We start from the raw sequence: 108,536 nt of genomic DNA, 5'->3' as shown, positions 1-108,536 counted from the left end.
CGCGCCCCTGCCCGCAGCGGCCGCGAGAAGAAATCGTTGAAGCTCGCATAGCCGGCCACGTCCGGATCGTGGGCCTCGCTCATGTCGACGCCGTACTTGCCCACGAACCAGCGGATCAGCCGCGTCGTCATCGCCCCGCCGCGGGCGCGGGCGACGCGCCCGGCGAGGCCGGTCAGGCTCCGCTTCGGCAGCAGGTGCTGGACGAGGACTTTCAAGCCGTCGGACATCAAGCCTCCCGCTCGGTCATGCCATTGCAATTGTCGATGAACCGTGCGGCGCAGCGGGCGTTCCCGCAGCGGCGCGACCGGCGGCGGTTCCCGGCGCCTAAGCCCCCGGATTCCCCAGCGCGATCTTCAGGACGGCGAAGGCAGCCAAGGCGCCGGCGCCGACGGCGAAGAAATTGAGGAGGAGGAGGGTGAAGAACTTGTTGCCCTCCTCGTGGACATAATCCTCGATCACCACCTGGAGGCCGTCGCGCAGGTGGCGGAAGGTCACCCAGACGAGGAGCAGCATCGGGACGGCGGCCGCGGGGTCGCGCAGCCACTCGACCATCGTGCGCTGGTCGAGCGGGGCGAGGCGGACGAGGCTGACGATCAGCCAGAGGTACAAGAGGAAGGCGGCGACGGCGCTCTGCCGCTCCTGCCACCAATGGGCGCCGCCCTCGCGGGCCGAGCCCAGGCCGCGGACGCGGGCGATCGGGGTTTCCATCTCGGTCATTTCACCATCCACCACAGCAAAGCCCAGAACAGGATCGTCAGCACCACCGCGCCGGCAAGCACCGCGTTCGACCACATCTTGTTGGCGCGAAGCTCGAAGCCGGCGCCCATGTCGAGGACGAGGTGGCGAAGGCCCGAGAGCGTGTGCTGGAAGAAGGCCCAGCTGAGGCCGACGCCAATGACGATGCCGAGCCAGCTCGTCGCCCACTTGGTGAAGCTCGCATAGGCTTCGGCCGAGCCGGAAGCGGCGAGCAACCACCAGACCAGCGCAATGGCGCCAACGGTGGCGAGGCCGCCGCCGGTGACGCGGTGCAGGATCGACACGGCCATATGCGGCCCCCATTTCCAGATGGTGAGATGCGGCGAGAGCGGGCGCTCGGGGTTGCGGGACATGGTGCGGCTTTTAGGCGGAACGCGGGGCGTTGCAAGCCTCGGCCTTTCTTGCCCCCCATCGCCGGATGGGGAGGGGGACCACCCGTAGGGTGGTGGAGGGGTACCGCCCAAACGAGCGGGGTTTTTCGTCCTAAGCTCCCTCGACGGATTACCCCTCCACCACCTTCGCTGGTCCCCCTCCCCATGCGCTTTGTGCATGGGGAGGCAAAGGGTTCTGCTGCACCGCAACATTTTTCCTTGAAACGGCGCGCGCACTTGCTTATGTTGCACTGCAGCACAAGGAATGAGGAACATCATGGCCGACCAGAACCACCAGACCGAAGCCGCCAAGGCCGACGCCCCGAAGGCTGACTCCGCGAAGGCTGGCCAGGCTCACGCCGCGCCGAAGGCTGCCGAGGCTGCTCCGGCCGCCGCGAGGACGGAAGCCGCCGCCGCCAAGGTCGAGACCGCCAAGGCTGCTCCCGCTCCCAAGGCGCGCCGCACCACCAAGGCTGCCAAGGCCCCTCGCGCTGCCAAGGCCCCCCGCGCTGCCAAGGCCGCCAAGCCCGCGCGCCGCGCCGCCGCCAAGGCCGCTCCGGCCGCGGTCAAGACCGCCAAGCCGGCGCGCAAGGCCGCCCGTACCGCGGCTCGCACCATCAACACCACCACCACGCATCAGATCAAGGGAACCCAGACCATGAAGAATGAAGCCAACAAGATCGCCGACCGCGTCCAGGCCGTATTCGGCGACGCCAACGACCGCGCCAAGACCGCCTTCGAGCGCAACGCCCGCTTCGCCGAGGAGCTGACCGAGCTGCAGAAGGGCAATGTCGAGGCGTTCGTCGCTTCCACCAAGGTCGCCGCCCGCGGCGTCGAGTCGATCGGCCAGGAAGTCGCCGAGCTCTCCCGCAAGAGCTTCGAGGACGCCTCCGCGGCGCTGCGCAGCTTCGTCGAGGTGAAGTCGCCGACCGACCTGTTCCGCCTCCAGGGCGAGTTCGTCCGCGGCCAGTTCGACAGCTTCGTCGCCGAGAGCGCGAAGATGTCGGAAGCGATGATCAAGCTGGCCGGCGACGTCGCCCAGCCGCTGACCAGCCGCTACACGGTCGCCGCCGAGAAGGTGAAGACCGCCGTCGCGATCTAAGCGACCCGGTTTGAAGACCAAGGAAGGGCGGCTCTCCCCAGGGAGGGCCGCCCTTTTCTTTGGCGTGCTACGAAACCGCGCGGCGATGGCGGGGAAGCTCGATGTCCCAGGCAGTCTTCGCCACCTGGCGTGACCCATTTGGGCTGGCCCTCGCGCTTCCGGCGAGGATCGCCGCCTCAGTTCGAAGAGCGGGCGCGCTGTTGCAGCCTCTCCCGCACCGAGACGGCGATCACCGCCCCGCCCACCGCCAGCGCGATGCCGAATAACCACAGCATTCCACGACTGGCGCTGTTCCACTCGCGGATTAAAGTCGCCAGGACAACTGTGAAACTCAGAATGGGCGCTATGATCTTCAGTTTCATAACGGCATCTCCAGCTGGAGGGGTAAAGGTCGTTTGCGCACTCGGGCGATGCGCGCTAGGTTAGCTTTGCGCGTGAGTTCGGTCCGGGCGATGGTTGCCGGCGCAGATCGTCCAAGACGGAACGCCCTATTGCCGCGGCAACCAAGGCGAGCGCGATGCCGAAGAACCACGACATTCCAGTACTGCCGCTGTTCCGCTCACCAATTAGGATGGTCAAGAGCACTGTCAGAGCCGAAACGCCTGCCATGATCTTCATTTGCAGCCCAATGCTATTTTCGTGAGGACGCCGACGCCCCCCACTATACCAGTGCCCGCTACAATCGCAATCCCCGCAGGCCCGAGGACACCTTCGCCGGGGCCAGTAAACAAGCCCCCGAGGATCATTCCGCCGCCGATGACCGCTCCGCCAGCGCCAATCGCTTCAGCTACGGTAGCTGCTGTGCACCATTCCGAGTCCTTGGTGTCCGAAGGTGGAGCCGGGGCCGGGGCCGGAGCCGGAGCTCCGACCCTCGGCCCCGCCGGCCCGCCATTGACGCCGCCGAAGGAGCGCTGGAAACTCCATTCGTTGAGGAAGTCAGACGCCGTGTTAGGGGCCCACTGCGGCCTCACCCAGACTTGCTGGAAATAGGCGCCTCCGTGTGCGGCGACCGACTCGGCAAATCGCGGATCATCCATAGACTTGAGGCAATCATCGCATTCCGTCTGGCCATCGAGAGGCCCGCCTCCCCTAAATTTGCCGCCTCCCGCGCCGCCTGTGGCGGCCGGTGCCCCACCCGAGCCACCACCGCCGCCATCAGAGTCGGCGTTCATCACGCACCCGCCCAGCCGACTCCCCGGATCGTTTTCCCAATGCGATCCGCTGGGACATCCTTGGAGACCCAGCGGGTCGGTTCGATTGCCCGGATCCGCCGTAACGTAAGCGTAGAGGTTCATCCCGGCTCCGTACCTCATCGGGTCGGTCTGCATGAATCTTCCTAGCGTAGGCGAGTATATACGCGCCTTGTAATAGTACATGCCGAGCTCCGGCAGCAACGTCTGACCCGTATATTGGAACCGTCCGCTATTGCTCGAGCGCGGAATGCCGTACTCATCGTAGGTGTTCACAGTGAGTACCGAGCCAGAGCTGTTCGTCACGGCGACCACGCTCCCACGCTCGTCCTGGTGCAGGAACCGGCGGTCTGTAGTGCCCGAGCCTTCGTACCAGACGATCGGCTCGTCTGTCCCAGGGCCGTGCACGAACCGGCGTTGAAGGCTGTTGGAGCTGTTATACTCCGCAATCAAGGCCGTGCCGTCATACTGGAATCGCGTCGTCCCGGGCGTGCCGCCCGCGGTCTGGTACAGCCGCATTGCCGGGTCGTAGGCGAGCGTGATGCCCCCGGTCGCCGACGTCAGGAGGTTCTCGGAGCTGTAGCCGTAGGTCGTGCTCCCCGCCGACGTGAGGTTGCCCTTTGTATCGTAGGTCGGTGTCACCGATCCTGAGGCGGTGTACTGGTTCAGCCCATTGGCGGTGTAGCCACGGTTGACGTTGTAATGGCCGGTCCACGCATAATTGTCGTTCGAACGGGTATTACTCGTGATCTGGCTCGCCGGATTGTAGCTGAACCCGAGCGTCTGGTCGTAGCTGGTGCCCGCCACGTCCTCGACGAGCTGGGTGAGCCGCGAGGCGTTGTCGTAGGTGTAGCCGGTGGTGCTGGCGTCGCCACGGGTGATCGAGCTACGTCGCCCGAGGTCGTCATAGGCGTATGTGGCGAGCACGCCGACGCCCGAAGCGGCTCCGTTTTCGCGGATATGCGCTAACTCTCCCGTGACCAGGTAATCCTGGTCGACGTAAAACCCGTCGGGATGGGTGATGCGGGTGCGGCGGCCTGCCAAGTCCCAAGCCGAACTGGCCGTTCCCTGCGGTCCCACCTGCGTCAAGTTCCTGCTGAGCGCGTCGTAGGTGAACGACAGGGTCTGCGAAGAGGTCGCGGCCGAGGTCATCCTGCTGAGCCCGTCATAGGTATAGGTGACGTCGGGCTCTGTGCCAGGCAGATCCTTGTAGGTCATCCGGCCGAGAGCGTCGAACGTGAACGCGATGCTGTTGCCGTCGCGCAGCCGCCGCGACGTGATGTTGCCGCCGGCGTCGTAGCCGAGTTGCTCGTAGTCGGAGCTGTTGCTGGTGCCCGCGCCCTTGGTGCCGCTTGGATATTGCGTCTGGTAGAGCTGATCGAGGCCGTCATAGACGTAGCTCGTCTTGTTGCCCTCAGCGTCGGTCACCGAGGCGGTTTTGCCGTTGTTCGTGTAGGTCGTCGTCACCTCGTCCGCTTGGGTGCCGGTGACGCCGTAGGCGGTCTGGACCAGAGTTACCTGCCCGGCATTGTCGTAGGTCGTCTTCACGATCCGGTCATTGCCGTAGCTCGTCGAGGCGGTGCCGAGCGTGCAGGCGTCCGATGGTAGCGATCCGAAATAGGTGGGGTTCATCCGCTGCGCCACGCACTGGACGCGCCCGACCCCGTCGTAGCTGGTCTGGGTGAGCGCGTAGGTAGTGCTTCCTGAGGCCCGACTCTGCGTGATCGGGCGGTGGTAGGAATCGTAGCCGGTGTCAGTCTCCTGTAGGCTGGCGAACGCCGCCCAGTCGCTGTCGGACTGGCTGTTGACCGTGCCCCGCTCCACCTTGGTAACGCGGCCGGCGCTGTCGTAGGTGGTGCGCACGGCTCGGTTCTTCAGCGCGCCGCTGCCGTCCGGGTCGGGACCGATCACGCCCACGGCCTGCCGCGCTGCGTTGTAGCGATAGCGTACTGTATCGGCGCTGCCGGAGAGGGGGCCGTCCACGGTCAGCAGATTGCCGTAACCGTCGTACGTCATGGCCGTTGTCGCCGCGAGCGTGCCGGTTCCGTCGCCGCTCGTCGTCGAGGTCACGTTGCCGTTGCTGTCGTAGGCGGCTGTGGTCTTCGCCTCGTCGGAGCCGCCGGCACAGGAACTGGTCGTCTGGCAGGCGGAGACGGCGGTCACGTGATAAGCACCGCCGGTCAGCGTGTAGGAATAGCGCGTCTGCGGGCGCACCGCTCCGCTGGTCGGCGCCGGCGCGGTGACGCCGAGCACCCCGCCGTGGGTGCTGTCGTAGGTGAAGTCGGTGGTGTTGCCGCGCGCGTCGGTGACGCTGTTGGGGCTGTTGCACTTGACGACGTTTGTGCAGCTTGAATCGTAGCTCGCCGTCGCAACGACGTCGGAGAGGCCGGAGCCGGACTTGGCGACGCCGCGGGTCTCCGTAACGTTGCCGCGCGCGTCGTAGGTGAGGTTGATGTAATTGCCCTCGGGGTAGGTGGTGCGGGTGAGGCGCGCGCTGCTGTCGTAGGTGAAGCTGGTCGTGCGGCTCAGCGAATCGGTGACCGAGGTGATGGCGGCGATGCCGGTGTTCGCGACCACCGTCGTCGTGTGGCTCAAGGCGTCGGTCACAATCGTCGTCGCCGTGCTTCCTGACACGCTGCGCGAATAAGTGGTGGCTACCCCCGATTTGGTCACCGATGTGACGCTGCCGCCGGTGCCGTAAACCACCGAAACGTCGTCTGAGCTTGAGCCCGGCGCGCGCACGCCGGTAATGCGGTTTGCGCTGTCGTTAGTCAGCCGCCAGGTGCGGCCGCCGGCATCGGTGACGTCGGTGACCGTAGAGGAGACGTAGCTATAGGCGATCGAGCTCGACGCGCCGCTCACGTTGGCATTGGTCAGCGTGACGCCGCTGCGCTTGAACCAGTTGCCGGACGGCAGCTGGTGGAACGCGACCGTGTTCGAGACGAAGGTGAAGGCGGCGGCATAACCGGCGCTGTTGCTGACGCCGGACAGGCGCCAGGCGTAGGTACAGTCGAGGCTGCCGTCCGGATTGAACGTGGTCGAGCAGAGCGAGGGGACGTCCCAGGTGAAGCCGATAGTGGCGGCGTTCGGCTTGGTGATCGATGCCGCGAGGGCGGTGCAGCCGTTCTGGTTGGCGCCGACGTGGCTGCACAGGTTCGAGGCGCCGTCCTGATCGTCAGCGGGGGCGCCGAAGGTTACCACCGTGCCGTCGCGGCCGGTGTAGGTGAAGTCGCTGTGGTTGCCGCCGGTCAGCTTGGCGCCGTCGCCGCGAGCGGAGACGAAGGCGCCGCCGCTGGTGCTGGTGAAGGTCTCGCTGGCCGCCCCGAGCGTGACCGCGACCGTGGTCACCGACCCGGAGATGGTCTGGTACGCGTAAATGTTCTGCCAGTTGCTGGCATTATAGGCACCCGAGCCGTGCCGCTCGATCGACAATGCGCCTGCGCCGGAGCCGATCGTGCCCTCGTTGAAAACCAGCGGGAAGGAGCCGTCGACGAGGTTGACGCCGTTGGCGTCGATGGCGCGGTGGGCGGGCTCGGCGCTCTGGCCGCTCTGCGCAAAAGCAGGGGTGCAAAGGGCGGTGCCGGCGAGAAGGGCGCAGGCGAACACGCCTGCGCGAAACCTGGTTCTGGTCATCCACGGTGCTCCGAAACGGAGGATCCCGCGGCCCAGCGGGCTCAGTGTCGCGTCGCCGTCCGGAGCCGAAGCGCGGACGGCTCAGGGTTACGGCGGCGGCGAATTGTTGGGAGAGCCGGTAACCGTCACGTTCGAGCGGTTGTCGGCATGATCGTGGGTATATTGGGTGGTGACGCCGTTGTTGACCGTGCCGGTCCGCTCGACCTTCACCAATCGTCCCTTGGCGTCATAGGTGTAGGTGATCGTTTCGGTCGCCGATACGGCGGATGCTGTCAGGAATAGAGCAGCGCAGATGAGGCTGCTCACCGCAACCGTTCTGATCATTTGCCCTCGCTCCTCTTTAGCTCAACTTGCAGGCTGCGCCCTTTGTCTGGCATGGTCAATGGCATTACAAAATGTTAATATGCTGAGTGTTGGAGTAGAAAAATAACATAGCTTTCAAGATCTTGCCGTGTTCGCCCGGCGTCGAATTGCCCCCGCGCCTCGCGCCCGGCTGCAGCCACGCCGAATTCACCCAGATTTGAGGGAAAGCGCCTGCTTCCCCTTGCCCGAAAACGGCGGCTTGCCATATTGTGCGCACACCTATGGGACGGGACGAATTTTTGATCTTTGCCGCCGGCGACCGGCGCGGGGACGACGAGGGCACTGGCCTCGGCGTCGCCACCCGCACGCGCACCCGCACCAAGACCCCGTCCCCCTACAAGGTCCTGATGCTGAACGACGATTACACGCCGATGGAATTCGTCGTCGAAGTCCTGCAGCGCTTCTTCAAGATGAGCATCGAGGACGCGACCCGGGTGATGCTCGCCGTCCACCAGCGCGGCGTCGGGGTGTGCGGCGTGTTCACCTACGAGGTGGCGGAAACCAAGGTGTCGCAGGTCATCGACTATGCGCGGGAAAACCAGCACCCGCTGCAGTGCACGCTGGAGAAGGCGTAAGGCGGGAGCGGCCATAACGGCAGCCGCTCCGAGCAATCTTCCTAACCTTGATCAGCAACGGCGCCGGAGACCGGAACGGGGGCGAGACAATGCGGTTTCCCTCGCCGTGAAAGGCGCGTGAAAGGCGGGTGCCCGTAATTGACCGCAGCGGAAAGCACCTATGCGTTCGAGCCGCATGAGCGGCCGCTCATGCCCGGTTCCCCGGCGACGCCGCAGCACCCGATGCCGCGGCGCGTCGGCTATTTCGCCATCGGCGTCCTCATCTCGCTGAGCAGCGGGTTTGCCAACGCCGCTCTGGCCGGGAACCTGCCCCAGATCCAGGGCGCGCTGGGGCTCACCAGCCCGGAGGCCGCCTGGCTGTCGGCGGCCTATTCGATCGGCAACGTCTGCACGAGCTTCATACTCGTGAAATTCCGGCAGCAATTCGGCTTGCAGCGCCTGACCCGGATCTTCCTGCCGGGCTTCGTCGCCTTGTGCGGGGCGCAGCTCTTCGTCCACACCTACGGGCTGGAGCTGGCGCTGCGGACGGCGGCGGGAGCGGTGGCGAGCGGGTTCACGCCGCTCGGCTTCTTCTACATCATGCAGGCGATGCCGGCGAAGGCGCGGTTGGCGGGGATGATCATGGGCGTCGGCCTGGGCCAGGTCGCGCTGCCGCTGACGCGGGTGATCTCGCCCTCCCTCCTCACCGGGGGGGAGATCCAGACCCTGTTCGAGCTGGAATTCGGGCTCGCCCTCCTCTGCCTCGGCGCGGTGGCGCTGCTGCGGCTGCCGCCGAGCGAGCGGGCCGAGGTGCTGGAGCCGCTGGACTTCCTGACCTTCGCGCTGTTCGCGCCCGGCGTCGCGCTGGTCTGCGCAGTGTTCGCCGAGGCGCGCATCGTCTGGTGGACAACCGCGTGGCTCGGCTACGCGCTCGCCGGCGGCCTGCTCCTCATCGGCATCGCGATGGTGGTCGAGCACAATCGCGCCAACCCGCTCCTCAACACGCGCTGGCTGGCCAGCCGCGACATGCTCCGCTTCGCGATCATCGCCGCGACGATGCGCGTGCTCCTCTCCGAGCAGACGTTCGGCTCCGTCGGCCTCCTCACCCTGCTCGGCATGGGGCAGGACCAGCTCGTCACGCTCTACGCCATCGTCACCGTGGCGACCGTCGCCGGCCTCGCCGCCAGCCTCCTGACGCTCGATCCCAAGGACCTCATCCGCCCGCTCCTCATCTCGCTCGCGCTCATCGTGCTGGGCGCGCTGATGGACGCGCGCGCGACCAACCTGACGCGGCCCGCCACCGTCTATGCCAGCCAGGCGATCATCGCCTTTGCCGCCATCTTCTTCATCGGCCCCACGATGATGACCGGCATGCTGCGCGCCTTGTCGAAGGGTCCGAGCCACATCGTCAGCTATTCGATGGTCTTCTCGATGTCGCAGACGGTGGGCGGGCTCGCCGGAGCGTCGCTACTCGGCACCCTCCAGGTGGTGCGGGAGCGCCTTCACTCGAACGTGCTGGCCTCTTCGATCAGCCTCGCCGACCCGCAGGTCGCGGCGCGCGTCCAGCAGCTCGGCGGCGCCTATGCCCGCGTGCTCGGCGATCCGATGCTCCGCCAGGCCCAAGGCGCCGCGCTGCTCGCCCAGCAAGTGTCCCGCGAGGCGAACATCCTCGCTTACAACGACGTGTTCATCGTCATCGCCGCCCTCGCCGCCGCGGCGTTCGTCTGGATGGGCGCGCGCTGGCTTGTCTTCCGCATCCGCGGCGAGGCGCCGCTGGCGGCCGAGCTTGCGGCACTCCAGGCGCTGCTGTCGCGGAGGACCGGCTGATGGACAGCGCCGCCCCGCCGCCGCCCGCCCCCGAGCGGCGGCTCGAGGATCCGGTCGAGGCGCTGCCCGCCGCGGAAGCGCGGCCGCCGCGCGGCTGGGCGCCGCCGCGCAGCGGTCTCGCCTGGTCGCTGGTCTTCGTCGGCTTCCTCGTCGCCGGCGCCCTGTTCATCCTCTACGCCTGGGGCCTGCCGCCGTTCGGGACCGCGGTGCAGTCGACCGACAATGCCTATGTCCGCGGCAGGACCACCGTGATCAGCCCGCAGGTCAGCGGCTATGTCACCGAAGTGCTCGTCCAGGATTTCGAGGACGTGAAGCCCGGCCAGCCGCTGCTCCGGATCGACGACCGCATCTATCGGCAGCGGGTCGAGCAGGCCCGTGCCAATGTCGCGGCGCAGCTCGCCGCCCTTGCCAATTCGCAGCAGAGCCAGCGCTCCAGCGAGGCCTCGGCGGCGGGGCAGGCCGCGGCGGTGGCCAATGCGCGGGCGCAGCTCGCCCGCGCCCAGGCCGACATGCGGCGCGTCAACGAGCTGGTCGGCCAGGGCTCTGTGTCGCTGCGCGAGCGCGACCAGACGCTGGCGGCTTTGCGGCAGGCGCAGGCGGGGGTCGCGCAGGCGCAGGCGCAGCGCACGGTGGCGGGCGAGCAGGTGCGCACCGTCGTGGTCGGGCGCGGGGGCCTCGAGGCGGCGGTCGAGAACGCCCGCGCGGCGCTGCGGCTCGCCGAAATCGACCTTGCCAACACGATCATCCGCGCGCCCACCGACGGCCAGGTGAGCGAGGTCTCCGGACGGGTCGGGCAATATGTGACGGCCGGGACCCAGCTCCTCTTCCTCGTCCCCCGCCAGGTCTGGGTCGTCGCCAATTTCAAGGAGGCGCAGACGGCGCATGTCGTGCCCGGCGCGGCAGCGAGCATCCGCGTCGACGCGCTCGGCGGCGCCCGCCTCACCGGCCGGGTGGAGCGGCTCGCGCCTGCGGCCGGCAGCGAATTCTCCGTCATCCGGCCCGACAATGCGACGGGCAATTTCGTCAAGGTGCCGCAGCGCATCGCGGTGCGCATCGGCCTCGATCCCGGGCAGAAGCTGGTCGCCCGCCTTCGCCCAGGCATGTCGGTCGAGGCCCAGGTCGAGGGGATGCAATGAGGCGGACCGCCGCCGCGTCCGCTTTGGCGGCCCTGCTCGCCGGCTGCGCCGGGCATGTGCCGCCGGTGCCGCCGGAGGCGAGCGTCACTCCGCCGGCCGGCTGGCGGACCGCGACCGGACCTACTGCGCCGATCGACGCGGCCTGGTGGGAGCGGTTCGGCGATCCCATGCTCACCGCTCTCGTCCGCCGTGCGCTGGCGAACCACACCGACATCGCCATCGCCGCGGCCCGCGTCCGCGAGGCGCGTGCGCAGGAGCAACTCGCCCGCGCCGCGCTCTTCCCCACCCTCGACCTCGGCGCCGGCGCGACCTTCGGGCGCAGCGTCAGCGCGCTGGGCACCCCGGTGACGACGCTCGGCGTGCAGCCGCTCTTCCAGACCTCCTACGAATTGGACCTGTTCGGCCGGACGAGCGCCCAGATTTCCGCCGCGCGCTCCGCCTTCCTCGCCAGCGCGGCGGCGCGCGACGCGGCCGCGCTCAGCGTCGCGGCGGCGACCGCGACCGGCTATCTGACCCTGCGCGGGCTCGACGCGCGGCTCGACATCCTGCGCGCGACGCTCGCCGCCCGCGCCGAGGCGCTGCGCATCGCCCGCTCGCGCGCGGCGGTCGGCTATACGTCCGAGCTCGAGCTTCGCCAGGCCGAGGCGGAATATCAGTCCACCGCGCAATCCATTCCCGCCGCCGAACTGGCCGTCGCCCGCCAGGAGAACGCGCTGAGCCTGCTGCTGGGCGAATCGCCGCGGGCGATCGCGCGTGGGCTCCCGCTGGGCAGGATTGTCCAGCCGCCGGTTCCGGCAGGGTTGCCCTCCGATCTCCTCCGCCGCCGGCCGGACATCGCCCAGGCGGAGTTCACCGTCGCCGCCTCGGACGCGACCCTCGCCGTCGCCCGCGCCCAGTTCCTGCCGCGGATCAACCTCACCGGATCGGCGGGGGCGGTGCTCTCGACCGCGCTCGGCAATCCGATCAGCATCTGGTCGGTCGGCGCCTCGGTGCTCGCGCCGATCTTCGAGGGCGGGCGGCTGCAGGCCGGGGTCAACACCGCCGCGGCGCGGCGCGACCAGGCGGCCTTCGGCTACCGGCGGACCGTCCTCACCGCCTTCCGCGAGGTCGAGGACAGCCTGGTCGCGGTCGACCGGCTGCGGGCGCAGCGGGCGGCGCTCGAGGCGCAGCGGACGGCGACGGCGGCGGCGCTGCGCCACGCCGCCAACCGCTATCAGGCGGGCTATACCTCCTATCTCGAGCAGCTGGACGCCCAGCGCGCGCTCCTCGCCGCCGAATTGAGCCTCGTCCAGGCCGAGACCGACCAGCTGACGGCATCGGTGGCGCTCTATCAGGCGATGGGGGGCGGCTGGACCGGAGTGGCCGCGACGCCGCGCTAAACAGGTTTACATAGGCCGGTTCATGTTCCACTTCTGTTCACGCGCGACTCGGCGCGGAGCAGGAGCCATGGCGACCTATTGCGAGCTTCAGGTGACGACCCATTTCAGCTTCCTGCGCGGTGCGTCGGGGGCCGACGAGCTGTTTGCGGCGGCGGCTCTCCTGAAACTGCCGGCGCTGGGGGTGACGGACCGCAATTCGGTGGCGGGGATCGTGCGGGCGTGGGAGGCGGCGAAGACCACCGGCGTCCGGATGGTGGCGGGGTGCCGGCTGGACCTTGCCGACGGGACGGCGCTCCTCGTCTACCCGACCGACCGGCCCGCCTGGTCGCGGCTGACGCGGCTGCTGTCGATCGGCAAGGCGCGGGCCGGCAAGGGGGCGTGCGAATTGCACTGGGCGGACGTCGAGGCCCATGCCGAGGGGCTGATCGCCATCCACCTTCCCGAGGCGGCGGACGCGGCCAATGCCGCTTTGCTCGGCCGGGTCGCGGCGCTGTTCGGCGACCGGGCCTACCAGGCGCTGACCTTGCGCCGCCGGCCGGGCGACGCGCTGCGCATCCACCAGCTCGACGCACAGGGCAGCGCGGCGGGCGTGAAGAGCGTCGCTTGCGGGGACGTGCTCTACCACAGCCCGGAGCGGCGGATGCTGCAGGACGTGATGACCGCGATCCGCGAGAAATGCACGATCGACGCCTTGGGCTTCCGGCGCGAGCGCAACGCCGACCGGCATCTGAAGGGTGCCGACGAGATGGCGCGGCGCTTCGCTGTCTATCCGGACGCGGTCGCCGCCAGCGGCGAGATCGCCCGACGCTGCACGTTCGACCTCTCCGAGCTGCGCTACCAATATCCCGAGGAGGCGGTGCTGCCGGGCATGACGCCCCAGCAGGCGCTCGAGACGTTGAGTTGGGAGGCGGCGCACGCAAGATATCCGGACGGCGTCCCGGAGCGCACCGCCGCCCAGCTGACCCACGAGCTGACGATGATCGGCCAGCTCAATTACGCGCCCTATTTCCTCACCGTCCATTCGATCGTCAAACACGCCCGCTCGATCGGCATCCTGTGCCAGGGCCGCGGATCGGCGGCGAACAGCTGCGTCTGCTATCTGCTCGGCATCACCTCGATCGATCCCATCGCCCACGAATTGCTGTTCGAGCGTTTCGTCTCGCCCGAGCGGCCCGAGCCGCCCGACATCGACGTCGATTTCGAGCATGAGCGCAGGGAGGAGGTGATCCAGTGGATCTACGAAACCTACGGCCACCACCGCGCCGCGCTCACCGCCGTCGTGTCGCGCTACCGGGCGCGCGGCGCGGTGCGGGAGGTGGGGAAAGCGCTGGGGCTGCCGGAGGATTTGACCGCGGCGCTGGCCGGGCAGGTGTGGGGCTGGTCGAACGAGGGGGTTGAGGACCGGCATGTCGAGGAATTGAGCCTCGACCGCAGCGACCCCCGGCTCGCCCTCACCCTCGACCTCTCGCGCCAGCTGATCGGCACGCCGCGGCACCTTTCCCAACATCCGGGCGGCTTCGTGCTGACCCAGGAACGATTGGACGATCTCGTGCCGATCGAGCCGGCGGCGATGGAGAATCGCCGCGTCATCGAGTGGGACAAAGACGATATCGACGCGCTTGGCTTCATGAAGGTCGACGTGCTCGGCCTCGGCATGCTCGGCTGCATGCGCCGCGCGTTCGACCTGCTGCGGGACCATCGCGGCATCGCCATGGAGATGGCCGACCTGCAGGAGGACGACGCTGAGACGTTCGCGATGATCCGCAAGGCGGACACTTTGGGCGTCTTCCAGATCGAGAGCCGGGCGCAGATGGCGATGCTGCCCAGGATGAAGCCGACGCGCTTCTACGACCTCGTCATCGAGGTGGCGATCGTGCGGCCGGGGCCGATCCAGGGCGACATGGTCCATCCCTATCTGAGGCGGCGGGAGGGCAAGGAGAAGCCCGAATATCCGCGCCCTGAGTTGCGCGCCGTGCTCGAGAAGACGCTGGGCGTGCCGCTCTTCCAGGAGCAGGCGATGAAGGTCGCCATCGTCGGCGCCGGCTTCACGCCGGCCGAGGCCGACCAGCTGCGCCGCTCGATGGCGACGTTCAAGTTCACGGGCGGCGTCAGCCACTTTCGCGACAAGATGATCGGCGGGATGGTGGCGCGCGGCTACACCCACGATTTCGCCGAGCGGACCTTCAAGCAGATCGAGGGCTTCGGCAGCTACGGCTTTCCCGAGAGCCACGCGGCGAGCTTCGCCAAGATCGCCTACGCGTCGAGCTGGATGAAGTGCCACCACCCGGACATCTTCTGCGCGGCCCTACTCAACGCCCAGCCGATGGGCTTCTACGCCCCGGCACAGATCGTCCGCGACGCGCGCGACCATGGCGTCGAGGTGCGGCCGGTCTGCGTGAACCACAGCAGGTGGGATTGTACGCTGGAGGGGAATTCCTCCCCCAGCTTGCTGGGGGAGGGGGACCACCCGAAGGGTGGTGGAGGGGCTCTTTTGCGCGATGCCCCTCCACCAGGCTCCGCCTGGTCCCCCTCCCCGAGCAAGCTCGGGGAGGATCTAATCCCCCTCCGCCTCGGCATGCGGATGGTGAAGGGGCTGGCCAACGTCCACGCGGCGCAGATCGTCGCGGCGCGCGGCGAGCGGCCGTTCGCGTCGATCGAGGACATGTGGCGGCGCTCCGGGGTGCCGCTGGCGGCGCTGGAGAAACTGGCCGACGCCGATGCCTTTGCGGGCTTCGGGCTCGACCGGCGGCAGGCGATCTGGCGGGTGCGGGGGCTGGGCGAGGCGCCGCTCCCCTTGTTCGCCGCCGCCGACGCGCGCGAGCGCGAGCCCGAAGTCGTGCTGCGGCCGATGACCGAGGGGCGCGAGGTGGTCGAGGATTACCGCTCCGTGCAGCTGTCGCTGAAGGCGCACCCGGTGGCGTTCCTCAGGCCCGAACTCGACCGGCGCGGGGTGACGCGGTGCGGCGATCTTCGCCATGTGAAGGACGGCCGCAACGTCGAGGTGGCGGGCGTGGTGCTGATCCGCCAGCGGCCGGGCTCGGCCAAGGGCGTATTGTTCCTCACCATCGAGGACGAAACCGGCGTGGCGAACGCGATCCTGTGGCCCGACCGCTTCGAGGCGCAGCGGCGGATCGTGATGTCCTCGGCGATGATCGGCATCAAGGGCGTGGTCCAGAAGGAGGGCGAGGTGATCCACGTCGTCACCGCGCGGATGGAGGACATGACCCCCCTCCTCCACTCGGTCGGCGCGATGGATTTTCCCCACCGCACGTCCGCCGGCGATGGGGCGAAAAATGCCGGGCCGGACCCACGCGACGGCCTGGGCCGCAAGGCGCGCAACCTGTTCGAGCCGGTCTTCGAGGTGGGGCGCGGCGACGAAGCCAGGATCCCGCTCAAGAGCCGCAATTTCCACTAGCTTCCTCCCCATCGGAGATGGGGAGGGGGACCAGCGAAGCTGGTGGAGGGGTATTCACACGCACAAGAGGATCGATCACCAATCCGCCCGTGCTCTTCGCAATACCCCTCCACCACCCTTCGGGTGGTCCCCCTCCCCAAGCGTTCCGCTTGGGGAGGCAAAGGAAAAGGGCGCCGCCTTTCGGCAGCGCCCTCTTCACCCTCGGTAGAGCCCAATCAGAACTTCTGCTGGCGCTCGTACAGAGACTTGTAATGCTGGATCCGCGTCACGCGCAGGCCGGCCATGCCCGAGCGGTCGACGGCGCGTTGCCAGCCGGCGAACTCCTCGATGGTGAGGCCGTAGCGGTCGCACGCTTCGTCGACCGAGAGGAGGCCGCCGTTGACGGCCGCCACTACCTCCGCCTTGCGGCGCACCACCCAGCGCGACGTCGAGGGCGGCGGCAGCGAATCGAGCGTGAGCGGTTCGCCCAACGGCCCGATCACCTGCACCGGACGCGCCCGGGTGTCGTTCGATACAGCTTCGAGGGTCATGCTCATCTTTGTCTTGTCTCCCCGCCCAGCCTGTACGCCCGCCCATTGAAGGAAGACTGAAACCGGACGGTAAATTTCCTTTTCATGTCAGTTTACGACCCGTTGCCGAGCGACTGCAGACGGTCGGCTCGCAATCGCAGGGCAGAAGGCGCCGCGCTGGGCGAGGCGTGCCTCGCGCCACAGCGGGCCGTGCAAGATCAGCTCGACGAGAGGATCGGCGACGGTCGGGATCACCGGCCTCGCGACAAGCGCCTGCACCGCCGCGCTCGCCGCCTGCTGGGCGGCAAGGGCGGCGCGGAGCATGCCGAAATCCGGATGCGCAGCCGCGCGGCTCGCAAACCGCGCCTCGGCGCGCTGGAGAAATCCCAAGTCCATCCGCCCTCTCTAGGGGCGAGGCCTGAAAAGCCGGTTAAGGCGGCGTTGAGCCTATCTTAGGGGAGGTTAAGCCGCCGGATCAGCGGGGCGGCACGGCGCCGGCGGCCGGCCAGCCGGTGTCGCCGACGCGCTTCAGGTTCATCTCGAACACCTGCACCGGCTCCCCTGCCCCGGCGACGCGGTAGCCGACCTCGCGCCAGGCGCCGCCGCCGATCGTCGCGCGATAGCGGATCACCGTGCCGGGGCCGGCCGGCACTTCCCAGGAATAGCCGTCCGCTTCCGCCTTCAGGCCGAAGTCGCCGGCATAGCCCAAAGCGTAGGAGTGGAGCGTGTAGGCCTGGGCCTGCGGGTTCCAGGAGACGATGCCGAAGGCGTTGAAGCCGGTGGTGCCGTCGGCATTGTAGGAATGGCCCTCAATCACCTTGATCGTGCCGCCGAGCATCGGCCCCACCCGCTCGGTATGGGTGACGTCGTGGCGGCCGCCTGGCGTGATCGTCCAGGCGCTGCCCCGCCACACGCCGTCCATCATCGCGAACTTGGCCAGCGCCGCCTGCTCGGAGGCGATCAGCGCCGCCGGATCGGGTGGACGCTGGGCAGTGGCGGGCTCGGCGGCGGCAAGCAACAGGGCTGCGGCGGCGAACTTGTACATGATGCGATTTCCCCCTCTGCACTGCAGAGTGCGCGGAGACGCAGAGGAAGTCAACCGGCCTGGTCCTCCCCTGCATTTGCAGGGGAGGGGGACCACCCGAAGGGTGGTGGAGGGGCCTCTTGCGGCGAAGGGCCCCTCCACCATGCTCCGCATGGCCCCCTTCCCCCGGAAATCCGGGGGAGGATTAGGTTGTCAATATCCCCTCGATCGCCGCCTTCACGTCCTCGATCGGGGCCATGCCGTCGACGCGGCGGACGAGGCCCTTGGCTTCGTAGAAGGGGAGGATCGGCGCGGTCTTGGCGCGGTATTCGGCCATGCGGGTGCGGACCGTCTCGGCATTGTCGTCGGGGCGGCGCTTGAACTCGGTCGACCCGCAGACGTCGCAGACGCCCTCCGCCTTCGGGAGCTTGTAGCGGTCGTGATAGCCGGCGCCGCACTTCGCGCAGGAGAAGCGGCCCGAGATGCGGTCGACCAGCGCGTCCTCGTCGACCGCGAGGACGATGACGTAATCGAGGTGCATGCCCTTCTCGGCGAGCAGGGCGTCCAATGCCTCCGCCTGCGCCGGGGTACGCGGGTAGCCGTCGAGGATGAAGCCGCGCCGCACGTCGTCCGCGTCGAGCCGCTCGGACAGGATGCCGTTGACGATGTCGTCCGAGACGAGGGCGCCGGACGCCATGACGGCCTTGGCCTGGAGGCCGATCGGCGTGCCTGCGGCAACGGCGGCGCGGAGCATGTCGCCGGTCGAGAGCTGGACCATGCCGCGCTCCTCGACCAGCATCTGCGCCTGCGTGCCTTTGCCGGCACCCGGCGGCCCGAGCAGGATGATGTTCATAAGCGAGCTTTCCCTGCGCGCCCGAGGCGCTTTACCGCCGCCCCGCGCCCTTCAATTTGGCCTTCTTGATGAGGTCGCCGTACTGATGGGCGATGAGGTGGCTCTGGATCTGGGTCACCGTGTCCATCGTCACGTTGACGACGATGAGCAGGCTGGTGCCGCCGAGCCGGAACGACAGGCCCATCTGGGCGATCGCATATTCCGGCACCAGGCAGATGATGGTGAGGTAGGCGGCGCCGATCACGGTGACGCGGGTCAGCACGTAATCGAGATATTCCTCGGTCCTTTTGCCCGGGCGGATGCCGGGGATGAAGCCGCCGTAGCGCTTCAGATTCTCGGCCGTCTCCTCAGGGTTGAACACCACCGCCGTGTAGAAGAAGCAGAAGAAGATGATCCCCGCCGCATAGAGGAACATGTAGAGCGGCGAGCCGTGCTGGAGCGCCGTCGTCACCGTGATGATGAAGTCGCCCCACTTGCTCTCGCCCGGGATGCGGTTGCCGGCGAACTGCGCGATCGTCAGCGGCATCAGCAGCAGCGACGAGGCGAAGATCGGCGGGATGACGCCGGCGGTGTTGACCTTCAGCGGCAGGTGCGAGCGCTCCGCCTGCATCTGCCCGCGCGCGGTTTGTCGCTTGGGATATTGGATCAGCACCCGTCGCTGGGCGAGCTCCATGAAGCAGATGCCGAGGATCAGGCCGCCACAGGCGACGATCACGCCGATGATGATCAGCGGCGACAGCGAGCCGGTGCGGCCGCCTTCGAACATCTGCGCCAGCGTCGCCGGCAGCTGCGCGACGATGCCGGCCATGATGATCAGCGAGACGCCGTTGCCGATGCCGCGGGTGGTGATCTGCTCGCCCAGCCACATCAGGAACATGGTGCCGCCGACGAGGGTGACGACGGTGGTGATGCGGAACATCAGGCCCGGATCGATGACCGGCGAGGCGTTCTTGCCCGGATGCTCGAGCCCCATCGCCATCATATAGCCCTGGATCGCGCAGAGCAGCACGGTGCCGTAGCGGGTATACTGGTTGATCTTCTTGCGGCCGGTCTCCCCCTCCTTCTTCAGGGCGGCGAGGCTCGGCGACATCGAGGTGGCAAGCTGCACGACGATCGAGGCGGTGATGTAGGGCATGACGCCGAGCGCGATGATCGACATGCGCTGCAGGCTGCCGCCCGAGAAGGTGTTGAAGAAATCGAGGACGCCGCCCTTGGTCGTGTCCATCAGCGAGGCGAGCGTGCGCGGGTCGATGCCCGGCAGCGGCACGAAGGACAGCAGCCGGAACACGATCAGCGCGCCGAGGGTGAACCACAGCCTTTTCTTGAGGTCCGTCGCCTTGGCGAAATTCGCCAGGGAGAGGTTGGAAGCCATCTGTTCGGCTGCGGATGCCATATCGTGTCGATCCTGCGAAAGGCGTGAGGCGGCGGAAGTGAATACCCCCGCCGCCTCATATAGTGACCGCTTCGGGCTTGTCAGCCTCGAAGGGCGAAACGCGTGCGGGTCAGGCCTTGCGCTTCTTGACGCTGTTCTTCTTCGCGGCGGCCTTTTCGGCCGCGGAAACGACCTCGATCACCTCGAGCGAGCCGCCCGCGGCCTCGACCGCCTGACGGGCGCCGGCCGACGCGCCGGCGACGCGCAGGGAGAGCTTGGCGGTGAGGCTGCCCTTGCCGAGCAGGCGGACGCCGTGCTTGCCGCCGCGCGCCAGGCCCGCGGCCTTCAGCGCGTCGTGGTCGAGTGTGCCCTTGGCATCGAGCGTGCCGGCATCGACCAGCTTCTGGATCGCGCCCACGTTCACCTCGGCATAATCCTTGGCGAACGGGTTGTTGAAGCCGCGCTTCGGCAGCCGCATGTGGAGCGGCATCTGGCCACCCTCGAAGCCGGCGATCGAGACGCCCGAGCGCGACTTGGCGCCCTTCTGGCCGCGCCCGGCGGTCTTGCCAAGGCCCGAGCCGATGCCGCGGCCGACGCGCACCCGGCTCTTCCGGGCGCCCTTATTGTCACGAAGATCGTTGAGTTTCATCTGTCTGCACTCGCTTTCGCTTTTGTCGCGCTGTGTAAAAAGCCCCTCCCCTTCAAGGGAGGGGTTGGGGGTGGGGGAGTCGAGGGCGGCAAACCGCAGCCTCTTCTTCCACACTGCCCCACCCCAACCCCTCCCCTGAAGGGGAGGGGCTAGAGGGGGCTTACTCCGCCACCTGCACCATATGCTGCACCTTGCGGAGCATGCCGCGGACCTCGGGGGTGTCCGTCAGCTCGACCGTCTTATGCATCTTGTTGAGCCCCAAGCCGATCAGCGTCTTGCGCTGGTCGGGCGTGCGGCGGATCGGCGAACCGGTCTGGGTGATCTTGATCGTCGCCATGTCTGTTACTCCACGACCGCCGCGGCATCCGCCTCGGCAGCCTGCGAGCCGCCGCGGCCGAGCAGGTCGGCGATCTTCTTGCCGCGCCGCTGGGCGACCGACTTCGGCGAAGTCTGGTCGGTCAGCGCCTCGAAGGTCGCGCGGATCATGTTGTAGGGGTTGGACGTGCCGACCGACTTGGTCACCACGTCGGCGACACCCAGGCTCTCGAACACGGCGCGCATCGGGCCGCCGGCGATGATGCCGGTGCCCTGCGGAGCCGAGCGGAGGGTGACCCGGCCAGCGCCGAAATGGCCGTTGCCGTCATGATGCAGCGTGCGGCCTTCCTTCAAGGGCACGCGGACCATGGCCTTCTTGGCCGCCGCGGTCGCCTTGGAGATCGCCTCGGGACCCTCGCGGGCCTTGCCGTGGCCGAAGCCCGCACGGCCCTTGCCGTCGCCGACCACGACCAGAGCCGCAAAGCCGAAGCGCTTGCCGCCCTTCACGGTCTTGGAGACGCGGTTGATGTGGACGAGCTTCTCGATGAGCTCCTCGCCGCCGTCGTCGTCGCCGCCACGGCCACGGCCGCGTTCATCGCGCCGACCGCCGCCACGACCGCCCTGGCCGCCACCACGACCGCCCTGGCCGCCACCGCCGCCGCCACGTCCGCCACGACCACCGCGGGGGCCGCGGCCCTCGCGCGCCGGAGGGCCGGTGTCGGCCTGCGCCGGAGCGTCCGGAGCCGGAACCGCAGCCACTTCGGCCTGAACCTCGGTGCCTTCGATGTTGTTCTCGTCAGCCATTTAAAACTCCAATCCGCCTTCGCGCGCGGCGTCGGCGAGCGCCTTCACGCGGCCGTGGAACAGGAAACCGCCACGGTCGAATACCACCTGGGTGACGCCGGCCGCCTTGGCGCGCTCGGCGAGCTGCCGGCCCACCTCCTGCGCGCCCGTGACGGTGGCGCCGGTCTTGCCCTTCAGTTCCTTGTCGAGCGTCGAGGCGGCGGCGACGGTGCGCCCCGCCTTGTCGTCGATGACCTGGGCGTAGATGTGCCGGCCCGAGCGGTGGATCGACAGCCGCGGACGGGTGCCGCCGCGCTTGCGGAGCGAGGTGCGGACGCGCTGGCGGCGCCGCTCGAAGAGGGTGAGCTTGGCCATGTTACTTCTTCTTCCCTTCCTTGCGGAAGATGAACTCGCCGCGATACTTGATGCCCTTGCCCTTATAGGGCTCCGGCTTGCGCCACTGGCGGACCTCGGCGGCAAGCTGGCCGACGCGCTGGCGGTCGTTGCCCGAGATCACGACCGTGGTCTGATCGGGGGTGGCGACGGTCAGATCGTCCGGCACCGCGATGTTCACATCGTGGCTGTAGCCGAGCTGCAGGCGCAAATTCTTGCCCTGGGCCGCGGCGCGGTAGCCGACGCCGGTGATCTCCAGCGTCTTGGTGAAGCCGTCGGTGACGCCGGTGACGAGGTTCTGCACCAGGGTGCGGTGCATGCCCCAGAAGGAGCGCGCCCGCTTGGTGCCGTTCGCCGGCTCGACGACGATGCGGCCGTCTTCGATGCCGTAGCTGATGTCGTCCATCATCGGCATGGTGAGGGTGCCTTTGGGGCCCTTCACGGACAGGATCTGGCCTTCCGTCGTGGCGGTGACGCCGGACGGCAGAGCGACCGGCACTTTTCCAATGCGGCTCATCTTAAAATACCTCCGCCAGCACCTCGCCGCCGACATTCTGCTCGCGCGCTTCCGCGTCGGACAGAACGCCACGAGGCGTCGAGACGATGGTAATGCCGAGGCCGTTGCGCACCCGCGGCAGGTCCTGCGACCCCGAATAGACCCGGCGGCCGGGCTTCGAGACGCGCGAGACGTGCTGGATGGCCGGACGGCCCTCGAAATATTTGAGTTCGATGCGCAGGCCCTTTGCCGGCCCGAGCGCCTCTTCCACGTAGCCGCGGATATAGCCCTCGCGCTGGAGAACGTCGAGCACGCGCGCGCGCAGCTTCGACGCCGGGCTCATCACGGAGTCCTTGCGCGCCTGCTGGCCGTTGCGGATGCGGGTGAGCATATCACCCAGGGGATCGGTCAATGGCATAGTCTATACCTTACCAGCTGGACTTCGTGAGACCGGGGATGAGGCCCTTGTTGCCCAATTCCCGGATCATGATGCGCGACAGCCCGAATTTGCGATAGTTTGCGCGGGCGCGGCCGGTCATGCCGCAGCGGTTGCGAACCCGGGTCGGGTTCCCATTGCGCGGAATCTCCGCCAGCTTCAGCCGCGCGATCAGACGCTCGGTGTCGTCGCGCGACTCGTCGTCCGCGATCGCCTTCAGCCGGGCATATTTGCCGGCATATTTCTTGACGAGCTTCTTGCGACGCTCGTTCTTGTTGATCGAACTCAGTTTCGCCATGGGACTTAAGCTCTCTTCTTCTTAGCCCCTCTCCGTTCAGGGAGAGGGCCGGGGAGAGGGGGTGTGTTCGTTCAGCCCTCTCGGTTTCGTTCAAAGGAAAGGGTCTTCCCCTCTCCCAATTCGGTTACGCGGCCTCTTTGGCCTGCTCCTCCTGCGGGAACGGGAAGTTGAAGAGGCGCAGCAGCTCGCGCGCCTCGTCGTCCGTTCTGGCACTGGTGGTGATGATGACGTCCATGCCGCGCACCTTGTCGATGCGGTCATAGTTGATCTCCGGGAACACGATCTGCTCCTTGAGACCCATCGCGAAATTGCCGCGGCCGTCGAACGATTTGGGGTTCAGGCCCCGGAAATCCCGGACGCGCGGCAGCGCGATCGTGATCAGCCGGTCCAGGAACTCGTACATCCGCTCGCGGCGCAGGGTGACCTTGACGCCGATCGGCATGCCCTCGCGCAGCTTGAACTGCGCGATCGACGTCTTCGCCTTGGTGATCACCGGCTTCTGGCCTGCGATCAGCTCCATTTCCTGGGCGGCCGTCTCGACTTTCTTCTTGTCCTGGGTCGCCTCGCCGACGCCCATGTTGATGACGATCTTTTCAAGCTTGGGAACCTCGAGACGGTTCTTGTAGCCGAACTTCTCGGTCATCGCCTGGACGATGCGCTCGTCATAGTCGCGCCTGAGGCGCGGCGTGTATTTGGTGTCAGCCATTGATCAATTCCCCGGAGCGGGCCGCGACCCGAACCTTCTTGCCGTCGCGGGTTTCGAAGCGGACCCGCGTGGGCTTGCCCGTCTTCGGATCCTCGATGGCGACCTTCGAGACGTGAAGCGGCGCCTCCGAGCGCTCCAGCCCGCCCTGCGGGTTGGTCTGGCTCGGCTTGCGGTGCCGCGTGTGGATGTTGACGCCCGACACCACGACCTTGCCGTCCTTCGGCATGGCCTTGGTCACTTCGCCGTGCTTGCCCTTGTCCTTGCCGGACAGGATCACGACGCGGTCGCCCTTCTTAATCTTGGAAGCGGACATGGCTTACAGCACCTCCGGCGCGAGGCTGATGATCTTCATATGCTTCTTCGCGCGCAGCTCGCGCACGACCGGCCCGAAGATACGGGTGCCGATCGGCTCGGCATTGTTGTTGACGAGCACCGCCGCGTTGGAATCGAACCGGATGGTCGAGCCGTCGGCGCGGTGGATGTCCTTAGCGGTGCGGACGATAACGGCCTTGTGGACGTCGCCCTTCTTGACGCGCCCGCGGGGGGCGGCTTCCTTCACCGAGACGACGATGATGTCGCCGACGCCGGCGAAACGGCGCTTCGACCCGCCCAGCACCTTGATGCACTGGACGCGCTTCGCGCCGCTATTGTCGGCGACCTCGAGGTTGGACTGCATCTGGATCATCGATCCAATTCCTTCTTCACTTCAACCGGGACGTGCGCCCGGCGATCAGCTTCAAAAACCCTTTAACCGTCACCCCGGACTTGATCCGGGGTCCACCTTCTTCTCCCGGGTCGAAGAGAAGGTGGATGCCGGATCTGGGACCCCATCAAAGTAGTACTTTGATGGGCACCCTGCCCGGCATGACGAAAACCGTTACGCGACGTCGGCCTTTTCGGGCGTCGCGTGGGTGTCCACGCGATCGATCACCTTCCAGGTCTTCAGCTTCGAGATCGGCCGCGTCTCTTCGATGCGGACGGTCTCGCCGGTCTTGAACTCGTTCGCCTCGTCATGGGCGTGGTACTTCTTCGACCGCTTGATGATCTTGCCGTAGAGCGGGTGCTTCACCCGCCGCTCGACGCTGACCACCACGGTCTTGTCCGTCTTGTCCGACACGATACGGCCGGTGAGAACGCGCTTCGGCATCTCGTCTTGCTCCTATGCCTTAGCCGGAGCGGAACGGGTCCGCTCGGACTGCAGCGTCTTGATCTGGGCGATGGTCCGGCGGACCTCGCGAACGCGGGACGGCTTCTCCAGCTGGTTCGTCGCCGCCTGGAAACGCAGGTTGAACTGCTCGCGCTTCAGCTGCTGGAGCTGATCGGCGAGCTGGTCGTCCGTGTTCTTCGAAATATCGTCGTACTTGGCCATGGCTTAGGCTTCCTCGAGCAGGCTCTCACCCAGGCGGGCGATAACCTTGGTCTTGATCGGCAGCTTCTCGGCGGCGCGCTCGAAAGCGACCTTGGCGATGTGGCCGGGGACGCCGTCCAGCTCGAACAGGACGCGGCCGGGCTTGACCCGGGCGACCCAGAATTCGGGCGAGCCCTTGCCCTTGCCCATGCGGACTTCGGCGGGCTTGGACGAGACCGGCACATCCGGGAAGATGCGGATCCACAAGCGCCCCTGGCGCTTGATGTGGCGGGTGATCGCGCGGCGGGCCGCTTCGATCTGGCGGGCGGTGATCCGCTCCGGCTCCAGGGCCTTCAGGCCATAGGCGCCGAAGTTCAGCGCGGTCCCGCCCTTGGCGTCGCCGTGGATGCGGCCCTTGAAGGCCTTGCGGAACTTGGTGCGCTTGGGTTGCAGCATCTCTTATGTCCTTAGCGGCGGTCGTCGCGCGCGGGGCGCACGCCGGAAGTCTGCGCTTCCATCATCAGGCGATCCTGCGACATCGGATCGTGGCCGAGAATCTCGCCCTTGAAGATCCACACCTTGACGCCGCAGACCCCGTAGGAGGTGTGCGCGGTCGCTTCGGCATAATCGAGGTGGGCGCGCAGCGTGTGCAGCGGCACCCGGCCCTCGCGATAGCCTTCGGTCCGGGCGATCTCGGCGCCGCCGAGACGGCCGCCGCAGACGACGCGGATGCCCTCGGCGCCGAGGCGCATCGAGGATTGCACGGCGCGCTTCATGGCGCGGCGGAAGGCGATGCGGCGCTCGAGCTGGTCGGCGATGCCCTGGGCGACGAGGCGGGCGTCGATCTCGGGCTTCCTGATCTCGACGATGTTCAGCGACACGTCGCTGGAGGTCATCGCGCCGATCTGCTTCCGCAGCTTCTCGATGTCGGCGCCCTTCTTGCCGATGATCACGCCCGGGCGCGCGGCATAGATGGAGACGCGGCAAAGCTTGGCCGGACGCTCGATCACCACCTTGGAGATCGCCGCCTGGGGCAGCGCCTTCATGATGAAGTTGCGGATCTTGAGATCCTCGAGCAGCAGGCGCGCGTAATCGGCGCCCTCAGCGTACCAGCGGCTGTCCCAGGTGCGGTTGATCTGCAGGCGCAGACCGATCGGATTGGATTTCTGACCCATGTGCTAGGCTTCCTGGCTCGCTTCGCGGACGACGATGCGCACGCGGCTGAAAGGCTTCAAGATACGGCTGGAACGGCCGCGGGCGCGCGGGGTGAACCGCTTCATCGTGATCGACTTGCCGACCGAAGCCTCGGCGACGACGAGCGCGTCGACGTCGAGATTATGGTTGTTCTCGGCGTTGGCGATCGCACTGGCGAGGACCTTGCGGACCTCGACGGCCATCGCCTTGGGCGAGAATTGGAGGATGTTCAGCGCGTCCTCGGCCTTCTTGCCCCGGATGAGCTGCGCGACGAGGTTCAGCTTCTGGGCCGAGCCGCGGATCTGCGTGCCGACCGCGAGCGCCTCGTTGTCCGCCACGCGGCGGGGTGATGCCAGCTTGCCCATGGCTTACCTCTTGCCCTTCTTGTCGGCGGCGTGGCCGGGAAAGTAGCGCGTGGGCGCGAACTCGCCGAGCTTCATCCCGACCATCTCTTCGTTGACCGAGACGGGGATGAATTTCTTGCCGTTATAGACGTTGAACGTGAGGCCCACGAACTGCGGCAGGATCGTCGAACGGCGCGACCAGGTCTTGATCGGCGAGCGGGTGTTCGCATCCTGCGCCGCTTCCGCTTTCTTCAGAAGCGAAAGCTCGACGAACGGACCTTTCCAGACGGAGCGGGCCATGTTTACCTCTTCTTCTTCGCGTGACGCGAACGGATGATCATCTTGTCCGTCGCCTTGTTGTTGCGGGTGCGGGCACCCTTGGTCGGCTTGCCCCACGGAGTGACCGGGTGACGGCCGCCCGAGGTACGGCCTTCGCCGCCGCCGTGCGGGTGGTCGACCGGGTTCTTGGCGACGCCGCGAGTCAGCGGACGCTTGCCCATCCAGCGGCTGCGGCCGGCCTTGGCGAAATTCTGGTTCTGATTGTCGGGGTTTGAGACCGCGCCGATCGTCGCCATGCAGTTCGCGTGGATATAACGCTGCTCGCCTGAATTGAGCCTGACGATGACCATGCCGCGGTCACGACCGACGACCTGCACGTAGGTGCCGGCCGAGCGGGCGATCTGGGCGCCTTTGCCCGGCTTCATCTCCACGTTGTGGACGATCGTGCCGACCGGGATCGAGCCCAGCTCCATGGCATTGCCCGGCTTCACGTCGGTGCGCTTGCCGGCGACGAGCACGTCGCCCGGGCCGACGCGCTGCGGCGCGATGATATAGGCCTGCTCGCCATCCTCGTAGCGGACCAGCGCGATGAATGCCGTCCGGTTGGGATCGTATTCGAGCCGCTCGATGGTGGCCGGCACGTCCCACTTGCGACGCTTGAAGTCGATATAGCGGTAACGCTGCTTGTGGCCGCCGGCGATGCCGCGCGAGGTCACATGGCCTTTGTTGTTGCGGCCGCCGGTCTTGCGCTTGCCTTCGGTCAGCGCCTTGACGGGCTTCCCTTTCCACAGCGCCGACTTGTCGACGAGGATCAGGCCGCGTTGCGACGAGGTCGTCGGGTTATAGGTCTTGAGTGCCATCTTTCCCTAGCCTCAGATGCCGGTGGTGACGTCGATGGACTGGCCTTCGGCCAGCGTCACGATCGCCTTCTTCATGTCCGAACGCTGGTAGGGCGTGCCCTTCCACCGCTTGGTCTTGCCCTTCTGGACGATCGTGTTGACGCCGGTGACGCTGACCCCGAACAGGGCCTCCACCGCCGCCTTGATCTGCGGCTTGGTGGCGTCCTTGGCGACCTTGAACACGACGGCGTTCTGCTCGGAGACGAGCGTCGCCTTTTCGGTGATGTGCGGGGCGAGCACGACGTCGTAATGACCGAGCTCGACCTGCGGCACCTGCTTCTTCGCTGCCTTAGCCATTGAAACGCGACTCCAGCTTCTCGACCGCGGCGCGGGTCAGGACCAGCGTCTCGTGGTTGAGGATGTCGTAGACATTGGCGCCGACCGCCGGGAGGAGGTCGATCTGCCCGAGATTGGACGAGGCGCGGGCGAAGCCGACGCTCAGGGCGTCGCCGTCGATGACCAGCGCGTTCTTGCCGAGGTTGAGGCCGGCGAGCTGCGTGCGCACCGCCTTGGTCTTGGCCTCGCCCTCGAGGTCGAGGTTCTCGACCACGATGAGCTGGCCGTCGCGCGCCTTGGACGACAGCGCCATCCTGAGGCCGAGCGCGCGGACCTTCTTGTTCAGCGACGGATCGAAATCGCGGACGCGCGGGCCGTGGGCCTTGCCGCCACCGATGAAGATCGGGGCGCGGCGGTCGCCGTGACGGGCGGTGCCGCCGCCCTTCTGCTTGCCGAACTTCTTGCCGGTGCGGGCGACGTCGGACCGCTCGCGGGCGGCGCGGGCGGTGCCGCGGCGCTTCTCGAGCTGCCAGGTGACGACGCGGTGGAGGATGTCGGCGCGCGGCTCGACGCCGAACACCGCATCGTTCAATTCGATCTCTCCGGCCTTGCCGGCGTCGAGCGTGGTGACTTGAACCTTCATGGCTTAGGCTTCCTCGCCCGTGGCTTCCGGAGCCGCAGCCGTATCGGCGGGCGTCTCGGCGGGAGCGTCATTGTTGTTCTGGGCCTGGCGGAGGCCGGCCGGGTAGGGCGCCGTGTCGGGACGGGCGACCTTCACCGCGTCCTTGACGAGCAGCCAGCCGCCCTTGTGGCCGGGCACCGAGCCCTTGACGAAGATGAGGCCGCGCTCGACGTCGGTGCGGACCACTTCGAGGTTCTGCTGGGTGCGGTTGCGCGCACCCATATGGCCGGCCATCTTCTTGTTCTTGAAGACGCGGCCCGGATCCTGGCGGTTGCCGGTCGAGCCGTGCGAACGGTGCGAGACCGAGACGCCGTGGGTGGCGCGAAGACCGCCGAAGCCCCAGCGCTTCATGGCGCCGGCGAAGCCCTTGCCCTGGGTCACGCCCTGGATGTCGACCAGCTGGCCGATGGCGAAATGGTCGGCCGTCAGCTCGGCGCCGACCTCGAGGATGGCGTCCTCGGCGACACGGAACTCGGCGACGCGGGCCTTGAGCTCCACCTCCGCCTTGGCGAAGTGGCCGCGCTCGGGCTTGGTCACGTTCTTGGCCTTGCGGGTGCCGGCGCCGAGCTGGACCGCGACGTAGCCGTCGCTCTCCACATCCTTGCGCGCGATAACCTGCAGGTTGTCCAGCGCCAGGACGGTGACGGGCACGTGGCGGCCGTCGTCCTGGAACAGGCGGGTCATCCCCATTTTCTTCGCGATCACGCCGGTGCGCACGATCGTAACTCCATTCATGACAGAGGCCCCCGCGACCCAAATGCCGGGGGGCATGTTCAAGCCCTATAAGTCTATGCGTGCCCCGCCTGGGCTCGTGCTCCACCCGAAGGCGGAACGGCGGGGACGCAGTCCGGGAGCAGGCTCCCGCGGTATCACCCTATGTCCGAAGCAGTGGCCTGAGCCTCCGCTCCATCGTCATGCCGGACTTGATCCGGCATCCACCTTCTTTTCTGCCGCAGCAGGAGGAAGGCAGGCCCCGGATCAAGTCCGGGGTGACGGCTCGCTGTGCCCCTTAGGCCAGCTTGATCTCCACGTCCACACCCGCGGCGAGATCGAGCTTCATCAAAGCGTCGACCGTCTGCGGGGTGGGCTGCACGATGTCGAGCAGCCTTTTGTAGGTGCGCACCTCGAACTGCTCGCGCGACTTCTTGTCGACGTGCGGCGAGCGGTTGACGGTGAACTTCTCGATGCGCGTGGGCAAAGGAATGGGACCGCGGATGAGAGCACCCGTCCGCCGCGCGGTGTCGGCGATGTCGCCCGTGGCCTGGTCCAGGACACGATGGTCGAACGCCTTCAGGCGAATGCGGATATTCTGCGTTTCCATAACCTGCTTACCGATTGCAAAGAGCCAAACACGGTGGCGAACCCAAGACCGTCACCCCGGACTTGATCCGGGGTCTATGAACACGGAGCGACTCGATTTCTCGACCGCAGAGTTCATGGATGCGGGATCAAGTCCGGCATGACGGTGGTTTGGAACCACCCTTACTCACAAAAAACGAGGCCGCGCGAATCTCGGGAGAGCCGCGCGGCCTGCGCCCTATATTACTTCGTGATCTCGGCGACAACCCCTGCGCCCACGGTCCGGCCGCCTTCGCGAATGGCGAAGCGCAGGCCCTGGTCCATGGCGATCGGGGCGATGAGCTTGACGCCGAGCTGCACGTTGTCGCCCGGCATCACCATCTCGGTGCCCTCGGGGAGAACCACCTCGCCGGTCACGTCCGTGGTGCGGAAGTAGAACTGCGGACGGTAGTTGGCGAAGAACGGCGTGTGACGGCCGCCTTCGTCCTTCGAGAGGACATAGACCTCGGCCTGGAAGTCGGTGTGCGGCTTGATCGAGCCCGGCTTGCAGAGAACCTGCCCGCGCTCGACTTCCTCACGGCCGACGCCGCGGATCAGCGCGCCGATGTTGTCGCCGGCCTGGCCCTGGTCGAGCAGCTTGCGGAACATCTCGACGCCGGTGACGACGGTCTTGCGGGTGTCCTTGATGCCGACGATCTCGACTTCCTCGCCGACCTTGACGATGCCGGTCTCGACGCGGCCGGTGACGACCGTGCCGCGGCCCGAGATCGAGAACACGTCCTCGATCGGCATCAGGAAGGCCTTGTCGAGCGGACGCTCGGGCTGCGGAATGTAGCTGTCGACAGCCTTCATCAGCTCGAGGATCGAATCGTGGCCGATCTTGCGGTCGCTGTCTTCCAGAGCGGCAAGGGCCGAGCCCTTGATGATCGGAATGTCATCGCCCGGAAAATCGTACGACGAGAGCAGCTCGCGGATTTCGAGCTCGACGAGCTCGATGAGCTCCTCGTCGTCGACCTGGTCGACCTTGTTCATGTAGACGACGAGCGCCGGCACGCCGACCTGGCGGGCCAGCAGGATGTGCTCGCGGGTCTGCGGCATCGGGCCGTCGGCGGCCGACACCACGAGGATGCCGCCGTCCATCTGCGCGGCGCCGGTGATCATGTTCTTCACATAATCGGCGTGGCCCGGGCAATCGACGTGGGCGTAGTGGCGGGCTTCGGTCTCATACTCGACGTGGGCGGTCGAGATGGTGATGCCGCGCTCGCGCTCTTCCGGCGCCTTGTCGATGTTGGCGTAGCTCGTGTAGGTCGCGCCGCCGGTCTCGGCGAGCACCTTGGTGATCGCCGCCGTCAGCGACGTCTTGCCATGGTCGACGTGACCGATGGTGCCGATGTTGCAGTGCGGCTTGGTCCGCTCGAATTTAGCTTTCGCCATTATCTTCCTACCTTCTGCTCAAACTGAAAACCCGGGAGCCCCGCCGGATGTGCGGAGGCGCCCATAACCACAAATTCGCGCTTACGCCAGCTTCGCCTTGACCTCTTCGGCCACGTTCGCCGGCACCTCGTCGTAATGCGAGAACTGCATCGTGTACTGCGCGCGGCCCTGGGTGAAGGACCGGAGCTCGTTCACGTAGCCGAACATGTTCGCCAGCGGCACCTGCGCCTCGACGACCTGGGCGTTGCCCCGGCTGTCGGTGCCCTGGATCTGGCCGCGGCGGCTGTTGATATCGCCGATGACGTCGCCGAGATAATCCTCGGGGGTCACGACTTCCACCTTCATGATCGGCTCGAGCAGGGTGATGCCGGCCTTCTGGGCGCCCTCGCGCATCGCGCCGCGGGCGCAGATCTCGAACGCCAGCGCCGACGAGTCGACGTCGTGATACTTGCCGTCGATCAGCTCGACCGAGAAATCGATGATCGGGAAGCCGATCAGCGAACCGGTTTCCGCCGTCTCGCGCATGCCCTTCTCGACCGACGGGATATATTCCCTCGGGACGTTGCCGCCCTTGATCGAATCGACGAAGATGAAGCCGGTGCCGCGCTCGCCCGGAGTCAGCTTCACCTTCACCTCGGCGAACTGGCCCGAACCGCCCGACTGCTTCTTGTGCGTGTAGGTCAGCTCGACCGGCCGCTTCAGATATTCGCGATAGGCGACCTGCGGCGCGCCGACATTGGCCTCGACCTTGAACTCGCGCTTCATGCGGTCGACCAGGATCTCGAGGTGGAGCTCGCCCATTCCCTTGATGATGGTCTGGCCGCTCTCATTGTCGGACGAGACGCGGAAGGACGGGTCCTCGCGGGCGAGGCGATTGAGCGCGACGCCCATCTTCTCCTGGTCCGCCTTGGTCTTCGGCTCGACGGCGACCTCGATGACGGGGTCCGGAAACTCCATCCGCTCGAGGATGATCGGCGCGTTGATGGCGCAGAGCGTGTCGCCGGTCGTCGTGTCCTTGAGGCCAGCGAGGGCGACGATGTCGCCCGCATAGGCCACCTGGATGTCCTCGCGGTCGTTCGCGTGCATGAGCAGCATGCGGCCGACCTTTTCCTTCTTGTCCTTGACCGAGTTCGTGACCTGCGACGCGGTCTCGAGCTTGCCCGAATAGATGCGGGCGAAGGTCAGGGTGCCGACGAACGGATCGTTCATGATCTTGAACGCGAGCGCCGAGAACGGCGCCTCGTCGCTGGCCGGACGGACCTCGGTGGTCTCGCCGTCGAGCTTGAGCCCTTCGACCGGCGGGATGTCGAGCGGGCTCGGCAGATAGTCGACGACCGCGTCGAGCAAAGGCTGGACGCCCTTGTTCTTGAACGCGGAGCCGCACAGCACCGGCACGAACGAGAAGTTCAAAGTGCCCTTGCGGATCAGCTTCTTCAGCGTCGCGGCATCGGGCTCGTCGCCGCCGAGATAGGCTTCCATCACCTCGTCGTCCTGCTCGACGGCCATCTCGATCAGCTCCATGCGGGCTGCGGCGGCGACGTCGGCGAGATCCTCGGGGATGTCGCGATATTCGAACTTCGCGCCGAGGCTCTCCTCGAGCCAGATGATGGCGCGGTTGTTGACGAGGTCGACGAGGCCCTTGAACTGGCTCTCGAGGCCGATCGGCAGATAGAGGACGGCCGGGCGGGCGCCGAGGCGATCCTTGATCATGCCGACGCACATGTCGAAATTGGCGCCCGTGCGGTCGAGCTTGTTGACGAAGCACATCCGCGGGACCTTGTACTTCTCGGCCTGGCGCCAGACGGTCTCGGACTGCGGCTCGACGCCGGCGACGCCGTCGAAGCAGGCGACCGCGCCGTCGAGGACGCGCAGCGAACGCTCGACCTCGATGGTGAAATCGACGTGGCCCGGCGTGTCGATGATGTTGATGCGATGCTCGGGGCCCTCGCCTTCCTCCGCCTTCCAGAAACAGGTTGTGGCGGCGCTGGTGATCGTGATCCCGCGCTCCTGCTCCTGCTCCATCCAGTCCATCGTCGCGGTGCCCTCATGGACCTCGCCGATCTTGTAGGACTTGCCGGTATAATAGAGGATCCGCTCGGTCGTCGTCGTCTTGCCGGCGTCGATATGCGCCATGATGCCGATGTTGCGATAGCGGTCGAGCGGATGGCTGCGGGCCATGATCTTAAACTCCGATGTGGGAAAACGGACCTCGGCCCGTCTCCCACGATATAGGGATTGGTTTTACCAGCGGTAGTGGGAGAAGGCGCGGTTCGCTTCCGCCATGCGGTGCGTGTCCTCGCGCTTCTTGACGGCGTTGCCGCGGTTGTTCGCGGCGTCCATCAGCTCGCCCGAGAGGCGGGCCGCCATCGTGTTTTCGGAGCGGCTGCGCGCCGCGCCGATCAGCCAGCGGATCGCCAGCGCCTGGGCGCGCTCGAGGCGCACCTCGACCGGCACCTGGTAGGTCGCGCCGCCGACGCGGCGGCTGCGGACCTCGATGCCCGGCTTCACGTTGTTCAGCGCATCGTGGAACACGCCCAGCGGGTCGCGCTTGGCGCGCGTCTCGATCGTCTCGAAGGCGCCGTAGACGATGCCTTCGGCAACCGACTTCTTGCCGTCGAGCATGACGCTGTTCATGAACTTCGAAAGGGTGATGTCCCCGAACTTCGGATCGGGGAGGATCTCGCGCTTCTCGGGACGACGACGACGGGACATTGCTGCTTCCTTCTCTCTTCAGCCGGGTCCGGAACACGTCCGGGGCTTACTTCCAGTGGGTGGGGTGGGGACACGTACTTTCCGCACGGCGGTGCCAGGTTGGGCACCTCGGCGGGTGAAAGTACGTGTCCCCTTCGCCCCCGCTTATTTCGGACGCTTGGCGCCGTACTTCGAACGCGACTGGCGGCGATCCTTGACGCCCTGCGTGTCGAGCACGCCGCGCAGCACGTGGTAGCGCACGCCCGGAAGGTCGCGCACACGGCCGCCGCGGATCAGCACGACTGAGTGCTCCTGGAGGTTGTGGCCCTCGCCGGGAATGTAGCTGATCACTTCGCGCTGGTTGGTCAGGCGGACCTTGGCCACCTTGCGCAACGCCGAGTTCGGCTTCTTCGGGGTCGTCGTATAGACGCGGGTGCAGACGCCGCGCTTTTGCGGATTCTGCTCCATCGCAGGGACCTTGGACTTGGCCTTCTGCGGCTCGCGACCCTTGCGGATCAGCTGGTTAATCGTCGGCATGAAGCCCTTCACCTTCTTAAGTTACTCTACCGCCACGCAAAAAACGCGAAGCACCTGGGAACCCTGCGGCCCCTGGCCTTCGCGACGCAACGGCAATGTTCAAGCTCTTGCCCGCTCCAGGAACGCAACGGCTCCGCGGGCGAGGCGGCCTATACCCGCGGGAGGCATATGGGTCAACGGGCGATGATGGCAAGGCCAACGCATCGCCACGCGCCGCCCTCGACCGCCGGGCCGGTCGCTTCGGCGGTCACTTCCGCGGACGCGCGGCCGCGTGAGCGCGGCGGCATGGCGGTGATCGCCCCCTACACGGGGCCGGCCCTCAGCAGCAGCAGAATTCAAGATTCGGCGAACAGAACGTCTTCAGCGCGCCGCGTACCAGCATGCCGTGGGGGCCGCCGCCGTTTTGGACCTCGATGCGCAGCAGATGATTGCCGGGTGCGGTCAATGCCCCGGCAAACGGGACGATCCGCTCGGCCTTGAACCCCCAGCCGCCGGCGCCCGCCGTCGCCCAACCAGGCACGGGGATGCTGTAGTCGGTCTGCGCGATCGGCACGGCCATATTGTCCAGGAATATCCGGATCTGGTCGTCGCCGGCGGCCTGGCCGGTCACCAGAACCTCCATCGGCACGGTGCATTTGGGCACCCTGATGTGGAGGTCGTAATAATAGAGGCCGATCGGCTGGGTTACCGAGCCGTTGCTCCCGTTCGGCTGAACCCATTGCGCCGGCGCCAGCGACGCCGTCCAATTGCTGTTCAGGGTGCCCGCGGCGATCGCCTGGGCGATCGGATTTGTGACGCTCGGCCCCGCCACGCGCCAGGGCGCGGCGCCCGCACCGCTACCGCTGTTGATCGAAATCATCTGTCCTTCGCCGCCGACGCAGCGGCAGCACGGCACATTGATGTCCGAGGGCTCGCGGCTGCAAGGATCGAAAACCGGAGCCGGTACTTCGGGCGTGCCCTTGGCGGGAGCCGGGGCGGGTTCTTTGCTCATATCTCTATCCTCTCACAGGATAAATGCGCAGGTACAGATTGCAGTCGCCTTGTCTTCTTCCCGTTGACTCGCCTTCATCGACAGAGTCCGCAGTGAAGCGCGAGTCATCCGAGCCCCGCATGCGATATACGGAGCATCAACGTTGCGGTTATGAGTACTAAATTTCTTTTGGATTGCACGAGAAACTGACTCCGCTTCGGAGACGCTCTGGCCTTAATTGGTCTGTATCTTGCTCTCGTCCTCTTATCTTGCAGATACGACCGCATCTTATCTTAGCTGAGACTCCCTAGCGCCGCTGCAGAGTTGAATGTACGCCACAACCGCAGCATAGGCGCTCGTACCGGACGCAAGAGGATGCCAGTCCGCCGCGAGGCGGGCTTTGCGGTCTCCACCCGGAAGCTCGAGCCCGACGCTCGGACCGGCCGGGCCCTCAGCCCGCCGCCTTGAGCGCGCCCTGCGCTTTGGCCTTCAGCGTCCCCAGCCAGTTCTTCACCGTCTCCCCGTTGAGGTGACCGAAGGCGGCATCGTCCTCTTTCATGTTCGCGCCGGGGTCCCGCTTGCCGCCGAGACCGCGGGAGTAGGACGACCGCGTGACCTCCATGTCGGCGAGGATGCGCTTCGGCTTCTGGACCTGCGCGGTGGGCGGCAGCGGGTTCGAGATGTCGAGGTCGATCGCGACCTGGGTTTCGGCATTGCGCAACGTGACGTGGGGGTTCGGCTCCTTGTCCGCTCCGCCCTGGAAGCCGAGGATGGCATGAATCATGTAGCGGACCTTCGCCGGCGACCGCCAATAGGCGTTGTCGGAAATCCAGCCCCCGTCGGCCTGCATCATCGCCCGCTCCGGGCGCTTGCGGAACCACAAGGTGCCGCCCCCAAGAACGTCTGGCAGAGTCGCGCTGAACTCGTTCCGCAGCCGCATGAACTCCGGCAACGCGCCCTCGTCGACGACCGCCTTCTCGAGGTCGGTTTTCACGGCCATATACTGCTTGAGCATCGGCACGAGCTTCGCGCCGCCCGCATTGTCGAAGGTGCCCTTCTCGTTCCAGAAAAGGAGGCGGTGCACCTCGCTTGCCGCGACCTTGGTGCCGCCCGTGCGGATTTTGTCGACCTCGTCGAAAATGTCCGAAACCTTACGGACGCGCTGAACCAGCGCGCGCTGGGCGGGTGCCGCTGTCGGTGCCAGGGCGCTTGTCCTGGCGGCGCCCGCCGCCGCGCCGCGCAGCGCGCGGGCCCCCATGGCGTCGGCTTCGCGCTCCAGTCCGGGCTCGTCGTTGATCGGCTGGCCGCAACGCGTGCCGTCGGCCGGACCCGCCCCTGCTTCTGCTGGACGACATGCCAGGCCTCGTGGGCGAGGTGGCGCTCCTGCCCGGGGCCGACATGGATGTCGCTGCCGCTCGTATAGGCGCGGGCCTGAAGGGCGGCCGGCTTGGACGAACCATAATGGACTTTCACGTCGTCGAGCGACGCGCCGCTGAGCGCCTCCACGCCCGCCTGGAGGGCCGCCGGGAGCCCGCCGCGCCGTGCCGGCGGAGCCGGCGCCGCGGCGGCGCGCTGCGCCGCACCGCGGTTCAGGGCCTCGGCCTGCGCTTGCAGCTTCGCGGCGCCGGGGGCCTTATCGAGCAACGCCTGACGTGGATCGGCGGCGGCGGCGGATCGGGCAGGAGCCACCCGGCCGACCGGGGGCGCCACCTGTTCGGGTCGTGACCGATCCGCGCGCTGCCCGTCCATGAGAGCCCTCCCTGCGACGGCGATCCTACATCTTTCCGTCGGGAGGCGAAACGGCCACGTTGCCGTGGCGGGCGCGGCCCGCGGCAAGGACGAACTCCCAGACTGCTTTCGAAAAAGGCGACTTATGATCTCCCTGCCACTCATCCATGCCGTTGTAGAGGTCGGTCGCGCCCTGCATCATTTGCGGGCTTGCGATGTCCGTGAACGGCTTCAGCAGCGCCTTCCATTCGTCGAGGAACGCCTGCGCCCGGGGCGAGGCCGGGTCCATCGGCAGCGCCGCCTCGATCCGCCCCGCGAGATCGGCCCAGGCGCGGCTATAGTCCGCCTCGTCGAAATCCTGCGGCATGCCCTTCATCCGCTCGGCCCAATGCGCCTGCTCCTCGGGGGTGTAATAGCGATCGGCGACCTTCTTCCAGCTTTCGGCTTCCATGATGGCATCTCCATTCCTGATCAGCGAGCAGAAGGTCGCGGCATCGACGGGCTCGCCGCGGTCGATGCGGGACTGGACGGCGAGGAGGAGGGTGCGGGCCTCGGCAAGCTCGGCCGCCCGCGCCGCGAGCGCCTCGAGCTGCGCGGCGATTAGCGCCTTCAGATCGAGCGGCGCCCTCCCCTGCCCCAGCCTCTGGATCTGCGCGAGGCTGAGGCCGGCGCGCTTCAGCGCGAGGATCTGGTTCACCCGCTCGAGCTCGGCCGGCCCGTAAAGGCGCCGCCCCGAGGCGGTGCGCAGCGGCCGCAACAGCCCGCGCGCCTCGTAGAAACGCAGCGCCCGCGACGTCAGCCCGGTCCGCCGCACCACCTCCGCTATGTCGAGCACATCCTCCATGAAAAGGGCATAGCGGTTGACGCTGGGTCAACTTCAAGCGGGAAATAACACGGCCCCGCAGCGGGGCTTGCGCTCTGAGCGCCGACGCCGCACGAGGCGCGGGAGAGGAAGCCCGATGCAATTCTTCATTTTCATCCGCTGCAAGCCCGGCCGGACCAGCGCCGTCGGCCAGGCGATGGTCGCCAAGCGCCTGCCTGAAGTGCAGGAAATCCACTCGATCAGCGGCGAATGGGACCTGATGGTCCGCGCCCTCGTGAAGGCACGCGGCGCCGAGGCCGATTTCGAGAGCAACGTCATGGAGGCGTTGCTCGCCGGCGAGTGGGACAATGTCGAGCGGACCCAGACGGTGATCGGCTACCGCGTCTTCAACCCCGAGGATTCCTTCGTCGAATAAGCGGCGCGGCGGAACAGCCAGGCCGACGCCAGCCACAAAGCCGGAAATACCCCGGCGAGCGCGGCGATCTCCACCGGCCGCCCCGGATCGGCCGGCGTGACCCCGAGCGCCACCGCCGCGGCGGCGAGCTGCGCGAAGGCGGTCGCGGCCAACGCCCAGGCGAGGCCGGCAGGCCTCAGCCGCGCCAGCATTGCGCCGACGGCCGCGACCAGGAGGACTCCGAGGAACAGCCCGTTCGCCGCACTGCCCTCGTCTCCGACCAACCCGACGGCAAGGTTCGCCCACAGCAGCAGGAACCCGGTGCCGATCGCCAGAGCTGCGCCGGCGCGGTACGCCCAGTCCCGCGACATCCGCACCGCCGCTTCGAGCCCCAGCCCAACCCCGCCGAGCAGCACCGCCGCGACGATGAAGTCCGCAGCCGTCCAGTTGACCCCCGCTGCCGGTGCGAACCGCATGGCCAGCGCCGGCACCGCCAGCAAAGCCGCCAGCACCGCCCACCCCAGCGTTCGAACGACATTCCCGCCGCGCCCGCTGTTTCCCGCCGTCGCATTCATGTCCGCGTCTCCGTCCCTGTCGTCCGTTATTTGGCAGGTCCGCTTGCACCCCTGATCCCGCCGCCGTGGAGAATCGGTGCAGGCCTCAGACGAAGTGCGGCTCGCCCCGCTCGCGCAGCGCCTCGTAATGGACCAGGGCCGGCTCGGGCCCGAGCGGCACCGGCCGCCCGCCGCGGAACGCCCATTCGCCGCGGTCGCAATCCTCGGCGCGGACATAGCCGTTAATGTAGAGCCGCCGCCGGTGCGCGGCGCGGTTGGTTCCCGAGCCGTGGACGAGATACGGGCTCCAGAGCGCGAGGTCGCCCGGCTCCATCACCACGTCGACGGCGTCCGCCGCGCGCAGCCCCACCGCCTCCAGCGCCTGGTCGCGCATCGCCGTGCCGAGCACGTCCTCGGGCTCTTCGAGGGGCAGCGTGCCCCACAAGTGGCTGCCCGGCACGAAGCGCAGACATCCGGCCTCCGGCGTGTGCGGATCGAGCGCCAGCCCGGTCTGCACATAAGCGTCGCCGAGGTTGCGATAGGCACGCTCCGGCTTCCTGAACCGCGAATCCTGGTGCCAGGCGAAGTCCCCCGCCGATCCTCGCGCCTTCCAGTGGATCTGGTTGATGATCTGCTTCAGGTCGCCACCGATCAGCGGCGCGAGGATCGACGCGAACCGCCGGTCGAGCCGCACCGCGTTGAGCCCCGCCTGGTGATAGGACGGCCATTGCACCATCTGCACGACCGCGCCGGCCCCCTCCCCGACGCCGCCGGCATTTTGGCCGATCCGGTAGAAGAGGTTGCCGTGCCGGAAGCTGCGCCCGAGCCGCAGCCCTTCGTCATGCACCTGCTCCGCCGCCGCCCCGATCGCCGCCACCTCATCGGCCGCGAAGATGCCGCGCAGGATCACGAACCCGTTGCGCCGGTACGCGGCGACATAGTCCCGGTCCGAAGCGTGACTGGTCATCACAATCTCCTCACCCCTGCGCAGAGCCTACACCCAAGCCGTTGAAAGGTCACGCACTTGTGCCGCTGCTGGCGCGCCTCGCCGCGATTGCTCGGGACCCTGGCGCCGACCTGGCCGTTATGCCGTCAGCCCGCGGCGCTTCACGACCGCGAAACAGGAGGAGAGAGCATGCGTATCATCTTGCTGGCCGGCGCGGTCCTCGCGCTCGGCGCCTGCAGCGGCGGCAACCAGGCGAACAACAGCGCGGCGGACACCATGTCCGACACCGGCAATTCAGGCATGATCGTCGACCCGGCCGGCCCGGGGAACATGGGCGACGCCGCCATGTCCGGCGGCAACATGACCGACCAGAACGGCTCCGTCAGCGCCGCCACCGGCAACGGCGCTGCCGACGCGCACACCAAGGCGCTGATGAAGAAGGACGCCAAGACCCACGACCACGACACCAACCTCGCGAACGGGATCTAGCGCTATGTCCCCGAGCGTAGCGACGCCGGCGGCATAGCCGCCGCCGGAGCAGCGCGAAGAGAGGACATGAGCCGGCCAGCCTGCGCAAGGCGACAGGACTGACGTCACGGAATTCAGTTCCGTGACGGCCCCGCGCGAGCGCCCGAGCGAAGGGTTCCCATCAAAGTAGTACTTTGATGGGGCCCGCAGCGACGCCGGCGTGAAACGCCGCCGGAGCAGCGCGAAGAGAGCGCGAGCGCCGGCCAGCCTGCGCGGCTAGCGAAAGCGAGCGGCGACAGGACTGACGTCACGGAATTCAGTTCCGTGACGGCCCGCGCACGCGTTCGAGAACAAGGCCGCCCGGGCGTTTAAGGATCGGACCGAGCCGACGGCCGCACCGGCGTCTAAGCCGCCGTGCAAGCGCCTCCCGTCGCCGCTAAGACATGGCGCATGGAACGGCTGCCGGGATTCACCAGCGACGCGCTCGACGACGCGCAGGACCGCTACGGCCTCCGCTTCCCGCCCGACCTCGTCGAACTTCTGCGCGAGCGGCGGCTGGATGCGCGCTACGACTGGGCTGCCGAATGCCCGGCGATCCGCCGCATGCTCGAATGGCCTTTCGACATGCTTCAATTCGACATCGAGAACGGTTTGTGGTGGCCCGACTGGGGCGAGCGGCCCACAACGGCCGAGCGCCGCGGGGAGGTGCTGCGCGCCGCCCTCGCCGCGGCGCCGAAGCTTATCCCGCTCTACGTGCACCGCTTCCTGCCGGAGACGCCCGCGTCTCCCGGCAACCCGGTCTTCTCGATGCATGGCTTCGACACGATCGTCTACGGAGCGAACCTGTCGGCCTATGTCGAGAAAGAGTTCGATTGGACGTGGGGCGAACCGGCTGCCGTGCCGGCGCCCGTCCCCTTCTGGTCCGGCTTCATCGCGCCTTTCGACGAGGCCTATGCCTATTATGCAGCCGCTGCAGCCGAGTCAGACCGCCACGGTGGGTGAAGCCGCGGGCGCGGGCTCGGCGCCCGGCCCATCCGCCAGAGCCCCCTTTCGCGTGTGCCGAGAAAGTCGATGACGAGGCGTAGGCTGCCGTAAATCGGTAATGGGTCCAGGGCTTTACGCGCATAGGTCATGGTAAGACCAAGGTCTGTCCGTCGATACTTGTGTTGTTTGCTAATCCATGTAATATTTTGCCAATCAAGCAGTGCTTTTCTTTCATCGCGTGCAGAACGAATCGCACTCTTGAGCCGCGCCTTAGTGTCCACTTCTAGAAGAGAAAAGGAACACGATACCATGGCAACGACATCTGCAGCAGCCCGCTCCGCCAAAATATCCTTTGGCTCGAAGACGGATTCGCGGGGCGTTCACGTCGCCTATCCCGGCAAGTTGTCCCGTGACGATCTCGGCCGGATCGAAAAGGTGCTTATCGATGAGGTCATTCATGGGCTGACCGGCTGCACCTGTCTTTCCGGCGTGATTCCGGTCATCTGGGAGCCGCAGTACGATAAGGTCATCCAGGTCAATCTCGCGACCGCGCGAGACTGATGACGGAGGCGAGGCCGCTGGTCGGGTTGCTCTACAACCCGGCCGTGCCCGCGGTGCTCGACGCCGCGGGCGAGCTGGTCGATTATGTCGAGGTCATTCCGGACCGGCTCTGGTACGATTTCGGTGCCGATGCGGCCGACCGGTTTGCGCATGTCCATGGTGCGATCGCAACGCTGCGAAGGCATGCCGAACGCCATGTCCTGACAGGGCATGGCATCGGCCTGTCACTGCCCAGCGCGATGCCCCTCGACGAAGCCATGCTCGACCAGGTGGCCGCATCGCACCGCTGCCTCGATTACCGCTGGTACAGCGAGCATCTGAGCATGTTCCTGACGCCCGACGGGAGCATCCCCGATGCCCAGGCCGGCATGGGCCTGCCGATGGTGCACGATTCGGAGACCCTGGAAATCGTCGGCCAGAAGGTGCGCCGGCTACAGGATGCCCTCGATCGCCCGATCCTTCTGGAGAATGGTACGATATTCTCGGCCATCCCGGATCCGGAGATGAGCGAGCCGGAGTTCATGAACAGGCTGCACGCCCAAACCGGCTGCGGGATGCTGCTCGATCTTCACAATCTCTATGCGAACACGCTCAACCTCGGCTGGAGCGCGGACGAGTATCTGCGCGCGATCGATCCGGACGTCGTTATCGAGATCCACCTAGCGGGCGGCGACTGGCTTCGGTCCCACTATACGGATTCCCATTCGCGCCGGACGCCCGGGCCGGTCTGGGAGTGGCTGACGGAGTGGGGCCCGCGCTTCCCCAACCTTGCGGCGATCACGTTCGAATACCACGAATCCTATCACAGCCGGATCGGCATGGACGGCGTCATCGAGGAGCTGGAGGCCATGCACGCCTGCGCGTCCCGCATTGCGCAGGCGCGCGCGGCCGAGCCCGCTCTGGCCTTATGCTAGCGTCCTTCCAGCGCGCGCTGACCGAGCTCACCGCATCGCCCGCTTTGTGCAGCGCCGCACGGGCCGATCCGGACCTTCTGGCGCGCCGCTACACGCTCACCGAGATCGAGGCCCGGCGGCTGAACGGGATCGTCCGGAGCGCCGGAATGGAAGCGAACTGCATGCTGTACCGCGCCAACCGCCTTGCGCCGGTGGCCCTCAATTGCCCCGATCTTTGCGCCTCGCTCGGCGAGGAGCTCAACGGGCTGATCTCGCAATATTGGGAGACCGAGCCCACGGCGCATGTGAACTTCTTCGTCGAAACGGATCGCTTCTGCCGCTTCCTCCTGGCGCGCGGCGATTTGGCCGCCGGCTCCGCGGAAGCCCTGGAGCGCGAGCACTCCGTACTGTTGGCCCGACTGAGCGCGAGCCGGGAGATGGCCGGACGCAACGCCTTCGCCGACTGAGGCGAAAGTCTTGTAAGGTCCCCCGCACCGCCCTCGAGATTGTACACGAAGACGTGCCGGATTGGGGTTGATGACCGTCACCGCGGCGGCCCCATGTCGAGGTCCTTCGGCGCCTCCTCGATTGCCGTGACGGTGAAGCCGAGCTCCCGTACGATCCGCCGCGCGGTCGCCAGGCAGGCGGGGCGGACATTGGGCTCGTGATAGATGATGATGCCGTCCGCGCGATCAAACCCATCCTTCAGGTCCTTGCGGAACTGCCGGGCATCGAACAGCACGTCGCCGGTCATGAAGACGCATCGCTTCGAGGACATGCCGACGAAGGTGACATAGCTCTCAGGGGCTCGCGCCGGCGCAGGCGCCTGCTCCACTGGGGGCGAGGGCGCCATTGCAACGATTGCTGCCGTCAAGAAGGGCAACGTCACCACACCCGCTCCACGCCAAAGCCATCGAACACTGCCTCGTTCGAAACCAAGGGCACCCGCTCCACCCGCGCCTGGGCGATGAGCAGGCGGTCGAACGGGTCCTTGTGCTCGATCGCAAGCAGGCCTGCTTCTCGGGCATGGGCGAAACCGAGCGGCAGCAGGGTACAGGCGCTTTCCTGCAGCACCTCCTCGAACCGGTTCACCAGCGCCGCGAAGCCGGGCAGCTTGCCGAGCCTATGCTTCAGGCAAATCTCGTAGACACTCACGGCGCTGACGATCTTCTCTACCGCCGGATCCGCAATCGCCTCCGCCGCCCGCCGGGACAGGCGCGGGTTGGCCTCCACCGCCCAGAGGAAGGCGTGCGTGTCGAGAAGCAGCCTCAATCGGCGCCGTTCCAGCGCGCCAGCTCTTCCTCCGGGAGAGGATCGTAGAAGCTGTCGTCGAACGCCACCTGCCCCTTGAGCAGCCCGAGCAGCGGCTTGTTCTTCGGCGGCGCCTCGCGGACCAGGCGGACCACCGGCTCCTTGTTGCGCGCGATCACCACCTCCTCCCCCGCCAGCACCTTCTCGATAAGGCGGGAGAGGTGGGTCTTGGCTTCGTGGACGCTGACGATGGTCATTGAAGTATCTTAGTCTATCCGTTGACTAAGCTCAAGAGTTCGTCGCCGTCCGCCAGCCAAGCCGCGCGCACGGCGATGTAGGCATCGCACTGCCACTCAGCGTAGCCAAGCAGCCGCCCCTCCTCCCGCTCGTGCGCATCCGAACATGTCTCGGACAGACGCAGCGCGATCAAGGCGTCGATCCGCGACTCCTCCCCCGGCAACGCGTACATGATCGTGTGCCAGCCAAGGAGATGCGGGCCACGCGAATTGTCCGGCTCGACATACTCGGCTTTGAAGAAGCGTCCCACCTCCACGTGCCGGTCGAACATCCTCAGGTAACGGAGCACCGCGTCAGGGAAGAAGCCGTAGCCGTCACTGAAGACTGCGAGCGGCTTCTCGGCCCGCAGCATCATGCCGAGTTCGTGCCCTATATGCAGGCGATAGGGAAGGTCGTTCGGCGCGCGCGGCATCCGCGCAGGCTACCATCCCTGCGCCTCCGCGTCTCCGCGCGAACCACCTTCCACCGCAAGCGACGTAACGAACTGAATTCGTGACGTCGATCAGGCTCGCTCGCGCGACCTGCCGGCCGGCGCAAGCCGTCTCTACGCGCCGCTCCGGCAGCGGTCTCCGCCGGCGTCGCTGCGGGCCCCATCAAAGTAGTACTTTGATGGGAACCCTGCGCTCGGCGGCTACGCAGCTTCCGCCTTACGGCTCGCCCGCTTGCGCTCGTGCGGATCCAGGTGCCGCTTCCTCAACCGGATCGCCTTCGGCGTAACCTCGACCAGCTCGTCGTCCTGGATGTAGGCGATCGCCTGCTCCAGCGTCAGCCGCCGCGGCGGGGTCAGGCGGATGCTCTCGTCCTTCGGACCGGAGGCGCGGAAGTTGGTGAGCTGCTTGGACTTGAGGGGGTTCACCTCCAAATCCTGCGGCTTGGCGTTCTCGCCGATGATCATGCCTTCGTAGAGCTTCTCGCCGGGCGAGATGAAGAGCACCCCGCGCTCTTCCAGCATGTTCAGGGCATAGGCCACCGCCTCGCCCTGCTCCATCGAGATGAGGACGCCGTTCTGGCGGCCCGAGATCGGGCCCTTATAGGGGCCGTATTTCTCGAACAGGCGGTTCATGATGCCGGTGCCGCGCGTGTCGGAGAGGAACTCGCCGTGATAGCCGATGAGGCCGCGGCTCGGCGCGCTGAACGTCAGCCGGGTCTTGCCGCCGCCGGACGGGCGCATGTCGGTCATCTCGCCTTTCCTCAGCGCCATCTTCTCGACGACGGTGCCGGAATGCTCGTCGTCGACGTCGATCACGACCGTCTCATAGGGCTCCTCGCGGCCCGACGGACCGTCGCGGAACAGCACGCGGGGGCGGGAGATGGAGAGCTCGAAGCCTTCGCGCCGCATCGTCTCGATGAGCACGCCGAGCTGCAATTCGCCGCGGCCGGCGACTTCGAACGCGTCCTTCTCCTGGCTTTCGGTGAGGCGGATCGAGACGTTGGTCTCGGCCTCGCGCTCCAGCCGGTCGCGGATGACGCGGCTCTGCACCTTGTCGCCCTCGCGGCCGGCATAGGGGCTGTCGTTGACCGCGAAGCTCATCGCCAGCGTCGGCGGGTCGATGGGGCGGGCGGCGATCGGCCGGGTGACGGCGGGCTCGCAGATCGTGTTGGAGACGGTCGCCTTGGTGAGGCCGGCGATGGCGACGATGTCGCCCGCCTGCGCGGTCTCGACCGGCACCCGTTCCAACCCGCGGTAGGCGAAGACTTTGGTGGCGCGGCCGGCTTCGACGTCCTTGCCGTCGACGTCGAGGGCCTTGATCGGCGCGTTGACGTTGAGCCGGCCGCTCTCGATGCGGCCGGTGAGGATGCGGCCGAGGAACGGATCGCGGTCGAGCAGCACGCCGATCATGCGGAACGGGCCGTCGGGATTGGCGTCGGGGGCGGGGACGTGGCTGACGATGGTCTCGAACATCGGCGTCAGGTCGCCGGTGCGGACGTCGTCGCTGAGGCCCGCATAGCCGGCGCGGCCGGAGGCGTAGAGAACGGGGAAGTCGAGCTGCTCGTCCGAGGCGTCGAGGCTGAGGAAGAGCTCGAAACATTCGTCCAGGACTTCGGCCGGGCGGGCGTCGGGGCGGTCGATCTTGTTGACGACGACGATTGGGCGGAGGCCCAGCGCCAGCGCCTTGCCGGTGACGAACTTGGTCTGCGGCATCGGCCCCTCGGCGGCGTCCACCAGAAGGATCACCCCATCGACCATCGACAGGATACGCTCCACCTCGGCGCCAAAATCGGCGTGGCCGGGCGTGTCGACGATGTTGATGTGCGTGGTCTCGCCGTCATGCTCCCACTCGACGGAGGTGCATTTGGCGAGGATGGTGATCCCCCGCTCCTTTTCCAGGTCGTTGGAATCCATCGCGCGCTCTTCCACGCGCTGGTTGTCGCGGAAGGTGCCGGACTGGCGGAACAGCTGGTCGACGAGGGTCGTCTTTCCATGATCCACGTGCGCGATGATCGCCACGTTGCGGAGGCTCATTTCGATTTTCCTGAATTGGAGTTCGCCCGCGCCCATAGCCGCGAACCGGCGGGCTGGCTAGGCCTGCCCTGGCTTAGACTTGGGAGCGCCAGGCCCGAAAGGCAAGCAGCGCCCACCCCGCGATCATCGCCAGGCCGCCCAAAGGGGTGACGGCGCCGAGCCAGCGCGGGCCTCCGAGCGCCATTGCGTAGAGGGTGGCGGCGAACAGGGTTGCACCCCCGCCGAGCAGCCATGCCGACAAGCGCAGGAAGCGAAGGCCCGAGGCGCCGAGCGCAACGAGGGCAAGGCCGTGCGCCATCTGATACTGGACGCCGGTCTGCCACCAGCCGAGCTGCTCCGGGGCGAGGCGGGCGCGCAAGGCATGGATGGCAAAGGCGCCGAGCGCGACGGCGCTGCCCGCGAGGAGGCTTCCGGCGGCCAGGACGAGTCGCCGCCGCGGAGGGGGATGTGCGCCAGCGCTTTCCTCAGTTTGGACCGACGATCTCAAAGGCCGCCTCCCCTGGTACGGACAGTGCGGGATCGACCAAGCACCCAACACCAATACCTCCGAAACGAAGTCCGAAACGGCGGCGACGTCACGCGCGGCCCGGGAGCAGCGGTGGCAAGACCGACGCGATGCGGATCGCCACCCTCGACGACGCCACCGCCCTCCTCGCGCCGTTCCTCGCCGGGGCGGAGGAGGAGCGGGTGCTGGCGGTCCATCTCGACGGCGACCGCATGCTGCTCGCCGTCACGTTCGAACAAGCGGGCAGCCGCGACGACGTTGCCCTGCCTTTGCGCTCGATCGCCGCCGCCGCGCTCCGCCTCCAAGCCGCCGCAATCATCGTCGCCCACAACCATCCGAGCGGCGACCCCGCGCCGAGCGCCGCCGACAGGGACGCGACCCGTCGCCTCGCCGACGTGCTGCGCCCGCTCGGCATCCGCCTCCTCGATCACATCGTCTTCGCCGACGGCGAAAGCCGCAGCATGGCGGCGATGGGGCTGCTCTAGGCCGGCCTCTAGCCGCAGGTCGGGATACCCGCCGGCGCCGGCTTGGGCGCGCTCGCCTCGAACTGGGCGAAATAGGCGTCGTCGGTCAGCCGCTCGAAGCGGGTGAGGCCGTAGCCGATCGCCGCGAACTCGCAGATGAGGAGCTTGGGCGGCGTGCCGTGGCGGTCGGTCGGCCGGTCGGCGTCGACCACCACCACCCGCCCGCCGGGCTTCAGCGCGTCGCGCACGTGCCAGAGGAATTCGCTCGGCCGCTCGATCTCGTGATACATGTGGATCATGAAGATGCGGTCGAACGAATGTCCGGGGAGCAACGGATCGTTCTCCTTGCCGAGCCGCACCGCGACATTGTCGAGCTTCTCGCGCTGGACGCGGGCGGCGAGGTTGTCGCGGGTCTGCGGCACGATGTCCTCCGCCAGCACCCGTCCCTGCCGGCCGACGAGCGGCGCCAGCCGGACGGTATAATAACCCTCGCCGGCGCCGATGTCGGCGACGTACATGCCCGCCGCGAGGTCGGCGAGCTTCATCACCGTCTGCGCTTCCTTGACGCTGTCGCGCGCATCCTCGTTCGAATAGCGCGGCGAGACGATCGGCGAGACCGGCCGGCGCGGCAGCGGGAAGGGATCCTCGGGCGCGCTCTTCGCGCAGGCCCCGAGGCCAAGCGCCGCGGCGAGGGGGAGCAGGACGGCAAAGCGCCGACGCGAGGCCCCTCCCCTCGCCGGAGAGCAGGTATCGAGCGAGGCTGCGGCCGCCCTAATCGACATCTTCCACGTCCACCTTCTCGCCCGTCACCCGCTGGGACAAAGCGGCGGCCATGAAGCGGTCGAGGTCGCCGTCGAGCACGTCGGACGGCGCGGTGGAAGTCACGCCGGTGCGCAGATCCTTCACCAGCTGGTACGGCTGGAGGACGTAGGAGCGGATCTGGTGGCCCCAGCCGATGTCGGTCTTGGTGGCGTTCTGGGCATTGGCCTCCGCCTCGCGGCGCTGCAGCTCCGCCTCGTAGAGCTTTGCGCGCAGCTGGCTGAACGCTTCGGCCTTGTTTTTGTGCTGCGAGCGCTGGCTCTGGCTCTGGACGACGATGCCGGTCGGCAAATGGGTGATGCGGACCGCCGAATCGGTGGTGTTGATGTGCTGCCCGCCGGCGCCCGACGCGCGATAGGTGTCGATCCGGAGCTCGCTCTCGTTCACCTCGATGTCGATATTGTCGTCGACCACCGGATAGACCCAGACCGAGGCGAAGCTGGTGTGGCGCCGCGCCGAGCTGTCATAGGGGCTGATCCGCACCAGCCGGTGCACGCCGCTCTCGGTCTTGGCATAGCCGTAGGCGTTCTCGCCCTTGATCAGCAAAGTCGCCGACTTGATCCCCGCCTGCTCGCCGGCGTGGAAATCGATCAGCTCGACCTTCATGCCGTGGCGCTCGGCCCAGCGCGTGTACATGCGCTGCAACATGCCGGCCCAGTCGTTCGACTCGGTGCCGCCGGCACCGGAATTGATCTCGACATAAGTGTCGTTGGCGTCGGCCTCGCCGGCGAGCAGCGCCTTGACCTTGTCCTGCTCGGCGCGCTCGGCAAGCTCCGCCAGCGACGCGACGGCATCGTCGACGAGGCCGTCGTCGCCTTCCGCCTCGGCCATCTCGGCGAGCTCGACCGTATCGCTGAGCTCACGCTCGATGCCGCGGGTGGCGGCGATCGCCTCGTCGAGGCGGCGGCGCTCGCGCATCACCTCCTGGGCCTGGCGTGGGTCGTTCCAAAGCGCCTGGTCCTCGACCCGCGCGTTCAGCTCGTCGAGCCGCGCCAGCGCGCGGTCCCAATCGAGGAACCGGCGGAGCAAGGCGAGTGCCGACTGGACCTGGTCGACATAGGCTTGCGCTTCTGCGCGCATTCTCTTCCTTTCGTCGCCCCGCTGAACGCGCGGAGCGTTTCTTCGTCACCCCGGCGAAAGCTGGGGTCTCGTGGAGACCCGCCGCGACCTCTCGACGGGATGACGGGGACCTAGTGAATCGGACCTTGGTCTTGCAAGCCGTTGCTCGGCGGAGGCGCGGGCGGCGGGGTGGCGGCGGGAGCCGGCGCGGCCGCGTTCGAACTGGCCGCAGCAGCAGCCGCTGCAGGCCGCCGCGCCCTCGGCTTCGCCGCCGCCGCTGGTGCCCCTTCCGCCGTCCCCAGCAGTTCCTCGCGCCGCAGGCTGCGCCGCGGCTCGCTCTCCGGCTTGAACGCTTCCCAGATCACGGCGGCCTTGGGATCGTCGGTCGGCCAGGCGCCGAACACCTTCTGGCCCGAGCGCCGGTCGATCCGCACCATGCGGATGCCGGCCGGCGCGCGGAACGGGATCACCGGCGCGTCCTTGTAGGCGACCTGCGCCCATTGCTTGAAGATCGGCGCGGCGAGCGTGCCGCCCTGGGCATAGCCGCCCATCGGCTTGGGATGGTCGAAGCCCATATAGACGCCGGCGACGAGCTCGGACGAACCGCCGATGAACCAGACGTTGGTCGGCCCCGAGGTCGTGCCGGTCTTGCCGAACAGCGGCCGGTTCAAATCGCGCAGCACCGTCGCGGTGCCGCGCTGGACGACGCCCTCGAGGATGTGGACCATCTGATAGGCGGTCATCGGGTCGACGATCTGCTTGGTGCGAAGCGGCGGGCGCGGCATCGGCCTGCCGTCCCAGTCCTTGGCGTTGCAGCCCTCGCACGGCCTTGTGTCGGCGCGGAAGACGAGCTTGCCGTTCCTGTCCTGGATATAGTCGATGAGGCTCGGCTTCACCGCCCGGCCGTTGTTGGCGAGGATGGCGAAGGCGTTGACCATCCGCATCGGCGTCGTCTCGCCCGCGCCCAGCGCGACGGCGAGATAATTGGGATATTCGCCGACGCCTAATTCCTTCGCGCGGCGGGTCACCTTGTCCATGCCGATCGTGTTGGCGGTCCGGACCGTCATCAGGTTGCGCGATTGCTCGACGCCCCAGCGCATCGTCTGCGGGCCGGCATTGCCCCCCGAGAAGTTGCGGAAGCATTTGTTGCCGAGCCCCGCGCCCTGCCAGATGCAGAAAGGCCCGTCGACGATGATCGAGGCCGGCGTCATGCCGTTGTCCAGTGCGGCGGAATAGACGACGGGCTTGAAGGTCGAGCCCGGCTGGCGCTGCGCCTGGGTGGCGCGGTTGAAGGCGCTTTCGCGAAGGTCCCAGCCGCCCTGCATCGCCACCACCCGGCCCGACGCGACCTCCTCCGCGACGAACGCCCCGCGCACCGCGGGGATAGATTTCAGCTGCCAGTCCGCCCCATTCTTCTTGACCGCGACGACCATGCCGGGCCGCAGCGCGTCGAACGCGGCGGTGCCGGTCCCCTGCTTGGGCTGCGAGGCGCCGTAGGAGGGCAGGCTGCCCTTGCTGCCGTCGACGAAGCCCAGGGTCGCGACGCTGCCCGCCTTGTCGAGCACCACCGCGGGCCTCCAGTCGGGATAGCCGGTGCCGAACGGCGCCGCGGCGAGCTCGCTGCGCCAGTCGCCGCTCACATCGACGGTCAGGCCGGAATCGCGCCAGCCATGGCCGTTGTCGTAGCGCACCAGCCCGTCGCGCAGCGCCTGTTCGGCCGCATGCTGCTTCTCCGGGTCGACCGAGGAGCGGATCCACAGCCCGCCCGTATAGACGCCGTTCGCGCCTTTCTCCGTGCCCTCGCCATATTTATCGATCAGCTGGCGCCGCAGCTCTTCCATGAAATAGCCGCCGATATTGTGGACGCTCTCTTTGGGGCCGCTGACCGCGCCGAGCGGCGCCGCCTGCGCCTCGGCGCGCTGGGCGGCGGTGATGAAGCCATTGACCTCCATCTCGTGCAGCACCCAGTTGCGGCGGGCGAGCGCGCGGTCGGGCCGCACGTCGGGATCGTAATTGTTCGGGCCCTTCGGCAGGATGGCGAGATACGCCATTTGCGGCAGCGAAAGCTGGTCGACGTCCTTGTCGAAATAGGCCCGCGCCGCCGCCTGCACGCCATAGGCGTTGCGGCCGAGGAATATCTGGTTGAGGTAGATTTCGAGGATCTGCTGCTTGGTCAGCACATTCTCGATGCGGCGGGCGAGGAACGCCTCCTTGATCTTGCGGGTGATCGAATATTCGTTGCCGACGAGGAGGTTCTTGGCGACCTGCTGGGTGATGGTCGAGCCGCCGCGGGCGCGGGTGCCGGATCCCACCTTCTTCACATAGTCGCCGACTGCGGCGACGAGCCCCGGATAATCGATGCCGTGGTGGCTGAAGAAGGTCTTGTCCTCGGCCGACAGGAAGGCGTTGATCAGCGGCTTGGGATATTCGTCGAACGACAATTGCACCCGCCGCTCGCGGGCGAAGCTCTGCACCGGCTGGCCATTGATGTCGCGCACCTGCGTCGGCAGCGGCGGCTGGTAGGTGAGCAGCGTCTCGGCCGACGGCAGACCGCGGGCAAAGATCAGCCACAACAGGAAATAGAGGATGAAGGGGATGGCCAGCAGGATCGCCACCACCTTGACCCAGCGCCGCCGCCACGCCCGCCGCACGAACCCGCCCGCCCGGCTCCCGGCGTCGCGATAGAGGGTGAGGCGGGTGGGGGTTGCGGTGTCGGCAGTCATCTCAGGGAGGCTCTAGCCGATGCGCGGCGGGGGGTGAAGCACCTAGGGAGACGTGAAGCACCAGTCCTCCCTGTCCGCGAAGCGGATGGGGAGGGGGACCGCCCCGCAGGGCGGTGGAGGGGCCTGGCGGCGCGGGTAGGCCCCTCCACCGCGTTTCACGCGGTTCCCCTCCCCATCGCTGCGCGACGGGGAGGATTGAGTGGATTCTCAATGCGCCGCCGTCACCCCATACCGCCGCCTTGCGAAGTGCGTCTCGATCGCGCTGCGCATGCCCGCGGCGATCTGCTTCCGCCCCTCCGCGCTCTCAATATAAGCCGCATCCCCGGGGTTCGTGAGATAGCCCGTCTCGAACAGGATCGACGGAACGTCCGGCGCCTTCAGCACCACCAAAGACGCGAAGCGGTGATAGTCGGAGCGGAAGGGGAAGTAGGCCGACGCCTCGCGCTTCAGCAGATTGGCGAAGTCGGCCGAGACTTCCATGCTCTCCCGCTGGGCCAGATCGATGAGGATGCGGTTGACCCCGGCCCCGGCGCCCGCCGGGGCCCCGGCCAGCGCATCGGCGCCGTTCTGGGCCTGGGCCAACTGCGCGGCCTCCTTGTCGGAGGCGACTTCGGAGAGGGTGTAGATGGTCGCACCCCGCGCGCCGTCGCCCTGCGGCGCGGCATCGGCGTGGATCGAGATGAACAATTGCGCCCCCATCCGCCGGGCGATCTCGTAGCGGTCCTTCAGGACGAGGAAGCGGTCGTCCTCGCGAGTCATCGCGACGCGGACCCGGCCGGAAGCGGCGAGCGAATCCTTGATCGCGGCGGCGACGGCGAGGGTGACGTCCTTCTCGCGCCGGTCGCCGAACGGCGAGATGGCGCCGGGGTCGTGGCCGCCATGGCCTGGATCGAGGACGACCAGGGGACGCGAGGCATCGCGGCTGCCGTAGATCGTCGGCAGCGGCGCGGCGGGTCCCGCCTTGGCCTTGTCGAGATCGATGGTGACGCCGTCCTCATGCCCGCCGCCGCGGCCGTTGCAGGCCGCGAGGAGGAGGGCGAGAAAGAGAGGGAGAACGAGGCGCGGCACCCTGCTATGTGGCGTCCGCACGTGCCCGCGGTCCAGCCGAAAAGCGTGCCGCCTTACCCTTTGCCGGTTGCCGCTGGCGGGGTGCGGTGCTAGCGATCATGATCGGCATCAAGTTGAAGGATCGTCCGATCCTCCTCATCTTGGCCGTGAAGACAAGCGCCGGCGCCGTTCGCGCCGGACACCAAGGTTGACGCTGCATGAGTTTTTTCACCCCCGTATCGCTCCGCCTCCCATCCGGGACCGGCGCTGCGTCGGGGGCATTGCGGCCCGCGCTTCTCGCCGGGCGGCTCGTTGCAGCAGAGGCGAACATATTCTTTTCAACCCGGACATCGAAGGCGCGCGCCGCACAGGCCGCGCCTTCATGCCTTTTCGAGCGCGCGCATCGCCGGCCCCACAGGACGGCACGGCGCGCGTGGAGACTGTTCAATGACAATGCGCATGCTGATCGACGCGCGCCACCAGGAAGAAACCCGGGTGGCCGTGGTCAAGGGAAACCGGATCGAGGAGCTTGATTTCGAATCCGCCGAGCACAAGCAGCTCAAGGGGAATATCTATCTCGCCAAGGTGATGAGGGTCGAACCCTCGCTGCAGGCGGCGTTCGTGGATTATGGCGGGAACCGGCACGGCTTCCTCGCTTTCTCGGAAATCCACCCCGATTATTACCAGATCCCGCGCGAGGACCGCGAGGCCCTGCTCCGCGAGGAAGCCGAGCATGCGGCCGAGGAAGAGCGCCTGCGCGCCGCCGACGACGCGCGTTACGACGATGACGATCATGATGAGGACGATCGTCACGACGACGACGCGCACCATGATGACGACGATCATCACGACGACGATCATCACGACGATCACCATGACGACGGCGGCCATGGCGAAGAAGCCTATGACGATGCCGGCGACGAGGGTGAGCATGCCGAGGGCGAAGAGAATGGCGAGGATGCCGCGCCCCGCAAGTCCCGCGGTGGCCGCGCGCCCGAGGAGAATGCCGCCGACGAGCTGCGCCGCAAGCGCCAGAATCTCCGCCGCCGCTACAAGATCCAGGACGTCATCCGGCGCCGCCAGGTGCTGCTCGTCCAGGTCGTCAAGGAAGAGCGCGGCAACAAGGGCGCGGCGCTCACCACCTATCTGAGCCTGGCCGGCCGCTATTGCGTGCTGATGCCGAACACGACCCATGGCGGCGGCATCAGCCGCAAGATCTCGAACGGCGCCGACCGCAAGCGCCTGAAGCAGATCATGGCCGATCTCTCGCTGCCGACGAGCATGAGCTGCATCGTGCGGACCGCGGGCCTCAGCCGCACCAAGGTCGAGATCAAGCGCGATTTCGACTATCTCGCCCGCCTCTGGGACGAGATCCGCGAGCGCACGCTGAAGAGCGAGGCGCCGGCTTTGATCTACGGCGACAGCGACCTCATCAAGCGGGCAATCCGCGACATCTACAATCGCGACATCGACGAGGTGATCGTCGAGGGCGAGGAGGGCTACAAGGCCGCCCGCTCGTTCATGAAGCTCTTGATGCCGAGCCATGTCCGGCGGGTCGCGAACTACGTCGATCCGGTGCCGCTCTTCCAGCGTTTCGGCGTCGAGGACCAGCTCGGGGCGATGTACCAGCCGGTCGTCCAGCTGAAGTCCGGCGGCTACCTGGTCATCAACCCGACCGAGGCTTTGGTCTCGATCGACATCAACTCCGGCCGCTCGACCCGCGAGCACAATATCGAGCAGACCGCCTACGCGACCAACATCGAGGCCGCGAACGAGATCGCCCGCCAGCTGCGCCTGCGCGACATGGCGGGCCTGGTCGTCATCGACTTCATCGACATGGAGTCGAACGGCCACATCCGTAAGGTCGAAAAGGCGATGAAGGACGCCTTGAAGAACGACCGCGCCCGCATCCAGGTCGGCCGCATCTCGTCCTTCGGCCTGATGGAAATGAGCCGCCAGCGCCTGCGCACCGGCGTGCTCGAAGCCTCGACCCGCCCCTGCCCGCATTGCGACGGCTCCGGCCTCATGCGCACCGCGGCTTCCTCGGGCCTCTCGGCGCTCCGCATGATCGAGGACGAAGCGGCCCGCGGCCGCGGCAGCCGCATCATCCTGCGCGCCGGCCGCGAGGCGGCGATCTACGTCCTCAATCGCAAGCGCACCGAGATTGGCGAGATCGAGGATCGCTACGGCGTCCTGGTGGAAGTGCTGATCGAGGAGAGCTTCGAAGGCGCCCGCATGGCCGTCGAGTCGCTCGGCCCGCCGCCGGTTCAGCGTCCCCGCATCGCCCCGGCCGCCGCGGAGCCCGAGGTCGACGAGGAGGATCTCGCCGACGAGGTCTTCGACGAGGAAGAGGACGAAGAAGAAGAGGAAGCCGAAGAGGCTCCCCGCGAAGCGCGTGAGCCGAGGTCGCCGCGCGGCGACCGTCCCGAGCGCGGCGAGGAAGACCGTAACGGCCGCAAGCGGCGCCGCCGCCGCGGCCGCCGCGGTGGCCGCCGCAGGGGTCCCGACGGCGAGGAGCTGCCCGAGGGTTCGCACGAGCAAGGCCACGACGAGGCCGCCGACTCCGAGCCGGCCGAGGCTGCGGAGCCGGCTCCCGTGACCGAAGTCGCCGAGGCGGCGCCGGTTGCGGAGGCCGAGACGGGCGACGAGAAGCCGAAGGCCCGCCGCCGCCCCCGCGCCCGCCGCAAGGGTGCCGACGAGGCGCCTGCCGAGGCGCCCGTCGAGGCGGCACCGGAAGCCGCCCCGGCCCCCGCGCCGGAGCCGGAGCCCGAGCCCGAACCGGTCGCCGAAGCCGCCGAAGCGCCGGCCAAGCCCAAGCGTACGCGCCGCAAGAAGGCCGACGCGGAAGCGCCTGCCGCCGCGGAGCCCGCTCCGGCCGCCGAAGCCGGTCCCGAGGCGCCCGCACCCGCGGCCGCCAACGATACGGGCGACAACGGCGGTGCGGCCGCCGATGCCGGTGCCGGCGACGGCCAACCCAGCGGACCGCGCCGCAGCGGCTGGTGGCAGCGCACCTTCGGAGCCTGAGCCATGCCAAGAGCCGGACGTGAGCGGGAAGGGTTCGCCCCAGCCGCGCTCATGTCCGGTTCACGGCTCCTCCGCCACGGAGGCGCGCATGGCTGACGCATCGCGACGCATTCGCCGGCTCGGTGCCTTCGCCGCGCGGCTCCTCCTCGTGCTGATTCTGAGCTTCGCGGTCGCCGTGCGGCCGGCGATGGCGCAGGAAATCCTGCGCGACGCCGAGACCGAGAGCTGGTTCCGCGACATCGCCCGTCCGATAATCGCCGCGGCGGGACTGCGGCCGGAGAACGTCTCGATCGTCCTCCTCCACGATAATTCGATCAACGCATTCGTGGCGGGCGGCCAGGTCGTCTACATCCACTCCGGCCTGCTCGCGGCGGCGGACAACAGCAACCAGGTCCAGGGCGTCATCGCCCACGAGCTCGGACACATCACCGGCGGCCACGTCATCCGCATGGGGGAAGGCGCCAAGGTCGCGACCGGCATCATGCTGCTCTCGCTGCTGCTCGGCGCCGCGGCGATGGCAGCGGGATCGGGCGACGCCGGCGCCGGCATCATGCAGGCGGGGCAGCAGGCGGCGATGGGGAAGTTCCTCGCCTTCAGCCGTGTCCAGGAGAGCACCGCCGACGCGGCCGGCGTCTCCTTCCTTTCCAAGGCCGGGATCAGCGGCCGCGGCAGCCTCGCCTTCTTCAAGAAGATCCAGAACCAGGAATATCGCTACGCCATCCCGCAGGACGACGCCTACGCCCGCACCCATCCGCTGAGCCAGGACCGCATCGCCTTCCTCGAGCACAGCTACACCACCGATCCGGCCTGGAACGCCAAGACCGACCCCGCCCTCGACGCCCGCTTCCAGCGCATCAAGGCGAAGCTCTCCGGCTTCGTCCAGGACCCCAAGCAAACCCTGGTGCTCTATCCCGAGAGCAACAAGAGCGAGCCGGCGCGCTATGCCCGCGCCTACGCCTGGCACAAGAGCGCCTATCCTGAGAAAGCGCTTGGCGAGGCCGACTTCCTGGTCGGCGCCCACCCGACGGACCCCTTCTACCTCGAGCTCAAGGGCCAGATCCTCCTGGAGTCCGGCCATCCGCAGGAGGCGCTCGAATCGCTGCGCCGCGCCGTCGCCAGCGCGCCGGAGCAGCCGCTTATCGCCGCCTTGCTCGGCCACGCCCTCATCGCCACCGACGACCGCAAGAATTACGACGAGGCGAAGAAGGTGCTGCGCGCCGCCATCGGCCGCGACAATTCCAACCCCTTCGCGTGGTACCAGCTCGGCATCGTCTACGACCGGGAGGGCGACGAAGGCCGCGCCGCGCTCGCCACCGCCGAGCGCTACAATCTCGAAGGCCAGGCCAAGCTCGCGCTCGCCAATGCCGAGCTGGCGATGAACGCGATCCCCAACGGCAGCGCCGACTGGCTGCGCGCGCAGGACATCGCGATGGTTTCGAAGAGCGCCGTCGACAAGGCCAAGAAGCATGGCAAATGAGGCGCCGCCGCGCGGCGGTTCCCTCAGCGGCTGGAAGGGTGCGCTTGTCGCCGCCGGGATCGGCATCCTGATCGGCGGCGGCGCGATGATGGCCGCCTCCGGCCATTTCGTCCGCTCCTATCTGCTCGAACATCCCGAAGTGCTTCCCGAGGCGATCGACCGGCTCCACGCCCGTGAGGCGTCGCAGCTGGTCGTCGCCAACCGCGCCGCCATCGAGACTCCCTTCGCCGGCGCCTGGGCCGGCGCGAAGGACGGCGACGTCACGCTCGTCGAATTCTTCGATTATGCCTGCACCTTCTGCCGGCGCAGCAATGCCGACGTCGACCGCCTGCTCAAGGAAGACCCTAAGCTCAAGGTGGTGTGGCGCGAATGGCCGGTGCTCGGCCCGGACAGCGAGGCGGCGGCGCGCGCCAGCCTCGCCGCCGCGCAGGCGGGCAAGTTCCGCCCCTTCCACGACAGCCTCTACGCCGCCGGCCGCCCGACCCCGGAAGCGCTCCAGAAGGCGCAGGCGGCGTTCGGCATCGCGCCCCTCACCCCCGATGCGGCAAAGGCGGAGCTCGGCAAGAATTACCAGCTCGCCAACACGCTGCGGGCCAGCGGCACGCCGACCTTCGTCGTCGGCGACCGCATCTTCCAGGGCGCCGTCGGCTACGACGCGCTGAAGGGCGCCATCGCCGAAGCGCGCCGCGGCGGGTCCTCGGCCGGCTGACGCCGGCCGCAATCGGCCAGCGCGAAAATCGGTGATTTCCTTAGCGGCAGCGAGCCCTTAGCCTCCCCGGAAAAGGGGGAAGCAATGGAAGTTCACCGGCCCAAGCCCGCCCATGGCTGGCGCATGTTCTTTGGCGAGGTCGGCATCATCGTCCTCGGCGTCCTCATCGCGTTGGTCGCCGAGCAGACGGTGCGCGCGCTCGAATGGCGCCACAAGGTCCATGCCGCCGAAGCGGCGATGGCGGCCGAGCTGCGCGACGACGACGGCCCCCAGGCCTATGCGCGCGCCGCAATGCACGACTGCCTGCAGCAGGAGCTCGACGCGATCCGAGCCGCCGTGGAGACCGGCGCGCCTCGGGCCGAGGTGCTGCGCCGGCTGTATGCTTACAAGGTGAGCTTCTGGACTTGGGATTCGCTCGCCTACACCGCGGCGATGAACGGCGAGCTTTCCACCCATATGGAGACGGAGGCGCTCTCCGGCTGGACTTCGGCTTATGCGACGATGCCGGCGCTCGACCGCGCCAACCAGAAGGAATTCGCCGACACCGCCGAGCTGCACGCCCTGAGCCGCACCGGCGGCGCCCTCACGGAGGCCGAGCGCCAGGGACTGCTGCACGCCGTGGAGACCCTGCGCCGCGACGATCTCACCATCATGTCGGCGGTGCGAGTGATGCTGCCCGCAATCGCCAAGACAGGCGTGCACCTCAAGGTCGAGGACCGGCGGCGGATGCTCAAGATGGTGCGGGGCACGCATCCCGGCTGCCACGTCCAACCGCCGGAAGCCCACGCCGCAAACGCGGCCTGAGCTTCTCTTTGGAGGGAGGCCGGAAGCGGAAGCGCCCACGGCGCCCCCGCTCCCAAACCCAGTCTAGACCGCGCGGCGGCCGGTGACGAAGTGGATGATGACCGCGATCACCGCGACGACGAGCAGGATGTGGATGAGACCGCCGCCCACGTGGAATGCAAGGAAGCCGAGCAGCCACAGGACGATCAGGATTCCGGCAATGATTGCAAGCATGACACTGTTCTCCATCGCCGCGACCGGAATGGCCGCGGTACGGCAAAGCCAAGGCGAGAAACGATACGGCCCTGACACGGTTCCGGAGCTTGTTTCCGAGCGGTAACGTTTCTCGGCGAGGGAGGCCGGAAGTCGAGTTATTCTCGCGACTTGCCCGGCTCGCACAATCGGGATAAAGTTGCGGCCCAGGGACGATCTGGGGGGATTCGGCGGTGTCCGAGACACTTTTGTACAATCTTGGCGCGAACGGAACGGCCGCGAAGGCCTCGCTGACCCCGGCGCCGGGCCATGCCGTGCAGGTCGGCCATTTCGAATTCATCTTCGGCGAGTCGGGCGGTCTCGCGGATGCGGCGGTCGTCGACACCGACACCATGACCCTGCTCCCCGGCGGGGCCGAGGATTGGCTGCAGGACGCGCACAATTTTACCGGCGATCTCGGCGCCACGGCCGACGAGATCCGCGCCGCGCTGACCGCCGGCGCCGCCAAAAGCGCCAGCCACGACAATGACGCCGTGACGCCGCAGGGCGCCGAAGCGCATCTGGCAACCCTCGGCGAGACCAAGGTCCTGGCGCTCGACGTCGCCGCCGTCTTCGCCAATGCCGAGACGGCGCACGGCGTCGATCTCGACGCGCTGCTCGCGGGGGTCAATCCGATCCTCCACCCGACGCTCGACGCGATCCACCCCGCCATCGCCTGATCGGGCGCGGCGCCGCCGGCGCCGCACCGATCCTGCACTTTTTCCTCATTCGACAAGTATTTCGCTTTGGAGTAGCGCGGCGCTGTGACTGCGACCGACCTCAAGAGCCCGCCGACGCCGCTCCTCGACACCGCATCGACGCCCGCCGAGCTCCGCCGGTTGAAGCCGTCGCAGCTGCGCCAGCTTTCCGATGAACTGCGCGCCGAGATGATCTCGGCCGTGTCGGTGACCGGCGGCCATCTCGGCGCCGGCCTCGGCGTCGTCGAGCTGACCGTCGCGCTCCATTACGTCTTCGAGACGCCGCGCGACCGGCTGATCTGGGACGTCGGCCACCAGGCCTATCCCCACAAGATCCTGACCGGCCGCCGCGACCGCATCCGCACCCTGCGGCAGGGCGGCGGCCTCTCCGGCTTCACCAGGCGCAGCGAGAGCGAATACGATCCGTTCGGCGCCGCCCACAGCTCGACCTCGATCTCAGCCGCGCTCGGGTTTGCGGTGGCGAACAAGCTCTCCGGCGCGCCGGGCAAGGCGATCGCCGTCATCGGCGACGGCGCCATGTCCGCCGGCATGGCCTATGAGGCGATGAATAATGCCGAGGCCGCCGGCAACCGGCTGGTCGTCGTCTTGAACGACAACGACATGTCGATTGCGCCGCCGGTGGGCGGCCTCTCCCACTATCTCGCGCGCCTGGTTTCCAGCCCCAAATACCTGACCGTCCGCCATCTCGCCCAGCGCTTCGCCCGCAAGCTGCCGCGCCGCCTCCACAATCTCGCCCGCAAGATGGAGGAATTCGGCCGCGGCCTCGCCACCGGCGGCACCCTCTTCGAGGAACTGGGCTTCTATTATGTCGGCCCGGTCGACGGCCACAATGTCGAGCGGCTGGTCGACATTTTCGAGAATGTCCGCGACGCCGGCGAGGGGCCGATGCTCGTCCATGTCGTCACGAAAAAGGGCAAGGGCTACGGCCCGGCCGAGGCGGCGGCCGACAAATATCACGGCGTCCAGAAGTTCGACGTCGTCTCCGGCGTCCAGGACAAGGCCGCGGCGGGGCCGCCCTCCTATACCGGAATATTCGCCCAGGCGCTGACCGCGGAGGCCGCGCGCGACGACAGGATCGTGGCGATCACCGCCGCGATGCCGTCTGGCACCGGCCTCGACAAGTTCGGCGCCCAGTTCCCGGACCGCATGTTCGACGTCGGCATCGCCGAGCAGCATGCCGTCACCTTCGCCGCCGGCCTCGCCGCGCAGGGCTACCGCCCGTTCGTCGCCATCTACTCGACCTTCCTGCAGCGCGCCTACGACCAGGTCGTGCACGACGTCGCGATCCAGAACCTGCCCGTGCGCTTCGCGATGGACCGTGCCGGCCTGGTCGGCGCCGACGGCGCGACCCACGCCGGCAGCTTCGATCTGGCCTATCTCGGCACGCTGCCCAATTTCACGGTGATGGCCGCCGCCGACGAGGCGGAGCTCGTCCACATGGTCCACACCATGGCGCTCCACGATAGCGGCCCGATCGCGGTGCGCTACCCGCGCGGCAACGGCACCGGAATCGCCCTCCCCGCCGCGCCCGAGCGGCTGGAGATCGGCAAGGGCCGGATGATGCGCGAAGGCAAGAAGGTCGCCATCCTTTCGCTCGGCACCCGCCTCGAGGAAGCGCTCAAGGCCGCCGACATCCTCGAGGCGCGTGGCCTCTCGACCAGCGTCGCCGACCTGCGCTTCGCCAAGCCGCTAGACGAAGCCCTCATCCGCCGCCTCCTCACCACCCACGAAGTCGCGGTGACGGTGGAGGAAGCCGCGATCGGCGGCCTCGGCGCCCACATCCTCACCATGGCCAGCGACCACGCCCTCATCGACGCCGGCCTCAAGCTGCGCACCATGCGCCTCCCCGACAGTTTCCAGGACCAGGACAAGCCGGAAAGGCAGATCGCCGAAGCCGGCCTCGACGCCCGCGGCATCGTCGACACGGTCCTGAAGGCCCTGCGCCACAACAGCGCCGGCGTCGTCGAAGGCGCGCGGGCTTAGCCGCGGAGGGGACTGCCTATTGGCTGTCCCCGCCCACGCCGCGCCCCGGGAGGGGACTGCCTATTGGCTGTCCCCGTTCAGACGCCGCAGGGGACAGTCAGATAGACTGTCCCCGCAACTGTCCCCACCCTTGACCACCCTTGACCGGCTCCGCCCTCCGGCCTATCTCGCCGGCCGCACTGCCCGATCGTCTAATGGTAAGACTACGGACTCTGAATCCGTCAATCGAGGTTCGAATCCTCGTCGGGCATCCACTTTTTCTCCGCCAGGCCGAGCCCCGCAATTGCACTGCGCCCGCAGGGGCTTGCCCGCCGCCGCGGCTTGCGCGAGAAGTCGCCCGCCCGCCGCGCCCAACGGCGGCCGTGGAGGCGACATGAAGGCTCTGAAGCGCATTGCGGCGCTCGCCGCGCTGGCATCGCTCCCCGCTGCGGCCGAGGCCGCCTGCAAGATCGACAAGCTCGCCGAGCTGCCGGTGACGATGACGAGCGGCTACAAGCCGATGGTCAGCGCCAGGATCGACGGCATGGACGCCCAGTTCATCGCCGACAGCGGCGCCTTTTACAGCCTCATCTCGCCAGGCGTCGCGGCGGCGGCCGGCCTCCACACCTATGCCGCGCCGCACAATTTCCGCCTGAGCGGCATCGGCGGCGAGACCAATGCCTCGGTCGCCAAGGTCAAGGACTTCACCCTCGCCGGCCTGCCGATCCACAATATCGAGTTCCTGGTCGGCGGGACGGACTTCGGCAATGCCGGCCTGATCGGCCAGAACGTCCTCGGCCTCGCCGACGTCGAATACGACCTGCCGCACGGCGCGATCCGCCTGATGCGATCGCACGATTGCGGCGGTTCCGACAATTTGGCCTATTGGGTGGACAAGGGCGGCATCTTCTCGATGATGAAGATCATGTCCCTCACCGAGGCGCGCTTCCACACCGTGGGCACCGTCACCGTCAACGGCCAGGCGCTGCGGGCCGGCTTCGACACCGGCGCCGGCCGCACCATGCTGACCCGCAAGGCGGCGGCACGGCTGGGGGTGAAGCCGGACAGCCCGGGCGTGATCGAGGCCGGCGCCTCGCACGGGCTCGGCCGCCGCATCGCCCGCTCGTGGATCGCGCCGTTCCAGAGCATCAGGATCGGCGACGAGGAGATCCGCAACATCCGCCTGTTCATCGCCGACACCGAGCTTGGCGAGGCCGACATGCTGATCGGCGCCGATTTTTTCATCTCGCACCGCGTCTATGTCGACAACGCGGCGCACCGCATCTTCTTCACCTACACGGGCGGCAAGGTGTTCGACAGCAACGCCCATCGCGACGGCGAGAAGCCTGCTGCGGCGGCGGCCGAGGGCGCGCCGGCGGCAGCGGCGGCGCAGCCGGCCGCCGAGGCAGGCGCCCCCACCGACGCGGACGGGTTCAGCCGGCGTGGCGGCGTCTATCTCGCCCAGCGTGACTTCCCCCGCGCCATCGCCGACTTCACCCGCGCCGTCGAGCTTGCGCCCAAGGAGCCGCGTTTCCTGATCGAGCGCGCCGAAGCCTATGTGCGCAGCGGCCGCCGCGCCCTCGGCCTCGCCGACCTCGACCGGGCACTGGCGATCGCCCCGACCTCCGTCGGGGCTCGCATTCACCGCGCGCAGATGCGCCTCTCCGCCGACCGGGCGGGCGCGCAGGCCGACGCCGACGCGGCCGGCGCCGCCATCGTCGGGCCGGTGAACGAGCGCCTCGCCCTCGCGAACCTCTATCTGGCGCTCGACGCCTACGACCGTGCCATCGCGCAGCTCGACCCGTGGATCGCCGCACATCCCGACGACGTCGCCCTGCCCGTCGCGCTCAACGACCGCTGCTGGGCCCGCACCCTCGCCGGCAAGGAGCTCGACAGGGCTCTGTCAGACTGCAACGCGGCGCTCCGCCGCCGGCCGAAGACGCCCGCTTACCTCGGCAATCGCGGCCTCGTGCGGCTGCGCATGGGCGACTATGACCGGGCCATCGAGGATTTCGACGCCGCGCTTGGCGCCAATCCCGCTCTACCCTGGGCCTCTACGGACGCGGCATCGCCCGCCGCCACAAGGGCCTGACGGCCGAGGCGGAGGCGGACCTCAAGGCCGCCGCCGCCGCCCGCCCGCAGCTCGCCGAGCGGGCCCGCAAGGCCGGCATCGACTAACTCAGCGCCGAAGCGCGCCGATCCCGCTGCGCACGACGGCCGGTGCCGGACAGCCGCCGACGTGGCGGTCGACCGCGAGATAGTGCCGCGCCGGCGGCAGCGCGCCCAGCTTCTGCGGCTGCGCCTTGTACACGGACGGCGCGGCGTAGGTGATCCCCGGGTTGCGGCACTGCGCCGGTGCGGACACAGGGTGCGCGCCGGCCGGAACGGCCGTCGCAGCGGCGAGGGACAGGAGAAGCATGGCGGGCATCGGACACCTCCTTCAGCACTCTTTTCGTAGCATAAAAGGGAAGCGTTCAGAAGCGGGCTTGACCATAACACCACTGTTATATAACGACCACCGTATGAACCAGTTGGACGCCCAGTTCGCCGCCCTTGCCGACCCCGCGCGCCGCGCAATCCTGGCGCGCCTCGCGCGCGGGGAGGCGACGGTGACGGAGCTTCAGCGCCCTCTCGGCATCAGCCAGCCGGCCGTCTCCCGCCACCTGAGGCTCCTCGAGGCAGCAGGCCTGATCGAGCAGTCCCGCGCCGCCCAGGCCCGCCCGCGCCGGCTGAAGCCCGAAGGTCTCGACGCCGCCCGCCTCTGGATCGAGGAGCTGCGGAACCTGTGGGGCGACAGCTTCGACCGCCTCGAAGCCTTCCTCGCCGACCCCGCCCAAGGAGACGCCCGATGACCGACACGCCCCGTTTCACCATCACCCGGGCCTTCGATGCGCCGCGCGCGCGGGTTTGGGACGCCTGGACGAGGCCGGAGGCGCTCGCCTCCTGGTTCGGGCCCAAGGGCACGTCGGGCACAATCCTCGCCTTCGACCTGCGCCCCGGCGGCGCGTGGCGCGGGCGGATGGACATGCCGGACGGCGGCGCGATGTTCAGCAAGTTCGTGTTTCGCGAGATCGAGCCCATGTCGCGCCTCGTCTGGGTGCACGGATTCGCGGACGCCGAGGGGAACAGGATCCACCCGCCCTTCGCTCCGCAATTTCCGCTCGAGTTGCTGACGGAGGTGCTCTTCGCCGACGAAGGCCAGGGCACGAGGATCGACCTCAGCTGGACGCCGCTCGGCGCGACCCCGGAGGAGCAGGCCTTCTTCGCCGGCATGATGGCGTCGATGAACGGCGGCTGGTCGGGCAGCTTCGAGCAGCTCGACACCTTCCTCGCCGGCGGCTGAGCCGCGGCATCTGGCCCCAATCCTCACTCGGCCTCCATCCTTTCTCCTCGCGGCCTGGGTAAGCCAGCGGGCGGGGAGGGAATGAAGCAGATGCGCAGACATTATGCCCTGGCGGCGGCCGCGCTCCTCGTCGTCGAGGTCGCCATCGCACTCTTCGTGCATGACAGCTTCGTCCGTCCGTTCCTCGGCGATACGCTGGCGGTGATCCTCGTCTATCTCCTGGTGCGCGCGGCGACCCGGCTGGGCGTCCCGGCGGCGGCGGCGTGCGCGGTCGCAATCGCCTTCCTCATCGAGCTTGGCCAGTATGTCGGCTTGCTCAACATGCTCGGTCTCGCCGGAAATCCGGTGGCGCGCATCGTGCTCGGCACCGGCTTTGATCCCAAGGATTTTCTCGCCTATCTCGCCGGCGGGCTCGCAATGCTCGGGATGGAATTCCTGAGGAGCCGCGCGCGCCCCAGGAGTTGAGGCACGGTCGAAACGGGAGCGGCGACGGCAATGACGACAAGCAGCATCGAAATCCCCCGGACCGCGTTCAGCCGCCCGATGCTCCGCACCCTCCTCGCCGCCGCCTTGTGCAGCGCCGCCGCCGCCGCGGCGCCGATCCGCGATGCCGACACCGCAGCCTGGTGGCAGACCACCCGATACCTCGCCAGCGACGCGATGGAGGGGCGCGACACCGGCTCTCCCGCCTACGAACGCGCCGCCCGCTATGTCGCCGAGCGCTTCCGCCGCGCCGGTCTGAAGCCCGCCGGCGAGGGAGAGAGCTGGTTCCAGCGCGTGCCGCTCACCGAAGTGGCGGTCGACAAGCCTGGCACCCGCTTCGACATCGTCCGCGCTGGCACCGCTTTGCCCCTCGCCTTCCTCCACGACATAACCATTCGCCCGACCTGGCGGCTGGCGCCGATCCTCGACGCCCCCCTCGCCTTCCGCGGCGCCTGCTCCCGTGCCGAGATGCGCGACGTCGCCGGCAAGATCATCGTCTGCTTCAACTTGCGCCGCACCGCCGGCGAGCGCAGCGCCGCCGCCATCGCCGGCGGCGCCGCCGGGCTGATCGCGGTCGACAACCCCTATTTCACCGTCGAGCCGCCGCGCTGGCCCGCCGCCTACGCCCGCACCGTCCGCATCGAAGGCACGCCCGCCGCCGCCGACGAGGCGCTGCCGGTGATGCGCCTCAACGCCGACGCCTTCGCGCGCCTGATCGCCGGCTCCGGCCAGGACGCCGCGGCGATCCTCGCCGCCGGCGGTCGCGACGCGCCGCTCCCCTCCTTCGACATCCCCGCGCGCCTGCGCGCGCATTTCGCCATCCGCACCGCCCGATATTCCTCGCCCAACGTCCTCGCCCTCCTCCCCGGCACCGACCCGCGTCTGCGGCAAGAAGTCGTCGTCCTCGGCGCCCATCTCGACGGCTACGGCTATGGCGAGCCGGTGAACGGCGACCGCCTCTACAACGGCGCCCTCGACGACGCCGCCTATGTCGCGCTCTTGAACCAGCTCGCCGACAACCGTCACGGCCGCGGCTTCCGGCGCACCATCCTTTTCGCCGCGTTCACCGGCGAGGAGAAGGGCCTGCTCGGCTCCAACTGGTACGTGAAGCACCCCACGGTGCCGCTCGCGTCCACCGCGGCGATGATCAACCTCGACCAGCTCCGCCCGCTCTTCCCCCTCGACATCCTCACCATGCTGGCGGTGAACGACACCAGCCTCGGCGCCACCGTGCGCCAGGTCGCCGGCCCGATGGGCATCCGCATCCAGGCCGATCCCGAGCCCGAGCGCGGCCTCCTCCAGCGCGCCGACCATTGGCCGTTCCTCCAGCAAGGGGTCCCGTCCACCGGCTTCATCTTCGGCTACGTCCCCGGCACCGACGCGGAGCGGCGCTACCGCCTGTGGTACCGCACCCGCTACCACCACCCGGCCGACGATTTGACCCAGCCCATGGATTTCGCCGCCGCGCAGAAGTTCAACAGCTTCTTCTACCGCCTGGTGGAAGCCGTCGCCGACGCCGACACGCGCCCCACGGTCCTTCCCGACAGCCCATATCGCCACCGTTCCAAATAGCCGCCCCCGGCGCTACAGCGGGCGCGACAACATCATGGGAGAGTGTGATGCGTAACGCCCTGCTCGCGGCCCTGCTCGCCGCCACCGCCGCCTGCACGACCGGTCCCGGCAGCCCGCCGCCCCCGGACCGCGCCGCCGCCGCGCCCGAGGGCACCAGCCTCGCCGCCCAACGCGCCAAGATCGCCCGCATCGAGATGCACCCCGATACCCGGTTCCTCAATGCCGAGGAGCGCGACGTGGTGAACCTCCTCATCCAGGCCGCCGACCTCCTGAACCCCGTCTTCCTGCGCCAGGTCAGCGCCGACAATCCCCGCGTCCGCGACGAGATCGCCCGCTCCGGCCGCCCCGACCGCGCTGCCCTCCTCGACTGGTTCGATTTCAACGCCGGCCCGTGGGACACGCTCGCCGACAACCGCCCCTTCTGGGGCGACCGCCCGCTCCCCGCCGGCGGCGGCGTCTACCCCGCCGACCTGACGCGCGAGGCGCTCGACGCCTATCTCGCCGCCCATCCCGGCGAGAAGGAGGCGCTGACCAGCCCCTACACCGTGGTCCACCGCGAGGGCGACCGCCTCGTCGCCGTGCCGTACAGCGTCGAATACCGCCAGTGGCTGGAGCCCGCCGCTTTGCTCCTCGAAAAAGCCGCGGCCCGCACGAGCAACGCCAGCCTCAAGCGCTTCCTCACCCTGCGCGCCGCCGCCTTCCGCTCCAACGATTATTACGAATCCGAGATGGCGTGGATGGACGTCTCGGGCACCCCCATTGAGGTCGTGATCGGCCCCTACGAAGTCTATGCCGACAACATCTACGCGCAGAAGACGGCGTTCGAATCCTACGTCACCGTCGCCGATCCGAACCAGTCCGCCGCCCTCGCCCGCTACAAGGCCTTGCTGCCCGACATGGAGCGCAACCTCCCCGTCGACGCCAGATACAAGAACGCCAACCGCCCCTTCTCCTCCCCCATCCTCGTCACCGAGGAAGTCCATGGCGGCGGCGAGGCCGGGCCCGGCATCCAGACCATCGCCTTCAACCTTCCCAATGACGAGCGCGTCCGCGCCGCCAAGGGCGCCAAGAAGGTCATCCTCGCCAACGTGCTGGGCGCCAAATACGAGCGCATCGTCGCCCCGCTCGCCGGCCTCGTATTCGTCCCGGAGCAGGCCCGCTCGGTGACCAAGGCCTACATGACGCAGGAGACCCTGTTCCACGAGCTGTCCCACAGCCTCGGGCCCGGCATGCTGACGCTGAACGGCCGCCAGACCACCGTCAACGCCGAGCTCAAGGACCAGTATAGCGCCATCGAGGAATCCAAGGCCGACGTGATGGGCGCCTGGAACGTCCTCTACCTCATGCACCGCGGCGAGCTGCCGATCGCCGAGCGCGAGCAATTGATGGCGAGCTACATGGCCGACGTCTTCCGGCACCTGCGCTTCGGCACCGCCGACGCCCACGGCCGCGGCGCCGCCATGCAATATGGCTTCCTGAAGGAGCATGGCGGCATCGCCTGGGATCCGGCCGCCCGCCGCTTCCGCCTCGATTACGACAAGCTCGAGGTCGGCATCCGCCTTCTGGTCGGCGAGATCGTCCGCATCGAGGGCGAAGGAGACTATGCCGGGGCCAAGGCGTTCCTCGACCGCTACGGGCGGCTCGACCCGGACGCGCAGGCGGTGATCGCGACGATGGTCCACATCCCCGTCGACATCCAGCCCATCTACCCGAGCCGGATCTGAGGAAAGGCGCGCATGAGCTTCCAGGACGTCCTCGAGGAGGTGGTCGCCGACATTTCGGCCTATCGCGGCCAGGGCAAGGTCGCGGCCTATATCCCCACCCTCGCCCGCGCCGACACCTCGAAGCTAGGCGTCGCCGCCGTCCTCGGCGACGGCAAGAGCCATGCGGTCGGCGACACCGACGAGGCCTTTTCCATCCAGAGCGTCGCCTACGTCTTCACCCTGGCGCTGGCGCTGCAGCACCACAAATCCGCCTTGTGGAACCATGTCGGCCGCGAACCGGCCGGCTCGCCGGTCAACTCGATCATCCAGCTCGAAATGGAAAAGGGCCGCCCGCGCAACCCCTTGACCGCCGCTGGCTCCCTCGTCGTCTGCGACCAGCTGATCGGCCGCCGCTCCGCCGACGAAGCGCTGGAGGAGCTTCTCCAGTTCATCCGCACCTGCGCCGGCGACGACAATATCGCCGTCGACGAGACCCTCGCCATGTCGGAATCCAAGGCCGGCGCGCTCAACCGCAGCCTCGCTTATTTCATCGCCGCCTTCGGCAACCTCCAGAACCCGGTCGAGCAGGTCCTCTCCTTCTACTACCGCCAATGCTCGATCGCGATGACCTGCCGCCAGCTCGCCCGCGCCGCCCTGTTCCTCGCCTTCGACGGCACCGATCCCGTGACCGGCGCCCAGGTCACCATCCCGTCCCGCTCGCGCCGTATCAACGCCCTGATGCTGACCGCCGGCCATTACGACAATTCGGGCGACTTCGCCTTCCGCGTCGGCCTCCCCGGCAAGAGCTCCGTCTCCGGCGCCATCATCGCCATCGCCCCCGGCCACGGCGCCGTCTGCACCTGGTCCCCCGGCCTCAACGCCGCCGGCACTTCGCTGGCGGGCGCGATGGCGCTGGAGCGGCTGGTGGAGCGGACGGGTTGGTCGATTTTTGTGTGAGGGGCGGTGGGGGCGTTCCGGCGGTAAAGCGGCCCCGAGGCGCCTCTCTCCTCCTCCGTCATGCTAAACTTGTTTCAGCATCCAAGGTGGAAGCGGCAGGGCGGGCGAAGGACTGGACCCTGAGACAAGTTGGGGTTTATCCCCTTGCGACATGTAGGCGCTCTAATCGCCGCTGTTGCCGCGCTCGCAGGCGGTAAAGACGCCGCAGCCGTTGTCCTCAAGGTAGTTGGGGTCGAGGTAAACCTTGAACGTAAGGCGCCGCCGCTTTCCGAACGCGTCCCAATAGATAACGACGCCGAAGATCCCAAGCGTCGATGTGCCAAACTGTATTGCAATCACTTCGTCATAGGCGATCGGCGCCTCATACCGAATAGGCACCGCGACGCTTTGCCCCGCTCCGAGGAGCGTTCGAGAGCAGTCGATATCCTTAGTAAAACGAACTTTGGTTTCACTAGCGGATTTACCGCCCTCTGCGAAGAACAGTTGGCTCTTAACAATAAACTTATAGGCGGGGGTCTGCCCTGTGTTGGCTATCTCATAACGTATTTTGGGAACGTTGCCAGCCATGATCCCCGAAACCGAGAACTTACGGGTGACGAGATAGGCGCGAAGCTGGCGTTCGCCCGTTTCTCTGGCAATGCTGTTGGCGTTACGCGCCTCCCTGAGAGCTTCGTCCGTTTGGGATACGTTGCGAAGAAGGAGGATGACGCCCGCAAGCGTAATGGGGGCCTGGCAGAGAGAGACTATCAAAACCCACCAAGCCCAATCCGCGGCCTCCCGCTGAGCATCAAGGTTCCTCTCAGCGCGCTGCTCCTCGTGGAAGGAGCTTATGGCATCATCAATGCAGTGGGCTCGCGCAGCCTGTGGTTGCCTGCCGCAGTCAGCTACGCGCTGCTGAGTAGCGCTCCGATAGTGTGACGTTTGTTTCTGTGCTTCGCTTCGGTGCTGTCCGGCTGATTCCCCCATGTGGTATCCAGCAAACACAAAAAGCAGTGGCAGGAGCAAAGACCCAGCTGCCGCTCCGAGGTATGCAAAAAGGTACCCGTGCCCCCGCCTGACCATGAGCAGGGGATATACGCGATGCACGACCCGAACCAAGCAGACTCTCATGAACTTGGGAGGCCTGGTGGAGCGCACAGGTAGCGCGATTTTCGTGTGAGGGGGCCGGAGCGCGGGGCGGCGCTAGGCGCTGCGCTCAATCGGCCAGATCACCTCAACCGTTCGGGCTGAGCTTGTCGAAGCCCTGTCCTTCTCTTCCGCCGCAAACGAAAGCAGGGGCTTCGACAGGCTCAGCCCGAACGGTGTTGGAGGATCAGCGGGCCGGCCTCTACCGCCCCGACACATGCAGGTCCCGCCACGGATTGAGACCGCCGCCGAACCCGAGCTTGTTGTCGCAATTGAGCAGCCGCTCGAACGCCGCCTTCGCCTCGGGCGTGCGCCCGTCGATACGATACACGTCGCCGCCGTCTTTTTGCACGGCCGCCACGAAGCCGCCGGGATGGCGGCGGATCAGCATCCGGGGATCGAAGAAGAAGTCGACGCTGTGGCGGCCGTCAAGCTGGACCATGCCGCGGCCGGCGGCGCGGACCGCCTCGCCGTCGATAATGAGGGTGACGCCGGGCAGTTCGTCCCGCGTCGCGAGCCCCGCCAGGGCATCGCCGCTGACGCTCACCGCCGAGCCGATCGGACCGGCGGCGAGGTGGACGTCAAGCTTGCCGTGCGCGGCCTCGCCGATCGCCTCGCAGAAATCGTGGGAATTGCCGTTGTGCCACTTGGCGGGCTCCCGACCGCTTGTGCCGCACCCTGCGGCGAGGAGCGGCACCAGCAGCGCCGGGAGGAGGAGCCGCGCCCGCCCGCACCTCAGGCCGCCCGGTCCTGCCGCCCCTCGCGCTGCCGCGGATGGCCGGTGGCCACCCCCCCGGACAGCTTCGCCACGTGCGGGTAGCGCTCCGCCATCTCCGGCGTGTAGCCGAGGTTGAAGACGGTCGGGCTCTTCTTCGGCCGCTCGGGACGGTCGTAGAAGGTGCCGAACAGGCGGTCCCAGACGAAGCTGGTGATGCCGTAATTGCCGTTCTCGTCGTGGAAATGGTGGGCCATGTGGCGCTTCTTCATTTCCGCCAGCCACTTGTTCTTGGGCTTGTAGGCGAGGTGCTGGATGCAGTGGCAGAATTCGTAGAAGCAGGTGGTGAGGAGGCCGGTGGCAAAGGCGATGGCCGCGCCGCCGGGGCCGGCCTGCCACGGCGCGCCGATCGCGTAGCCGACCGGCAGGGTGGCGAGCGCGATGGTCGGCACGGTGGTGTGGAGGGCGCCGAACAGCACTTCCAGATGGTTCGGGTCCTGGTGATGATCGTAATGGATGCGCTTCCAGGTCGAGGCGAGCGGCGCCACCTTGAACATCCAGCGGCTGTGCAGCACCCAGCGGTGGAGCACGTACCAGACGAGCGGATAGACGAAGGTCGCCGCGGCGACCGCGATCAGCGTCGGCGCGGGCGGCGCCGGGCTGCGCACATAGAAGGCGATCGCCACCGCGGCGAGGAGGACGTAGCCGATGATCGCCGGATACTGGACGTAGGCGAGGACGAGCTCCTTGAGCGTCATCTTGTCGAGATGATGCTCGCGTCTCCAGAAGCTCGGGCGCAGGGCGTGGGCGATCTTCATGTCATTCCTCAGGTTTTTACGGCCGGAGCGGCGGCTACGCGCGGTGCGGCGGCCTGGACCCCGATATGTGTCGTTCCCCTGAACATGCAATACGGCCCTTTTGAGGCCGACGCCACCCCGCCCCGGCTGCGCGGCAGGCTGTAGGGGGCTCGCGCGCGTCGTCAAAACCCAAAACAGGGACAGTATACATTTTCGACGGGGGCTCCGCGCGCTGCTTGCCCCAAGGGGAAATGTATACTGTCCCTGTTTTCCGGCCTCTCAAAGAAACGTGATCCGCGCCTGAGGCCGCCGCCGCGCCAGCTCGGTCATCGCCCACACCATCGCGTCCGCCCGATCAGGCGATCCGCGCGGCCCCTCATAGCCCCCGCCCGCGGTAAGCCCCGCCATCTCGTCCTCCAGCGCCGGGAACCGCCCGGCCAGCCGCGCCTTGCCCGCCTCGAACCAGGCCGCCACCGGCTCGGCCCGCGCCGCCTTGCCGCGGCTGGCGCTGACGAGGCGCACCGGCAGCCCCGGCTCCACCCCCCGCAGCACGCTTTCGACCATGTCGCCGCCCTGGTTCTTCTCCGCGACCACCCGGTCGGCCTCCCACGCCTCCGCCGCCCGCGCCACCGCCCGCGCCCATTGCTCCGGCCGCGCCCGCTCCATTGTGCAGTCGGCGAGCACGTAGGCGATCCCGTCCTCGCCCAGCGCACACACCACGATCCCGCACGCATCCCCGTGCGCCGACACCGGCGGATCAACCCCGACCACGACGCGCCTCCACCGAGGCAAAGGTCCACTTTGCCTCGACCTCTCGATCACCTCCCGCGTCCACAAAGCCCCCTCGACATCCTCCAGCAGCTCCCCGTCCAGCTCCTGCCGCCCGAGCCGCGTGCCGCCATAGGTCTCCACCGCCCAGTCGACGAACGCCGCCGGCAGATGCGCATTCTCCCCCGTTCCGCCGCCCGTCTCGACGGTGCCGGCCAGCCCCCGCAGCCGCGCAAGGATCCGCCCCTGCCGCGGCGTCGTCGTCACCACGCAGCGCGGCTGCGCGCCCAGCCGCAGCCCCATCTGCAGATTGTCCCAGGCGGCTTCCGCGTAGCGCCACTTGGCGATCTCGTCGCACCAGGCGAAATGATGCTCCGGCCCGCGAAGGCCTTCCGGATTGGCGCCCGAATAGACGAACGCCTCCGCCCCGCTCGCGAATCGCAACGTCCCCAGGGTCGGAAACCAGGCCGGCGAATCGTCGTCCCGCGCCAGCGCGAGCAGCCCGCTCGGCCCCTCGACCATCACCTTCGCCGCCTCCTCCCGGCTCGCCCCAATGAGGGCGATGCGAAGGGAGCACTGACCCCCTCCCGCCGCCTTCGCCTGCGCGATCCGCCCGAGCAGCCACTCCGCCCCGGCCCGCGTCTTGCCGAAGCCGCGCCCCGCCATCAGCAGCCAGGTCCGCCACTCCCCGTCCGGCGCCCGTTGCCCGCCATGCGCCTGCCACGCCCACGCATGATAGAGCGCGCGCCTGACCGGCCCCGACAGGCCCTTCAGGAACCACGCCCAAGCCGCCCCATCCGGCAAAACTTCCGCCGCCTCCTCCATCAGTTGAAGAGGAAATGCCGTCACCTATGCCTCCCCGTCCTCAGACGGGGAGCGGGACCAAGCTCTGCTTGGTGGAGGGGTAACTGGCACCGCACCCGGCGCGTTTTCAGCCGAACCGCTGCCCTCCCCGATGTCAGGTACGCGCACCTGACATCGCTCCCGCCCCATCGCCCGCTGCCGCTTGGCAAACACAGCAAGCCGCTTCGCCAGCGCCTTTTCCACCTCGGCATTGCTCGCGATCTGCGGCGTCCGCCCCTTCTGCCGCCGCGCCACCGCCCCGCCTCGTTTCGCCTCGATCCGCGCAACAAGGTCGAGCACGCGCACCGGATCCGGCGGCACCAGCTCGACCGCATCCAGATCGCCGTCCACCACGATCGGCCCCTTCGCCTTATCCTCCATCAGCCGAGCCTGCGCCCGCACCGACCCCTGCTCCATCGCGACGTCGAACGCCTCTCGAAACCGGGCATCCTTCACCCGGTGCTTCCACACCGTCTTGGCGGAAACGCCCGCCTTGGCCGCGGAGAACACGCAATTCCCCGTCGCCGCAAACCATTCGAGAAACACCTTGCGCCTCTTCTTGTCGAACAGCTTGCGCTTGCCGACCCGCGCCACCTGCATGTCCCGATGCTTCCCCGCCCGCGCGACGAACCCGTCGCCCGAGGGAGTCTCGGCCTTCTCCTCACCCTCGCCCGCCTGATCCTGGCCCGGCGCATCCTCGCCGGCCCTGTCCTCACCCGCCTGATCCTCACCCGCCACGTCGCTCCTCCCCCGCCGGGACATGAGAAGCCGCCCGCCCCCATGCACCCGGAAATCACACCACACCCGTACGCTCTTTGTTCCACACTCCGCACCGGAAGTCAAGCAAAATCACCAAATAGGCGATTTCCTATTTTCCGCAGATTTCCGCCCCGCATGGATACGGGCGTGAGGAGGAGGCGCCCAACGAGCGCTCCCTTCGCGCCTTCGCGCCTTCGCGTGAACCGAATCAGCTGCCTGCGAACCGCCGCGCATCGCGCAGGACGGCCGCCAGGAGCAGCGCCCCGCCCCGCATCTCCCACACCTGCTCGCCGAACAAAGTCTCGAGCTTCACCGCGAGCGCGCCCAGATCCGGCGCCGGCGTCCTGAGCATCCGCTTCATCGCCGCGTCGTGCCGGTCCCCGAGCCTGTCGTAGAGCGCCTCATCGTCCGGATGCCGAGCCGCCCCGATCGCCGCGTCCGCCGGCCCGAAACCGCCCCAGCGCCCGCCCCCACCGCGCCTCTTCCACGTCATGCCGGACAGGGGACCCCACCAAAGTACTACTTTGGTGGGAACCCTGATCCGGCATCCACCTTCCTTGCGGCGCCGACGTCGGCCATCGGGGGAAAGAGGTGGACCCCGGGTCAAGTCCGGGGTGACGCCCAACCACGGGAACCGCGCAAGCGCCGGCTAGCAGCGCGCGACGGGTAAGGCTAAGCTGCCCAGCAGCCATCCTTCGCCTCCTCATGCAGGCGTGCGGGTGTTCGCGTCCGAACCAGGGCCTCGGCCTTGGGTCGGTACTGACTTTAAGTATACTTATTATCGGGGGCGGTCAATAGCCGAAGAGCAAAAAAGGCGCCGAGGCCGTCCCGCCACTGGCAACGACCCGGTGCTGTCGGTGCGAATCCCGACTGAACTCTTCGCTGCTGTTGGAGCCTGGATCGAGGCTCAACCAGAGCCGAAGCCTTCGCGTTCTGAGGCGGTTAGGCGGCTGCTGGAGAGAGCGCTGAGCTGAAGCGCCAATGGTTCTCGTGTTGAGTGGCCTGAACCCTGTGGATAACGGGGACAATCTCTCTGCGGTGAGGGCCCTTATCCTGTGTACAGCCTGTGGATATCGCGCATCAAGTGATTGCCTTTGCCCACTGGAAGAGTATGCCTCCCTCGAACGAGATCGAGATGACATGCCAACCGCGGACTTCGGAATTGGGGCCTACACTCCGGTAGAAGCAGCCAAGCTTCTCCACATGCAGCCCACGACGCTCCGTCGCTGGCTCTACGGTTACGAATACGACCACGGAGAGGGAGAGGTGCACCAGCCGCCGCTCTGGACTCCGCAGTATGACCCTGACGACGATGGGCCCCTGTTGGGATTTCGAGACCTAATCGAAGCCCGCATCGTCGGTGCGCTTCGTCGCTCTCGGATAGGGCTTCCCACCATTCGCCTCTGCATCGACCGCGCGAAAGAGATTCTCGGCGATGATCATCCTTTTTCCACGAAGGCGTTCAAATCGGATGGCCGCAAAATCTTCCTCGAAATCACCGATGGGGTCGAGGAGCCTCGCCTGATCGACTTGAAAGAGCGGCAACATGTTTTTCGGGCGTTCGTGCTCCCTTCGCTGTCGGGGTTGGAGTTTGGAGGAGAAGGAGCTGCACGATGGTGGCTAGTTCCGAACCGGCGGACCCTTGTGGCGGACCCTGAACGCTCGTTTGGACAACCGATCGTTGCAGAGACAGGGTTGCTCACTTCCAGGGTAGTGCAGGAAGTCAGAGCTGAGGGTTCTCCTGAGAGGGTGGCCAAATTATATCAATTGCCTCTCCGGGCGGTGCGGGATGCGATCGCCTTCGAGCAAGGGCTGTTGCTGCCGAAAGCAGCTTGAGGCTCTTCGTCGACAATAATCTTCCGCCAGTCCTCGCTCGAGGACTCGGAGCACTCTTTGCTGGTTCCCACGAGGTGATCTCTCATCGTGATAAGTTCGGCAAAACACACATAAAGGACGACGAGTGGATCCCGGCCTTGGGAGCGGAGGGAGGATGGGCAGTTCTGTCCGGGGACCTCAATATTGCCCGAAAGCGGCCGATGAGGGAGTTGTTCCTTCGCTCAAACCTCGTGGGGTTCTTTCCGAAAGCCGCGGTGATGGAATTACCTCTTCACAAGAAGGCCTCTAGGATTCTTTTTGTATGGGATAGGATGGAGCGGATCTCGAGTGACGTCCGCCCAGGAGTGTTCGAGCTACAGATACGCGGGGATCAGTTCAGAGCGTTGTGATCCCCAGCAGTCTCTGCACGAGAGGTGGCTATCGGCTTCGATAAGCGCCGCCGACTCCGGCTTGGGACCCGCGTAGGTCCACCGAAGAAAACATCGGGCCCTTGACGAACGCTCCCGCGTCTGGCGAAAGAAGTCCTGGGTGATGGTGTAATGGAAACACGCCGCTTCGCGGAGTCTAGTCGGGTTCGATTCCCGATCACCAAAAGGCATGTCAGAGTGCCTTTTGGTGACAGGGGGTAGCGATTGGCTCCGTTACCCCCTGCTGCGCTGTACAAAGCCCATGTTCAAAACCTCCATTCGGTGCGCGACGGCATCGCACAGGTGGAGCGGGAACTGCGTGCTGCTCTTGCTCGAGGTGATCAATCATCTTCTGACGCGCTGCTGAAAATCCTGTTGCTACTCATTGGCGGCTGGGCTGAGTGCCGTCTCCGTAAGCTCTTGTTCGAGCCCAACGGCTTCGATGATGCCGAACGAGGTCTCATTTCAGCGGAGCGTCGCCAGATCGACGGGTGGTTGAAAGCAGTGGAGATCGGATTCCGCCGCCGCTACCGGCTTCCAAGAGCAAACCTAGATGTCGCGCTTCCTCCAATTCAGAAAATGCTTCGCGACACATTGCGGCAGACGATCAAAGATGATCTGGGACCAATCATTGAGATGCGCAACACTCTTGCACATGGCCAATGGTCAAGGCCACTCACCAACAACGGTGATCGTATCTCTAATACAGTGCTCGCTGCGATCAGGAAGGAAAACGCTCTCTCTGCGCGATACAAGATGACGATACTGGAGGCATTAGCTGGAAGCATCCATGATTTGGTTTCCGGTGGAGTGGCCTTCGAGAGGGATTTCAATAAACACTTTTCGGGTGTTGAGGCAGCACGGCGTGACTTGCGAACGCGAGATTACGGAAAATGGCGAGTGGCTATGGTTGATAAATTCCGCCGTGGCCAACGCCGCCGAAGCGCCGCTTGAGCGGTGACAGCGATCGCAAACGAGCGGCGTGCTAGTTTCCCTCTCCCACCAAGAGCCGCACCCCCCGCCCGCAGGTACCACTTGCGGGCGCACCCCCCTTTCCCCTATATCCCCCCTCGTCCGGCGGGCGCTAAGCGCTTGCGGGAGCTCGGCTTAGGCTAGCGCGCGAGGGGAAGGGGCGAACGGCCCAACCCTCGACGCGCTCTTTTTGCTTATGCGCATCGCTCCGCTCGCGCCCTTGGGCTCGCCAGACGCTCCGCTTTCGCATGGTGCGGGTGGGGCATGTCAGGTTCCAAGACCGGGGGAGACAACCCCTGGCCGGAATATGAAGATCGAAGGAAGAGATATTTATGGCCACTGCGGCGATGCCGACGCGCGAGGATTTCGCGAAACTTTTGAACGAGACCCTGGGCGGCGAGAAGGAAGGCTTTGAAGGCAAGGTCGTCAAAGGCACCGTCACCGGAATCGAGAACGACCTTGCGGTCATCGACGTCGGCCTGAAGAGCGAGGGCCGCGTGCCGCTGCGCGAGTTCGCAGCGCCGGGCCAGAAGGCCGAGATCAAGGTCGGCGACGTCGTCGACGTCTATGTCGACCGGGTCGAGAACCACCAGGGCGAAGCGATGCTGTCGCGCGACCGCGCCCGCCGCGAGGCCGCCTGGGACAAGCTCGAGACCGAATTCACCGCCGGCAACCGCGTCGAAGGCGTGATCTTCGGCAGGGTGAAGGGCGGCTTCACCGTCGACCTCGGCGGCGCCGTGGCGTTCCTTCCGGGTTCGCAGGTCGACATCCGCCCGGTCCGCGACGTGACGCCGCTGATGGACGTCCCCTCGCCGTTCCAGATTTTGAAGATGGACCGCCGCCGCGGCAACATCGTCGTGTCGCGCCGCGCCATTTTGGAAGAGACGCGCGCCGAGCAGCGCTCCGGCCTCATCCTCAGCCTCGCCGAAGGCCAGGTGGTCGACGGCGTCGTCAAGAACATCACCGATTACGGCGCCTTCGTCGACCTGGGCGGCATCGACGGCCTGCTCCACGTCACCGACATCAGCTACAAGCGCGTTAACCACCCGTCCGAGGTGATCAATATCGGCGACACGGTGAAGGTGCAGATCATCCGCATCAACCGCGAGACCCAGCGCATTTCGCTCGGCATGAAGCAGCTCGAGGCGGATCCGTGGGAGGGCGCCGGCGCCAAGTACCCGGTCGGCGGCGTGTTCAAGGGCCGCGTGACCAACATCACCGAATATGGTGCGTTCGTCGAGCTGGAGGCCGGCATCGAGGGCCTCGTCCACGTTTCCGAAATGAGCTGGACCAAGAAGAACGTCCACCCGGGCAAGATCGTCTCCACTTCGCAGGAGGTCGACGTGTCGGTGCTCGAGGTCGATGAGGACAAGCGCCGCATTTCGCTGGGCCTGAAGCAGGCGCAGGCCAATCCGTGGCATGCCTTTGCGGATTCGCATCCGGTCGGCACCGAGGTCGAGGGCGAGGTCAAGAACGCCACCGAGTTTGGCCTGTTCATCGGCCTCGACGGCGACGTCGACGGCATGGTCCACATGTCCGACATCGCCTGGGGCGTGACCGGCGAGGAAGCGCTCAATCTCCACCACAAGGGGGAGATGGTGAAGGCGGTCGTGCTCGACGTCGACGTCGAGAAGGAGCGCATTTCCCTCGGCATGAAGCAGCTTGAGCGCGGCGGGGTCGCCAAGGGCGGCGCCGGTGCGTCGGGCGGGGTCAACAAGAACGAGACCGTCACGGTCACCGTTCTCGAGGTTCGCGACGGCGGCCTGGAAGTGCAGGTCGGCGACGACGGCGCGACGGGCTTCATCAAGCGCACCGACTTGGGCCGCGACCGCGACGAGCAGCGGCCGGAGCGTTTCCAGGTCGGCCAGAAGTTCGACGCGATGGTGACGGGCTTCGACCGTTCCAAGAAGCCGACCTTCTCGATCAAGGCCCTTCAGATTTCCGAGGAAAAGCAGGCCGTTGCCCAATACGGCTCCTCGGATTCCGGCGCGAGCCTGGGGGACATCCTCGGCGAGGCGTTGAAAGCCAAGCAGGGCAGCTGACCCACCAACCGGGGTCGCTGATCCAGATCAGGGGCGGGGGCCGTGGGCCTCCGCCCTTTTTCGTGACCCGCGGGGGTCGCCGGACGGGACGGGCTGCTCGTTTTGTGGGGCATTTCAAGCCGCTGCTCTTGCCAATCCGGGTGTTTTCCGGTCTAAATGGCCCAAAGGGCGCGTGAGGGGGATTTCGCGGCTTTGCGTCTATGCATCCTGCCCTGAGACTGAGGGGGAATCTTCGTGATCCGTTCCGAGCTTGTCCAGAAGCTTTGCGACGATCATCCTGACCTGACGGCCAAGGAGATCGAGCGTGTCGTCTCGGCCTTTTTCGAATCCGTCATCTCGCAATTGCAAAAGGGCGGCCGCGTCGAGCTGCGCGGCTTCGGCGCCTTTTCCACCCGAGACCGCGACGCCCGCAAAGGGCGTAACCCGCGCACCGGCGACACGGTCGACGTCTCCGCCAAGCGCGTACCCTATTTCAAGCCGGGCAAGGAAATGCGCGAGCGCCTGAACCTCCAGGACGGCGCCGGCAGCGACTCCTGATCTTCCCCGCCGCGGGCGCGGGCGCTAAGCTCGAAGACGTGCGGACGTGGCGGAACCGGTAGACGCCAGAGACTTAAAATCTCTTGTCCTTCGGGGCGTGCGGGTTCGAGTCCCGCCGTCCGCACCAGCTTCGGCGCCAGCAGGGAAGCGGGACGCTCAGAGTTCGCCCCCCCCTCAATAGCTCCGATTGACGCATCCGTTCGGGCTGAGCTTGTCGAAACCCTGCCCTTCTCGTCTCGCGCGGAAGGGAAAGCAGGGCTTCGAGAAGGTCAGCCTGAACGGGGTCTAAGTATCAACCCGACAGACCTCCGCGCTCGATCAAGCGCGGCGTCACGGAAATGCGGAAATCCGAACGGCTAAGCCCCTCAGGGCTGGAACACGCCCTTGAGCAATTCCGCGGCGGCGCGGGCGGCGGCGTCGTTGACTTCCGCCGGGCTCGGATCCTGGCGGGTCAGCATCGGCCGCAAGGCGAGGCGCATGTGGAGCTCGTCGGCAAACGCGTCAAGCGCGTCCTGGTGAAGGAGCACCGCCGGCGATGCTGCCTGCAGCGTCCGCTTCGCGCAATCCCGCAGCGCAGAGGCAAGCGCATCGAGCACGCCTTTCCAGCGCTCCGGCTCGCGCACGCAGACCATCAGCAGCTCGCGATAGTCGGACGTGGCGACGACGGCCGCCGCATGGCTCGCCGCCCGCTGCACCAGCTGGCGCGGCGTGCCCCGAACAGGCGCCACGTCGAGGATCTGGCCCACGACCTTCGCCGACATCCCCGCGACGGCGACTTCGACCAGGCGGTCGATGCTGTCGTAATGCGACTTGATGAAGCCGGGCGAGGTGTTGGCGGTGCCGAGCAGCTCGCGCACCGTAATGCCCTCGGGCCTTTTGCCGGCGAACAGGCGGTAGGCGCCGAATTCGACCCGCGCCCGTGCTTCCCCGCCGCGGGTCTGGATCGGCCGCTTGGCGGGCGGCTCGCGGAAAGCGGCGGGTCCCGCTGGGGACCCGCCATAATTCCTGTCGAGAACCTCGCCGGGCACCTTAGAAGTCCAGCGTGACACCGGCGAAGATGTACCGGCCGAGCGAGTCGTACACCTGCGGATAGGTGTTGCCATTGCCGAACGGCGCGGGCGTGACGAGCGTCGGCGGGATCTTGTCGAAGATGTTGTTGGCGCCGAGACGGAACTGGTAGTGATCGCCAATGTGCGCGGTCAGCACCAGGTCGAAATAGTTCTGCGCCTTGATGTTGTCGCTGCCGGCCGTGCGGGCGGTGCGGGCGAGATCCGTATCGGTGCTGAGCACGTCACGATCGACCGCGGCGAAGTAGCGCCACTGGCCGGAGAGACCGATGCCGCCCGGCGCCGTGTAAGTGACGCGCAACTTGTGGCGCCATTTCGGATTGGGCGTGCCGCATTGGGCGCCGAAGAAGCCGGCGCAGTCGAACGACACCGCGGCGTTCGGCGACCGCACCAGCGTGTCGAGATAGGTGCCGACGAAGCTGATGCCGAGGCTGCCGAGGCCCGACGGCAGCGGCTGGGTGTAGGAGCCGTTGATGTCGAAACCGCGGGTCGAAAGCGCACCGGCGTTGAAGTTGAGATCGACGACGTAGCCGTTCGGCGAGAGCCACAACGACCCCGCCGCGTCTCGGTGGATGTTGGCGCAGTAGAAGGGTGACGCGGTCGAGATGCACTGGGCGATGATCACGTCCGCCCCGAGTGCGCCGATCACGTTCTTCACCCGGATGTTGAAATAATCGACCGACAGAGCGAACCGCGGCAGCCAGCGCGGCTGGAGCACGATGCCCGCCGTGAACGAGTCGGCCTTCTCCGGGCTTAGCCCGGGGTTGCCGCCCGTCTGCCCCTGATACTGCCCCGCTGGGTTCGCGCGGATGTTGCCGTACTGGGCCGCGGTGACGCCGGTGAGCGCGCACTGGGCGGCCGTTGCCGTCGGCGTTCCGCCAGGCGCGTTCGAGCACGGATCGGTGGAGCCGTCGAGCGCCACGTTCTGGGCCGAGAACAGTTCGACGATGTTCGGGGCCCGAACCGCGCGGTTGACGCTGGCGCGGAACTTGATGTCGTGCACCGGCGCCCACTCGCCCTCGATCTTCCAAGTGTTGGTCGAGAAGCTGTTCGCCGCAATCTGATATTTGGAGTAGCGGTAGCCGCCGCGGATTTCGAGCAGGCTGAAGAACGGCCTGTCCTCGACGAGGGGTAGCTGCACCTCGCTGAAGAATTCCTTGACGTGGAACTGGCCGTTGAGGCCGATCGTCGCGCCGCCCTGGCCGGCGAGGTCGCCGGTCGAGAATGCCTGGTCGGTCGCGAACTCCAGCTTCTCCTTGCGATACTCGCCGCCGAGGTTGATCGCGAGGCCGTGGCTCGCCCACGGTGTCTGCAGCCCGTATTGGCCGAGCTGGGCGGTGACCGAGGCCGTCGCCACCGACTCCTGGGTGTTGCCGCGCGAGAAGCCCGGCGTCTGCAGGTAGCTGAGGGCCGCCGCGGAGACGCCGCCGGGGGTGAAGATGTCGTACGGGACGCAGTTCGGGTCCTGCCCGTTCAGCACCGCGCGGCAAGTCGGAACGCCGCCCGGACCGCTCACGACGTCGAGCGCGCGGCGCAGGCGCGTCACCGAGAAGTCGTTGAAATAGGTCTGGGCGAAGACGACGCGGCCATATTGGTAGGAGGCATCGTAGGAGAAGCCGCCGCCCAGATCGCCGCGCATGCCGGCGACGATGCGATAGTCGGTGTGCTGCAGGTCGTCGCGGCGACCGCCGCCCTCGACGTTACGGCGAAGGATCTGCAAATTGCCCTGATTATAGGGATTGCCGTTCTGGTCGATGAAGACGGTGGGCGGCGTCCCGGCGGGATTGGCCGCTGTCGGCGCCTTGAAGCCCACGAGATTAGCCGGAGCGCACGCGATCGCGCGCTGCTGCGCCGACATAAGCGGGTTGTCGCAGTTGATCGTCGTCGTGTTGCCGAAGTCGCCCGACGGCGCGATCTGGGCGACCGAACGGTCGTCCATGAACATCGCTTCCATGTACGGGTGCAGCGCGCTGCTGATCTCGTAATCGGCGAACGCGCCGAACGTGTAGCGCTCATCCGGACGCTGATAGTAATTGTACGGGCCGAAGTTGAACGGCGTGCTGCCTGCGGCGAACGTCCGGCCCGGGCCGACCTGGAAGGTCTGGGTATTGGTGAAGAAGGTGCCGTTCGCCGACGTCGCCGAGCCACCGCAGTTGAAGTTGCGGCCGAGCGTGGCGGCCTGCGCCGGGGTGCGATCCGCAAGCGAGCAGAACGAATAGTCGCGGTCGCGCTGCAGCACCGCATGCTGACGGCGATAGGTGGCGTAGGCCGTGATGTGGCCGTGGCCATCGTCGAAGCCCGCGCCCATCACGAGGCTGGCATCGACCGTGCCGCCGTCGGCGGTGTGGCCGATCGGCACATTGAAGCCACGCGCGGTGTTGGCCGCCTGATAGCCGCCGACGTCGTCGTTATTCATGTGATCGAAAAAGCTGTACTGCGCATCCATGCGGATGCCTTCGAACTTCGTGTCCATGACGAAATTGACCACGCCGGCGACGGCGTCGGCGCCGTAGACCGACGAGGCGCCGCCGGTCAGCACGTCGATGCGATCGACGGCCAGGGCCGGGATGAAGTTGATGTCGGCGACGGGCGAGCGCGGATCGCCCGGCATCACGCGGCGGCCGTTGACCAGCACGAGGGTGCGCCGCGAGCCGAGGCCGCGAAGGTTGACCGTGGCGGTGCCGGTGGCGCCGTTCGAGATGTTGGAACCCTGCGCCGCGAAGGACTGCGGCAGGGAGTTGATGATGTCTTCGGTGCGGGCCGTGCCCTGCAGCTTCACTTCGGCGGCGTTCACCACCGTGATCGGGCTGGCCGAGGAGAGGTTCGGCTGCGGAATGCGCGTGCCGGTGACGACGATGCCCCCTTGGTCGTCGCCGTCGCCGTTGGCGGGAGTGGCGCTCGTCGAACCCTCGACAGGGCCGGCCTGCGGCTGGGTCTGGTCGCCGGTGCGCGGCTTGGCGGGCGGGCTGCCCTGCGCGAAGGCCGGCGTCGCGATGCCGATGGCGCCGCCGATGAAGGTGGTGGCGAGCAGGGTATTCAAAATCCGGGTCTTGTTCATGTCCGTCCCCCTAATGCGGCTCCAGCCGCAGCCGACGCCCCGCGCAGGCTGTATAGCCGCTATGTGACAGACGCTCTTTAGGTCAGCTTCGACACGGTACGCAATTCCTCTAAATAAAAGGAAGTTTATGCGTGGCGTGTCGGCAACAGGTTAACTTTCGTTTTATTCATATAACGTGAAGCATACTTTGCTGTACTTCGGGTACGCGTAAATAACTTTAGTTACGCGTACCCAAGAGAATTCTAATATTTTTAGAGACCAAAGCTCGGCAGCCGCGCGTCAGCGCGCCGCATGCTCCACGAGGAGCGCCAGCTCGGTGCGGCTGCCGACCTTGAGCTTCCTGTAGATGCGGTGGAGGAAGACCTTCACCGACCCCTCGCTGAGACCGAGCGCTTCGCCGATCTCGCGGTTGCGCAGCCCTCGCGCGACCATTTGGGCGAGCTGCTGCTCGCGCGGCGGCAAATGGTCGAGGGGGCCGCGCGGCTGCCCGTGCGCCGCCGCCTCGCGCCACCGCTCGAGCAGGCAGCCGTCGATCCAGGTGCCGCCCTTCGCCACCACCCGCAGGCATTCGAGCAGCCGCACATGGGCCATTTCCTTGAGCACGATGCCGCCGACCCCGAGCCGCATCGCCTCGATGAGGTTGCCGTCGTCGAGGCTGGCGGTGAGCAGGACGGTGGGCACGCGCGAGCCCTCGGCCTTGAGCAGCCGCAGCACTTCGACGCCGCCCAGCCTCGGCATGCGCACGTCGAGGAGAAGGATGTCCGGCGCCTCCTCCCGCACCGCGGCGAGCGCGGCCGCGCCGTCCTCGACCGCGCGGGCGATGACGAACTCGGTCTCGCGGAGCAGCGATTCGAGGCCCGAGAGGATGATCGGATGGTCGTCGGCGACGAGGATCCTGATCATGCCGCCATCGCTCCGATCGGCAGCAGAATCGAGAGGCGCGTCCCGTCCTTGCCGGTTTCGATGTCGAGGGTGCCGCCGCGCTGCTGGACCCGGTCGAAGATCGAGCGCGGGCCGATACGGCCGGCGGCGATCTCGGCATGTCCGAACCGCCCCGCCTGGGCGAGCCCGCGGCCGTCGTCGCTGATCCGCAGGCGCAGCCGGTCCGCGCCGGCTTCCAGCGCCACCGCGACCGAGCGTGCGCCGCCATGGCGCGCGGCATTGGCCGCCGCTTCGCGGACGAGGTGGTGGATCTCCGTCTCCAGCCGGCTGTCGACCAGGACCGGCGCCGGCGCATCCTCGACGCGCAGCTGGATGCCCCACTGCCGGCCGAGCCGGTCGGCGAGCGGCTTGAGCGTCGCGGCGGCGTCCACCGCGGACGGGCCCGCCGCGCCTTCCTTCAGCCGGCGGATGAGCGCGCGCAGATCCTGCTGCTCGCGCGCCAGCTCGGCCTGGAGCTCGTCGATCTCGGCGGCGATGCCGGCCGCGCCGCCGGTCCGCTTCAGCCCTTCGAGGCGGAGCGCAACGCCGGCGAGGAACTGGACCATGCCGTCATGGACGTCGCGCGCGAAGGAGAGGCGGGCGCGCATGATTGCCGCCCGCTCGTTCGCCCGCACCAATTCGGCGCGTTCGAGGGCGATCGTCACCTCCTCGTGGAGCGAAGCGGCGGTTTCTACGTCGTCGGGGCTCAGCCCCCGTATGTCGGCGACCAGCAGCTCGCCGCGTATCTCGCCCGAGCGCAATGGCAGGCGGATGCCGCTGACGAGGCCGTAGCGGTCCGCCAGCGCGTCGCTGACCGACTCGCGCATCGCCTCGGTGCGGGTCCGCGGCCAGCGTCCCCGCAACACGGCCTCGCGGCTGCGGTCGAAGATCATCACGCTGTCGCCCGCCGCCGGCGCGACGATCGGATCATAGGGTTCGGGCTCGAGCCGCTCGAAGCCGATGAGCCCGCCCTTGAAGCTCACCACATAATGCCACGGCTCCTCGTCGTCGCACCAGACGGCGAGCGCGGTGCGGCCGCCGAGCCGCTCGGCAATGCCGGCGAGGCTGTGGCGGAAGAATTCCTCCGGCCCCCGCGGCTGGAGGTCGCGCGGCAGGATCGGGGCGCCCGACGCCGTCCGCGACGCGAACCACAGCAGCATAAGCGCGCTGAACACCAGCATGTACATGACGCGCAGAGCGAAGCGCTCGATGTCGAAGGCCTCGGTGCCCCAGGTCGAAGCGCTCAACCCCTCGACGGCGTAGATGACGATCAGGGCGGCGGCGGTGGCCAGCGTCTCGCGCCACCCCCAGCGCAGCGAGGAGGAGAGGAGGATGAAGATGAAGAACAGGAAGAACGGGCTGGCATAGCCGCTGGTCACATAGTTGAGCGCGGTGAACATGAGCAGGTCGAGCGCGTGGAAAGGCAGCGACAGCCGCGCCTCCAGCCACCAGCGGTTCCAGGTGACGAGCACATAGGCCGAGGCAAGGCCGGCATAGCCCCACAGGAACAGGTTGGCGGAGGCCTGGTGGACCTCCGGCTGCTTCGGATCGGCCCACAGCACGAAGATGAAATAGAGGGCTAGGATGGCCCGGCCGACCGCGACGACGCGGCCCGAGCGATTCTCGAAATCGCGCCAGAGGCTCCGCCGCACGGGCGCCGGCACCGCCGCCGCGGTGGGGGCGATCGCCCTGCCCTGCTCAGCAATGTCCATTCGTCTCATCCCCCGCCCAGCCGCCATCATAGAGGCTTGGCGGACAAACGGAACGGGGTTCGTAATTGGAGCGGCGGGGCGCGACGGCCTCGGCGGTCTAGCCTACCGGGGTCGCGGTCCATTCGCAGCGGGCGAGGCTGATCGGATCGACGAACTGGCCGCCGATCTTGCCGCCCAGTTGCCAGCGCACCTGTGCGTTGACGGCGCCGATGCCCGGCACGTCGAGCGAGACGTAGCTGCCGATCCGCACCGGATCGGCGCATTCGGCCATGAAGCCCTCGGTCGAAACGTCGCGAATGCGGACCTTGACGGAATAGAGGCTTTGGTGGCGCAGGTCCGCGGTTCCGCTGACGGGCTTGCGCTGCGTCTTGCGGATCTTGAACTGCGAGGAGGGTGGCTCGGCGCTCATCAGATCCTTTCCTGCGCGGCCACCCTAGCGGGCAAGAAGTGAAAGACGGGTAAAGGCGCGGCCTCGCCCTACCGCATCGCGGGCGGCTGGTTTATCGCTCGCCCCCCATGCCGAGTCGGACGCTCCTCGCAGCCGCCCTCGCCGCCTTCCTGGCCGCGGGCGCCGGCTGCACCCCGCCGGACGCCGGGCCCATCGCGGTGAGCGCGGTCGGCGGCACCCCGCGCCTCGCCAATCCGAGCCGCGACGCGGTCGATCCGCCGTCGGCCTATTTGCTCCAGACGGCGGCGCAGGGGCTGGTGCGGTTCGACGCCGACGGAGACATTTCCCAGGGCCTCGCGCAGAGCTGGATCATCTCCGACGACGGCCTGCGCTACACCTTCCGCCTCGCCCGCGCGAAATGGCCGGACGGTACGCCGATCACCGCCGACGAGGTGGTGGCGCGCCTCAAGGCGGTATCGGCGCCGGGCAGCCGCAATCCGCTGAAGCCGGCGATGGGCGCGGTCGACGAGATCGTCGGCATGACCGAGGAGGTGCTCGAGATCGGCCTCAAGGCGCCGCGGCCGAACTTCCTCCAGCTGCTCGCCCAGCCGGACCTGGCGATCCTGCGCAACGGTACCGGGGCGGGCCCGTTCCGGGTCGCGGGGCAGACAGGGGGCGTGCTCCGGCTGTCGCCGCCCAAGTCCGACGACGAGGAAAGCGACCGCCGCCCGCCGCCCGATGTCCTGCTGCGCGGCGACAGCGCCGGCGCCGCCATCGCCCGGTTCGAGCAAAGACAGGCGGCGTTGGTGCTCGGCGGCACAGCCGCGGACCTGCCGCTCGCCCGGGCGGCGCGGGTGCCGGGCGGCGCCTCGCTGGTCTTCGATCCGGTCGCGGGCCTGTTCGGCTTCGCCTTCACGCCGGTGCTGGAAGGGCCACTCGCCTCCGCCGACGCCCGCCAGGCGCTCAGCATGGCCGTCGACCGCGCCGCCATCGCCGTCGCGCTGGGTGCCCCCAATCTGCAGCCGCGCGAGAGCATGCTCCCGCCCGGCGTGGAGGGCCTCGCGGCCCCCGCCGTCCCCGCCTGGACCGGCGGAACCATGCCGATGCGCCGCGCTCTCGCCGCCCGCACCCTCGCGCCGCTGCTCAAGGGCAGCAAGCTCCACCTCCGCGTCGCGCTGCCGGAGGGTCCCGGCTACCGGGTCGCCTTCGCCATTCTGCGGCGCGACTGGGCGGCGATCGGGGTGACGGCCGAGCGCGTCGGCCCCGCCGCCCCGGCCGACCTGCGCCTCGTCGACGAGGTCGCGCCGGCCAGCCTGGCCAGCTGGTACCTGCGCCACTTCGAATGCGGCGGCGGCCTCGTCTGCGACACGGCCGCCGACCAGGCGATGGAGGCGGCGCGCAACGCCCAGAGCCAGGACGCCCGCCGCGCAGCCCTCGCCGAGGCCGACCGGATCCTCGCGGGCGCTGCGCCGTTTATCGAGATCGCCGCCCCGGTGCGCTGGTCGCTGGTCGCGCCGCGGCTCACCGGCTTTCGGCCGAACCCGTTCGGCAGGCACCCTGCTGGCGAACTGGTCCGCGGCTCCCCATAATGGGTCCTGGACCCGAAAAAGGGTTCGAGGAGAGTAAGATGGCACAGGCGCAGAACCGGTTCGAGACGATCGCCAACCAGCTGCCTATCGGACGGGACGCGCTGTCGGTGCGCCGCCGGGTCGAGGCGATGGAGAAATTGCTCGAGCGGATGTTCGTCATCCCCGGCCTCAACCGCCAGGTCGGCCTCGACGTGGTGCTGGACCTGATCCCCGTCGCCGGCGACGTCGTTGCCGCCGCGCTCGGCGCCTGGATCGTCTGGGAAGCGCGCAACCTCGGCATGCCCAAATGGCACATCGCGCGCATGGCGGGGAATGTCGGCCTCGACTTCCTGCTCGGCGCCATCCCCTTCGTCGGCGCCATTCCCGATTTCTTCTTCCGCTCCAACTCGCGGAATTTGAAGATCATCAAGAGGTGGCTCGACAAGCACCACCCCGACACCAGCCTCGTCGAAGGCGAAGTGGTGCGGGGCCGCCTGCGCTAATTGCTCAGGCGGCCCGCCACTCGCGGAACCAGGTTCGCGAGGCGGGGACGAACAGGAACCAGAGCGCCACCAGCTGGAGGATGAGCTGCGCCGTGGACGCCCAGCCGAGCGGCCCGGAGCGCAGCATCCCCGGCAGCTTGGGCAGCGACATGACCAGCTCGGCAACGATGATCGCCGTGAACAGCCATTTGGCGACCGCATTGGCGCGTCGCGAGGCGAGCAGGATCAGCATCACCAGCAGCAGGACGTAGAGGATTGCGAGGATCATCACCGCCTCCTCGATGCCGGCGCCGCGGACGCTGGCGCTGACCGCTATCATCACCGAATTCCACGTCAGCGCCATGATGACGGCGCCAAGCGCGACGGCGGCAAGGGAAAGACCCTCGAACAAATTGATCGAACGCGGACGCATCGTGTCTCCCCTGGCTCCCGTTTGACCCATCCTAGCGTGCGCCGGACCCCACGCCAATTGCTTCAAAGCGGCTGGAAGTCGAGGCCGATATCGGCAGCAGGGGCGGATTGGGTGATACGGCCGACGGAGACGTAGGTGACGCCGCTCGCCGCCTTGGCGTGGATGGTCTCCAAGGTCACGCCCCCGCTGGCCTCCGTCGGCACTCGGCCGCCGACGCGCGCGACCGCCTCGGCCAGCACCGGCGGATCCATATTGTCGAGGAGCAGGTGGGTCGCCCCCGCGTCCAGCGCCGGTTCGATCTGGTCGAGCCGGTCGACCTCCACGATGGTCCTCGCGATGCCCGCCGCAACTGCGCGCCGAACCGCCTCGCCCACCGAACCGGCGACGGCGACGTGATTGTCCTTGATCATGGCCGCCTCCCACAACCCCATCCGGTGGTTCTCGGCCCCGCCCATCCGCGTGGCGTATTTCTCCAGCACCCGCAGGCCGGGGATGGTCTTGCGCGTGTCGAGCAGCACCGCGCCGGTACCCGCGATGGCGTCCACGTAGCGGCGGGTGAGGCTGGCGATTCCCGAGAGGTGCTGGACGACGTTCAGCGCCGACCGCTCGGCGGTAAGCATCGCCCGTCCTTTGCCGCTCAGCCGCAGCAACTCCGCACCGGCCGCGACGGTGGCGCCGTCCTCCGCCAGCCGCTCGATCTCCACACCGGCATCGAGGCTGCGGAAAAAAGCCTCGGCGATCGGCAGCCCCGCCACGACGATCGCCTCCCGGCTCGCCATCACGCCGCTGAACCGGGCGCCTTCCGGGATCACCGCGGCGGAGGTGATGTCCCCCGCCTCCCCCAGGTCCTCGGCCAGTGTCTCGCGGACGAAGCGCTCCAGATCAAACCCAGGCAGGCTCACTTGCCGCGCCCGCCAAGCTCCCGGTTGAGGAACACGGTGAGCAGAGCCGCGCGGTACGCGTCCTCCCGCCGGTCCGCCCCCACCGCGTGCCCGCCCTCCATATATTCGTGATAATAGACGCGGTTGCCGTAGGCCTGCAGCCGCGCCGCCATCTTGCGGGCGTGGCCGGGGTGAACGCGATCGTCCTTGGTCGAATTGTAGAACAGGACCGGCGGGTATTTTATGCCCGGCCGGATGTTCTGGTAGGGGGACGTCTTCGACAGGAAGGCCCAGTCCGCCGGTTTGTCGGGGTCGCCATATTCGTCCATCCACGACGCGCCGGCGAGGAGGTGCGAATAGCGCTTCATGTCGCCGAGCGGCGAGCCGGAGATGACCGCGCCATAGAGCTCGGGATGTTGGTTCACCGCCGCGCCGACCGTGACGCCGCCGTTCGAACGGCCGGAAATCGCGATCTTGCCGCGCGTGGTGATTCCGGTGCGGATCAGATCCTCGGCCACCGCCTGGAGATCGTCGAACACGCGCTGGTGCTTCTCGCGCAGCGCCGCATCGTGCCAGCGCGGTCCATATTCGCCGCCGCCGCGCAGATTGGCGAGGACATAGGCATTGCCCTCCTCGGCCCAGAACAGGCCGAGCGGCCCGGCCCGATAGGGCTCGCCGGTGAGGTAGGAAGGCGTCTGCGCCGCGCGGAAGCCGCCATAGGAGTGGATCAAAGCCGGGACCGGGCCGCTCATGCCTTTCCTCCGGACCAGGAAATAAGGGATGCGGGTGCCGTCGGCGGAGCGGGCGAAGCGCTGTTCGACGGTGAAGCGGCTGGCATCGAAACTCGCCGGCAGGCTCTGCACCAACCGCGGCGGCGCGGCGGGGGTCGCCGCGTAGAGCGACGGCGGGGTCAGCATGCCCTCGACTGTGACGAAGGCGAGGTCGCCCTTGGGAGAGGCCTCGATGAGGTGGACTGTGTTGTTGCGGGCAAGCGGCACGGCGGTGCGGCTCCAGACACCGTTCGCGCCGCGCCGCAGCGCGAAGAGCTTGCCGGAGACATCATCGAGCGCCTTGACCCAGAGCACGTTCTCGGAGGCGGTGACCTCCTCGATCGCCTGGCTCGGGGTCGGCGCCATCACCAGCTCCGGCGCGGAACTGCGTCCGGCGGCGATGTCGGCGAGCGGCCAGGCCACCACGGCACCCGCCGGGAAGGTGCGGCCGCCGGCGGTGAGAGGCGCGTTGAGCGAAACGATCATCCGCCCGCCGAGCACGTCGCGGAAATCGGCGTCGGCGGGCACCGGCACCTTCACCGGCCGCGTGCCCGCGAGCAGATAGAGGTCGCACGTCCAGAAGCTGCGCCCCCGCTCGACGAAGCTCCACCGCCGGCCGCCGTCCAGCACGGTGCGGGGGCCTACGCGCACGTCGGCTTTCTCGCCCGTGAGCACCGTCGGCGCGGCGGCGAGATCGGTGCCGCGCTTCCACAGCTTCACCACCCGCGGATAGCCGGAGGTGGTGAGGGATTCGGCCCCGTAGTCGGTCGCGACGAGCAACGTGTCGGCATCGACCCAGCTGACGTCGCTCTTCGCCGCCGGCAGCATGAACCCGCCCTCGACGAAGCGACCGCTGCCAAGGTCAAACTCGCGCACCACCGCCGCGTCCGTCCCGCCGGGGCTGAGCGAGACGAGGCAGCGGCGATACTCCGGCGCCAGGCAGTCGGCGCCGTGCCACACCCAGCTCTTCCCCTCCGCCTTGCCGAGGGCATCGACGTCGATCAGCACCCGCCATTGCGGCCTCCCCGCCACATAAGCGGCGAGCGGCGACACCCGCCACTGCCCGCGCGGATGGGCGGCGTCGCGCCACAGGTTCGCGACCTGGTCGCCGAATATGGCAGACGGCGCGGCGATCTGCCGCGGCTCGTCGAGGATCGCCTTGGCGCGGCTGCGATAGGTCTCGAAGCCCGGCTCCTTCGTCAGCACCGCCTCGGTCGCCGCATTCCACTGCCGCACCTGATCGAGCGCCCGCGCGCCCTCGATATCCTCGAGCCAGAGGTACGGGTCCTCAGGCGCCGTCAGTGGGGCGGCGGTGGCGGTGAGAGAGAGGAGGGCGGAGAGAGCGAGGATAGGACGGAGCAAGGTGGGGCCTCCGGGGAAAAGGTCAGCGACGACCTAACCGCTCCCCCACCATCATTCCAGCCACCCCGTCATCCCGGCGAAAGCCGGGATCTCCGTGAGCAGGCCTGGGCGGCCGCTTGCGCCGCTAGAGGCGCACGGCGGGTCTCCAGGAGATCGCGGCTTTCGGCCGGATGACGCAGTGCTTCTCAGTCCCCCGAAAACACCGGCCGGCCCACGTCGCCCTGCCCCACCGTCCGCCCGGCCATGTCCAGCATTCGGTCCAGCGAGGTCTTCGCCGCCAGCCGGAGTTCCTCGTCTAGCTCGATCCGCGGCTCGAGATCCCGGAGCGCCACGTAGAGCTTCTCGAGCGTGTTGAGGGCCATGTACGGGCACATGTTGCAATTGCAGTTTCCGTCCGCCCCCGGTGCACCGATGAACACCTTGTGCGGCGCCGCTTTCTCCATCTGGTGGATGATGTGCGGCTCGGTCGCGACGATCATCGTTTCGGACGGCGAGGCGAGGGCGAAATCGAGGATCGCCTTGGTCGAGCCGACCACGTCGGCATGGTCGAGGATGTGCCCCGGGCATTCGGGGTGGGCGAGCACCGGCGCTCCGGGATGCCGCGCCTTGAGCTTCAGCAGCTCGGTTTCCGAAAACGCCTCATGGACGATGCAGACGCCGGGCCACAGCAGCATGTCGCGACCGGTCTTGCGGGCGAGCCAGCCGCCGAGATTCTTGTCGGGGCCGAAGATGATCTTCTGGTCCTTCGGGAGCTGGGCGAGGATCGTTTCCGCCGATGAGCTCGTCACGATGATGTCGGAGAGCGCCTTCACCGCCGCCGAGCAATTTATGTAGGTGAGCGCGATATGGTCCGGATGGGCCTCGCGGAAGCGGCGGAACTGGTCGGGCGGGCAGCTGTCCTCGAGGCTGCAGCCCGCCGCCATGTCGGGCAGGATCACGATCTTCGACGGCGACAGGATCTTCGCCGTCTCGGCCATGAAGCGGACGCCGCAAAAGGCAATAACGTCGGCGTCCGTGGAAGCCGCCTTGCGTGACAGATCGAGGCTGTCGCCGACGAAATCGGCAAGGTCCTGCAGCTCCGGCGCCTGGTAATAATGGGCGAGGATCACGGCGTTGCGTGTCCGGCGCAGCCGGTCGATCTCGGCGAGGAGGTCGAGCCCGCGGAGGCTCTGCGTCGGTGCGGTCATTGGCTGTTTCCCACTTGCGCGGCGGGCGGTCCCGCCTGCCGGTCGCTCAAGGCGTTTTCGAGGCGGCGGGGCCGATCGAGAAAGGCCGCCTCCTCCTTCCCCGCCGGGTCCACGAACCGTACCGCGACGCTCGCGTCAACCCCTGCAGCGCGCAGCGGCAGGGCAAAGCCGTTCGCCACCAGCCGCATCGCGGCGGTGCGGGCCGCAGTCAGCGCGGCTGGGGCGCGGGCCTGGCGGACCAGGTCGTCGGCCGCCGCCTTGCGGTTGGCCTCGTCGAGCGCCTTCTCGGCCCCCGACAGCGCCATGACCAGCCCGCCCTCGGCCTGCTCGCGCGCGTCCGCCGGCTCGACGGCGGGGCCGGAGAGTTCGAGCGGCGGCAGGGTGACAGTGAGGGTACGGGTCGGCGCGTCCCAGGCGAGATCGCCGCGGCGCAGGCGGGTGAGGTCGAGTCCGTAGCGGACGGTGCCGGGCAGGGTCAGCGTCTTCGACGCGGTGAGCCCGAGTTTGCTGTCCCGCGCCGTCACCACCGCCACGTAGCGCGCGGAATAAGGCACCACCCGCCCCTCGTCCCGCAGCGCCAGCAGCGCGGCGTCGGCGACGGCCGCGGCGTCGCTCTTCGCGGCGGAAGGCGCGCTGGCATGCGGGCGGAGCAGCAGGCCCGCGATCAGCCCGACGACCAGAGCCGGAACGGCCCAAAGGAGCGGCCTCAGGCGCGGGTCCATCGTCCCGCCTCCTCGCGCACCAGGCCGCGCCGCTTGAGATCGATCAGATGGGCGAGCACCGATCGCTCCGCTGCTGGGTGCAGCCTCGGGTCGATGTCGCGATAAAGGTCGGCGACGATGGCGGATATCCATCCCTCCCCCGCCGCCAGCCGGGCGAGGACCTGGCCTTCGCGCTGGTGGCGGTGGGAGATGAGGCGGCGGACATGGTCGTGCGCGTCCGCGATCGCGGGGCCATGGGTCGGATAGTAAAGCTGCTCGGGCCGGGCGAGGAGCTTGTCGAGACTGGCCATATAGGCCGCCATGTCGCCGTCCGGCGGCGCGACGACGCTGGTCGACCAGCCCATGACATGGTCGCCGCTGAACAGCGCCCCTTGCCCCGCGAGCGCGAAGCACAAATGGTTGGATGTGTGCCCCGGAGTGGCGATCGCCTCCAGTATCCAACTTTCGCCTTCCAGCCTTTCGCCGTCGGCGAGCACGCGGTCGGGGCGATAGTCGAGGTCGAAGGCCGCGTCCGTGGGCGGGCCGTCATCCTCGACGAAGAGGGCGGTGCAGCCGACGATGGGGGCGCCGGTCGCGGCCTGGAGGGCGCGGCTGGCGGGGCTGTGGTCGCGGTGGGTGTGGGTGCAGACGATGGCGGCGACCGCCTCGTCTTGGACCGCGGCCAGGAGGTTGGCGATGTGGCCGGGCTCTTCAGGGCCGGGGTCGATGACGGCCACACTGCCCGAGCCGACGATGTAGGTCTGGGTGCCGGTATAGGTGAAAGGCGACGGGTTGGGCGCGAGGAGGCGCCGCAGGTTCGGCCCGAGCCGCTCGATCGTCGCAGGGGCCCCGCCGTCCATCCTCGCCATGTGGCACTGCGGAGACCAGTTTTGAAGGGCGTGGGGACAGCGGCCTCACTGTCCCCGCTTCGGGCGGGCGATTACTGCCCGCTGCGGGCCTTTTCGATCACCTCGCGCAGGGCCGCGGTCACCTTCGCCTTCTGCTCGGCGCTGAGGTCGTCGCGGGCTTCGAGGCGGCTCAGCACATGTTCCAGCTTCTCGACCCGCTCGGCGGACGAGAGCTGCGTGTTGCCGCAGACGAGGATACGGGTGCGCTGGCGGCCGTCGGCGCTGGTCTGGTCGACTTCGTCCTTGGTGCCCGCGCAATTGCCGTTGAGATCGGCGCCGTCCTCGAGCCGGAAGCGATGCACCGCGGCCGCGTCGCCATGCTCGCCGGCATGGTCGCCGGCGCGCTCGATGATGACGATCTTCTCGCTCTTCCTCTCGGGCGCGTCCTGGGCCGAGGCGGCCGGTGCGAGGGCCAAAGCGGCGGCGAGCGCGGCGCCGGTCAGGCAAAGCATCTTCATTGGTCATTCTCCCCTTCTGGTTTTCTGAAATGGACGCGGAAGATCATTGTCTGGTGCAGCGCGCCGTCGGCGTCGGCCAGCTGGATCGTCTCGCCCCCGCTGCCGCTGCGGGCGATTGCGAGGGCGATCGCCCGCTCGATCTGCGCGGCGCGCGCCGGATCGACATGGCCGCTGCGATAGACGAACCGGGTCGCGTGGACGACGCGGATCACCGGCGGCTGCGGCGCGAGGGCGGATTCGGGCGCGACAAAGGTTTCGGGCGCAGGCGGCGCATCCGCCTCGGCAAGGCGCACCGCCTCCGGCTCGGCCGGTTGCGGAGCCGGGGTGGCGGCCTCGGGAGCCGCTTCTACCGAGACCTTGGCGTGGCGACGCGCCTGCGGGACAGGGGCCGGCTTGGGAGCGGGCGCCGCCACGGCGCGTAATGCCAGGCGCGGCGCGGCCGGTGCGGCATTGGGCGCACGGCTGCCGCCGATTGCGAAGCCGGCGAGGCCGATGAGCAAAGCCGCGGCAAAGCCTCCCGCGCTGCGCAGCGGGCTGGCGCGGTGGCGGGCGACCATCTTCAGCCGGCGCTTCAGGCCGCGCACGTCGCTCATCGGGCAGGCGGCGACGAGGCCGGGCGCCGTCGCGGCCTTCACCAAGGCGCGGGCATAGTCGCAGCGCTCGCCGGCGCTGGCGCGGGCGGCGACGGCGGCGTCGCAGGCCAGTTCCTGGTCGGCGCGAAAGGCGCGGAAGGCGATCCATGCGATAGGGTTGAACCAGTTGGCCGCCAGCACCAGCAGCGCCGCGACGTTCCACCACAGGTCGCCGCGGACGTGGTGGGTACGCTCATGCTCCATCGCGAGGCGCCGCTCGGCGGGGCTGTAGCGGCGGCTGAAATCGGTGGGGACGACGATGAGGCGCCGCACCAGCCCGAGCGCCACCGGCCCCTCGACGACACGGCTGACGAAGGTGGCGATGCCCTCGTAGAAAGGCGGCCGCGCAGGCCGTGCATCCCCGGCGAGGCGGCGCAAAAAGGCGCGGTAGCCGAGCCATTGCAGGATGAGGAATATGACCGCGCCCCCGGCCCATGATGCGAGCATGAACGGGATCCACTGCCCTGGCCCGGCCGAAGCCGGCGGAAGCGCGGTCACTCCGCCCGCCGGCGGGATGAAACCGGCGGGTGAACGGATAAGGTCGAGGCTCACCAGCCCGAGCGGCGGCAGCACCAGCCGCGCCGCGGGGATCAGCCACAAGGCGTAAGCCCAGCCTGCGCCGAACAGCCGTGCGACGAGGCCGCGGAGCGCCAGCACCAGCAGCATCGCCGCGGTGACGGCGAGGAAGGTGCCGCCGAGCCAGGCGCTCACGACTTCAGCTCCTTCAGGATGGCCTCGATCTCGGCGATATCCTCGGCGCTCAACCTGTCGCTCGCGGCAAGCTGGGCCACCAGCGGCGTCAGGCGGCCGCCGAACATGCGGTCGATCAGCCGCCCGGATTCGGCGGCGACATAGGCGTCGCGGGCCACGGCGGGGCGGTAGAGGTAGCGGCGGCCGTCCTGCTCATGCGCGAGCAGGCCCTTGCCGAGCAGCCGCGACAGCATGGTCTTGACGGTGGCGAGGCTCCAGCCCCGCTCCGTCGGCACGCGCTCGGCGACCTCGGCTGCGGTGAGCGGCGCCGTCTCCCACAGCACTTCCATGACGGCGTATTCGCCCTCGGCGATGCGCTCCACGGCACGTCCTCCCTTATTGACTACAGATGTAATCATTGCGCGGGTGAACGGCGGATGAATGTCTCCGGCGCTCCTCCCAAGGGGTGTCGGCGCGCTTTACACGGGGGGAGAGAGGTTAATTTGCGTGCACCATCGCAAGCCGCGGAAATCCGCCACTGGCACGCTCTGGCACGGCTCCTGTATCTCTCTCTGCGTCCACAACGCTTCAGGGGGTGGGCCGGCTGCTTTTCTGGTCGCGCCGCCCACCCCCAAAGCAACAGAAGCGGCTCTCGCCCCAACGAGAGCCGCTTCTTTTTTGCACGCGGGACATTTCGGAGCCGTTCCGATATGCAGCCGCGAGCGGAGGGGGAATCGCGATGAGCGTAGCTGAGGAGCGGCGTGCGGGTGGCGCCTGGGCCCTGCCGAAGCGGAAGCGCTTCGTCGCCCACCACAAGCGCGACCGGACCTTCTTCCTGCTGTTCCTCGCCGCCTGCTGGCTCGGCGTCGTGATGGGCTTCTCGCCCGCCGTCGCCAAGCGCTGGGCCGGCCACGCCGCTTATCCAGCGCCGCTCATCCTCCAGGTCCACGCCTTCGCCTTCGGGGCGTGGCTCCTGCTGCTGAGCGCGCAGATCGCCCTCGTGCGCGTGCGGCAGGTGAAGGTGCACCAGAGCCTCGGCCTGATCGGCGTCGGCCTCGTTCCCTTGATGACGGTCACCGCCCTCGCCGCCGAAATCTATTCGCAGCGTTTCCACGTCGCCCATCCGCCGAACAATTACGCCTTCTTCATCCTGCCGATCTTCTACGCGCTCGGCTTCGGCGTGCTGGCCGGCGCCGGCCTCGTCCGCCGCAAGGACCCGGCCGCGCACAAGCGCCTGATCCTGCTCGCGACGAGCATCATCGTCGGCGCAGCTTATGCGCGCTGGTGGGGCGACCCCCTCACCGCCCGCTTCGGCGACGGCTATGTCGGAATGCTGGTCAACACCTTCGCCGGCACCAACCTGCTGCTGCTCGGCGCCGCGCTCTACGACTACGCCACCCGCCGGCGGCTCCACCGCGTCTATGAGATCGGAGTGCCGGCGATTTTGCTCTGCGAGATCGCGACGAGCTTCGTCTACCACTCCCCCGCATGGCTTCCGGTCGCCGCCATCCTCGTCGGACGCTGAGGCGGCGACTCCACCGGAAGGTCAGCCGGCCTTCGCGACCTGCTTGTCGGTGAGGAGCTGCTGGAGCTCGCCGGCTTCGTACATCTCCATCATGATGTCGGAGCCGCCGACGAACTCGCCCTTCACGTAGAGCTGGGGGATGGTCGGCCAGTCCGAATAGGCCTTGATGCCCTGGCGGATCTCGCCGTCCTGGAGCACGTCGACGGTCTCGTAGCCAACGCCGAGATGGTCGAGGATTGCAATCGCCCGGCTCGAAAAGCCGCATTGCGGGAAGAGCGCGGTGCCCTTCATGAACAGGACGACGTCGTTGGAACGGACGAGTTCGTCGATGCGGGTGGTGGCGTCGGTCATGGCAATCCTCGTGCGCCCGGCGATCGGGCCCTTCTAATCTGGGGTGGCGGTGGTGAGCTGCAAGGCGTGGAGCGCGCCGCCCATGCGGCCGCCGAGCGCTTCGTAGACCTTCTGGTGCTGGCGGATCCGCGGCAGCCCACGAAAGCTCTCCGCAACGACGCGGGCGGCATAATGGTCGCCGTCGCCGGCAAGATCGGTGATCTCGACCCGCGCGTCCGGGATGCCTTCCAGGATCAGCGCCTCGATCTCGTCCGCCGCCATCGCCATCGGATCAGCCCTGCGATTCCATCAGCTGGCGCCGCGCCTCGACCATCTTGTGGGCGAGCGCCTCGCGGATGCGGTTCTCGTCGCACTCGACCCCGGCGGAGGTGAGGTCGCCGAGCAGCTTCCTGACCACGTCCTCGTCGCCCGCTTCCTCGAACTCGGCGCGGATCACGTCCTTGGCATAAGCGTCGGCCTCGGCCTCGCTCAGCCCCATCAGCCGCGCCGCCCAGGCGCCGAGCAGCCGGTTGCGGCGGGCGAGGATGCGGAACTGCATCTCCTCGTCGCGGGCGAACTTCGCCTCGAACCCTTTTTCGCGGTCGTCGAACGTCGTCATCGTGCGGCTCCTCGTGAACCCGCGAGATAGGGAGGCGCGCCGCCCCCGTCCAGCGAGCAGTTGCCTTCGCCCGGCGCGCGGGGCAAAGTGCGCGCCGTCCAGACATTGCAAACGGGGGTTGGCAGTGACGGAGACCAGAACCTACCCGATCGAGCGGATCGGCGGCACCGACCGCATCGCGTCGCTCGACGTCCTGCGCGGCGTCGCCATCCTCTTCATCCTGTTCATGAACATCCCTTGGATGGGCTATTACGCGCCCACCATCGGCGATCCGCGGCTGGTCAGCTGGACCGGCTTCGACCGCATGGCCTTCGGCTGGATGATCGGCCTGTGGGGCACCCAGCGGGGCCTGCTCGAAATCCTGTTCGGCGTGGGGATCATGATCATGGCTCGGCGGGCGATGACGGCGGACGCGCCGGTGGCGATCGCCGACCTCCATTACCGGCGCAACTGGCTGCTGATCGTCTTCGGTCTGTTCAACGCCCTGGTGCTGCTGTGGGGCGGCGACATCCTCCTCCCCTATGGAATGACGGCGTTGATGCTGTTCCAGTTCCGGCTTTTGAAGGTGCCGACCAAGCTCCTCCTCGCCCTCCTCTTCCTGCTCGGTGCCATGGGCTCCGGCGTGAACAGCTACGTCCAGCGGGCCGAGGCGCGCGATGCGGCGGCTGAGGTCGCGGCGGCGAAGGCGGCCCACCGGCCGGTGGCCAAGGAACTCGCCGAGGCCGCGGCGCCCTGGGACAAGGCGGTCAAGAACGCCGTCCCGTTCGCGCAGAACCCCGAGAAGCAGAAGGCGGTCGAGAAGGTCCATGCCACCCGCATGGGCCCGTTCGGCGCCTACGCGCTCGGCGCCTGGGGCGACTGGGCGGAGATGTATCAGGCGCCCGGTTTCTTCGCGACCCTGGCCGAGATTGCGGGGACGATGCTGCTCGGCATGGCGCTGTTCGAACTCGGCATCCTCCAGGGCAGGGCGCGACGATCAGCCTATGTCGCGCTCCTGCTCGTCGGCTACGGTATCGGCATTCCGATGCGCATCTGGGGCTATCAGGAGATTCTGCTCTTCTCGCCGGAGCCGAAAATCTGGTGGTTCAGCCAGGACATATCCCGCATCGCGATGACGCTCGGCCATATTGGGCTCATCCAGCTGCTCCTGCTGAACGGGCCGGGCCGGGCCTTGCTCTGGCCCTTCCAGGCGGCGGGGCGGATGCCGCTCACCACCTACCTCTTCCCCTCGTTCCTGACGATGTGGCTGCTGTTCCCCGGCTTCGGGCTCGGCCTTCACGGCCGCTGGGGCTTCGGCGGCCTAATGACCTGCGCGGCGATCATCATCGCGGGCGAAGTGGTCGCCACCAACCTGTGGATGCGCTGGTACGAGACCGGCCCGATGGAATGGCTGTGGAAAGGCCTCGCCTATGGCCGCCGGATGCCGTTCCGCAGGCGGCCCGCCGAGGTGTCGCTGCCGACGGACGCAGTGCCCGCCGAATAGCGTCAGGCTGGACACGCCCAAGCGAAGTCGGCGATGCTCGACCGATGCCGGTTCTCCTCGCTCTGCTCGCCGCCGCTGCACTGCCACCCGCGCCGCCCCGGTTTGCGCTGGCCTGGGCCGCGGCACCGGCCGCCACGGCTGCGAGCCTCGACCCGGTCCGCGGCGCCCTTCCGGGTGCCTCGGACGCGGAGGCCACCGCCTGGCGCGATCTCAAGGCCTATGCGGATGCGTGCATTCTCAAGTCGGCCGAGGCGACCCGGACCGAGCTGCGTGCGCTCGGCTACGAGCCGACGGCCCTCTCCTCCGGCGCCTATACGGACCGGACGTGCCGCGCCGCGCAGGGTCTGCTGGTGGTGCGCGCCCAGTACGACACATGGGAGGCGTTTGCCGCCGCGCGGCGTGAAGCCTGGCCCGCCTTCGCCGCTTACCGCGCCGCAGTCCGCAATGCCGAGAGCGTCGCCCAAAATCGCGTCGAGGCAGTATCGGACGGGAAGGCGGCCGCGGCGCCTCTCGGGGAGCGGCTGGCGGCGCGGGTGGTGGGCGAGCAGGTCCTCCGCCTCGCCTCCGCAGACCTATCGGGGGACGATGGCCCCAGCCCACCGGTCACCGAGCAGGTGTCGGCGGGCGCCCGGCCCCTCCTCGAAGCCTTGCTGTCCGTCGAGACCGCCCGCCACGACGAGCGCAACACCGATTGGCTGCGCGCCGAGGTCGAGCGCTCCGGCTGGCCCGCCCGCAGCACCGTCGGCGGCGCCGGGGCCGAAGCGGCGTGGCTGCTCGTCCAGCACGCCGACCATGACCCCGCCTTCCAAGCGCGGATGCTCAAGCTGATGGCGCCGCTCGCCGCGCGCGGCGACGTGCCGCGGCGCAATTACGCCTTTCTCTACGACCGGGTGATGATGAAGGTCGCCGGACGCCAGCGCTACGCGACCCAGTATCGCTGCGAGAACGGGCACTACCGGCCGGCCGCGCTCGAGGATCCGGCGCGGGTCGAGGCGCTTCGCGCGGAGGCAGGGCTCGGCACGGTCGCCGAGAATACCGCCCGGATCGAGCGGCTCTACGGCAGAAGCTGCGCGGCGGGCGACTAGCCGACGGTCACCACAAGCTTCCCCACCGCCTTGCGCGCGGCCATCCAGGCTATCGCTTCGGCGCCCTGCTCCAGTGGCCAGGTGCGGCTGACTTTCGGGGCGACCTTCCCTTCGTCCCACAGGCGGAACAGGGTGGCGATGTGCGCCGCGTTCGCCTTCGGGTCTCGGGCGGCGAAGGCCCCCCAAAAGACGCCGCAGACGTCGCAGCTCTTGAGCAAGGTGAGGTTGAGCGGCAGCTTTGGAATGCCGGCCGGGAAGCCGACGACGAGGTAGCGCCCCTCCCACGCGATCGCCCGCAGCGCCGGCTCGGCATAGTCGCCGCCGACCGGATCGTAGACGATGTCGGCGCCGTTCGGACCTACGGCATCCTTGAACAGCTGGGCGAGCGCCTTCGAACCCTCCTTGTCGAACGGTCCGCGCGGATAGACGAGGGTTGCGTCGGCGCCCGCCTCGCGGGCGACCTCGGCTTTCTCATCCGACGAGACTGCGGCGACGACCCGCGCGCCATAAGCCTTGCCAAGTTCGACCGCCGCCAGCCCGACACCGCCCGCCGCGCCAAGCACCAGCAGGGTCTGCCCCGCCTGCAGCCGGCCGCGGTCGAGCAACGCGTGGATCGATGTCGCGTAGGTGAGGATCAGCGCCGAACCATCCTCGAAGCTGCGCTCGGACGGCAGCGGCAGCGCCATCGCGGCGGCGACCACCACTTTCTCCGCCAGGCCGCCATGGCCGATCATCGCGATCAGCCGGTCTCCTTCGCGCCAACCCGAGACCGCCTCCCCGACAGCCTCGACCACGCCCGCGATCTCGCCGCCCGGCGCGAAGGGCCGCGGCGGCTTGAACTGGTATTTGTCCTCGATGATGAGGACGTCCGGATAGTTGATCGCGCAGGCCTTCACCCGCACGAGCAGCTGGCCCGGGCCGGGTGCCGGGTCCGCCACCTCCTCCAGCACCAGCGTCTCCGGCCCTCCCGGCGCCCTCGACAGCAAGGCCTTCATCGCGCCGCCTCCGGAAACAGCGGGAGCTTGGCCACGTCCGCGGGCTCGTGCTGGATGATCACCTTGGCGTGGAGGTTGCGGGCGATCGCCTCGAACCGCGCCATCGACGCCACCGTCTGGCTGCGGCTGGTGTTGAAGCCCGGCACCCCGCCGCTCGTCCGGTTCTCGGTGAAATGGTAGAGATCGCCCGACAGCAGCACCGGCCCCGTCTTGGGCAGCCGCACGAGCAGGCTGTGGTGGGCCTCGGTATGGCCCGGCATGTCGAGCATGACGACGCTGCCGTCGCCGAACACGTCGCGGTCGCCTGTCACCCGCTCGACCCTGCCGCCGGCGCCGAGCCACGGCGCGATACGGTCGGACTTGCGCTCCTTCAGCGTCTCGAAATCGCCGGCGCCGATCAGCAGGCTGGCCTTCGGGAAGAGCGGAAGCTGGCCGGTATGATCGTCATGGCGGTGGCTGATCCCGACATAGGTCACCTGCTCCGGCCGCACGCCGATGCGGGCCAACTGGGCGGGAAGCGTCGTCTTCATGCTGGCGGTGAACGGCCCGTCCGTCTCGCTGTGCCCGGCAAGCTCGGCTGGAAAGCCGGTGTCCCAAAGCAGATACTGCCCGCCATGGCGGATCAGGTAGCAGCTGTCGGTCAGCGTCTTGGTGCGGCCGGTATAGGCGTAAGTGTCGGAGAAGGTGTTGAGGTCGCTGACGACGACGCTGCCGCAATCAAGACGCCACAGCACGATGTCGGCGGGCGGCGCGTTAAAACCGCTCGCGGCGAGCCACGCGACAGCAAGTGCGATTGACCTGCGCGTCATCGGCAATTCCCCTTCCACGGCCGGCCATAAGCGGGATCGCTGCCGAACGGCAATGGCGACCCCCCAGCGCCTTATACGGGACGTAGAGAACATGCGCAGCGGTGCCAGCCTTGCCCTGCCGCTACCAAGCGGAGACAGAGGCCGAGAAATTGACGAAATATTGTCCGCCTTTGAATCCAGCGGCGGCGACCAGCAACTGGATCTGATAGGTCTGGGAGCCGGCTTGAGTAGCCTGCCCGATCCAGTAGCTGCCGGCCGGCTGGTCGGGGAGCGCGGGCTGCACCGCGGGAAATCCCGCGGAGCCAAAGATGCTGCCCTGCGACACATTGAAGCCCGTGATAATCACCGTGTCGCCCCGGCTGGGGTCGATGGCCAAGGAATTCCAGCCGATCTTCGAACCAGTGGGCACCACTGAGCAAAGTTCCATCGTGGCTTCGCCGGTGCTGCCGTTCGTCACCTGATTGTCGAACATGTAGATGCCGCTCTCCACCTGACCCGCATTGGCCACGACGAACGCGGTGTCGATGGCGATGACGATCGACGCGGAAGGATCGACCCGAATGGGCGTACCTCTCTTACGCCCTGTTCGAAACGTCATTGCCCTGAACCTTTTGGAGAGACTGGCCGCTGCCGAGCCTTCGTCGACAGCGGCGGGTGTCGGGAGACAAGGATCAGTTCGACGTCAGGTAGGGATTCCAGTTGATAACGTATTGGGTGGGATGAAGGCCGCCCATCGTGACCAACAACTGGATCTGGTAGGTCTGGGCGCCGGCTTGAGTAGCCTGCCCGATCCAGTAGCTGCCGGCCGGCTGGTTCGCGAGCGCGGGCTGCACTTCCGGAAAGCCCGCCGAGCCAAAGACGCTGCCCTGCGACACGTTGAAGCCCGTGATGATGACCGTGTCGCCGTGGCTGGGGTCGATCGGAACGCTCTCAAACCCGATCAGCGAGCCGTTCGAGACAACAGTGTTAAGTTCCATGCTGCCTTCGCCGCTGCTGCCGTTGCTGACCTGATTGTCCATCATGCTCACTCCGGCGCTGATGTTCACGCCTTGCTGCTGACTGACGTAGGCCGTGTCGACGGCGACGATGATTGAAGCATCCGGTTGGAGCAGGCTCTGGCGCGTGCCAAGGGTTGCAGTGTTGGCCATGACGGCCTCCTTTCGATTTGGGGAAGCCCGCGGAGCGGGGAAGCAGGGGGGTTATTGTACCGAGATGGACGGATTGACGGTACATTGAACGAGAGACCCTCCCGTTTGCGTCACGATCAGGTCGATAGAGTAACTGTCCGTGCCTGCTGCCGCGGCGGTGCCGACGAACACACCGGTACCGTCGTTTTCCGGCTGACCCGCTGATCCCCAGACGGGGCTGCTGCCGATCGCATTAAGCTTCGGCTTCGGCAACGTACTGGTTGGATCGATGTTATAGATGCTCCAGTAAACCTTGGAGCCCTGCGGGACGCCGGTAGTCAATGTGGCAGTCCCTTCGCTGCTTGGCTGACTGCCTGGTTCGTCCGTTCGGTTGTCCACAAGGTAAATACCGGCGGTCGACCCGGTTTGAACCGCATTCGTATCGACCCAGACCTGGATATATGCAGTCGCCATCGTACAGCCCTCCGTGAAGGTGGTTTATTCAGGGTTACAGGTGGCCGCTCGTTTGAATCATTAACAGCGAATCGAGCACAACTCGATTTATTGCATATCAAAGGTCAATTAACTACGCTGTATTCCGGAAATTGATCCATTTTATCTTTGAATGCATCCGTTGTGCACAGCATATAGGGGACAGCCGTCACTGCGACCGATTTAGGGCGTTCGCTTGGTTGCCGGTGCTGACGTGGTTCTTCTATCGCAGGCGCACAGACCGTGGCGTCACTGCGTATACGTTGCGCTCGTCTTCCCGCGTACTTCCTCCGCGGCAACGCCGGGCGCCAGCTCGATCAGCCGGAACGGGCTCTGGTGGTCCGGCCGCTGGAAGACGGCGAGATCGGTGATGATCATGTCGACGACGTTCTTCCCCGTCAGCGGCAGCGTGCATGCCGGAATGAACTTCGGGTCGCCGCTCTTGGCATTATGCTCCATCACGACGATGATCTTCTTGACGCCGGCGACGAGGTCCATCGCCCCGCCCATGCCCTTCACCATCTTGCCCGGGATCATCCAATTGGCGATGTCGCCATTCTCGGCCACCTCCATCGCGCCCAGGACGGTGAGGTCGATATGGCCGCCGCGGATCATCGCGAAGCTCTGCTCGGAGCCGAAATAGCTCGACGAGGGGAGCTCGCTGATCGTCTGCTTGCCGGCGTTGATCAGGTCCGGATCGACCTCGTCGTCATAGGGAAACGGGCCGATTCCGAGCATCCCGTTCTCGCTCTGCAGAGTGACCTCCATCCCCGCCGGGATGTTGTTGGCGACCAGCGTCGGGATGCCGATGCCGAGATTGACGTAATAGCCGTCGCGAAGCTCCTTGGCGGCGCGGGCGGCCATCTGGTCGCGGGTCCAGGCCATTATGCCGCCTCCCGCTGCCGCACGGTGCGGAACTCGATCTTCTTCTCGTAGGGCGCGCCGAGGATCATGCGCTTCACGTAGATCGAGGGGAGATGGATGCAGTCCGGGTTCAGGCTGCCCACGGGCACGATCTCCTCGACCTCGGCGACGGTCATGTGGCTGGCCGTGGCCATCGGCTGGTTGAAGTTGCGGGCGGTCTTGCGGAAGACGAGGTTGCCGCTCTCGTCGGCCTTCCAGCCCTTGACGATGGCGAGGTCGGCGCGGATGCCGCGCTCCAGGATATAATCCTCGCCGTCGAAATTCTTCACCTCCTTGCCGTCGGCGACCTGGGTGCCGACGCCGGTCTTGGTGTAGAAGCCCGGAATGCCCGCCCCGCCGGCACGGCAGCGCTCTGCCAATGTGCCCTGGGGGCAGAATTCGACCTCGAGCTCGCCCGCCAGATATTGCCGCTCGAACTCCTTATTCTCGCCGACATAGGAGGAGATCATCTTGCGGATCTGGCGGGTGCGGAGCAGCTTGCCGAGCCCCTCATTGTCGATCCCGGCATTGTTCGCGGCGATCGTCAGGTCCTTGACGCCGCTCGCCTGGATCGCCTCGATCAGCCGCTCGGGGATTCCGCACAGGCCGAAGCCGCCCGCGGCGATGGTCATGCCGTCGGTCAGCAGCCCGTTAAGCGCGGCCTCCGCATTG

Annotated in this window: 120 protein-coding genes, 2 tRNA genes and 1 pseudogene (1 of these 123 running past the window's edge); 39 read left to right on the top strand and 84 right to left on the bottom strand. The window is 67.7% G+C overall.

From position 1 onward, the window contains the following. From asd to sdhC, 3 genes are all read right to left on the bottom strand, one after another. Window positions 1-227, bottom strand: partial view of an archaetidylserine decarboxylase gene (gene asd / locus VGC56_RS17910; protein ID WP_464127068.1) — the start only. It extends 625 nt beyond the left edge of the window; the window shows 227 of its 852 coding nt (coding positions 1-227); it begins with the start codon at window positions 225-227; its stop codon lies beyond the left edge, outside the window. Between the two features lie 97 nt (window positions 228-324). Continuing rightward, complete coding sequence (sdhD, locus tag VGC56_RS17905; RefSeq protein ID WP_464127066.1) at window positions 325-717, bottom strand: succinate dehydrogenase, hydrophobic membrane anchor protein; 393 nt, start codon at window positions 715-717, stop codon at window positions 325-327. Next, window positions 714-1,109 (bottom strand): succinate dehydrogenase, cytochrome b556 subunit, encoded by a 396-nt coding sequence (gene sdhC, locus VGC56_RS17900; RefSeq protein WP_464127065.1) that lies wholly within the window; start codon window positions 1,107-1,109, stop codon window positions 714-716. The genes sdhD and sdhC overlap by 4 nt, the downstream gene beginning before the upstream one ends. 295 nt (window positions 1,110-1,404) lie before the next feature. On the opposite strand from sdhC, the gene VGC56_RS17895 reads away from it, so the two are divergent. Beyond that, complete coding sequence (locus VGC56_RS17895; RefSeq protein WP_464127064.1) at window positions 1,405-2,229, top strand: phasin family protein; 825 nt, start codon at window positions 1,405-1,407, stop codon at window positions 2,227-2,229. Between the two features lie 176 nt (window positions 2,230-2,405). Here the strand turns inward: VGC56_RS17895 and VGC56_RS17890 are convergent, their stop codons facing one another. The 3 genes from VGC56_RS17890 to VGC56_RS17880 all read right to left on the bottom strand — a co-directional run bounded on the left by VGC56_RS17890 (window position 2,406) and on the right by VGC56_RS17880 (window position 7,376). Beyond that, window positions 2,406-2,591 (bottom strand): hypothetical protein, encoded by a 186-nt coding sequence (locus VGC56_RS17890; RefSeq protein WP_464127063.1) that lies wholly within the window; start codon window positions 2,589-2,591, stop codon window positions 2,406-2,408. Window positions 2,592-2,843: 252 nt separating this feature from the next. Beyond that, window positions 2,844-7,052, bottom strand: a complete 4,209-nt coding sequence (locus VGC56_RS17885; RefSeq protein ID WP_464127062.1) for an RHS repeat domain-containing protein — start codon at window positions 7,050-7,052, stop codon at window positions 2,844-2,846. Between the two features lie 87 nt (window positions 7,053-7,139). Further along, window positions 7,140-7,376, bottom strand: a complete 237-nt coding sequence (locus VGC56_RS17880) for a hypothetical protein (protein ID WP_464127060.1) — start codon at window positions 7,374-7,376, stop codon at window positions 7,140-7,142. A 278-nt stretch (window positions 7,377-7,654) separates the two neighbouring features. On the opposite strand from VGC56_RS17880, the gene clpS reads away from it, so the two are divergent. The 5 genes from clpS (at window position 7,655) to VGC56_RS17855 (ending at window position 15,726) form a co-directional block, all read left to right on the top strand. Continuing rightward, window positions 7,655-7,990 carry an ATP-dependent Clp protease adapter ClpS gene (gene clpS, locus VGC56_RS17875; RefSeq protein ID WP_464127058.1) on the top strand — a complete coding sequence of 112 codons (336 nt, stop codon included), beginning with the start codon at window positions 7,655-7,657 and terminating at the stop codon, window positions 7,988-7,990. Window positions 7,991-8,128: 138 nt separating this feature from the next. Then, window positions 8,129-9,796 carry an MFS transporter gene (locus VGC56_RS17870; protein WP_464127057.1) on the top strand — a complete coding sequence of 556 codons (1,668 nt, stop codon included), beginning with the start codon at window positions 8,129-8,131 and terminating at the stop codon, window positions 9,794-9,796. Continuing rightward, a complete protein-coding gene (locus tag VGC56_RS17865; RefSeq protein ID WP_464127056.1) occupies window positions 9,796-10,932 on the top strand; it encodes an HlyD family secretion protein in 1,137 nt (378 codons plus the stop codon). The genes VGC56_RS17870 and VGC56_RS17865 overlap by 1 nt, the downstream gene beginning before the upstream one ends. After that, a complete protein-coding gene (locus VGC56_RS17860) occupies window positions 10,929-12,311 on the top strand; it encodes an efflux transporter outer membrane subunit (RefSeq protein WP_464127055.1) in 1,383 nt (460 codons plus the stop codon). The genes VGC56_RS17865 and VGC56_RS17860 overlap by 4 nt, the downstream gene beginning before the upstream one ends. A gap of 67 nt (window positions 12,312-12,378) precedes the next feature. Beyond that, the gene (locus VGC56_RS17855; RefSeq protein ID WP_464127053.1) at window positions 12,379-15,726 is read left to right on the top strand and encodes an error-prone DNA polymerase; all 3,348 of its coding nucleotides are present in this window, start codon (window positions 12,379-12,381) and stop codon (window positions 15,724-15,726) included. A 215-nt stretch (window positions 15,727-15,941) separates the two neighbouring features. On the opposite strand, the gene sciP is transcribed toward VGC56_RS17855, so the two are convergent. The 33 genes and pseudogenes from sciP to VGC56_RS17690 all read right to left on the bottom strand — a co-directional run. Next, the gene (gene sciP / locus VGC56_RS17850; RefSeq protein ID WP_464127112.1) at window positions 15,942-16,256 is read right to left on the bottom strand and encodes a CtrA inhibitor SciP; all 315 of its coding nucleotides are present in this window, start codon (window positions 16,254-16,256) and stop codon (window positions 15,942-15,944) included. An 87-nt stretch (window positions 16,257-16,343) separates the two neighbouring features. Continuing rightward, a complete protein-coding gene (locus VGC56_RS17845) occupies window positions 16,344-16,631 on the bottom strand; it encodes a hypothetical protein (protein WP_464127051.1) in 288 nt (95 codons plus the stop codon). A 79-nt stretch (window positions 16,632-16,710) separates the two neighbouring features. Then, window positions 16,711-17,280 carry a DUF1579 domain-containing protein gene (locus tag VGC56_RS17840; protein WP_464127049.1) on the bottom strand — a complete coding sequence of 190 codons (570 nt, stop codon included), beginning with the start codon at window positions 17,278-17,280 and terminating at the stop codon, window positions 16,711-16,713. A gap of 184 nt (window positions 17,281-17,464) precedes the next feature. Next, a complete protein-coding gene (locus VGC56_RS17835; protein ID WP_464127047.1) occupies window positions 17,465-18,112 on the bottom strand; it encodes an adenylate kinase in 648 nt (215 codons plus the stop codon). A gap of 31 nt (window positions 18,113-18,143) precedes the next feature. After that, on the bottom strand, window positions 18,144-19,505 hold the full coding sequence (gene secY / locus VGC56_RS17830; protein ID WP_464127046.1) for a preprotein translocase subunit SecY: 1,362 nt from the start codon (window positions 19,503-19,505) through the stop codon (window positions 18,144-18,146). 109 nt (window positions 19,506-19,614) lie between these two features. Beyond that, entirely contained in the window at window positions 19,615-20,133 is a 519-nt protein-coding gene (rplO, locus tag VGC56_RS17825; protein WP_464127045.1) for a 50S ribosomal protein L15, read from the bottom strand. A gap of 160 nt (window positions 20,134-20,293) precedes the next feature. Beyond that, complete coding sequence (rpmD, locus tag VGC56_RS17820) at window positions 20,294-20,470, bottom strand: 50S ribosomal protein L30 (RefSeq protein ID WP_464127044.1); 177 nt, start codon at window positions 20,468-20,470, stop codon at window positions 20,294-20,296. A 5-nt stretch (window positions 20,471-20,475) separates the two neighbouring features. After that, window positions 20,476-21,252, bottom strand: a complete 777-nt coding sequence (gene rpsE / locus VGC56_RS17815) for a 30S ribosomal protein S5 (protein WP_464127042.1) — start codon at window positions 21,250-21,252, stop codon at window positions 20,476-20,478. Continuing rightward, the gene (gene rplR, locus VGC56_RS17810; RefSeq protein WP_464127040.1) at window positions 21,253-21,606 is read right to left on the bottom strand and encodes a 50S ribosomal protein L18; all 354 of its coding nucleotides are present in this window, start codon (window positions 21,604-21,606) and stop codon (window positions 21,253-21,255) included. 1 nt (window position 21,607) lies between these two features. Beyond that, window positions 21,608-22,141 (bottom strand): 50S ribosomal protein L6, encoded by a 534-nt coding sequence (gene rplF / locus VGC56_RS17805; RefSeq protein WP_464127038.1) that lies wholly within the window; start codon window positions 22,139-22,141, stop codon window positions 21,608-21,610. Between the two features lies 1 nt (window position 22,142). Then, entirely contained in the window at window positions 22,143-22,538 is a 396-nt protein-coding gene (gene rpsH, locus VGC56_RS17800; protein WP_464127037.1) for a 30S ribosomal protein S8, read from the bottom strand. Between the two features lie 10 nt (window positions 22,539-22,548). Then, window positions 22,549-22,854, bottom strand: a complete 306-nt coding sequence (rpsN, locus tag VGC56_RS17795) for a 30S ribosomal protein S14 (RefSeq protein WP_464127036.1) — start codon at window positions 22,852-22,854, stop codon at window positions 22,549-22,551. Window positions 22,855-22,978: 124 nt separating this feature from the next. Then, window positions 22,979-23,560: a 50S ribosomal protein L5 gene (gene rplE / locus VGC56_RS17790; RefSeq protein WP_464127034.1), complete on the bottom strand. Its 582-nt coding sequence runs from the start codon at window positions 23,558-23,560 to the stop codon at window positions 22,979-22,981. Continuing rightward, complete coding sequence (rplX, locus tag VGC56_RS17785) at window positions 23,553-23,873, bottom strand: 50S ribosomal protein L24 (protein ID WP_464127032.1); 321 nt, start codon at window positions 23,871-23,873, stop codon at window positions 23,553-23,555. Before rplX ends, rplE begins: the two co-directional genes overlap by 8 nt. A gap of 3 nt (window positions 23,874-23,876) precedes the next feature. Continuing rightward, window positions 23,877-24,245 (bottom strand): 50S ribosomal protein L14, encoded by a 369-nt coding sequence (rplN, locus tag VGC56_RS17780; RefSeq protein WP_044450113.1) that lies wholly within the window; start codon window positions 24,243-24,245, stop codon window positions 23,877-23,879. Between the two features lie 192 nt (window positions 24,246-24,437). Continuing rightward, on the bottom strand, window positions 24,438-24,707 hold the full coding sequence (gene rpsQ / locus VGC56_RS17775; RefSeq protein ID WP_464127030.1) for a 30S ribosomal protein S17: 270 nt from the start codon (window positions 24,705-24,707) through the stop codon (window positions 24,438-24,440). A 12-nt stretch (window positions 24,708-24,719) separates the two neighbouring features. Next, the gene (gene rpmC / locus VGC56_RS17770; RefSeq protein ID WP_464127029.1) at window positions 24,720-24,929 is read right to left on the bottom strand and encodes a 50S ribosomal protein L29; all 210 of its coding nucleotides are present in this window, start codon (window positions 24,927-24,929) and stop codon (window positions 24,720-24,722) included. Window positions 24,930-24,932: 3 nt separating this feature from the next. Next, window positions 24,933-25,364, bottom strand: a complete 432-nt coding sequence (gene rplP, locus VGC56_RS17765) for a 50S ribosomal protein L16 (protein ID WP_464127027.1) — start codon at window positions 25,362-25,364, stop codon at window positions 24,933-24,935. A gap of 11 nt (window positions 25,365-25,375) precedes the next feature. Beyond that, complete coding sequence (rpsC, locus tag VGC56_RS17760; RefSeq protein WP_464127025.1) at window positions 25,376-26,083, bottom strand: 30S ribosomal protein S3; 708 nt, start codon at window positions 26,081-26,083, stop codon at window positions 25,376-25,378. A gap of 3 nt (window positions 26,084-26,086) precedes the next feature. Then, window positions 26,087-26,467, bottom strand: coding sequence for a 50S ribosomal protein L22 (gene rplV, locus VGC56_RS17755; RefSeq protein ID WP_464127024.1), 381 nt, complete (start codon window positions 26,465-26,467; stop codon window positions 26,087-26,089). A gap of 3 nt (window positions 26,468-26,470) precedes the next feature. Continuing rightward, window positions 26,471-26,746: a 30S ribosomal protein S19 gene (gene rpsS, locus VGC56_RS17750; protein WP_464127023.1), complete on the bottom strand. Its 276-nt coding sequence runs from the start codon at window positions 26,744-26,746 to the stop codon at window positions 26,471-26,473. A 2-nt stretch (window positions 26,747-26,748) separates the two neighbouring features. Then, complete coding sequence (gene rplB / locus VGC56_RS17745) at window positions 26,749-27,585, bottom strand: 50S ribosomal protein L2 (RefSeq protein ID WP_464127021.1); 837 nt, start codon at window positions 27,583-27,585, stop codon at window positions 26,749-26,751. Between the two features lie 12 nt (window positions 27,586-27,597). After that, complete coding sequence (locus VGC56_RS17740) at window positions 27,598-27,921, bottom strand: 50S ribosomal protein L23 (RefSeq protein ID WP_464127019.1); 324 nt, start codon at window positions 27,919-27,921, stop codon at window positions 27,598-27,600. After that, window positions 27,914-28,543, bottom strand: a complete 630-nt coding sequence (gene rplD / locus VGC56_RS17735; RefSeq protein WP_464127017.1) for a 50S ribosomal protein L4 — start codon at window positions 28,541-28,543, stop codon at window positions 27,914-27,916. The genes VGC56_RS17740 and rplD overlap by 8 nt, the downstream gene beginning before the upstream one ends. Window positions 28,544-28,546: 3 nt before the next feature. Continuing rightward, window positions 28,547-29,299 carry a 50S ribosomal protein L3 gene (rplC, locus tag VGC56_RS17730; RefSeq protein WP_464127111.1) on the bottom strand — a complete coding sequence of 251 codons (753 nt, stop codon included), beginning with the start codon at window positions 29,297-29,299 and terminating at the stop codon, window positions 28,547-28,549. Window positions 29,300-29,591: 292 nt separating this feature from the next. Then, window positions 29,592-29,903, bottom strand: coding sequence for a 30S ribosomal protein S10 (rpsJ, locus tag VGC56_RS17725; RefSeq protein WP_028969184.1), 312 nt, complete (start codon window positions 29,901-29,903; stop codon window positions 29,592-29,594). 221 nt (window positions 29,904-30,124) lie between these two features. Then, a complete protein-coding gene (tuf, locus tag VGC56_RS17720) occupies window positions 30,125-31,315 on the bottom strand; it encodes an elongation factor Tu (protein ID WP_464127014.1) in 1,191 nt (396 codons plus the stop codon). 81 nt (window positions 31,316-31,396) lie between these two features. Continuing rightward, window positions 31,397-33,493 (bottom strand): elongation factor G, encoded by a 2,097-nt coding sequence (gene fusA / locus VGC56_RS17715; protein ID WP_464127012.1) that lies wholly within the window; start codon window positions 33,491-33,493, stop codon window positions 31,397-31,399. Between the two features lie 63 nt (window positions 33,494-33,556). Continuing rightward, complete coding sequence (rpsG, locus tag VGC56_RS17710; RefSeq protein WP_464127011.1) at window positions 33,557-34,027, bottom strand: 30S ribosomal protein S7; 471 nt, start codon at window positions 34,025-34,027, stop codon at window positions 33,557-33,559. Between the two features lie 144 nt (window positions 34,028-34,171). Further along, complete coding sequence (gene rpsL, locus VGC56_RS17705) at window positions 34,172-34,543, bottom strand: 30S ribosomal protein S12 (RefSeq protein ID WP_028969180.1); 372 nt, start codon at window positions 34,541-34,543, stop codon at window positions 34,172-34,174. Between the two features lie 319 nt (window positions 34,544-34,862). Then, a complete protein-coding gene (locus tag VGC56_RS17700; protein ID WP_464127009.1) occupies window positions 34,863-35,534 on the bottom strand; it encodes a hypothetical protein in 672 nt (223 codons plus the stop codon). 430 nt (window positions 35,535-35,964) lie between these two features. Then, window positions 35,965-36,771 carry a hypothetical protein gene (locus VGC56_RS17695; RefSeq protein WP_464127117.1) on the bottom strand — a complete coding sequence of 269 codons (807 nt, stop codon included), beginning with the start codon at window positions 36,769-36,771 and terminating at the stop codon, window positions 35,965-35,967. Between the two features lie 134 nt (window positions 36,772-36,905). Beyond that, window positions 36,906-36,986 (bottom strand): annotated as a pseudogene (locus VGC56_RS17690) (hypothetical protein); the annotation flags it as partial. Here VGC56_RS17690 and VGC56_RS17685 point away from each other — a divergent pair. Beyond that, window positions 36,975-37,238 carry a hypothetical protein gene (locus tag VGC56_RS17685; RefSeq protein WP_464127115.1) on the top strand — a complete coding sequence of 88 codons (264 nt, stop codon included), beginning with the start codon at window positions 36,975-36,977 and terminating at the stop codon, window positions 37,236-37,238. The pseudogene VGC56_RS17690 and the gene VGC56_RS17685 overlap by 12 nt on opposite strands. Window positions 37,239-37,287: 49 nt before the next feature. Here VGC56_RS17685 and VGC56_RS17680 read toward each other — a convergent pair whose 3' ends face one another. Next, window positions 37,288-38,085: a MerR family transcriptional regulator gene (locus VGC56_RS17680; protein WP_464127007.1), complete on the bottom strand. Its 798-nt coding sequence runs from the start codon at window positions 38,083-38,085 to the stop codon at window positions 37,288-37,290. A gap of 115 nt (window positions 38,086-38,200) precedes the next feature. Here VGC56_RS17680 and VGC56_RS17675 point away from each other — a divergent pair, with 115 nt between their 5' ends. Then, complete coding sequence (locus VGC56_RS17675; RefSeq protein WP_464127006.1) at window positions 38,201-38,479, top strand: Lrp/AsnC family transcriptional regulator; 279 nt, start codon at window positions 38,201-38,203, stop codon at window positions 38,477-38,479. Here VGC56_RS17675 and VGC56_RS17670 read toward each other — a convergent pair. Together VGC56_RS17670 and VGC56_RS17665 are read right to left on the bottom strand one after the other, a co-directional pair. Next, on the bottom strand, window positions 38,440-39,033 hold the full coding sequence (locus VGC56_RS17670; protein ID WP_464127004.1) for a hypothetical protein: 594 nt from the start codon (window positions 39,031-39,033) through the stop codon (window positions 38,440-38,442). The genes VGC56_RS17675 and VGC56_RS17670 overlap by 40 nt on opposite strands. Before the next feature lie 85 nt (window positions 39,034-39,118). After that, window positions 39,119-39,979: a phytanoyl-CoA dioxygenase family protein gene (locus tag VGC56_RS17665; RefSeq protein WP_464127003.1), complete on the bottom strand. Its 861-nt coding sequence runs from the start codon at window positions 39,977-39,979 to the stop codon at window positions 39,119-39,121. A gap of 168 nt (window positions 39,980-40,147) precedes the next feature. Between VGC56_RS17665 and VGC56_RS17660 the strand changes: the two genes are divergently transcribed. From VGC56_RS17660 to VGC56_RS17640, 5 genes are all read left to right on the top strand, one after another. Further along, window positions 40,148-40,447 (top strand): hypothetical protein, encoded by a 300-nt coding sequence (locus VGC56_RS17660; RefSeq protein WP_464127001.1) that lies wholly within the window; start codon window positions 40,148-40,150, stop codon window positions 40,445-40,447. Between the two features lie 429 nt (window positions 40,448-40,876). Then, window positions 40,877-41,428: a hypothetical protein gene (locus VGC56_RS17655; protein WP_464127000.1), complete on the top strand. Its 552-nt coding sequence runs from the start codon at window positions 40,877-40,879 to the stop codon at window positions 41,426-41,428. Between the two features lie 291 nt (window positions 41,429-41,719). Further along, complete coding sequence (locus tag VGC56_RS17650; protein WP_464126999.1) at window positions 41,720-41,971, top strand: hypothetical protein; 252 nt, start codon at window positions 41,720-41,722, stop codon at window positions 41,969-41,971. Between the two features lie 26 nt (window positions 41,972-41,997). Beyond that, a complete protein-coding gene (locus tag VGC56_RS17645; RefSeq protein WP_464126997.1) occupies window positions 41,998-42,885 on the top strand; it encodes an MbnB/TglH/ChrH family RiPP precursor modification enzyme in 888 nt (295 codons plus the stop codon). Continuing rightward, on the top strand, window positions 42,879-43,331 hold the full coding sequence (locus VGC56_RS17640) for a hypothetical protein (protein WP_464126995.1): 453 nt from the start codon (window positions 42,879-42,881) through the stop codon (window positions 43,329-43,331). The genes VGC56_RS17645 and VGC56_RS17640 overlap by 7 nt, the downstream gene beginning before the upstream one ends. 77 nt (window positions 43,332-43,408) lie before the next feature. Here VGC56_RS17640 and VGC56_RS17635 read toward each other — a convergent pair whose 3' ends face one another. The 6 genes from VGC56_RS17635 to VGC56_RS17610 all read right to left on the bottom strand — a co-directional run bounded on the left by VGC56_RS17635 (window position 43,409) and on the right by VGC56_RS17610 (window position 47,363). Further along, complete coding sequence (locus VGC56_RS17635) at window positions 43,409-43,753, bottom strand: hypothetical protein (RefSeq protein ID WP_464126994.1); 345 nt, start codon at window positions 43,751-43,753, stop codon at window positions 43,409-43,411. Further along, window positions 43,750-44,136 (bottom strand): type II toxin-antitoxin system VapC family toxin, encoded by a 387-nt coding sequence (locus tag VGC56_RS17630; RefSeq protein WP_464126993.1) that lies wholly within the window; start codon window positions 44,134-44,136, stop codon window positions 43,750-43,752. The genes VGC56_RS17635 and VGC56_RS17630 overlap by 4 nt, the downstream gene beginning before the upstream one ends. Next, window positions 44,133-44,372, bottom strand: a complete 240-nt coding sequence (locus VGC56_RS17625) for a type II toxin-antitoxin system Phd/YefM family antitoxin (RefSeq protein ID WP_464126991.1) — start codon at window positions 44,370-44,372, stop codon at window positions 44,133-44,135. The genes VGC56_RS17630 and VGC56_RS17625 overlap by 4 nt, the downstream gene beginning before the upstream one ends. Window positions 44,373-44,386: 14 nt before the next feature. Continuing rightward, window positions 44,387-44,824, bottom strand: a complete 438-nt coding sequence (locus VGC56_RS17620; RefSeq protein ID WP_464126990.1) for a hypothetical protein — start codon at window positions 44,822-44,824, stop codon at window positions 44,387-44,389. 219 nt (window positions 44,825-45,043) lie between these two features. Continuing rightward, the gene (gene typA, locus VGC56_RS17615; RefSeq protein WP_464126988.1) at window positions 45,044-46,876 is read right to left on the bottom strand and encodes a translational GTPase TypA; all 1,833 of its coding nucleotides are present in this window, start codon (window positions 46,874-46,876) and stop codon (window positions 45,044-45,046) included. A 73-nt stretch (window positions 46,877-46,949) separates the two neighbouring features. After that, window positions 46,950-47,363, bottom strand: coding sequence for a DUF423 domain-containing protein (locus VGC56_RS17610; RefSeq protein WP_464126987.1), 414 nt, complete (start codon window positions 47,361-47,363; stop codon window positions 46,950-46,952). Between the two features lie 128 nt (window positions 47,364-47,491). Between VGC56_RS17610 and VGC56_RS17605 the strand changes: the two genes are divergently transcribed. Next, window positions 47,492-47,866, top strand: a complete 375-nt coding sequence (locus VGC56_RS17605; protein WP_464126986.1) for a JAB domain-containing protein — start codon at window positions 47,492-47,494, stop codon at window positions 47,864-47,866. An 8-nt stretch (window positions 47,867-47,874) separates the two neighbouring features. Here VGC56_RS17605 and VGC56_RS17600 read toward each other — a convergent pair whose 3' ends face one another. From VGC56_RS17600 to VGC56_RS17585, 4 genes are all read right to left on the bottom strand, one after another. After that, window positions 47,875-48,627 carry a class I SAM-dependent methyltransferase gene (locus VGC56_RS17600; RefSeq protein ID WP_464126984.1) on the bottom strand — a complete coding sequence of 251 codons (753 nt, stop codon included), beginning with the start codon at window positions 48,625-48,627 and terminating at the stop codon, window positions 47,875-47,877. Then, entirely contained in the window at window positions 48,617-49,744 is a 1,128-nt protein-coding gene (gene prfB / locus VGC56_RS17595; RefSeq protein WP_464126982.1) for a peptide chain release factor 2, read from the bottom strand. Before prfB ends, VGC56_RS17600 begins: the two co-directional genes overlap by 11 nt. Before the next feature lie 110 nt (window positions 49,745-49,854). Next, window positions 49,855-52,446: a penicillin-binding protein 1A gene (locus VGC56_RS17590; protein WP_464126981.1), complete on the bottom strand. Its 2,592-nt coding sequence runs from the start codon at window positions 52,444-52,446 to the stop codon at window positions 49,855-49,857. A gap of 207 nt (window positions 52,447-52,653) precedes the next feature. After that, complete coding sequence (locus tag VGC56_RS17585) at window positions 52,654-53,514, bottom strand: N-acetylmuramoyl-L-alanine amidase family protein (RefSeq protein ID WP_464126979.1); 861 nt, start codon at window positions 53,512-53,514, stop codon at window positions 52,654-52,656. A gap of 426 nt (window positions 53,515-53,940) precedes the next feature. On the opposite strand from VGC56_RS17585, the gene VGC56_RS17580 reads away from it, so the two are divergent. From VGC56_RS17580 to VGC56_RS17565, 4 genes are all read left to right on the top strand, one after another. Next, entirely contained in the window at window positions 53,941-56,517 is a 2,577-nt protein-coding gene (locus VGC56_RS17580; protein WP_464126978.1) for an Rne/Rng family ribonuclease, read from the top strand. An 88-nt stretch (window positions 56,518-56,605) separates the two neighbouring features. Beyond that, the gene (locus VGC56_RS17575) at window positions 56,606-57,994 is read left to right on the top strand and encodes a M48 family metalloprotease (protein ID WP_464126977.1); all 1,389 of its coding nucleotides are present in this window, start codon (window positions 56,606-56,608) and stop codon (window positions 57,992-57,994) included. Continuing rightward, window positions 57,984-58,703: a DsbA family protein gene (locus tag VGC56_RS17570; RefSeq protein ID WP_464126976.1), complete on the top strand. Its 720-nt coding sequence runs from the start codon at window positions 57,984-57,986 to the stop codon at window positions 58,701-58,703. The genes VGC56_RS17575 and VGC56_RS17570 overlap by 11 nt, the downstream gene beginning before the upstream one ends. Before the next feature lie 84 nt (window positions 58,704-58,787). Next, the gene (locus tag VGC56_RS17565) at window positions 58,788-59,507 is read left to right on the top strand and encodes a hypothetical protein (protein WP_464126975.1); all 720 of its coding nucleotides are present in this window, start codon (window positions 58,788-58,790) and stop codon (window positions 59,505-59,507) included. A gap of 63 nt (window positions 59,508-59,570) precedes the next feature. Here the strand turns inward: VGC56_RS17565 and VGC56_RS17560 are convergent, their stop codons facing one another. Further along, a complete protein-coding gene (locus VGC56_RS17560) occupies window positions 59,571-59,720 on the bottom strand; it encodes a lmo0937 family membrane protein (protein ID WP_464126974.1) in 150 nt (49 codons plus the stop codon). A gap of 212 nt (window positions 59,721-59,932) precedes the next feature. Here VGC56_RS17560 and VGC56_RS17555 point away from each other — a divergent pair, with 212 nt between their 5' ends. The 4 genes from VGC56_RS17555 (at window position 59,933) to VGC56_RS17540 (ending at window position 64,511) form a co-directional block, all read left to right on the top strand. Continuing rightward, the gene (locus tag VGC56_RS17555; protein WP_464126972.1) at window positions 59,933-60,418 is read left to right on the top strand and encodes a hypothetical protein; all 486 of its coding nucleotides are present in this window, start codon (window positions 59,933-59,935) and stop codon (window positions 60,416-60,418) included. Window positions 60,419-60,502: 84 nt separating this feature from the next. Beyond that, window positions 60,503-62,440, top strand: a complete 1,938-nt coding sequence (dxs, locus tag VGC56_RS17550; protein ID WP_464126970.1) for a 1-deoxy-D-xylulose-5-phosphate synthase — start codon at window positions 60,503-60,505, stop codon at window positions 62,438-62,440. A gap of 180 nt (window positions 62,441-62,620) precedes the next feature. Continuing rightward, window positions 62,621-62,694, top strand: a tRNA-Gln gene (locus VGC56_RS17545). Window positions 62,695-62,813: 119 nt separating this feature from the next. Further along, window positions 62,814-64,511, top strand: a complete 1,698-nt coding sequence (locus VGC56_RS17540) for an aspartyl protease family protein (protein ID WP_464126968.1) — start codon at window positions 62,814-62,816, stop codon at window positions 64,509-64,511. 87 nt (window positions 64,512-64,598) lie between these two features. Here VGC56_RS17540 and VGC56_RS17535 read toward each other — a convergent pair whose 3' ends face one another. Then, on the bottom strand, window positions 64,599-64,847 hold the full coding sequence (locus tag VGC56_RS17535; RefSeq protein ID WP_464126966.1) for a hypothetical protein: 249 nt from the start codon (window positions 64,845-64,847) through the stop codon (window positions 64,599-64,601). 94 nt (window positions 64,848-64,941) lie between these two features. Between VGC56_RS17535 and VGC56_RS17530 the strand changes: the two genes are divergently transcribed. The 6 genes from VGC56_RS17530 to VGC56_RS17505 all read left to right on the top strand — a co-directional run bounded on the left by VGC56_RS17530 (window position 64,942) and on the right by VGC56_RS17505 (window position 70,477). After that, window positions 64,942-65,271 carry an ArsR/SmtB family transcription factor gene (locus VGC56_RS17530; protein WP_464126964.1) on the top strand — a complete coding sequence of 110 codons (330 nt, stop codon included), beginning with the start codon at window positions 64,942-64,944 and terminating at the stop codon, window positions 65,269-65,271. Beyond that, a complete protein-coding gene (locus VGC56_RS17525) occupies window positions 65,268-65,762 on the top strand; it encodes an SRPBCC family protein (RefSeq protein WP_464126963.1) in 495 nt (164 codons plus the stop codon). The genes VGC56_RS17530 and VGC56_RS17525 overlap by 4 nt, the downstream gene beginning before the upstream one ends. Window positions 65,763-65,852: 90 nt before the next feature. Continuing rightward, window positions 65,853-66,227, top strand: coding sequence for a ribosomal maturation YjgA family protein (locus VGC56_RS17520; protein WP_464126962.1), 375 nt, complete (start codon window positions 65,853-65,855; stop codon window positions 66,225-66,227). A gap of 30 nt (window positions 66,228-66,257) precedes the next feature. Next, entirely contained in the window at window positions 66,258-67,817 is a 1,560-nt protein-coding gene (locus VGC56_RS17515) for a M28 family peptidase (protein WP_464126961.1), read from the top strand. 47 nt (window positions 67,818-67,864) lie between these two features. Continuing rightward, the gene (locus VGC56_RS17510) at window positions 67,865-69,541 is read left to right on the top strand and encodes a dipeptidyl-peptidase 3 family protein (RefSeq protein ID WP_464126960.1); all 1,677 of its coding nucleotides are present in this window, start codon (window positions 67,865-67,867) and stop codon (window positions 69,539-69,541) included. Between the two features lie 12 nt (window positions 69,542-69,553). After that, window positions 69,554-70,477 (top strand): glutaminase, encoded by a 924-nt coding sequence (locus VGC56_RS17505; protein WP_464126959.1) that lies wholly within the window; start codon window positions 69,554-69,556, stop codon window positions 70,475-70,477. A gap of 162 nt (window positions 70,478-70,639) precedes the next feature. Here VGC56_RS17505 and VGC56_RS17500 read toward each other — a convergent pair whose 3' ends face one another. From VGC56_RS17500 to VGC56_RS17475, 6 genes are all read right to left on the bottom strand, one after another. After that, the gene (locus VGC56_RS17500; RefSeq protein WP_464126957.1) at window positions 70,640-71,443 is read right to left on the bottom strand and encodes a hypothetical protein; all 804 of its coding nucleotides are present in this window, start codon (window positions 71,441-71,443) and stop codon (window positions 70,640-70,642) included. Window positions 71,444-71,804: 361 nt separating this feature from the next. Beyond that, on the bottom strand, window positions 71,805-72,299 hold the full coding sequence (locus tag VGC56_RS17495) for a hypothetical protein (RefSeq protein ID WP_464126956.1): 495 nt from the start codon (window positions 72,297-72,299) through the stop codon (window positions 71,805-71,807). Between the two features lie 38 nt (window positions 72,300-72,337). Then, the gene (locus VGC56_RS17490) at window positions 72,338-73,135 is read right to left on the bottom strand and encodes a sterol desaturase family protein (RefSeq protein ID WP_464126954.1); all 798 of its coding nucleotides are present in this window, start codon (window positions 73,133-73,135) and stop codon (window positions 72,338-72,340) included. A gap of 258 nt (window positions 73,136-73,393) precedes the next feature. Next, on the bottom strand, window positions 73,394-74,707 hold the full coding sequence (locus VGC56_RS17485; RefSeq protein WP_464127110.1) for a DNA-packaging protein: 1,314 nt from the start codon (window positions 74,705-74,707) through the stop codon (window positions 73,394-73,396). 24 nt (window positions 74,708-74,731) lie between these two features. Further along, window positions 74,732-75,463, bottom strand: a complete 732-nt coding sequence (locus VGC56_RS17480; protein ID WP_464126953.1) for a hypothetical protein — start codon at window positions 75,461-75,463, stop codon at window positions 74,732-74,734. A gap of 229 nt (window positions 75,464-75,692) precedes the next feature. Further along, window positions 75,693-75,977 carry a hypothetical protein gene (locus tag VGC56_RS17475; RefSeq protein WP_464126950.1) on the bottom strand — a complete coding sequence of 95 codons (285 nt, stop codon included), beginning with the start codon at window positions 75,975-75,977 and terminating at the stop codon, window positions 75,693-75,695. 488 nt (window positions 75,978-76,465) lie between these two features. Here VGC56_RS17475 and VGC56_RS17470 point away from each other — a divergent pair, with 488 nt between their 5' ends. The 6 genes from VGC56_RS17470 (at window position 76,466) to VGC56_RS17445 (ending at window position 81,405) form a co-directional block, all read left to right on the top strand. Further along, window positions 76,466-77,320, top strand: coding sequence for a DUF433 domain-containing protein (locus tag VGC56_RS17470; protein WP_464126949.1), 855 nt, complete (start codon window positions 76,466-76,468; stop codon window positions 77,318-77,320). Beyond that, entirely contained in the window at window positions 77,317-77,709 is a 393-nt protein-coding gene (locus tag VGC56_RS17465) for a PIN-like domain-containing protein (RefSeq protein ID WP_464126948.1), read from the top strand. The genes VGC56_RS17470 and VGC56_RS17465 overlap by 4 nt, the downstream gene beginning before the upstream one ends. Before the next feature lie 300 nt (window positions 77,710-78,009). Continuing rightward, window positions 78,010-78,681: a hypothetical protein gene (locus tag VGC56_RS17460; protein WP_464126947.1), complete on the top strand. Its 672-nt coding sequence runs from the start codon at window positions 78,010-78,012 to the stop codon at window positions 78,679-78,681. A 350-nt stretch (window positions 78,682-79,031) separates the two neighbouring features. Next, window positions 79,032-80,741 (top strand): 30S ribosomal protein S1, encoded by a 1,710-nt coding sequence (gene rpsA / locus VGC56_RS17455; RefSeq protein ID WP_464126945.1) that lies wholly within the window; start codon window positions 79,032-79,034, stop codon window positions 80,739-80,741. 234 nt (window positions 80,742-80,975) lie between these two features. Beyond that, window positions 80,976-81,278: an integration host factor subunit beta gene (locus VGC56_RS17450; RefSeq protein WP_464126943.1), complete on the top strand. Its 303-nt coding sequence runs from the start codon at window positions 80,976-80,978 to the stop codon at window positions 81,276-81,278. 40 nt (window positions 81,279-81,318) lie between these two features. Then, window positions 81,319-81,405 (top strand) — tRNA-Leu (locus tag VGC56_RS17445). 238 nt (window positions 81,406-81,643) lie between these two features. On the opposite strand, the gene VGC56_RS17440 is transcribed toward VGC56_RS17445, so the two are convergent. The 5 genes from VGC56_RS17440 to VGC56_RS17420 form a co-directional block, all read right to left on the bottom strand. Continuing rightward, window positions 81,644-82,306 (bottom strand): hypothetical protein, encoded by a 663-nt coding sequence (locus VGC56_RS17440; RefSeq protein ID WP_464126942.1) that lies wholly within the window; start codon window positions 82,304-82,306, stop codon window positions 81,644-81,646. A 1-nt stretch (window position 82,307) separates the two neighbouring features. Beyond that, window positions 82,308-85,403 (bottom strand): TonB-dependent receptor domain-containing protein, encoded by a 3,096-nt coding sequence (locus VGC56_RS17435; protein ID WP_464126940.1) that lies wholly within the window; start codon window positions 85,401-85,403, stop codon window positions 82,308-82,310. Between the two features lie 279 nt (window positions 85,404-85,682). Further along, window positions 85,683-86,306, bottom strand: a complete 624-nt coding sequence (locus VGC56_RS17430; RefSeq protein WP_464126939.1) for a response regulator — start codon at window positions 86,304-86,306, stop codon at window positions 85,683-85,685. Next, on the bottom strand, window positions 86,303-88,036 hold the full coding sequence (locus VGC56_RS17425; protein ID WP_464126937.1) for a sensor histidine kinase: 1,734 nt from the start codon (window positions 88,034-88,036) through the stop codon (window positions 86,303-86,305). Before VGC56_RS17425 ends, VGC56_RS17430 begins: the two co-directional genes overlap by 4 nt. Window positions 88,037-88,133: 97 nt before the next feature. Further along, window positions 88,134-88,445 (bottom strand): PilZ domain-containing protein, encoded by a 312-nt coding sequence (locus VGC56_RS17420; protein ID WP_464126935.1) that lies wholly within the window; start codon window positions 88,443-88,445, stop codon window positions 88,134-88,136. A gap of 107 nt (window positions 88,446-88,552) precedes the next feature. On the opposite strand from VGC56_RS17420, the gene VGC56_RS17415 reads away from it, so the two are divergent. Both VGC56_RS17415 and VGC56_RS17410 read left to right on the top strand, forming a co-directional pair. After that, complete coding sequence (locus tag VGC56_RS17415; RefSeq protein ID WP_464126934.1) at window positions 88,553-90,013, top strand: ABC transporter substrate-binding protein; 1,461 nt, start codon at window positions 88,553-88,555, stop codon at window positions 90,011-90,013. A gap of 38 nt (window positions 90,014-90,051) precedes the next feature. Further along, entirely contained in the window at window positions 90,052-90,495 is a 444-nt protein-coding gene (locus VGC56_RS17410; protein ID WP_464126932.1) for a DUF4112 domain-containing protein, read from the top strand. Window positions 90,496-90,499: 4 nt separating this feature from the next. Here the strand turns inward: VGC56_RS17410 and VGC56_RS17405 are convergent, their stop codons facing one another. The 9 genes from VGC56_RS17405 to VGC56_RS17365 all read right to left on the bottom strand — a co-directional run bounded on the left by VGC56_RS17405 (window position 90,500) and on the right by VGC56_RS17365 (window position 98,915). Next, window positions 90,500-90,907 (bottom strand): hypothetical protein, encoded by a 408-nt coding sequence (locus tag VGC56_RS17405; RefSeq protein WP_464126930.1) that lies wholly within the window; start codon window positions 90,905-90,907, stop codon window positions 90,500-90,502. 62 nt (window positions 90,908-90,969) lie between these two features. After that, window positions 90,970-91,809 (bottom strand): carboxylating nicotinate-nucleotide diphosphorylase, encoded by an 840-nt coding sequence (nadC, locus tag VGC56_RS17400; protein ID WP_464126928.1) that lies wholly within the window; start codon window positions 91,807-91,809, stop codon window positions 90,970-90,972. After that, window positions 91,806-93,920 (bottom strand): prolyl oligopeptidase family serine peptidase, encoded by a 2,115-nt coding sequence (locus VGC56_RS17395; RefSeq protein ID WP_464126927.1) that lies wholly within the window; start codon window positions 93,918-93,920, stop codon window positions 91,806-91,808. Before VGC56_RS17395 ends, nadC begins: the two co-directional genes overlap by 4 nt. Before the next feature lie 185 nt (window positions 93,921-94,105). After that, window positions 94,106-95,107: a quinolinate synthase NadA gene (nadA, locus tag VGC56_RS17390; protein WP_464126925.1), complete on the bottom strand. Its 1,002-nt coding sequence runs from the start codon at window positions 95,105-95,107 to the stop codon at window positions 94,106-94,108. After that, entirely contained in the window at window positions 95,104-95,829 is a 726-nt protein-coding gene (locus VGC56_RS17385) for a DUF4230 domain-containing protein (protein WP_464126924.1), read from the bottom strand. The genes nadA and VGC56_RS17385 overlap by 4 nt, the downstream gene beginning before the upstream one ends. After that, window positions 95,814-96,668 (bottom strand): MBL fold metallo-hydrolase, encoded by an 855-nt coding sequence (locus VGC56_RS17380; protein ID WP_464126922.1) that lies wholly within the window; start codon window positions 96,666-96,668, stop codon window positions 95,814-95,816. The genes VGC56_RS17385 and VGC56_RS17380 overlap by 16 nt, the downstream gene beginning before the upstream one ends. 80 nt (window positions 96,669-96,748) lie before the next feature. Beyond that, entirely contained in the window at window positions 96,749-97,174 is a 426-nt protein-coding gene (locus VGC56_RS17375; RefSeq protein WP_464126921.1) for a hypothetical protein, read from the bottom strand. Next, window positions 97,171-98,517 (bottom strand): M56 family metallopeptidase, encoded by a 1,347-nt coding sequence (locus tag VGC56_RS17370; RefSeq protein ID WP_464126919.1) that lies wholly within the window; start codon window positions 98,515-98,517, stop codon window positions 97,171-97,173. Before VGC56_RS17370 ends, VGC56_RS17375 begins: the two co-directional genes overlap by 4 nt. Continuing rightward, window positions 98,514-98,915 (bottom strand): BlaI/MecI/CopY family transcriptional regulator, encoded by a 402-nt coding sequence (locus VGC56_RS17365; RefSeq protein ID WP_464126917.1) that lies wholly within the window; start codon window positions 98,913-98,915, stop codon window positions 98,514-98,516. The genes VGC56_RS17370 and VGC56_RS17365 overlap by 4 nt, the downstream gene beginning before the upstream one ends. Window positions 98,916-99,235: 320 nt before the next feature. On the opposite strand from VGC56_RS17365, the gene VGC56_RS17360 reads away from it, so the two are divergent. Continuing rightward, entirely contained in the window at window positions 99,236-100,021 is a 786-nt protein-coding gene (locus tag VGC56_RS17360) for a hypothetical protein (protein WP_464126916.1), read from the top strand. 21 nt (window positions 100,022-100,042) lie between these two features. Here VGC56_RS17360 and grxD read toward each other — a convergent pair whose 3' ends face one another. Genes grxD through VGC56_RS17345 form a run of 3 tightly spaced genes read right to left on the bottom strand, consistent with a single transcriptional unit; the run spans window position 100,043 to window position 100,970 of the window. Then, window positions 100,043-100,372, bottom strand: coding sequence for a Grx4 family monothiol glutaredoxin (gene grxD / locus VGC56_RS17355; RefSeq protein ID WP_464126915.1), 330 nt, complete (start codon window positions 100,370-100,372; stop codon window positions 100,043-100,045). Window positions 100,373-100,405: 33 nt separating this feature from the next. Further along, complete coding sequence (locus VGC56_RS17350; protein ID WP_464126913.1) at window positions 100,406-100,639, bottom strand: BolA family protein; 234 nt, start codon at window positions 100,637-100,639, stop codon at window positions 100,406-100,408. 4 nt (window positions 100,640-100,643) lie between these two features. Beyond that, entirely contained in the window at window positions 100,644-100,970 is a 327-nt protein-coding gene (locus VGC56_RS17345; protein WP_464126911.1) for a DUF1476 domain-containing protein, read from the bottom strand. A gap of 124 nt (window positions 100,971-101,094) precedes the next feature. Here VGC56_RS17345 and VGC56_RS17340 point away from each other — a divergent pair, with 124 nt between their 5' ends. Next, window positions 101,095-102,453 carry a DUF418 domain-containing protein gene (locus VGC56_RS17340; protein ID WP_464126909.1) on the top strand — a complete coding sequence of 453 codons (1,359 nt, stop codon included), beginning with the start codon at window positions 101,095-101,097 and terminating at the stop codon, window positions 102,451-102,453. Window positions 102,454-102,497: 44 nt separating this feature from the next. Next, window positions 102,498-103,538, top strand: coding sequence for a DUF6624 domain-containing protein (locus VGC56_RS17335; protein ID WP_464126907.1), 1,041 nt, complete (start codon window positions 102,498-102,500; stop codon window positions 103,536-103,538). Here VGC56_RS17335 and VGC56_RS17330 read toward each other — a convergent pair. From VGC56_RS17330 to VGC56_RS17300, 7 genes are all read right to left on the bottom strand, one after another. Further along, window positions 103,535-104,533 carry an NADPH:quinone oxidoreductase family protein gene (locus VGC56_RS17330; protein ID WP_464126906.1) on the bottom strand — a complete coding sequence of 333 codons (999 nt, stop codon included), beginning with the start codon at window positions 104,531-104,533 and terminating at the stop codon, window positions 103,535-103,537. The two genes, VGC56_RS17335 and VGC56_RS17330, sit on opposite strands and share 4 nt — an antisense overlap. Beyond that, window positions 104,530-105,342: an N-acyl homoserine lactonase family protein gene (locus VGC56_RS17325; RefSeq protein WP_464126905.1), complete on the bottom strand. Its 813-nt coding sequence runs from the start codon at window positions 105,340-105,342 to the stop codon at window positions 104,530-104,532. The genes VGC56_RS17330 and VGC56_RS17325 overlap by 4 nt, the downstream gene beginning before the upstream one ends. 121 nt (window positions 105,343-105,463) lie before the next feature. Further along, window positions 105,464-105,940, bottom strand: coding sequence for a hypothetical protein (locus VGC56_RS17320; protein ID WP_464126902.1), 477 nt, complete (start codon window positions 105,938-105,940; stop codon window positions 105,464-105,466). 73 nt (window positions 105,941-106,013) lie between these two features. Beyond that, window positions 106,014-106,490, bottom strand: a complete 477-nt coding sequence (locus VGC56_RS17315) for a hypothetical protein (RefSeq protein ID WP_464126901.1) — start codon at window positions 106,488-106,490, stop codon at window positions 106,014-106,016. Between the two features lie 51 nt (window positions 106,491-106,541). Further along, window positions 106,542-106,943 (bottom strand): hypothetical protein, encoded by a 402-nt coding sequence (locus tag VGC56_RS17310; RefSeq protein WP_464126898.1) that lies wholly within the window; start codon window positions 106,941-106,943, stop codon window positions 106,542-106,544. A 267-nt stretch (window positions 106,944-107,210) separates the two neighbouring features. Then, window positions 107,211-107,846, bottom strand: coding sequence for a CoA transferase subunit B (locus VGC56_RS17305; RefSeq protein WP_464126897.1), 636 nt, complete (start codon window positions 107,844-107,846; stop codon window positions 107,211-107,213). Next, window positions 107,846-108,536: CoA transferase subunit A (locus VGC56_RS17300; RefSeq protein WP_464126896.1), on the bottom strand; the 691-nt coding region annotated here is incomplete at its 5' end. The genes VGC56_RS17305 and VGC56_RS17300, both read right to left, overlap by 1 nt.

The sequence above is a fragment of the Allosphingosinicella sp. genome (assembly GCF_036403745.1).
Classification (GTDB): Bacteria; Pseudomonadota; Alphaproteobacteria; order Sphingomonadales; family Sphingomonadaceae; genus Allosphingosinicella.
Note: the sequence above shows the minus strand (reverse complement) of the source record. Positions and strands in the feature narration are given on the sequence as shown.

Excerpts from the sequence above, each read along its gene's own strand:
- sdhD (WP_464127066.1), bottom strand. The coding sequence starts at position 717 with ATGACCGAGATGGAAACCCCGATCGCCCGCGTCCGCGGCCTGGGCTCG.
- sdhC (WP_464127065.1), bottom strand. The coding sequence starts at position 1,109 with ATGTCCCGCAACCCCGAGCGCCCGCTCTCGCCGCATCTCACCATCTGG.
- VGC56_RS17895 (WP_464127064.1), top strand. The coding sequence starts at position 1,405 with ATGGCCGACCAGAACCACCAGACCGAAGCCGCCAAGGCCGACGCCCCG.
- VGC56_RS17890 (WP_464127063.1), bottom strand. The coding sequence starts at position 2,591 with ATGAAACTGAAGATCATAGCGCCCATTCTGAGTTTCACAGTTGTCCTG.
- VGC56_RS17885 (WP_464127062.1), bottom strand. The coding sequence starts at position 7,052 with ATGACCAGAACCAGGTTTCGCGCAGGCGTGTTCGCCTGCGCCCTTCTC.
- VGC56_RS17880 (WP_464127060.1), bottom strand. The coding sequence starts at position 7,376 with ATGATCAGAACGGTTGCGGTGAGCAGCCTCATCTGCGCTGCTCTATTC.
- VGC56_RS17865 (WP_464127056.1), top strand. The coding sequence starts at position 9,796 with ATGGACAGCGCCGCCCCGCCGCCGCCCGCCCCCGAGCGGCGGCTCGAG.
- VGC56_RS17860 (WP_464127055.1), top strand. The coding sequence starts at position 10,929 with ATGAGGCGGACCGCCGCCGCGTCCGCTTTGGCGGCCCTGCTCGCCGGC.
- VGC56_RS17855 (WP_464127053.1), top strand. The coding sequence starts at position 12,379 with ATGGCGACCTATTGCGAGCTTCAGGTGACGACCCATTTCAGCTTCCTG.
- sciP (WP_464127112.1), bottom strand. The coding sequence starts at position 16,256 with ATGACCCTCGAAGCTGTATCGAACGACACCCGGGCGCGTCCGGTGCAG.
- VGC56_RS17845 (WP_464127051.1), bottom strand. The coding sequence starts at position 16,631 with ATGGACTTGGGATTTCTCCAGCGCGCCGAGGCGCGGTTTGCGAGCCGC.
- VGC56_RS17840 (WP_464127049.1), bottom strand. The coding sequence starts at position 17,280 with ATGTACAAGTTCGCCGCCGCAGCCCTGTTGCTTGCCGCCGCCGAGCCC.
- VGC56_RS17835 (WP_464127047.1), bottom strand. The coding sequence starts at position 18,112 with ATGAACATCATCCTGCTCGGGCCGCCGGGTGCCGGCAAAGGCACGCAG.
- secY (WP_464127046.1), bottom strand. The coding sequence starts at position 19,505 with ATGGCATCCGCAGCCGAACAGATGGCTTCCAACCTCTCCCTGGCGAAT.
- rplO (WP_464127045.1), bottom strand. The coding sequence starts at position 20,133 with ATGAAACTCAACGATCTTCGTGACAATAAGGGCGCCCGGAAGAGCCGG.
- rpmD (WP_464127044.1), bottom strand. The coding sequence starts at position 20,470 with ATGGCGACGATCAAGATCACCCAGACCGGTTCGCCGATCCGCCGCACG.
- rpsE (WP_464127042.1), bottom strand. The coding sequence starts at position 21,252 with ATGGCTGACGAGAACAACATCGAAGGCACCGAGGTTCAGGCCGAAGTG.
- rplR (WP_464127040.1), bottom strand. The coding sequence starts at position 21,606 with ATGGCCAAGCTCACCCTCTTCGAGCGGCGCCGCCAGCGCGTCCGCACC.
- rplF (WP_464127038.1), bottom strand. The coding sequence starts at position 22,141 with ATGAGCCGCATTGGAAAAGTGCCGGTCGCTCTGCCGTCCGGCGTCACC.
- rpsH (WP_464127037.1), bottom strand. The coding sequence starts at position 22,538 with ATGCCATTGACCGATCCCCTGGGTGATATGCTCACCCGCATCCGCAAC.
- rpsN (WP_464127036.1), bottom strand. The coding sequence starts at position 22,854 with ATGGCGAAACTGAGTTCGATCAACAAGAACGAGCGTCGCAAGAAGCTC.
- rplE (WP_464127034.1), bottom strand. The coding sequence starts at position 23,560 with ATGGCTGACACCAAATACACGCCGCGCCTCAGGCGCGACTATGACGAG.
- rplX (WP_464127032.1), bottom strand. The coding sequence starts at position 23,873 with ATGTCCGCTTCCAAGATTAAGAAGGGCGACCGCGTCGTGATCCTGTCC.
- rplN (WP_044450113.1), bottom strand. The coding sequence starts at position 24,245 with ATGATCCAGATGCAGTCCAACCTCGAGGTCGCCGACAATAGCGGCGCG.
- rpsQ (WP_464127030.1), bottom strand. The coding sequence starts at position 24,707 with ATGCCGAAGCGCGTTCTCACCGGCCGTATCGTGTCGGACAAGACGGAC.
- rpmC (WP_464127029.1), bottom strand. The coding sequence starts at position 24,929 with ATGGCCAAGTACGACGATATTTCGAAGAACACGGACGACCAGCTCGCC.
- rplP (WP_464127027.1), bottom strand. The coding sequence starts at position 25,364 with ATGCTGCAACCCAAGCGCACCAAGTTCCGCAAGGCCTTCAAGGGCCGC.
- rpsC (WP_464127025.1), bottom strand. The coding sequence starts at position 26,083 with ATGGGTCAGAAATCCAATCCGATCGGTCTGCGCCTGCAGATCAACCGC.
- rplV (WP_464127024.1), bottom strand. The coding sequence starts at position 26,467 with ATGGGCAAGCTGGCATCACCCCGCCGCGTGGCGGACAACGAGGCGCTC.
- rpsS (WP_464127023.1), bottom strand. The coding sequence starts at position 26,746 with ATGGCCCGCTCCGTCTGGAAAGGTCCGTTCGTCGAGCTTTCGCTTCTG.
- rplB (WP_464127021.1), bottom strand. The coding sequence starts at position 27,585 with ATGGCACTCAAGACCTATAACCCGACGACCTCGTCGCAACGCGGCCTG.
- VGC56_RS17740 (WP_464127019.1), bottom strand. The coding sequence starts at position 27,921 with ATGGCTAAGGCAGCGAAGAAGCAGGTGCCGCAGGTCGAGCTCGGTCAT.
- rplD (WP_464127017.1), bottom strand. The coding sequence starts at position 28,543 with ATGAAGGTTCAAGTCACCACGCTCGACGCCGGCAAGGCCGGAGAGATC.
- rpsJ (WP_028969184.1), bottom strand. The coding sequence starts at position 29,903 with ATGGAAACGCAGAATATCCGCATTCGCCTGAAGGCGTTCGACCATCGT.
- tuf (WP_464127014.1), bottom strand. The coding sequence starts at position 31,315 with ATGGCGAAAGCTAAATTCGAGCGGACCAAGCCGCACTGCAACATCGGC.
- fusA (WP_464127012.1), bottom strand. The coding sequence starts at position 33,493 with ATGGCCCGCAGCCATCCGCTCGACCGCTATCGCAACATCGGCATCATG.
- rpsG (WP_464127011.1), bottom strand. The coding sequence starts at position 34,027 with ATGTCCCGTCGTCGTCGTCCCGAGAAGCGCGAGATCCTCCCCGATCCG.
- rpsL (WP_028969180.1), bottom strand. The coding sequence starts at position 34,543 with ATGCCGACGATTAACCAGCTGATCCGCAAGGGTCGCGAGCCGCAGAAG.
- VGC56_RS17700 (WP_464127009.1), bottom strand. The coding sequence starts at position 35,534 with ATGAGCAAAGAACCCGCCCCGGCTCCCGCCAAGGGCACGCCCGAAGTA.
- VGC56_RS17695 (WP_464127117.1), bottom strand. The coding sequence starts at position 36,771 with ATGGGGGCCCGCGCGCTGCGCGGCGCGGCGGCGGGCGCCGCCAGGACA.
- VGC56_RS17685 (WP_464127115.1), top strand. The coding sequence starts at position 36,975 with ATGGACTTTCACGTCGTCGAGCGACGCGCCGCTGAGCGCCTCCACGCC.
- VGC56_RS17680 (WP_464127007.1), bottom strand. The coding sequence starts at position 38,085 with ATGGAGGATGTGCTCGACATAGCGGAGGTGGTGCGGCGGACCGGGCTG.
- VGC56_RS17675 (WP_464127006.1), top strand. The coding sequence starts at position 38,201 with ATGCAATTCTTCATTTTCATCCGCTGCAAGCCCGGCCGGACCAGCGCC.
- VGC56_RS17670 (WP_464127004.1), bottom strand. The coding sequence starts at position 39,033 with ATGAATGCGACGGCGGGAAACAGCGGGCGCGGCGGGAATGTCGTTCGA.
- VGC56_RS17665 (WP_464127003.1), bottom strand. The coding sequence starts at position 39,979 with ATGACCAGTCACGCTTCGGACCGGGACTATGTCGCCGCGTACCGGCGC.
- VGC56_RS17660 (WP_464127001.1), top strand. The coding sequence starts at position 40,148 with ATGCGTATCATCTTGCTGGCCGGCGCGGTCCTCGCGCTCGGCGCCTGC.
- VGC56_RS17655 (WP_464127000.1), top strand. The coding sequence starts at position 40,877 with ATGGAACGGCTGCCGGGATTCACCAGCGACGCGCTCGACGACGCGCAG.
- VGC56_RS17650 (WP_464126999.1), top strand. The coding sequence starts at position 41,720 with ATGGCAACGACATCTGCAGCAGCCCGCTCCGCCAAAATATCCTTTGGC.
- VGC56_RS17640 (WP_464126995.1), top strand. The coding sequence starts at position 42,879 with ATGCTAGCGTCCTTCCAGCGCGCGCTGACCGAGCTCACCGCATCGCCC.
- VGC56_RS17625 (WP_464126991.1), bottom strand. The coding sequence starts at position 44,372 with ATGACCATCGTCAGCGTCCACGAAGCCAAGACCCACCTCTCCCGCCTT.
- VGC56_RS17620 (WP_464126990.1), bottom strand. The coding sequence starts at position 44,824 with ATGCCGCGCGCGCCGAACGACCTTCCCTATCGCCTGCATATAGGGCAC.
- typA (WP_464126988.1), bottom strand. The coding sequence starts at position 46,876 with ATGAGCCTCCGCAACGTGGCGATCATCGCGCACGTGGATCATGGAAAG.
- VGC56_RS17605 (WP_464126986.1), top strand. The coding sequence starts at position 47,492 with ATGCGGATCGCCACCCTCGACGACGCCACCGCCCTCCTCGCGCCGTTC.
- VGC56_RS17600 (WP_464126984.1), bottom strand. The coding sequence starts at position 48,627 with ATGTCGATTAGGGCGGCCGCAGCCTCGCTCGATACCTGCTCTCCGGCG.
- prfB (WP_464126982.1), bottom strand. The coding sequence starts at position 49,744 with ATGCGCGCAGAAGCGCAAGCCTATGTCGACCAGGTCCAGTCGGCACTC.
- VGC56_RS17590 (WP_464126981.1), bottom strand. The coding sequence starts at position 52,446 with ATGACTGCCGACACCGCAACCCCCACCCGCCTCACCCTCTATCGCGAC.
- VGC56_RS17580 (WP_464126978.1), top strand. The coding sequence starts at position 53,941 with ATGACAATGCGCATGCTGATCGACGCGCGCCACCAGGAAGAAACCCGG.
- VGC56_RS17575 (WP_464126977.1), top strand. The coding sequence starts at position 56,606 with ATGGCTGACGCATCGCGACGCATTCGCCGGCTCGGTGCCTTCGCCGCG.
- VGC56_RS17570 (WP_464126976.1), top strand. The coding sequence starts at position 57,984 with ATGGCAAATGAGGCGCCGCCGCGCGGCGGTTCCCTCAGCGGCTGGAAG.
- VGC56_RS17565 (WP_464126975.1), top strand. The coding sequence starts at position 58,788 with ATGGAAGTTCACCGGCCCAAGCCCGCCCATGGCTGGCGCATGTTCTTT.
- VGC56_RS17560 (WP_464126974.1), bottom strand. The coding sequence starts at position 59,720 with ATGCTTGCAATCATTGCCGGAATCCTGATCGTCCTGTGGCTGCTCGGC.
- VGC56_RS17540 (WP_464126968.1), top strand. The coding sequence starts at position 62,814 with ATGAAGGCTCTGAAGCGCATTGCGGCGCTCGCCGCGCTGGCATCGCTC.
- VGC56_RS17535 (WP_464126966.1), bottom strand. The coding sequence starts at position 64,847 with ATGCCCGCCATGCTTCTCCTGTCCCTCGCCGCTGCGACGGCCGTTCCG.
- VGC56_RS17530 (WP_464126964.1), top strand. The coding sequence starts at position 64,942 with ATGAACCAGTTGGACGCCCAGTTCGCCGCCCTTGCCGACCCCGCGCGC.
- VGC56_RS17525 (WP_464126963.1), top strand. The coding sequence starts at position 65,268 with ATGACCGACACGCCCCGTTTCACCATCACCCGGGCCTTCGATGCGCCG.
- VGC56_RS17520 (WP_464126962.1), top strand. The coding sequence starts at position 65,853 with ATGCGCAGACATTATGCCCTGGCGGCGGCCGCGCTCCTCGTCGTCGAG.
- VGC56_RS17515 (WP_464126961.1), top strand. The coding sequence starts at position 66,258 with ATGACGACAAGCAGCATCGAAATCCCCCGGACCGCGTTCAGCCGCCCG.
- VGC56_RS17510 (WP_464126960.1), top strand. The coding sequence starts at position 67,865 with ATGCGTAACGCCCTGCTCGCGGCCCTGCTCGCCGCCACCGCCGCCTGC.
- VGC56_RS17505 (WP_464126959.1), top strand. The coding sequence starts at position 69,554 with ATGAGCTTCCAGGACGTCCTCGAGGAGGTGGTCGCCGACATTTCGGCC.
- VGC56_RS17500 (WP_464126957.1), bottom strand. The coding sequence starts at position 71,443 with ATGGGGGAATCAGCCGGACAGCACCGAAGCGAAGCACAGAAACAAACG.
- VGC56_RS17490 (WP_464126954.1), bottom strand. The coding sequence starts at position 73,135 with ATGAAGATCGCCCACGCCCTGCGCCCGAGCTTCTGGAGACGCGAGCAT.
- VGC56_RS17485 (WP_464127110.1), bottom strand. The coding sequence starts at position 74,707 with ATGGAGGAGGCGGCGGAAGTTTTGCCGGATGGGGCGGCTTGGGCGTGG.
- VGC56_RS17475 (WP_464126950.1), bottom strand. The coding sequence starts at position 75,977 with ATGACGTGGAAGAGGCGCGGTGGGGGCGGGCGCTGGGGCGGTTTCGGG.
- VGC56_RS17470 (WP_464126949.1), top strand. The coding sequence starts at position 76,466 with ATGGTTCTCGTGTTGAGTGGCCTGAACCCTGTGGATAACGGGGACAAT.
- rpsA (WP_464126945.1), top strand. The coding sequence starts at position 79,032 with ATGGCCACTGCGGCGATGCCGACGCGCGAGGATTTCGCGAAACTTTTG.
- VGC56_RS17435 (WP_464126940.1), bottom strand. The coding sequence starts at position 85,403 with ATGAACAAGACCCGGATTTTGAATACCCTGCTCGCCACCACCTTCATC.
- VGC56_RS17430 (WP_464126939.1), bottom strand. The coding sequence starts at position 86,306 with ATGATCAGGATCCTCGTCGCCGACGACCATCCGATCATCCTCTCGGGC.
- VGC56_RS17425 (WP_464126937.1), bottom strand. The coding sequence starts at position 88,036 with ATGGACATTGCTGAGCAGGGCAGGGCGATCGCCCCCACCGCGGCGGCG.
- VGC56_RS17420 (WP_464126935.1), bottom strand. The coding sequence starts at position 88,445 with ATGAGCGCCGAGCCACCCTCCTCGCAGTTCAAGATCCGCAAGACGCAG.
- VGC56_RS17415 (WP_464126934.1), top strand. The coding sequence starts at position 88,553 with ATGCCGAGTCGGACGCTCCTCGCAGCCGCCCTCGCCGCCTTCCTGGCC.
- VGC56_RS17410 (WP_464126932.1), top strand. The coding sequence starts at position 90,052 with ATGGCACAGGCGCAGAACCGGTTCGAGACGATCGCCAACCAGCTGCCT.
- VGC56_RS17405 (WP_464126930.1), bottom strand. The coding sequence starts at position 90,907 with ATGCGTCCGCGTTCGATCAATTTGTTCGAGGGTCTTTCCCTTGCCGCC.
- nadA (WP_464126925.1), bottom strand. The coding sequence starts at position 95,107 with ATGACCGCACCGACGCAGAGCCTCCGCGGGCTCGACCTCCTCGCCGAG.
- VGC56_RS17385 (WP_464126924.1), bottom strand. The coding sequence starts at position 95,829 with ATGGACCCGCGCCTGAGGCCGCTCCTTTGGGCCGTTCCGGCTCTGGTC.
- VGC56_RS17380 (WP_464126922.1), bottom strand. The coding sequence starts at position 96,668 with ATGGACGGCGGGGCCCCTGCGACGATCGAGCGGCTCGGGCCGAACCTG.
- VGC56_RS17375 (WP_464126921.1), bottom strand. The coding sequence starts at position 97,174 with ATGAAGATGCTTTGCCTGACCGGCGCCGCGCTCGCCGCCGCTTTGGCC.
- VGC56_RS17365 (WP_464126917.1), bottom strand. The coding sequence starts at position 98,915 with ATGATTACATCTGTAGTCAATAAGGGAGGACGTGCCGTGGAGCGCATC.
- VGC56_RS17360 (WP_464126916.1), top strand. The coding sequence starts at position 99,236 with ATGAGCGTAGCTGAGGAGCGGCGTGCGGGTGGCGCCTGGGCCCTGCCG.
- grxD (WP_464126915.1), bottom strand. The coding sequence starts at position 100,372 with ATGACCGACGCCACCACCCGCATCGACGAACTCGTCCGTTCCAACGAC.
- VGC56_RS17350 (WP_464126913.1), bottom strand. The coding sequence starts at position 100,639 with ATGGCGATGGCGGCGGACGAGATCGAGGCGCTGATCCTGGAAGGCATC.
- VGC56_RS17345 (WP_464126911.1), bottom strand. The coding sequence starts at position 100,970 with ATGACGACGTTCGACGACCGCGAAAAAGGGTTCGAGGCGAAGTTCGCC.
- VGC56_RS17335 (WP_464126907.1), top strand. The coding sequence starts at position 102,498 with ATGCCGGTTCTCCTCGCTCTGCTCGCCGCCGCTGCACTGCCACCCGCG.
- VGC56_RS17330 (WP_464126906.1), bottom strand. The coding sequence starts at position 104,533 with ATGAAGGCCTTGCTGTCGAGGGCGCCGGGAGGGCCGGAGACGCTGGTG.
- VGC56_RS17325 (WP_464126905.1), bottom strand. The coding sequence starts at position 105,342 with ATGACGCGCAGGTCAATCGCACTTGCTGTCGCGTGGCTCGCCGCGAGC.
- VGC56_RS17320 (WP_464126902.1), bottom strand. The coding sequence starts at position 105,940 with ATGACGTTTCGAACAGGGCGTAAGAGAGGTACGCCCATTCGGGTCGAT.
- VGC56_RS17315 (WP_464126901.1), bottom strand. The coding sequence starts at position 106,490 with ATGGCCAACACTGCAACCCTTGGCACGCGCCAGAGCCTGCTCCAACCG.
- VGC56_RS17310 (WP_464126898.1), bottom strand. The coding sequence starts at position 106,943 with ATGGCGACTGCATATATCCAGGTCTGGGTCGATACGAATGCGGTTCAA.
- VGC56_RS17305 (WP_464126897.1), bottom strand. The coding sequence starts at position 107,846 with ATGGCCTGGACCCGCGACCAGATGGCCGCCCGCGCCGCCAAGGAGCTT.